100 protein-coding genes and 1 pseudogene (2 of these 101 cut by a window edge) are annotated in these 111,820 nt (G+C 73.6%); 42 read left to right on the top strand and 59 right to left on the bottom strand.

Going from position 1 to position 111,820, the window contains the following annotated elements:
• Positions 1–1,035, top strand: partial view of a LutB/LldF family L-lactate oxidation iron-sulfur protein gene (locus tag ACGFZN_RS00735; RefSeq protein ID WP_393856275.1) — the 3' portion only. It extends 444 nt beyond the left edge of the window; only the last 1,035 of its 1,479 coding nucleotides appear in the window; the start codon falls outside the window, past its left edge; its stop codon occupies positions 1,033–1,035.
• Positions 1,032–1,673 (top strand): lactate utilization protein C, encoded by a 642-nt coding sequence (locus tag ACGFZN_RS00730; protein ID WP_393856274.1) that lies wholly within the window; start codon positions 1,032–1,034, stop codon positions 1,671–1,673. Before ACGFZN_RS00735 ends, ACGFZN_RS00730 begins: the two co-directional genes overlap by 4 nt.
• Positions 1,674–1,787: 114 nt before the next feature.
• Here the strand turns inward: ACGFZN_RS00730 and ACGFZN_RS00725 are convergent, their stop codons facing one another.
• Positions 1,788–2,360, bottom strand: coding sequence for a TetR/AcrR family transcriptional regulator (locus ACGFZN_RS00725; RefSeq protein WP_393856273.1), 573 nt, complete (start codon positions 2,358–2,360; stop codon positions 1,788–1,790).
• A 170-nt stretch (positions 2,361–2,530) separates the two neighbouring features.
• On the opposite strand from ACGFZN_RS00725, the gene ACGFZN_RS00720 reads away from it, so the two are divergent.
• On the top strand, positions 2,531–3,388 hold the full coding sequence (locus tag ACGFZN_RS00720; protein ID WP_393856655.1) for an AAA family ATPase: 858 nt from the start codon (positions 2,531–2,533) through the stop codon (positions 3,386–3,388).
• A complete protein-coding gene (locus ACGFZN_RS00715) occupies positions 3,385–4,737 on the top strand; it encodes a VWA domain-containing protein (RefSeq protein ID WP_393856272.1) in 1,353 nt (450 codons plus the stop codon). The genes ACGFZN_RS00720 and ACGFZN_RS00715 overlap by 4 nt, the downstream gene beginning before the upstream one ends.
• Positions 4,738–4,755: 18 nt before the next feature.
• Here the strand turns inward: ACGFZN_RS00715 and ACGFZN_RS00710 are convergent, their stop codons facing one another.
• Positions 4,756–5,112 (bottom strand): cupin domain-containing protein, encoded by a 357-nt coding sequence (locus ACGFZN_RS00710; RefSeq protein ID WP_393856271.1) that lies wholly within the window; start codon positions 5,110–5,112, stop codon positions 4,756–4,758.
• Between the two features lie 206 nt (positions 5,113–5,318).
• Here ACGFZN_RS00710 and ACGFZN_RS00705 point away from each other — a divergent pair, with 206 nt between their 5' ends.
• The 4 genes from ACGFZN_RS00705 to ACGFZN_RS00690 all read left to right on the top strand — a co-directional run bounded on the left by ACGFZN_RS00705 (position 5,319) and on the right by ACGFZN_RS00690 (position 7,941).
• Positions 5,319–5,735 (top strand): hypothetical protein, encoded by a 417-nt coding sequence (locus ACGFZN_RS00705; RefSeq protein ID WP_393856270.1) that lies wholly within the window; start codon positions 5,319–5,321, stop codon positions 5,733–5,735.
• A gap of 73 nt (positions 5,736–5,808) precedes the next feature.
• Positions 5,809–6,498: an RNA polymerase sigma factor gene (locus ACGFZN_RS00700; RefSeq protein WP_393856269.1), complete on the top strand. Its 690-nt coding sequence runs from the start codon at positions 5,809–5,811 to the stop codon at positions 6,496–6,498.
• A complete protein-coding gene (locus ACGFZN_RS00695) occupies positions 6,495–6,839 on the top strand; it encodes a hypothetical protein (protein ID WP_393856268.1) in 345 nt (114 codons plus the stop codon). Before ACGFZN_RS00700 ends, ACGFZN_RS00695 begins: the two co-directional genes overlap by 4 nt.
• Positions 6,840–6,975: 136 nt before the next feature.
• Entirely contained in the window at positions 6,976–7,941 is a 966-nt protein-coding gene (locus ACGFZN_RS00690; protein ID WP_393856267.1) for a pirin family protein, read from the top strand.
• Positions 7,942–7,954: 13 nt separating this feature from the next.
• On the opposite strand, the gene ACGFZN_RS00685 is transcribed toward ACGFZN_RS00690, so the two are convergent.
• Positions 7,955–8,461, bottom strand: a complete 507-nt coding sequence (locus tag ACGFZN_RS00685) for an SRPBCC family protein (protein WP_393856266.1) — start codon at positions 8,459–8,461, stop codon at positions 7,955–7,957.
• Positions 8,462–8,504: 43 nt separating this feature from the next.
• Positions 8,505–9,113: a DJ-1/PfpI family protein gene (locus ACGFZN_RS00680; protein WP_393856265.1), complete on the bottom strand. Its 609-nt coding sequence runs from the start codon at positions 9,111–9,113 to the stop codon at positions 8,505–8,507.
• A 188-nt stretch (positions 9,114–9,301) separates the two neighbouring features.
• Here ACGFZN_RS00680 and ACGFZN_RS00675 point away from each other — a divergent pair, with 188 nt between their 5' ends.
• On the top strand, positions 9,302–11,359 hold the full coding sequence (locus ACGFZN_RS00675; protein ID WP_393856264.1) for a SpoIIE family protein phosphatase: 2,058 nt from the start codon (positions 9,302–9,304) through the stop codon (positions 11,357–11,359).
• 16 nt (positions 11,360–11,375) lie between these two features.
• Here the strand turns inward: ACGFZN_RS00675 and sbnA are convergent, their stop codons facing one another.
• The 5 genes from sbnA to ACGFZN_RS00650 are packed head-to-tail and all read right to left on the bottom strand — an operon-like array spanning position 11,376 to position 20,356.
• A complete protein-coding gene (gene sbnA, locus ACGFZN_RS00670) occupies positions 11,376–12,347 on the bottom strand; it encodes a 2,3-diaminopropionate biosynthesis protein SbnA (RefSeq protein WP_393856263.1) in 972 nt (323 codons plus the stop codon).
• 36 nt (positions 12,348–12,383) lie between these two features.
• Positions 12,384–13,451 (bottom strand): 2,3-diaminopropionate biosynthesis protein SbnB, encoded by a 1,068-nt coding sequence (sbnB, locus tag ACGFZN_RS00665; protein ID WP_393856262.1) that lies wholly within the window; start codon positions 13,449–13,451, stop codon positions 12,384–12,386.
• On the bottom strand, positions 13,448–14,452 hold the full coding sequence (locus tag ACGFZN_RS00660) for a TauD/TfdA family dioxygenase (protein ID WP_393856261.1): 1,005 nt from the start codon (positions 14,450–14,452) through the stop codon (positions 13,448–13,450). Before ACGFZN_RS00660 ends, sbnB begins: the two co-directional genes overlap by 4 nt.
• 41 nt (positions 14,453–14,493) lie before the next feature.
• Positions 14,494–17,745, bottom strand: coding sequence for an amino acid adenylation domain-containing protein (locus tag ACGFZN_RS00655; RefSeq protein ID WP_393856260.1), 3,252 nt, complete (start codon positions 17,743–17,745; stop codon positions 14,494–14,496).
• A gap of 13 nt (positions 17,746–17,758) precedes the next feature.
• Positions 17,759–20,356, bottom strand: coding sequence for a Pls/PosA family non-ribosomal peptide synthetase (locus tag ACGFZN_RS00650; protein ID WP_393856259.1), 2,598 nt, complete (start codon positions 20,354–20,356; stop codon positions 17,759–17,761).
• 313 nt (positions 20,357–20,669) lie between these two features.
• Between ACGFZN_RS00650 and ACGFZN_RS00645 the strand changes: the two genes are divergently transcribed.
• From ACGFZN_RS00645 to ACGFZN_RS00635, 3 genes are all read left to right on the top strand, one after another.
• Positions 20,670–21,494, top strand: a complete 825-nt coding sequence (locus ACGFZN_RS00645) for an alpha/beta fold hydrolase (protein ID WP_393856258.1) — start codon at positions 20,670–20,672, stop codon at positions 21,492–21,494.
• 91 nt (positions 21,495–21,585) lie between these two features.
• Positions 21,586–21,945, top strand: coding sequence for a tetratricopeptide repeat protein (locus ACGFZN_RS00640; protein ID WP_393856257.1), 360 nt, complete (start codon positions 21,586–21,588; stop codon positions 21,943–21,945).
• A 111-nt stretch (positions 21,946–22,056) separates the two neighbouring features.
• Positions 22,057–22,701, top strand: coding sequence for a peptide deformylase (locus ACGFZN_RS00635; protein ID WP_393856256.1), 645 nt, complete (start codon positions 22,057–22,059; stop codon positions 22,699–22,701).
• A gap of 83 nt (positions 22,702–22,784) precedes the next feature.
• Here ACGFZN_RS00635 and ACGFZN_RS00630 read toward each other — a convergent pair whose 3' ends face one another.
• A complete protein-coding gene (locus tag ACGFZN_RS00630; RefSeq protein WP_393856255.1) occupies positions 22,785–24,215 on the bottom strand; it encodes a dihydrolipoyl dehydrogenase family protein in 1,431 nt (476 codons plus the stop codon).
• Positions 24,216–24,355: 140 nt separating this feature from the next.
• Between ACGFZN_RS00630 and trxA the strand changes: the two genes are divergently transcribed.
• Positions 24,356–24,742 carry a thioredoxin gene (gene trxA / locus ACGFZN_RS00625; RefSeq protein ID WP_393856254.1) on the top strand — a complete coding sequence of 129 codons (387 nt, stop codon included), beginning with the start codon at positions 24,356–24,358 and terminating at the stop codon, positions 24,740–24,742.
• Positions 24,743–24,755: 13 nt separating this feature from the next.
• Here the strand turns inward: trxA and ACGFZN_RS00620 are convergent, their stop codons facing one another.
• The 3 genes from ACGFZN_RS00620 to ACGFZN_RS00610 form a co-directional block, all read right to left on the bottom strand.
• The gene (locus ACGFZN_RS00620) at positions 24,756–26,192 is read right to left on the bottom strand and encodes an aldehyde dehydrogenase family protein (protein WP_393856253.1); all 1,437 of its coding nucleotides are present in this window, start codon (positions 26,190–26,192) and stop codon (positions 24,756–24,758) included.
• 149 nt (positions 26,193–26,341) lie between these two features.
• Entirely contained in the window at positions 26,342–27,343 is a 1,002-nt protein-coding gene (locus tag ACGFZN_RS00615) for a LacI family DNA-binding transcriptional regulator (protein ID WP_393856252.1), read from the bottom strand.
• A 116-nt stretch (positions 27,344–27,459) separates the two neighbouring features.
• Positions 27,460–28,140: a TetR/AcrR family transcriptional regulator gene (locus ACGFZN_RS00610; RefSeq protein WP_393856251.1), complete on the bottom strand. Its 681-nt coding sequence runs from the start codon at positions 28,138–28,140 to the stop codon at positions 27,460–27,462.
• A 102-nt stretch (positions 28,141–28,242) separates the two neighbouring features.
• Between ACGFZN_RS00610 and ACGFZN_RS00605 the strand changes: the two genes are divergently transcribed.
• A complete protein-coding gene (locus tag ACGFZN_RS00605) occupies positions 28,243–28,806 on the top strand; it encodes an NAD(P)H-dependent oxidoreductase (RefSeq protein WP_393856250.1) in 564 nt (187 codons plus the stop codon).
• Between the two features lie 56 nt (positions 28,807–28,862).
• Here the strand turns inward: ACGFZN_RS00605 and ACGFZN_RS00600 are convergent, their stop codons facing one another.
• Entirely contained in the window at positions 28,863–29,858 is a 996-nt protein-coding gene (locus tag ACGFZN_RS00600; RefSeq protein ID WP_393856249.1) for a metalloregulator ArsR/SmtB family transcription factor, read from the bottom strand.
• A gap of 56 nt (positions 29,859–29,914) precedes the next feature.
• On the opposite strand from ACGFZN_RS00600, the pseudogene ACGFZN_RS00595 reads away from it, so the two are divergent.
• A pseudogene (locus ACGFZN_RS00595) lies at positions 29,915–31,024 on the top strand (MFS transporter); the annotation flags it as partial.
• Positions 31,025–31,132: 108 nt separating this feature from the next.
• Here ACGFZN_RS00595 and ACGFZN_RS00590 read toward each other — a convergent pair.
• Complete coding sequence (locus ACGFZN_RS00590) at positions 31,133–31,591, bottom strand: Lrp/AsnC family transcriptional regulator (RefSeq protein ID WP_393856654.1); 459 nt, start codon at positions 31,589–31,591, stop codon at positions 31,133–31,135.
• Positions 31,592–31,706: 115 nt separating this feature from the next.
• Here ACGFZN_RS00590 and ACGFZN_RS00585 point away from each other — a divergent pair, with 115 nt between their 5' ends.
• Both ACGFZN_RS00585 and ACGFZN_RS00580 read left to right on the top strand, forming a co-directional pair.
• Positions 31,707–32,792 carry a Glu/Leu/Phe/Val dehydrogenase dimerization domain-containing protein gene (locus ACGFZN_RS00585; RefSeq protein ID WP_393856248.1) on the top strand — a complete coding sequence of 362 codons (1,086 nt, stop codon included), beginning with the start codon at positions 31,707–31,709 and terminating at the stop codon, positions 32,790–32,792.
• 35 nt (positions 32,793–32,827) lie between these two features.
• A complete protein-coding gene (locus tag ACGFZN_RS00580; RefSeq protein WP_393856247.1) occupies positions 32,828–34,249 on the top strand; it encodes an amidase in 1,422 nt (473 codons plus the stop codon).
• Between the two features lie 51 nt (positions 34,250–34,300).
• Here the strand turns inward: ACGFZN_RS00580 and ACGFZN_RS00575 are convergent, their stop codons facing one another.
• Together ACGFZN_RS00575 and ACGFZN_RS00570 are read right to left on the bottom strand one after the other, a co-directional pair.
• Positions 34,301–34,729 (bottom strand): hypothetical protein, encoded by a 429-nt coding sequence (locus ACGFZN_RS00575; RefSeq protein ID WP_393856246.1) that lies wholly within the window; start codon positions 34,727–34,729, stop codon positions 34,301–34,303.
• A 92-nt stretch (positions 34,730–34,821) separates the two neighbouring features.
• Positions 34,822–35,490, bottom strand: a complete 669-nt coding sequence (locus ACGFZN_RS00570) for a helix-turn-helix transcriptional regulator (RefSeq protein WP_393856245.1) — start codon at positions 35,488–35,490, stop codon at positions 34,822–34,824.
• Between the two features lie 131 nt (positions 35,491–35,621).
• On the opposite strand from ACGFZN_RS00570, the gene ACGFZN_RS00565 reads away from it, so the two are divergent.
• Positions 35,622–36,032 carry a cupin domain-containing protein gene (locus tag ACGFZN_RS00565; protein ID WP_393856244.1) on the top strand — a complete coding sequence of 137 codons (411 nt, stop codon included), beginning with the start codon at positions 35,622–35,624 and terminating at the stop codon, positions 36,030–36,032.
• Positions 36,033–36,147: 115 nt separating this feature from the next.
• On the top strand, positions 36,148–36,594 hold the full coding sequence (locus tag ACGFZN_RS00560; RefSeq protein ID WP_393856243.1) for a type II toxin-antitoxin system PemK/MazF family toxin: 447 nt from the start codon (positions 36,148–36,150) through the stop codon (positions 36,592–36,594).
• Here ACGFZN_RS00560 and ACGFZN_RS00555 read toward each other — a convergent pair.
• Positions 36,579–37,460 (bottom strand): TIGR02452 family protein, encoded by an 882-nt coding sequence (locus tag ACGFZN_RS00555; RefSeq protein ID WP_393856242.1) that lies wholly within the window; start codon positions 37,458–37,460, stop codon positions 36,579–36,581. The two genes, ACGFZN_RS00560 and ACGFZN_RS00555, sit on opposite strands and share 16 nt — an antisense overlap.
• A 277-nt stretch (positions 37,461–37,737) precedes the next feature.
• Here ACGFZN_RS00555 and egtA point away from each other — a divergent pair, with 277 nt between their 5' ends.
• Genes egtA through egtD form a run of 4 tightly spaced genes read left to right on the top strand, consistent with a single transcriptional unit; the run spans position 37,738 to position 42,177 of the window.
• Positions 37,738–39,072 (top strand): ergothioneine biosynthesis glutamate--cysteine ligase EgtA, encoded by a 1,335-nt coding sequence (gene egtA / locus ACGFZN_RS00550; protein WP_393856241.1) that lies wholly within the window; start codon positions 37,738–37,740, stop codon positions 39,070–39,072.
• On the top strand, positions 39,069–40,406 hold the full coding sequence (gene egtB / locus ACGFZN_RS00545) for an ergothioneine biosynthesis protein EgtB (RefSeq protein WP_393856240.1): 1,338 nt from the start codon (positions 39,069–39,071) through the stop codon (positions 40,404–40,406). The genes egtA and egtB overlap by 4 nt, the downstream gene beginning before the upstream one ends.
• A complete protein-coding gene (egtC, locus tag ACGFZN_RS00540) occupies positions 40,406–41,221 on the top strand; it encodes an ergothioneine biosynthesis protein EgtC (RefSeq protein ID WP_393856239.1) in 816 nt (271 codons plus the stop codon). The genes egtB and egtC overlap by 1 nt, the downstream gene beginning before the upstream one ends.
• Complete coding sequence (gene egtD, locus ACGFZN_RS00535; protein WP_393856238.1) at positions 41,218–42,177, top strand: L-histidine N(alpha)-methyltransferase; 960 nt, start codon at positions 41,218–41,220, stop codon at positions 42,175–42,177. Before egtC ends, egtD begins: the two co-directional genes overlap by 4 nt.
• Positions 42,178–42,190: 13 nt before the next feature.
• On the opposite strand, the gene ACGFZN_RS00530 is transcribed toward egtD, so the two are convergent.
• Positions 42,191–43,444, bottom strand: coding sequence for an extracellular solute-binding protein (locus tag ACGFZN_RS00530; RefSeq protein ID WP_393856237.1), 1,254 nt, complete (start codon positions 43,442–43,444; stop codon positions 42,191–42,193).
• Positions 43,445–43,642: 198 nt separating this feature from the next.
• On the opposite strand from ACGFZN_RS00530, the gene ACGFZN_RS00525 reads away from it, so the two are divergent.
• The gene (locus ACGFZN_RS00525; protein WP_393856236.1) at positions 43,643–43,858 is read left to right on the top strand and encodes a dodecin; all 216 of its coding nucleotides are present in this window, start codon (positions 43,643–43,645) and stop codon (positions 43,856–43,858) included.
• 9 nt (positions 43,859–43,867) lie between these two features.
• Here the strand turns inward: ACGFZN_RS00525 and ACGFZN_RS00520 are convergent, their stop codons facing one another.
• Positions 43,868–44,359: a hypothetical protein gene (locus ACGFZN_RS00520; protein WP_393856235.1), complete on the bottom strand. Its 492-nt coding sequence runs from the start codon at positions 44,357–44,359 to the stop codon at positions 43,868–43,870.
• Positions 44,360–44,429: 70 nt separating this feature from the next.
• Between ACGFZN_RS00520 and ACGFZN_RS00515 the strand changes: the two genes are divergently transcribed.
• The 3 genes from ACGFZN_RS00515 to ACGFZN_RS00505 all read left to right on the top strand — a co-directional run bounded on the left by ACGFZN_RS00515 (position 44,430) and on the right by ACGFZN_RS00505 (position 48,065).
• On the top strand, positions 44,430–45,434 hold the full coding sequence (locus ACGFZN_RS00515) for an LLM class flavin-dependent oxidoreductase (protein WP_393856234.1): 1,005 nt from the start codon (positions 44,430–44,432) through the stop codon (positions 45,432–45,434).
• A gap of 76 nt (positions 45,435–45,510) precedes the next feature.
• Positions 45,511–45,705: an antitoxin gene (locus tag ACGFZN_RS00510; RefSeq protein WP_393856233.1), complete on the top strand. Its 195-nt coding sequence runs from the start codon at positions 45,511–45,513 to the stop codon at positions 45,703–45,705.
• Between the two features lie 29 nt (positions 45,706–45,734).
• Positions 45,735–48,065, top strand: coding sequence for an ATP-binding cassette domain-containing protein (locus ACGFZN_RS00505; RefSeq protein WP_393856232.1), 2,331 nt, complete (start codon positions 45,735–45,737; stop codon positions 48,063–48,065).
• Positions 48,066–48,102: 37 nt separating this feature from the next.
• Here the strand turns inward: ACGFZN_RS00505 and ACGFZN_RS00500 are convergent, their stop codons facing one another.
• The 7 genes from ACGFZN_RS00500 to ACGFZN_RS00470 all read right to left on the bottom strand — a co-directional run bounded on the left by ACGFZN_RS00500 (position 48,103) and on the right by ACGFZN_RS00470 (position 54,500).
• Entirely contained in the window at positions 48,103–48,627 is a 525-nt protein-coding gene (locus tag ACGFZN_RS00500) for a hypothetical protein (RefSeq protein ID WP_393856231.1), read from the bottom strand.
• Between the two features lie 27 nt (positions 48,628–48,654).
• On the bottom strand, positions 48,655–49,215 hold the full coding sequence (locus tag ACGFZN_RS00495) for a hypothetical protein (protein ID WP_393856230.1): 561 nt from the start codon (positions 49,213–49,215) through the stop codon (positions 48,655–48,657).
• A 102-nt stretch (positions 49,216–49,317) separates the two neighbouring features.
• Entirely contained in the window at positions 49,318–50,127 is an 810-nt protein-coding gene (locus ACGFZN_RS00490) for a lysophospholipid acyltransferase family protein (RefSeq protein ID WP_393856229.1), read from the bottom strand.
• Entirely contained in the window at positions 50,127–50,897 is a 771-nt protein-coding gene (locus tag ACGFZN_RS00485; RefSeq protein ID WP_393856228.1) for a GNAT family N-acetyltransferase, read from the bottom strand. Before ACGFZN_RS00485 ends, ACGFZN_RS00490 begins: the two co-directional genes overlap by 1 nt.
• 234 nt (positions 50,898–51,131) lie before the next feature.
• A complete protein-coding gene (locus ACGFZN_RS00480) occupies positions 51,132–51,881 on the bottom strand; it encodes a succinate dehydrogenase/fumarate reductase iron-sulfur subunit (protein ID WP_393856227.1) in 750 nt (249 codons plus the stop codon).
• Positions 51,878–53,827 carry a fumarate reductase/succinate dehydrogenase flavoprotein subunit gene (locus ACGFZN_RS00475; protein ID WP_393856226.1) on the bottom strand — a complete coding sequence of 650 codons (1,950 nt, stop codon included), beginning with the start codon at positions 53,825–53,827 and terminating at the stop codon, positions 51,878–51,880. The genes ACGFZN_RS00480 and ACGFZN_RS00475 overlap by 4 nt, the downstream gene beginning before the upstream one ends.
• A 1-nt stretch (position 53,828) precedes the next feature.
• The gene (locus ACGFZN_RS00470) at positions 53,829–54,500 is read right to left on the bottom strand and encodes a succinate dehydrogenase (protein ID WP_393856653.1); all 672 of its coding nucleotides are present in this window, start codon (positions 54,498–54,500) and stop codon (positions 53,829–53,831) included.
• Between the two features lie 120 nt (positions 54,501–54,620).
• Between ACGFZN_RS00470 and ACGFZN_RS00465 the strand changes: the two genes are divergently transcribed.
• On the top strand, positions 54,621–55,505 hold the full coding sequence (locus ACGFZN_RS00465; RefSeq protein WP_393856225.1) for a LysR family transcriptional regulator: 885 nt from the start codon (positions 54,621–54,623) through the stop codon (positions 55,503–55,505).
• A gap of 11 nt (positions 55,506–55,516) precedes the next feature.
• Here the strand turns inward: ACGFZN_RS00465 and ACGFZN_RS00460 are convergent, their stop codons facing one another.
• The 4 genes from ACGFZN_RS00460 to ACGFZN_RS00445 all read right to left on the bottom strand — a co-directional run bounded on the left by ACGFZN_RS00460 (position 55,517) and on the right by ACGFZN_RS00445 (position 60,752).
• Complete coding sequence (locus ACGFZN_RS00460) at positions 55,517–56,407, bottom strand: NAD(P)H-binding protein (RefSeq protein WP_393856224.1); 891 nt, start codon at positions 56,405–56,407, stop codon at positions 55,517–55,519.
• A gap of 166 nt (positions 56,408–56,573) precedes the next feature.
• The gene (locus tag ACGFZN_RS00455; protein WP_393856223.1) at positions 56,574–58,718 is read right to left on the bottom strand and encodes a putative bifunctional diguanylate cyclase/phosphodiesterase; all 2,145 of its coding nucleotides are present in this window, start codon (positions 58,716–58,718) and stop codon (positions 56,574–56,576) included.
• The gene (locus tag ACGFZN_RS00450; RefSeq protein ID WP_393856222.1) at positions 58,715–59,527 is read right to left on the bottom strand and encodes an SAM-dependent methyltransferase; all 813 of its coding nucleotides are present in this window, start codon (positions 59,525–59,527) and stop codon (positions 58,715–58,717) included. The genes ACGFZN_RS00455 and ACGFZN_RS00450 overlap by 4 nt, the downstream gene beginning before the upstream one ends.
• Before the next feature lie 283 nt (positions 59,528–59,810).
• The gene (locus tag ACGFZN_RS00445; RefSeq protein ID WP_393856221.1) at positions 59,811–60,752 is read right to left on the bottom strand and encodes an SCO0930 family lipoprotein; all 942 of its coding nucleotides are present in this window, start codon (positions 60,750–60,752) and stop codon (positions 59,811–59,813) included.
• Positions 60,753–61,517: 765 nt separating this feature from the next.
• Between ACGFZN_RS00445 and ACGFZN_RS00440 the strand changes: the two genes are divergently transcribed.
• Positions 61,518–61,646 (top strand): hypothetical protein, encoded by a 129-nt coding sequence (locus ACGFZN_RS00440; protein ID WP_393856220.1) that lies wholly within the window; start codon positions 61,518–61,520, stop codon positions 61,644–61,646.
• A gap of 31 nt (positions 61,647–61,677) precedes the next feature.
• On the top strand, positions 61,678–62,442 hold the full coding sequence (locus tag ACGFZN_RS00435) for a DUF4239 domain-containing protein (RefSeq protein WP_393856219.1): 765 nt from the start codon (positions 61,678–61,680) through the stop codon (positions 62,440–62,442).
• 82 nt (positions 62,443–62,524) lie between these two features.
• Here ACGFZN_RS00435 and ACGFZN_RS00430 read toward each other — a convergent pair whose 3' ends face one another.
• Positions 62,525–63,307: a hypothetical protein gene (locus ACGFZN_RS00430; RefSeq protein ID WP_393856218.1), complete on the bottom strand. Its 783-nt coding sequence runs from the start codon at positions 63,305–63,307 to the stop codon at positions 62,525–62,527.
• A gap of 334 nt (positions 63,308–63,641) precedes the next feature.
• On the opposite strand from ACGFZN_RS00430, the gene ACGFZN_RS00425 reads away from it, so the two are divergent.
• Complete coding sequence (locus ACGFZN_RS00425) at positions 63,642–64,319, top strand: class F sortase (protein ID WP_393856217.1); 678 nt, start codon at positions 63,642–63,644, stop codon at positions 64,317–64,319.
• 51 nt (positions 64,320–64,370) lie between these two features.
• Here ACGFZN_RS00425 and ACGFZN_RS00420 read toward each other — a convergent pair whose 3' ends face one another.
• Together ACGFZN_RS00420 and lysX are read right to left on the bottom strand one after the other, a co-directional pair.
• On the bottom strand, positions 64,371–65,207 hold the full coding sequence (locus tag ACGFZN_RS00420; RefSeq protein ID WP_393856216.1) for a polysaccharide deacetylase family protein: 837 nt from the start codon (positions 65,205–65,207) through the stop codon (positions 64,371–64,373).
• A 382-nt stretch (positions 65,208–65,589) separates the two neighbouring features.
• Positions 65,590–68,865 (bottom strand): bifunctional lysylphosphatidylglycerol synthetase/lysine--tRNA ligase LysX, encoded by a 3,276-nt coding sequence (gene lysX / locus ACGFZN_RS00415; RefSeq protein WP_393856215.1) that lies wholly within the window; start codon positions 68,863–68,865, stop codon positions 65,590–65,592.
• A 488-nt stretch (positions 68,866–69,353) separates the two neighbouring features.
• Between lysX and ACGFZN_RS00410 the strand changes: the two genes are divergently transcribed.
• On the top strand, positions 69,354–69,827 hold the full coding sequence (locus ACGFZN_RS00410) for a universal stress protein (RefSeq protein ID WP_393856214.1): 474 nt from the start codon (positions 69,354–69,356) through the stop codon (positions 69,825–69,827).
• On the opposite strand, the gene ACGFZN_RS00405 is transcribed toward ACGFZN_RS00410, so the two are convergent.
• Positions 69,763–71,022, bottom strand: a complete 1,260-nt coding sequence (locus tag ACGFZN_RS00405; protein WP_393856213.1) for an MFS transporter — start codon at positions 71,020–71,022, stop codon at positions 69,763–69,765. The genes ACGFZN_RS00410 and ACGFZN_RS00405 overlap by 65 nt on opposite strands.
• A gap of 102 nt (positions 71,023–71,124) precedes the next feature.
• On the opposite strand from ACGFZN_RS00405, the gene ACGFZN_RS00400 reads away from it, so the two are divergent.
• The 5 genes from ACGFZN_RS00400 to ACGFZN_RS00380 all read left to right on the top strand — a co-directional run bounded on the left by ACGFZN_RS00400 (position 71,125) and on the right by ACGFZN_RS00380 (position 75,743).
• The gene (locus ACGFZN_RS00400; protein ID WP_393856212.1) at positions 71,125–72,078 is read left to right on the top strand and encodes a LysR family transcriptional regulator; all 954 of its coding nucleotides are present in this window, start codon (positions 71,125–71,127) and stop codon (positions 72,076–72,078) included.
• Between the two features lie 50 nt (positions 72,079–72,128).
• The gene (locus ACGFZN_RS00395) at positions 72,129–73,553 is read left to right on the top strand and encodes an amino acid permease (protein ID WP_393856211.1); all 1,425 of its coding nucleotides are present in this window, start codon (positions 72,129–72,131) and stop codon (positions 73,551–73,553) included.
• A gap of 123 nt (positions 73,554–73,676) precedes the next feature.
• Positions 73,677–74,246 (top strand): sigma-70 family RNA polymerase sigma factor, encoded by a 570-nt coding sequence (locus tag ACGFZN_RS00390; protein ID WP_393856210.1) that lies wholly within the window; start codon positions 73,677–73,679, stop codon positions 74,244–74,246.
• A gap of 154 nt (positions 74,247–74,400) precedes the next feature.
• Positions 74,401–74,916: a hypothetical protein gene (locus ACGFZN_RS00385; protein ID WP_360159687.1), complete on the top strand. Its 516-nt coding sequence runs from the start codon at positions 74,401–74,403 to the stop codon at positions 74,914–74,916.
• A 173-nt stretch (positions 74,917–75,089) separates the two neighbouring features.
• Entirely contained in the window at positions 75,090–75,743 is a 654-nt protein-coding gene (locus tag ACGFZN_RS00380) for a zf-HC2 domain-containing protein (RefSeq protein ID WP_393856209.1), read from the top strand.
• On the opposite strand, the gene ACGFZN_RS00375 is transcribed toward ACGFZN_RS00380, so the two are convergent.
• The 3 genes from ACGFZN_RS00375 to ACGFZN_RS00365 form a co-directional block, all read right to left on the bottom strand.
• Positions 75,744–76,607: an Fpg/Nei family DNA glycosylase gene (locus tag ACGFZN_RS00375; protein WP_393856208.1), complete on the bottom strand. Its 864-nt coding sequence runs from the start codon at positions 76,605–76,607 to the stop codon at positions 75,744–75,746. It lies immediately after the preceding gene.
• 48 nt (positions 76,608–76,655) lie between these two features.
• A complete protein-coding gene (locus ACGFZN_RS00370) occupies positions 76,656–78,725 on the bottom strand; it encodes a SpoIIE family protein phosphatase (RefSeq protein WP_393856207.1) in 2,070 nt (689 codons plus the stop codon).
• Positions 78,726–78,821: 96 nt separating this feature from the next.
• Positions 78,822–79,823 (bottom strand): DUF6777 domain-containing protein, encoded by a 1,002-nt coding sequence (locus tag ACGFZN_RS00365; protein WP_393856206.1) that lies wholly within the window; start codon positions 79,821–79,823, stop codon positions 78,822–78,824.
• Positions 79,824–79,962: 139 nt separating this feature from the next.
• Here ACGFZN_RS00365 and ACGFZN_RS00360 point away from each other — a divergent pair, with 139 nt between their 5' ends.
• Positions 79,963–81,387 carry a lipase maturation factor family protein gene (locus ACGFZN_RS00360; protein WP_393856205.1) on the top strand — a complete coding sequence of 475 codons (1,425 nt, stop codon included), beginning with the start codon at positions 79,963–79,965 and terminating at the stop codon, positions 81,385–81,387.
• Positions 81,388–81,424: 37 nt separating this feature from the next.
• On the opposite strand, the gene ACGFZN_RS00355 is transcribed toward ACGFZN_RS00360, so the two are convergent.
• The 8 genes from ACGFZN_RS00355 to ACGFZN_RS00320 are packed head-to-tail and all read right to left on the bottom strand — an operon-like array spanning position 81,425 to position 89,277.
• Positions 81,425–82,264, bottom strand: a complete 840-nt coding sequence (locus tag ACGFZN_RS00355; RefSeq protein ID WP_393856204.1) for an amidohydrolase family protein — start codon at positions 82,262–82,264, stop codon at positions 81,425–81,427.
• Positions 82,261–82,611 carry an L-rhamnose mutarotase gene (locus ACGFZN_RS00350; RefSeq protein WP_393856203.1) on the bottom strand — a complete coding sequence of 117 codons (351 nt, stop codon included), beginning with the start codon at positions 82,609–82,611 and terminating at the stop codon, positions 82,261–82,263. The genes ACGFZN_RS00355 and ACGFZN_RS00350 overlap by 4 nt, the downstream gene beginning before the upstream one ends.
• Positions 82,608–83,579, bottom strand: a complete 972-nt coding sequence (locus tag ACGFZN_RS00345) for an aldo/keto reductase (protein WP_393856202.1) — start codon at positions 83,577–83,579, stop codon at positions 82,608–82,610. The genes ACGFZN_RS00350 and ACGFZN_RS00345 overlap by 4 nt, the downstream gene beginning before the upstream one ends.
• On the bottom strand, positions 83,576–84,331 hold the full coding sequence (locus tag ACGFZN_RS00340; protein WP_393856201.1) for an SDR family NAD(P)-dependent oxidoreductase: 756 nt from the start codon (positions 84,329–84,331) through the stop codon (positions 83,576–83,578). The genes ACGFZN_RS00345 and ACGFZN_RS00340 overlap by 4 nt, the downstream gene beginning before the upstream one ends.
• Positions 84,328–85,668 (bottom strand): L-fuconate dehydratase, encoded by a 1,341-nt coding sequence (locus tag ACGFZN_RS00335; protein WP_393856200.1) that lies wholly within the window; start codon positions 85,666–85,668, stop codon positions 84,328–84,330. The genes ACGFZN_RS00340 and ACGFZN_RS00335 overlap by 4 nt, the downstream gene beginning before the upstream one ends.
• 36 nt (positions 85,669–85,704) lie before the next feature.
• Positions 85,705–86,733 carry an ABC transporter permease gene (locus tag ACGFZN_RS00330; RefSeq protein WP_393856199.1) on the bottom strand — a complete coding sequence of 343 codons (1,029 nt, stop codon included), beginning with the start codon at positions 86,731–86,733 and terminating at the stop codon, positions 85,705–85,707.
• Positions 86,726–88,216, bottom strand: coding sequence for a sugar ABC transporter ATP-binding protein (locus ACGFZN_RS00325; protein ID WP_393856198.1), 1,491 nt, complete (start codon positions 88,214–88,216; stop codon positions 86,726–86,728). Before ACGFZN_RS00325 ends, ACGFZN_RS00330 begins: the two co-directional genes overlap by 8 nt.
• Positions 88,213–89,277, bottom strand: coding sequence for a sugar ABC transporter substrate-binding protein (locus tag ACGFZN_RS00320; protein WP_393856197.1), 1,065 nt, complete (start codon positions 89,275–89,277; stop codon positions 88,213–88,215). Before ACGFZN_RS00320 ends, ACGFZN_RS00325 begins: the two co-directional genes overlap by 4 nt.
• Before the next feature lie 163 nt (positions 89,278–89,440).
• Here ACGFZN_RS00320 and ACGFZN_RS00315 point away from each other — a divergent pair, with 163 nt between their 5' ends.
• On the top strand, positions 89,441–90,142 hold the full coding sequence (locus ACGFZN_RS00315) for a FadR/GntR family transcriptional regulator (protein ID WP_393856196.1): 702 nt from the start codon (positions 89,441–89,443) through the stop codon (positions 90,140–90,142).
• 28 nt (positions 90,143–90,170) lie between these two features.
• Here the strand turns inward: ACGFZN_RS00315 and ACGFZN_RS00310 are convergent, their stop codons facing one another.
• The 7 genes from ACGFZN_RS00310 to ACGFZN_RS00280 all read right to left on the bottom strand — a co-directional run bounded on the left by ACGFZN_RS00310 (position 90,171) and on the right by ACGFZN_RS00280 (position 100,242).
• The gene (locus tag ACGFZN_RS00310; protein WP_393856195.1) at positions 90,171–90,638 is read right to left on the bottom strand and encodes a DUF4231 domain-containing protein; all 468 of its coding nucleotides are present in this window, start codon (positions 90,636–90,638) and stop codon (positions 90,171–90,173) included.
• Positions 90,639–90,726: 88 nt separating this feature from the next.
• A complete protein-coding gene (locus ACGFZN_RS00305; RefSeq protein ID WP_393856194.1) occupies positions 90,727–93,747 on the bottom strand; it encodes an alpha-mannosidase in 3,021 nt (1,006 codons plus the stop codon).
• A 39-nt stretch (positions 93,748–93,786) separates the two neighbouring features.
• A complete protein-coding gene (locus ACGFZN_RS00300; RefSeq protein ID WP_393856193.1) occupies positions 93,787–95,880 on the bottom strand; it encodes an endo-beta-N-acetylglucosaminidase in 2,094 nt (697 codons plus the stop codon).
• Positions 95,877–97,133, bottom strand: a complete 1,257-nt coding sequence (locus ACGFZN_RS00295; protein ID WP_393856192.1) for a glycosyl hydrolase — start codon at positions 97,131–97,133, stop codon at positions 95,877–95,879. Before ACGFZN_RS00295 ends, ACGFZN_RS00300 begins: the two co-directional genes overlap by 4 nt.
• 26 nt (positions 97,134–97,159) lie before the next feature.
• Complete coding sequence (locus tag ACGFZN_RS00290; protein ID WP_393856191.1) at positions 97,160–98,065, bottom strand: carbohydrate ABC transporter permease; 906 nt, start codon at positions 98,063–98,065, stop codon at positions 97,160–97,162.
• Positions 98,062–98,949 (bottom strand): carbohydrate ABC transporter permease, encoded by an 888-nt coding sequence (locus tag ACGFZN_RS00285; RefSeq protein WP_393856190.1) that lies wholly within the window; start codon positions 98,947–98,949, stop codon positions 98,062–98,064. The genes ACGFZN_RS00290 and ACGFZN_RS00285 overlap by 4 nt, the downstream gene beginning before the upstream one ends.
• 6 nt (positions 98,950–98,955) lie before the next feature.
• Positions 98,956–100,242 (bottom strand): ABC transporter substrate-binding protein, encoded by a 1,287-nt coding sequence (locus ACGFZN_RS00280; protein ID WP_393856189.1) that lies wholly within the window; start codon positions 100,240–100,242, stop codon positions 98,956–98,958.
• A gap of 220 nt (positions 100,243–100,462) precedes the next feature.
• Here ACGFZN_RS00280 and ACGFZN_RS00275 point away from each other — a divergent pair, with 220 nt between their 5' ends.
• On the top strand, positions 100,463–101,515 hold the full coding sequence (locus ACGFZN_RS00275) for a LacI family DNA-binding transcriptional regulator (RefSeq protein ID WP_393856188.1): 1,053 nt from the start codon (positions 100,463–100,465) through the stop codon (positions 101,513–101,515).
• Between the two features lie 61 nt (positions 101,516–101,576).
• On the opposite strand, the gene ACGFZN_RS00270 is transcribed toward ACGFZN_RS00275, so the two are convergent.
• A complete protein-coding gene (locus tag ACGFZN_RS00270; RefSeq protein WP_393856187.1) occupies positions 101,577–103,913 on the bottom strand; it encodes an alpha-L-fucosidase in 2,337 nt (778 codons plus the stop codon).
• A 219-nt stretch (positions 103,914–104,132) separates the two neighbouring features.
• Here ACGFZN_RS00270 and ACGFZN_RS00265 point away from each other — a divergent pair, with 219 nt between their 5' ends.
• Positions 104,133–105,479, top strand: a complete 1,347-nt coding sequence (locus ACGFZN_RS00265; protein ID WP_393856186.1) for an amidase — start codon at positions 104,133–104,135, stop codon at positions 105,477–105,479.
• 3 nt (positions 105,480–105,482) lie between these two features.
• Here ACGFZN_RS00265 and ACGFZN_RS00260 read toward each other — a convergent pair whose 3' ends face one another.
• Both ACGFZN_RS00260 and ACGFZN_RS00255 read right to left on the bottom strand, forming a co-directional pair.
• Positions 105,483–105,977 (bottom strand): GNAT family N-acetyltransferase, encoded by a 495-nt coding sequence (locus ACGFZN_RS00260; protein WP_393856185.1) that lies wholly within the window; start codon positions 105,975–105,977, stop codon positions 105,483–105,485.
• 65 nt (positions 105,978–106,042) lie between these two features.
• Positions 106,043–106,216, bottom strand: coding sequence for a hypothetical protein (locus ACGFZN_RS00255; RefSeq protein WP_393856184.1), 174 nt, complete (start codon positions 106,214–106,216; stop codon positions 106,043–106,045).
• A gap of 406 nt (positions 106,217–106,622) precedes the next feature.
• On the opposite strand from ACGFZN_RS00255, the gene ACGFZN_RS00250 reads away from it, so the two are divergent.
• The gene (locus ACGFZN_RS00250; protein ID WP_393856183.1) at positions 106,623–106,976 is read left to right on the top strand and encodes a hypothetical protein; all 354 of its coding nucleotides are present in this window, start codon (positions 106,623–106,625) and stop codon (positions 106,974–106,976) included.
• Positions 106,977–107,000: 24 nt separating this feature from the next.
• Here ACGFZN_RS00250 and ACGFZN_RS00245 read toward each other — a convergent pair whose 3' ends face one another.
• The 3 genes from ACGFZN_RS00245 to ACGFZN_RS00235 form a co-directional block, all read right to left on the bottom strand.
• Entirely contained in the window at positions 107,001–108,494 is a 1,494-nt protein-coding gene (locus ACGFZN_RS00245; RefSeq protein ID WP_393856182.1) for an SDR family NAD(P)-dependent oxidoreductase, read from the bottom strand.
• 435 nt (positions 108,495–108,929) lie between these two features.
• Entirely contained in the window at positions 108,930–110,261 is a 1,332-nt protein-coding gene (locus ACGFZN_RS00240) for a wax ester/triacylglycerol synthase family O-acyltransferase (RefSeq protein ID WP_393856181.1), read from the bottom strand.
• Between the two features lie 157 nt (positions 110,262–110,418).
• On the bottom strand, positions 110,419–111,820 hold the 3' portion of the coding sequence (locus ACGFZN_RS00235) for a GH92 family glycosyl hydrolase (protein WP_393856180.1). It continues 920 nt past the right edge of the window; 1,402 of the gene's 2,322 nt are visible here — the last part of the coding sequence; the start codon falls outside the window, past its right edge — the gene reads right to left on this strand; the stop codon is at positions 110,419–110,421.

The following is a 111,820-nucleotide window of genomic DNA, read 5'->3' as shown; positions in this document are numbered from 1 at the left end:
GACCGGCCCTCGCACATCCTGGTGCCGGCCATCCACCGCAACCGGGGTGAGATCCGGGACATCTTCCGCTCGGAGATGGGCGAGTGGGGACGCCCGGCTCCCGAGGGCCTGACCGACACGCCGGCCGAACTCGCCGAGGCCGCCCGGCTGCACCTGCGGGAGAAGTTCCTGCGCGCGAAGGTGGGGATCTCCGGCGCCAACTTCATGGTCGCCGAGACCGGCACCCTGGTCGTCGTCGAGTCCGAGGGCAACGGCCGGATGTGCCTGACCCTGCCGGAGACGCTGATCTCGGTCGTGGGCATCGAGAAGGTGGTGCCCACGTGGCGGGACCTGGAGGTGTTCCTGCAGACCCTGCCCCGCTCCTCCACCGCCGAGCGCATGAACCCGTACACGAGCATGTGGACCGGCACCACGGACGAGGACGGCCCCCGCGCCTTCCACCTCGTGCTGCTCGACAACGGCCGCACCGACACCCTCGCCGACACCGTCGGCCGCCAGGCGCTGCGCTGCATCCGCTGCTCGGCCTGCCTGAACGTCTGCCCGGTGTACGAGCGGGCGGGCGGCCACGCCTACGGCTCGGTGTACCCCGGGCCGATCGGCGCCATCCTCAGCCCGCAACTGCGGGGCACGGCGAGCGAGATCGACGCCTCGCTGCCGTACGCGTCGAGTCTGTGCGGCGCCTGCTACGAGGTGTGCCCGGTCGCCATCGACATCCCCGAGGTGCTGGTGCATCTGCGGGAGCGGGTCGTGCAGGGCGGTCCGGCGGTGCGGCAGGGCAACAAGGTCGTGCTGAAGCCCGCCAAGGGGCACGCGGCGGAGCGGGCGGCCATGCGCGCGGCGCGCTGGGCCTTCGTCCACCCCGCAGCCCTGCGCACCGGCCAGCGGCTCGCCTCCCGCACCCGCCGGCTGCACCCCCGTACTCTGCCGGGCCCGGGTCGCGCCTGGACCGGGACCCGGGACCTGCCGGCCGTGCCGGCGGAGCCCTTCCGCGACTGGTGGCAGCGCACGCGCGGCGGAAAGGACGGCGCCAAGTGAGCAGCAGGGAAAGGATCCTGGGCCGGGTACGGCGGGCGCTCGCCGACGTGCCCGCGGACGAGCGGCCGTACGAGGAGGCCGTCGTCCGGGACTATCTGCGCGAGCACGGGACGCGGACCACCGAGGAGACGGTGGAGCTGCTGGCCGGGAACCTGGCGGACTACCGGGCGATCGTGCACCGCGCCGACGCCGGATCGGTCGCGGACCTCGTCCGGCGGCTGCTGGCCGAGCACGGCGCGCGGCAGGTGCTGGTGCCGCCCGGGCTGCCGGGACCGTGGCTGGCCGCCGCGGACGTGGCGCGGATCGAGGACCGTCCGGACAGCACACCGCAGGAGCTGGACCGGGTGGACAGCGTGGTGACCGGCTGCGCGGTGGCGATCGCCGAGACCGGCACGATCGTCCTGGACGGCTCCCCCGACCAGGGCCGGCGCCGCATCTCGCTCGTCCCGGACCACCACATCTGCGTCGTCCGCGTCCCGGACCAGGTGGTCTCCTCGGTCCCGCAGGCCCTCGAACGCCTCGATCCCGCCCGCCCGTCGACGTGGATCTCCGGCCCGTCGGCCACCAGCGACATCGAACTGGACCGGGTGGAGGGCGTGCACGGCCCGCGCACCCTGGAAGTGATCCTGCTCGGCTGACGCAACGCTCCGCACACCGCCGTGTCACCGAGCGGACCCGGGAAGGCCTCGCGGGGCGGCCCCGCGCCGGCCCACCCCGGGCGCGTCGGGCGCGGCCCGGATCTCTTGGCGGCGCTACCGCATCCCGGCCGCGTCCAGCAGCGCCGTCACCGTCGCCGTCGCCAGGCCGTCGTCCAGGCGTTCCACTCCGGCGCCGGCCCGGGCGCTGGCGCCGTCGAAGACCAGCAGGAGCTGCCGGGCGAGGAACCCGGGGTCGCGGGCGCCGCCGCGTTCGGCCTCGGCGCGGAAGGCCTCGGTCAGCCGTTCCTTGACGCCGCGGGCGACCCGGGTCGCCGGGTGTTCGGGGTTCTTGAGCTCCACGAGAACGGCGAGGTAGGGGCAGCCGTGGTAGTCGGCGTCCAGGGACGCCTGCTCCAGGCGCCGGAAGACGTGCAGGATGCGCTCGCGCGGGGTGGCGGACTCGGGGTCGGGGTGCGCGAGCCGGGCCTCGTAACCGGGGATGCGCCGCTCCAGGCTCGCGGCCAGCATCGCGTCCTTGCTGTCGAAGAGCTGGTACATCGACCGCTTGGAGACGCCCGCCTCCCGGCACAGCGCCTCGATGCCGACGGAGACCCCGTCGCGGTAGGAGAGCCGGGCCGCGGCGTCGAGCAGCCGCTCGCGCGGGGACATGGTGTCGCTGGAGACCATGGAGCGAGGTTAACGGGACCCGGGGACGAAAGAAAACCGATCGGTGTATGCGGCACGCCCCCTCCGGCCGCGGGGGCGGGCGGCCCGCCACCGGGAACCACGTGACAGACGAGCTGAACAAGCGCTTAGATAGGAGCCGGCACAGCAATCTCGACCCGCCGGAGGCCCCGTTGTTCACGTCCGTCGACGACGTCGCCGCCCGCCTCGCCGAGACGGGCTACCTCGCCTCGCCCGCCGTCGCCACGACCGTTTTCCTCGCCGGCCGGCTGGGCAAGCCGCTGCTCGTCGAGGGCCCGGCCGGGGTCGGCAAGACCGAGCTGGCGAAGGCCGTCGCCCAGGTCGCCGGGGCCCGCCTGGTCCGGCTGCAGTGCTACGAGGGCGTGGACGAGTCCCGGGCGCTGTACGAGTGGAACCACGCCAAGCAGCTGCTGCGCATCAGCGCGGGCCGCGACGAGAGCTGGGACGAGACCCGCACCGACATCTTCAGCGAGGAGTTCCTGCTGCCCCGCCCGCTGCTCACCGCCATCCGCGGCGACGAGCCGACGGTGCTGCTGATCGACGAGACGGACAAGGCCGACGTCGAGATGGAGGGCCTGCTGCTGGAGGTGCTCAGCGACTTCCAGATCACGGTCCCGGAGCTGGGCACGGTCACCGCGACCCGCCGCCCGTTCGTCGTCCTGACCTCCAACGCCGGCCGGGAGCTGTCCGAGGCGCTGCGCCGCCGCTGCCTGTTCCTGCACATCGGCTTCCCCGACGAGGAGCTGGAACGGCGGATCGTACGGCTGAAGGTGCCGGGCCTCGGCGCGGCGCTGGCCGAGTCGGTGGTGCGGGTCGTCGGGGCGCTGCGCGCCATGGACCTGCGCAAGGCGCCGTCCGTCGCCGAGACCGTCGACTGGGCGCGCACCCTGCTGGAGCTGGGCGCGGGCACTCTGGACGAGACGGTCGTACGGGACACCCTCGGCGTGATCCTCAAGCACCAGGACGACATCCAGAAGGCGGCGGCGAAGCTCGACCTGGACGCGCTGTGACCGAGCTCGCCGAGCGGATCACCGGGCTGGTCGCGGCGCTGCGCGCGCACGGCGTGCCGATCGGCACCGGCGAGACGGTGGACGCGGCCCGCGCGGTGGAGGCGCTGGGGCTCACGGACCGCGAGCGCCTGCGGGAGGGGCTGGCCGCCACCCTGCTGCACGGGCCGGGGCAGCGGGCGGTGTTCGACCCGGTCTTCGACCTGTACTTCCCGCGCGGCGTCGGGGGCCCGGACGGCGGCCCCGGGAACCGGGACGAGCTGCGCGACCGGCTCGCGAAGGCCCTGGCCGCCGACGACCGGGCGCTGATGGCCCGGTTGGCGGTGGAGGCGGTCGACGGCTTCGGCGGCTACGGCGGGTCGTCCGGCTCGGACGGCTTCTCGGCGTACCAGACGCTCGAACAGCTGCGCCCGCAGACCCTGCTGGCCCGGGTACGGGCCGATGTCCGGGGCGGGCGGGGCAGCGGTGCGGGGTTCGCCGACCGGCTGCTGGACGACGAGATCCGGCGCCGGATCGAGGAGTTCCGGCGGATGGTCGGGGCGGAGGCGCGGCGCCGGGTCGCCGAGCGGCGCGGGCGGGAGGAGATCGCCCGGCGCGGGGTCGTGCCGACCGCGGACCGGGTGAACTTCCTGTACGCCAACCGCACGCAACTGGCCGAGCTGCGCAGGACCGTCCAGCCGCTCGCGCGCAAGCTGGCCACCCGGCTCGCCGCGCGCCGGCGCCGGGCCGCCCGCGGCACCATCGACCTGCGCCGCACCCTGCGCTCCTCGCTGTCCACGGGCGGGGTGCCCATGCGGCCGGTGCTGCGCCGACGCCGCCCGGTGCGCCCCGAACTGGTGCTGCTGTGCGACGTGTCCGGCTCGGTGTCCGGCTTCTCGGACTTCACGATGCTCCTGGTCCAGGCGCTGCACGACCAGTTCGGCAAGGTCCGGGTGTTCGCCTTCGTCAACCGGCTGGACGAGGTGACCGCGCTGCTCGACCATGGCCGCGCCGACCCGGAGGGCCTCGGCGCCCGCATCCACGCCGAGGCCACGCTCACCGGCTGGCACGGCAGCAGCGACTACGGCATGGCGCTGGGCGAGTTCGCCGAGCGGTACGGCGACGCGGTGGGCCCGCGCACCACCGTGTTCGTCCTCGGTGACGCCCGGACGAACATGAGCGACCCGAACCTGGCCGCCGTGCGGGAGATCGCCGGACGGGCCCGGCGCGTGTACTGGCTGAACCCCGAGCCGCGCGCCCAGTGGGGCACCGGCGACTCGGCCGCGCCCGCGTACGCCGGCCTGGTCGAGATGCATGAGTGCCGTACGGCCCGTCAGCTCGGCGCACTCATAGCCCGGCTGCTGCCGGTGTGACCGGCCGGTCCCGCGCTGTCAGCCCTTCGCGTACTCGTTGGCCATGGTCCCGGCGAAGTCGAACACCACGACCTGCTCGTCGCCCACCACCCAGGCGTCGTGGCCGGGCGTGCAGACGAACACGTCACCGGGGCCGACCTCGGACTCGCCGCCGTCGTCCATGCGGATGCGCATGCGGCCCCGGACCACATAGCCGTTGTGGTGGACCATGCAGCTCTCGGTGCCCGCGAGCGGGGCCACGGACTCGGACCAGCGCCAGCCGGGTTCGAAGGTGGCCACGGCGAAATCCAGTCCGCTCAGGTGGAGGGCTTCGATGCGGCCGCGGGGGAAGTCGCGCCGTTCGTCCGGCTTCTCGACCGTCTTCACTTCCAGCATGACGGCGTCCTCCCTTCCGGCCGCTGACGGCAGCCGTACCCCTTGCTTCCATGGTCGGCCGGGGTTCCGGGGGGCGCCATCCGGGTGTGAGGCGCCCTCGGAAAAATTCTCGGGCGGCCCTGCAACCTCGGCCGGGGTCGGACGTCTGTCCGGGTGGAGGCCTCCACTTCGACCCGATGTCCGACTCCGAACGACCGAAGGAACTCATGTCCGCACACCGTCTGTCCCAGCCCAGCCGTGCCCGCAGGCTGCGTGCCGCCCTGGGGGTCTCCGCCGTGGGCGCGGCCCTGGCCGTCGCCGGCACCATCACGGCCCAGGCGGCCCAGGCAGGCAGCCACGCCACCCCCTCGCCGGCGCCCTCCCCGGCCCGCACCGCCACCCCGTCGCCCGTCCCGTCACCGGCCCGCACCGCCACCCCGTCGCCCGTCCCGTCACCGGCCCGTACGGCGACGCCGTCGCCCGCGCCGGCCAGCGCGACCCCGGTGCCGCGGCCGACGACCGCGACCCCGAGCCCCGTACCGTCCGTACCCGCACACGCCACCCCCAGCCCCGTACCGTCCGTGCCCGCACACGCCGGCCGGCCGGGCCTGCCGACGCCGGTTCCGCAGCACCGCCGAGGCTGAGCAGCACGACCTGTGAAGGCGCCGGGAGCGGGGCCGCCGTCCGGCGGCGGCCGCTTCCGGCCCCGGGAGACCCATGACGACAGCCACACCACCGGCGGCGGCCCTGCCCTGGGACCCCGCACCCGGCGTGCCGCGACGCCCCGCGCCCTGGCGGCGGCTCGGGCGGGCGCTGCGCACCCGTGTCCTCGCCCGCACCGGTACCGGCGCCCCGGCGGACCCGGCGTCCCCCGGCACCGGCTCCGACACGGCTCCGGTCGCCCGCTCCGGCCGCGAACAGCCGCCCGGGATCGAGGAGTTGTACCACCACCGCCGGCTCGCCCTGGTCCGGCTCGCGGTGCTGCTCGTGGACGATCTGCCGACGGCGGAGGACGTCGTCCAGGACGCCTTCACCGCGCTCTTCCGCCGCCACGGGCACCGGCTCGGCTCGCTCGACGACCCGGAGGCGTATCTGAGGACCAGTGTCGTCAACGCGGCCCGCTCGGTGCTGCGCCGGCGCCGGACCGTGCGGGCGCACACCCCCGCCGCCGAGCAGCACGCGCCCGCCCCGGAGGAGGACGTGCTGCTGCACGAGGACCACCGCGAGGTGCTGGCGGCGCTGCGCACGCTGACCCGGCGGCAGCGGGAGGTGCTGGTGCTGCGGTACTGGTCGCATCTGAGCGAGGCGGAGATCGCCGCGACGCTCGGGCTGTCGCGGGGTGCCGTGAAGTCCACGGCCAGCCGGGCCCTGGACGCCCTCGGCCGACGTCTGGAGGGACTGCGATGAGCCTGTCCGGTCACGACACCGCCCGGCCGGCGGTCGAGGAGCGGCTCCGGGCCGCCCTGGCCGCGCGAGCGCACTCCGTCGGCCCGGCCGACCTGCGGCCCCTGCGCCCGCCGACGGCCGCCGTGCGGCCCCGGCGGGTGGTGCGGCTGCGCCGGGCGGTGGTGGGCGCGCTGGCGCTGGCCGCGGTGGCCGCGCTGGTGTTCCTCGCGGTACGCGGCGGCCCGTCCCGCCCCACCGAGCCGGCCCGCCCCCCGCACCCGACGACGGGCACTCCGACCCCGGTCCCGAGCCCGGCCACCCCCACCACGGCCGTGCCGTCCGCCGGCGCCACCCACCCGTGACACGGCCACGCTCCCCGGTCACTCCCCGCCCCTGACCGACCTGATCGGGCCCGACCGAGCCAGACCGAGCCCGACCGTGGAAAATCCGTGGTCCCGCACGCACCGCCACGGCAGCCGCGCCGCTAAGTTGGACGCCATGAGCAATCTTGACCGCGCGCCCGTGCCCGGCCTCTGCGGCGGCCGCGGATTCGTGGTGGCCGAGCCCGTACGCGAGCTGCTGAGCCCCCGACAGGTGAAGCTGGGCGAGTCGACCGAGGTGCGGCGGCTGCTGCCGAACCTCGGCCGCCGCATGATCGGCGCGTGGGCCTTCGTCGACCACTACGGCCCGGACGACATCGCCGACGAACCCGGCATGCAGGTCCCGCCGCACCCGCACATCGGGTTGCAGACGGTCAGCTGGCTGCACGAGGGCGAGGTGCTGCACCGCGACTCGACGGGCAGCCTGCAGACGATCCGGCCCCGGCAGCTGGGCCTGATGACCTCGGGCCGCGGCATCAGCCACTCCGAGGAGAGCCCCCGTCCGCACGCCCGCTTCCTGCACGGGGCCCAGCTGTGGGTCGCCCTGCCCGACGGACACCGCCACACCGAACCGAAGTTCGAGTACCACCCGGACCTGCCCACCGTCACCGCGCCCGGCCTGACCGCCACGGTGATCCTCGGCGACCTCGACGGCTCCGCCTCGCCCGGTACGGCGTACACCCCGATCGTCGGCGCGGACCTCGCCCTCGCCCGCGGCGCCGACGTACGCCTGCCCCTGGAGCCCGACTTCGAGTACGGCGTCCTCGCCATGTCCGGCGAGGTCCACGTCGACGGCGTGCCCGTACTGCCGGGCTCGATGCTCTACCTCGGCTGCGGCCGCTCCGAGCTCCCGCTGCGCGCGGAGTCGGACGCCGGGATCATGCTCCTGGGCGGCGAACCGTTCGCGGAGGAGCTGATCATGTGGTGGAACTTCGTGGGACGCACGCAGGACGACATCGAACAGGCCCGGCGGGACTGGATGAACGGCTCGCGGTTCGGGGAGGTCAAGGGCTACGACGGCGATCCGCTGCCCGCGCCGGAACTGCCGCCGGTACCGCTGAAGGCACGGGGCCGGGTGCGCTGAGCCGCCCGACCGCCTACGGCGCAGGGGGAACGGTGTGCCGGCCGGCGGGCGGCGCTGCCGGCCCCCCGCCTCCTCCCAGGCGGCCCGCCAGGACACGGGCCCGGGCCCGCTGGACCGCTCCCGCCTGTGAGGCGGCGAAGCGCAGCAGGCCCGGCGGCGTCCGCAGGCGCAGGATGTCGGTGACGACGCTGCCGGCCTCGTCGCGGTCGATGGCGAAGCGGTAGCTCATGCGGACCCGGCCGGGGCTGCGGACCTCGCCGGAGACCTCGGCGCAGTGCGGAAGGCCGTCCGCGTCGGCGACCAGCGTGACGTCGATGACGTTGTCGTGCCACGCGACGCCCAGGAAGCGGAAGCGTTCCACCGCCGTGTAGCGCACGGTGTCACCGCTGCGGCGCACGTCGCGGACGGCGACGAGGAGCGGTGACAGGCCTATGTAGTGCGACGGCTCGGCCAGGTGTGCGAAGACGTCCGCCGGCGGCGCGGCGACCTGGTACGTGTGCCTCAGCTCGGTGGACGGCACCCCGGGCTCCTCCTCGGTAGGCGCGGCGGCGGCGGGCGGACCGTCAGTGCAGTGCGGCCTCCCCCGCGCGGACGGCGCCCAGGGCGCGCTCGGCGGTCTCCTCGTTCTCGCCGACCGGACTGACGTAGGCCAGCACCTCGCGCGCGGCGGTCTCGCCGAGCATGCGGGTGATCACCCATGTGGCGAGGTACTGGGAGGCCAGGCAACCGCCCGCCGTGGCGATGTTCCCCTCGGCGTGGAACGGCGCGTCCAGCACGGTGACGCCGCAGGCCTCGACGAAGGGCCGGGTCCTGGTGTCCGTGCAGGCCGGCATGGCGTCCAGCAGGCCCAGCCGGGCGAGCACCAGGGCTCCGGAGCACTGCGCGCCGATCAGCTGCCGCGCGGGGTCGAGCCGCAGCTCGGAGAGGAGCCGGTCGTCGGCGACCACGTCCCGTGTCCGCACGCCGCTGCCGATCAGCACCGCGTCGGCCTCGGTCACGAACTCCATCGGGCGCTGCCGGGTCACCTCGACGCCGTTCATCGACCTGATCACCGGCGTCGGGGTGGTGATGAAGGCCTCCAGACCGTCCTTGCGGCACCGGTTGACGAGCGCGGAGGCGATGAAGCTGTCGAGTTCGTTGAACCCGTCGAAGGTGACCACGGCTACCTGCATCGCAACTCCTCGGAACGGCATCGGGCCGCCAGTGTCTCGCGGGACACCGCCCCGCGGGGAGGGCCGGCCGGCGATCCGTGACACACACGGCCGGCACACACCGCCGCCGCGGCGTTGCGCCAGGTCGCGCGGGCGAGGGAGCGGCACGCGGGAGCCGGGGGCAGGCTGGAAGGTGGAGGTGGGTTGCCGTGGCGGAGAACGAACCCCTCTCACCCGTCGAGGACGCGGCGCTGGTGGACGCCCTGTTCCGTCCGTCCCCTGCCGGCCGGCTGGTCCTCGACAGGCGGCTGCGGGTCCTGCGGAGCAGTCTCACCGGCCCCGCCCGGTACGACGCCGGGCAGATCGCCGGCAAGCGCCTCACGGACGTGTACGCGATGTCCGCGCCCGCCGAGGTGGAGGCCATGCTGTACGGCGTGCTGGAGACCGGTTCGTCCGCACCGGGACGGCTGGTTCGGGTCCGCCCGGACGGCACGTCCGGCTCGGAGCGCCTGTTCTCCGTCTCCGCCACCCGCCTGACAGACCGTCAGGGGGCGGTCGGCGGGCTGCTGGTGGAGATGGCCGACGTCACCGACTGCGCGCAGCTCACCGCCCGCCTGCGCCTCCTGGGCTCGGTGTGCAAGCACGTGGGACAGACCCTCGACCTGGTGGTCACCTGCGAGGAACTGGTGCGGGAGGTGGTGCCCGGGCTGGCGGACGTCGCCGTGGTGGACGTGGTGGACGCCGTGGCCCGCGGCGAGGATCCGCCGCCCAGCCCCCTGGCGCGGGGGGTGCCCCTGCGCCGTATCGCCTTCGGGCGCAGCGGCGGGGAGGAGCAGCTGGGGGCGCATCCGGTGGGTGATGTGCGCGCTCTCGCGGCCACGACGCCGTACGCCCAGACGCTGGCCGATCTCAGGCCCCGCCTGGTCTGTCTCGACGCCGACACGCCCTGGCTGGCGGCAGACCCGCCGCGCGGGGCGGCGATCCGGGCCTCCGGCGCCCGCAGTCTCATCACCGCGCCGCTGACCCTGCGCGGGACCGTGCTGGGGCTGCTGAGCCTGTACCGCACCGGACGGGCGGACCGCCACGACGAGAGCGATGTCGCCCTGGCCATGGCGGTGGCCGCCCACACCGCGCTGTGCATCGACAACGCCCGCCGCTACACCCGCGAACACACCATCGCCCTGACCATTCAGCGCGATGTGCTGCTGCCCTGCCCCGCCAAGGGGTCGAGCCTCGAGACCGCGGCCCTGCGCATGCCGTCCCCGACGGGCGGGGGAGGCGGGTTCGACACCTTCGCGCTGCCCGGCGCCCGCACCGCGCTGGTGATCGGCGAGGTCGACGGGCGGGGCATCCGGGCGGCCACCACCCTGGGGCAGATTCGGACCGCCACCCACTCCCTGGCCGCGTTCGACCTGGAACCCGACGAACTGCTCGCCCGCCTCAACGACACCGCCCTCGGCCTGGCCCGGGAACGCGCGGCGCTGCCGTCCGGCGTGCGCTCGCCGCTCACGGGAAGCTCGGCCTACGCGGTCTACGACCCCCTCGCCCAGACCTGCGCCATCGCCCTGGCCGGGCATCCCCCGCCGGTCATCGCCCATCCCGACGGCACGACCGAGATCCCCGACCTGCCCGCCGGGCCCCCGCTGGGCAGTGCCGAGGGTCCCCCCTTCGCCGCCGCCACCTTCCCGGTCGCCGACGGCAGCGTCCTCGCCTTCTACACCTCCTCCCTCCTGCGCGCCGTCCCGTCCTCCGACACCCTGCGCCGGGTGCTGGCGGAGCCCGGCCGGCCGCTGCAGGACCTGTGCGACGAGGTGCTGTACCGGCTGCGCGACGACGGCGACCACGGGGACGTCTTCCTCCTCCTCGCCCGCACCCACGCCTTCCCCGCCGACCAGGTCGCCGCATGGCAGCTCGACCACGACCCGAGGGCCGCCGCCGTGGCGCGCGCCCACGCCCGGCGGCAGCTCGGCCGTTGGGGCGTGGACGCGGAGACCGCCTTCACCACCGAGACCATCGTCAGCGAGCTGGTGACCAACGCGGTCCGCTACGGCGCCCCGCCGCTGCGGTTGCGGCTCCTCAAGGACCGCTCCCTGACCTGCGAGGTGCACGACAGCCTCGCCGTCGCGCCGCGGCTGCGGCACGCGAAGACCGCCGACGAAGGCGGGCGCGGGCTGTTCATCATCGCCCAGCTCGCGCAGAACTGGGGTGTGCGCTACACCCTCGACGGCAAGACCGTCTGGGCCGAGCAGCCCCTTCCGGCCCGGTGAGCGCGCGGCGCGCCCGTCACCGCCCGGTCTCCACGGAGTCGAGCAGCTCACCGCCGTACAGGTCCTGCAGCCAGTTGGTCTGGTAGACGGTGTCGAGGTAGCGCTCGCCGAGGTCGGGGGCGATGGCCACGGCGGTGACGGGGCTGCCCTCGTGCCGCGCCAGCCAGTTGGTCGCCGCGCTGACCACCGTTCCGGTGGAGCCGCCGAACAGGAAGCCGCGCCGGGCCAGGCGGTGGCACATGCGGATGGTGTCCGTCTCCTCCACCCGGATCACCTCGTCCACGCAGGACTCGTCGAGCAGCGGCGGGCGCATGCTCATGCCGAGGCCCGGGATCATCCGGCGGCCCGGCTCGCCGCCGAAGGCCACCGACCCCACGCTGTCCACGGCGACGATCCGCACCGGCCGGTGCCACCGCCGGAAGTAGCGTGCGCAGCCCATCAGGGTCCCGGTCGTGCCCGCGCCGACGAAGAGGACGTCCAGCTCCGGGAACTGGCGCGCGATCTCCGGGCCCGTGGTGCGGTAGTGCGCCCTCCAGTTGCCCTCGTTGGTGTACTGGCTGAGCCAGACGTACCGGTCGTCGGAGGCGCACAGGGCGCGGACGTACTCGATGCGGGCGCCGAGGAACCCGCCGTTGGAGTCCTGGTCGGCGACGATGTGCACCTCGTTGCCGAGCGCCTCCATCAGCAGGCGGGTGGACAGGTTGCAGCGGGAGTCCGTCACGCACAGGAACCGGTAGCCCTTGCTCGCGGCGATCATGCCGAGCGCGACGCCGAGGTTCCCGGAGGACGACTCGACGAGGACGGAGTCCGGCGCCAGGACTCCGTCCCGTTCGGCGCTCTCCACCATCTCCTTGGCGGCCTTCAGCTTGATGGAGCCGGCGAAGTTGAAGGCCTCGCACTTCAGATAGAGCGGGTATCCGCAGACCGACTCCAGATCGACGAAGAGATCGCCCTGGTTGAAGTCGTACGGAGCCGAGACGACAGGCACGGCGGACCTCCTGGTGCCCGGCCGAGGACGGCGGCCTCAGCCGTAGCGGCGAAGTTCGTGGAAGAAGTCATCGATGACACGCAGGCCGCCCGCCCGGGACACCTCGTCGTAGACGTAGCGGCCGACGGCCAGGTCGAGGACGCCGAGCCCGAACGGCGAGAAGACCACCGGCCGGTCGGCCGGGGGGGCGACGCGTCCGGCCATGACGTCGCTGAGCGTCCCGGTCAGGAAGCCGCGGTTGCCGGTGAGCTGTTCGGCCAGGTGGGGTGAGGTGTCGGCCTTCAGGCAGTGCTCGACGTCGTCGACGAAGTTGGCCGCGCCGAGCAGGATCTCGGGGGCGAGGTCGCGCAGGGACACGTGCAGGACGAGCGGGTTGTGGCCGAACCATGCCGGGTCGGTGACGTGGGGCCGGGCGGCGACGGTGGCGAAGACGACGAGGTCACTGGAGCGGACCAGGTCCTCGGCGCGGTCGTGGACGGTGACCGGTGCGGTGGTGCCGGCCTGGCTCAGGTAGCCGCGGAAGCCGGCGGCGCTGTCGGCGGACACGTCGTGCACGCCGACCGCTTCGAAGGACCAGCCGGTGCCGGTGAGGAAGGTGTGGATGTAGCGGGCGATCAGGCCCGTGCCGAAGAATCCGACGCGGGTGGGGCGGGGCCGGCCGCGGCTGAGCCGGTCGGCGGCGAGCGCCGCGGAGGCGGCGGTCCTGGTGGCGCTGATGATCGAGCTTTCCAGGCAGGCGAACGGGTAGCCGGTGTCGTGGTCGTTGAGGATCAGCACCGCGGAGGCGCGCGGCAGACCGGCGCTCACGTTCTGCGGGAAACTGGAGATCCACTTCAGGCCGTCCACGCGGTCCGGCCCGCCGAGGGAGGCCGGCAGGGCGATGATCCGGGCCGTGGGGCGGTCGGGGAAGCGGAGGAAGTACGACGGCGGGTTGACGGTGTCCCCGGCGTCGTGCAGCCGGTAGGCGGCCTCGACCAGTTCCACGATCTGCCGCTCGCGTCCGCTCAGGGCGCGCTGCACCTGCTCGCCGCCGATCACGGCGAACGCCGGCACGGGTGCGGGTCCGGGCGTGGCCGGGGTGGCGGCCGGCAGTACGTCGGTCATCGCTCGCTCGCCTCCGGGTTCGCCGTGTGGCCGGCCGGGCGCACGGGCTCGGCCATGCCCACCAGGACCTGCCGGTCGCCGGTGAAGGCCTCCCGGCTGTGGGCGGTGCGGATGTTGTCCACGAGCAGCAGGTCGCCGGCCTGCCAGGGCGCCCGCCGGGTCTGCGCGTCGTAGGCGGCGTTGATCAGCTGGACGACGTCCTCGCCGATGGGACTGCCGTCGCCGTAGCGGGTGTTGAAGGGCAGTCCGTCCGCGCCGTAGACGTCCACCAGGTACTCGCGTACCTCCGGGGCGAGAGTCCACTCGTTGAGGAAGGCGATCTGGTTGAACCAGCAGCGCCGGCCGGTGTGCGGGTGCCGGACGACGGCGCTGCGGCGCTGCTCGGTGCGCAGGGTGCCGTCGGGCTGCCAGACGGCGTCGATGGCGTGGGCCCGGCAGTAGCGCTCGATCTCGGCGCGGTCGGCGGTGCCGAACGACTCCGTGAGGCTCGCCCCGATCTCGTCGTTGTAGGTGCGGGTCAGGATCCAGCCCTCCCGCTCGAACCGTTCGGTGAGCGCGGTGGGCAGCGCCCGCAGGACTTCCTCGGCGTCGGCCACCGCCGTCGCCCCGCCCTGCGCGGGCGCGGTGAGGCAGGCGAACAGCATCAGGCCGGGCACCTCGAGCAGGTAGCTCAGCTCGTGGTGCATGCACATCGGCTGGTTGGCGGGCCAGGTCGTGGACGTGTAGACGCCGGGAAGGCGGGCCTCGCGGGGGGCGAAGGCCTCCCGCTCCGTCATCAGACCGCCGGACAGCCGCGCGAAGACGGCTCCGACCTGGTCGGCGTCCCGCAGCCCGAGGCCGCGGACCAGCACCGCGCCGTGCTCGGCGACCTGTGCGCGCAGCGGTTCGCGGTACTCCGCCGCCCAGCTCGGGGCGTCGTCGAGGGGGTCGACGTGCAGCAGCGCCGGGCTGTCCGGCCGCAGCTCCACATCGAGCGCGGCTGCCGGCGAGGAGAAGGGCATCTGGGGTTCCTTTCGGTGGACCGCCCGGGGATGCGACGGGCTCAGGAGGAGGCGAGGGGTACGACGGTCTTCAGCACGGCCTGGGCCGCGTCGGCGGGACGGGTGCGCAGGAAGTAGTGGCCGCCGTCGGCGAGTTCGTGCAGATCGACGTGTTCGGCCAGCAGCAGCCAGTCCCGGTGCCGTTCGGCGTGGCCGGCGGTGTGCGGGTCGTCGGCGGCGACGACCACGGTGACCGGCGCGGACAGTTTCTCCGGCGGCGGCGCCTGGAGGGCCTGCCGGAAGTAGCGGTGTGCGGACAGGCAGTCGTGCCGGTAGGCCGCGGCGATGTGTGCGGCGTGCCGCTCGTTCAGTTCGGCCAGTTCGGCGTAGCCGGCGTCCCGGGACAGCCGCCGTGCGATCTCGGCGTCGTCGAGGTGCGTCAGTTCCTCGACGGCGGCGTGCCGGCCGTCGGCCGTGCCGAGCAGGTGCGCCGCGAGGAACAGGCGCGTCACGCGCACGCCTCGCCGCCCGAGTCTCCTGGCCGTCTCCATCGCCGGTGCGGCGCCCGAGGAATGGCCCCAGAGCATGACCCGGTCCAGGCCGCGGGCGGTGATCTCGGCGGCGACCTGCTCGGCCACCTCCTCGAGCGGCGCGAACGGCTCCGGGTGCTCGGCGAGGTGGTGGCCGGGGAGGTCGACGGCGAGGACGGCCACGCCGGCGGCCGCCAGCGCGCTCGCCATCGGCTGGTAGTTGACCGCGTTGCCGCCCGCGTAGGGGAAGCACACCAGCACGGACCGCGGCGCGCCGCTCGCGCCGGACAGGGGCACCAGCAGCTCCGGGCGTCGCCGGGCCGTGCCGTCGACGAGGGCGGCCAGGTCGGCGAGGACCGGATGGCGGGTGATGTCCTTCAGGGACACCGCGCGGTCGAGGGCGAGGGTGAGCCGGACCGCGGTCAGGGAGGTGCCGCCGCAGTCGAAGAAGTGGGTCGTGCGGCCGATCTGCTGCGCGGGCACTCCGAGCAGCTCGGCCCAGGCCGCGGCCAGCCGCCGCTCGGTCGGGGTGAGCGGGCCGGTGTCGTCCCCCGCCTCCGCGTCCGGTGCGGCTGCCTCGGCCCGTGCGGTCAGGCTCTTGCGGTCGGTTTTGCCGTTGGCGGTCAGCGGCAGGCTCTCCTGCCAGTGGAAGGCCGCCGGGACCATGTAGTCGGGCAGTGTCGCGGCGAGCGCCTCGCGCAGGGCCTCGGGCGGCTGCCGTCGCCCGGTGTACCAGGCGATCAGCTGCTTGCCGCCGCCGGGCCGCTCGGCGACGACCACCGCGCCCTCGCGCACGCCGTCCACGCGCAGCAGCGTGTTCTCGATCTCGCCGATCTCGATCCGGAATCCGCGGATCTTGACCTGGCTGTCCCGGCGGCCCAGGAACTCCAGCTTGCCGCCGGGGTGCCAGCGTCCCCAGTCGCCGCCCAGGTAGAGCCGTTCGCCCGGCCGGTACGGGTCCCTGCGGTAGGCCTCGCGGGTGCGCTCGGGGTCGTTGACGTATCCCCGGCCGACGCAGACGCCGGAGAAAGCGATCAGTCCGGGGGCGCCGAGCGGCACCAGGGACAGGTGCTCGTCCACGACGTAGACGCGGACGTTGTTGACGGGCCGTCCGAGCAGCACCCGCTCGGGCACCTCGGTGAGCAGTTCGTGGTTGGTGTCGTCCGACGTCTCGGTCAGCCCGTAGGCGTTGAGCAGCCCGGTTCCCGGGCGGACGGCGAACCAGCGCTGGACCAGCTCCCGTTTCAGCGCCTCGCCGGTCACCGACACGCACCGCAGGTCCGGCAGGGTGCGCGGGTGCCGCTCCAGATACGAGACGACGACCTCCAGGTAGGAGGGCACGAGCTGCGCCACGGTGACCCGGCCGCGCTCCAGCGTGTCGACGAAGCGCTCCACGTCCGTGATCGCGTCCTGCTCGACCAGCAGGGTCCTCCCGCCGGCCAGCAGCGGGGCCAGCAGCTGCCACAGGGAGATGTCGAAGCACTGCGGGGCCGTCTGCGCCACCACGCATCCCTCGCCGAGCGCCAGGTCGTCGATCTTGGCGTGGAGATGGTTGAGCATGCCCGCGTGCTCGCACATCGCTCCCTTGGGCTCGCCGGTGGAGCCGGACGTGAAGTAGATGTAGGCGAGGTCGCCGGGGTCCACCCGGACGCCGGGGTCGTGGTCGGCGTGCCCTTCGGCGCAGGCGGTGTCGGTGCGCAGTGCCGTGACGTCCGGGAGCGTGGCCAGCGCCTGGTCGAGGCTGCCGGTGCTGCCGCACTCGGTCAGCACCAGCCGGCAGCCCGCCCGGGACAGCGTCGCCGCGATGCGCCCGGCCGGGAAGTGCGGCTCGATGGGCAGGTAGGTGCCGCCCGCCTTGAACACGGCCAGCACCGCGGCGAGCCAGTCGAGGTCGCGTTCGGTGACGACGGCGACCACGTCCTCGCGGCCCAGGCCCCGCGCCAGCAGCGCCCGTGCCAGCCTGTTCGCGCGCCGGTTGAGCTCGTCGTACGTCCATTGCCGCTCGCCGTGCACGGCCGCGACGGCCTGCGGATGCGCCCGTACGCGCTGCTCGAACAGTTCGTGCACCCGGGCGTCCGGCAGCGGCCGGCGGGGCCCGGCCAGGCCTTCCAGCTGCTCCCGCACCTCCTCGACCGGCAGCAGGCTCTGCCGGGTGTGGTCGGCGGCCGGGTCGGCCGTCATCAGCCTGAGCGCCGTGAGGTGGTAGCCGCCGATGCGCGCGGCGGCAGGGGCGTCGAGCACGTCGGTGCGGTGGCGCAGGCGCAGCGTCAGCCGTCCGCCCCGGTCGGACCAGCGCACCTGGAGGTCGCCGTCGTCGGCGTGGCTCTCGTCGGCTCCGAGGGGACCGAACACGACCTCGTACGGCGGCCGGGTCAGGCCCAGTTCGCGCCGCAGCTTCTCCACCGGGAACTCCCGGTGCGCCAGCACCTCCGCCTCGGCGTGCGCGGCGGCGGCCAGCAGGGCGTGCCAGGATCCCGGCGGCACGGTCGCCCGGCACGGCAGCGGCTCACCGCGCACGCCGGTGGTGTAGCCGGTGACCACGTCGGGCTCGCCGGACAGCACGGCCAGCACCTTCAGGTGTGCGGCCAGCATCAGCGCGCTGACCGGCGTTCCCCGGTGCCGGACCAGTTCCCGCACCGCCTGCGCCACCTCGGCCGGCACGGGCATCTCGAGGTCGGCGGCTCCCGCGGCCGGCTCCCGTACCCAGCGGGGCACCGTGGTGACACCGCCGGCGGTGAGTACCCGGCTCCAGAACTCCCGGTCCGCTTCCACGCACGTCTCCATCGAATGGCCTTCCTCAGCTCACGGTCGCCGTGGCGGTGTCGGCGGCCGGGGTCGCCCGGCCGGTTCCGCGGGGCCGGCCGGCGCCCTCCGGCATGTCCACCGCGGGATTGCCGCCCCAGGTCGCGTTCGGGGGGACTTCCTCGCCCTTCATGAGGAAGGAGTCGGGGGCGAGCGCCGAGCCGTCGCCCATGGTCACGCCGTAGTGCACATGGGCGCCGACGCCGAGGGTGCAGCCGGTGCCGAGCGTGGTCCGGTCGGACTTGAAGGTGCCGTCCTCCTGCGAGTGGCACTGGATCTTGCTGCCCGCGTTGAGCGTGCACGCGTCGCCGATGGCGGTGAGGGTCCGCTCGGTCAGATAGCAGCCGTCGTCGAACACCGCGCGGCCGACGCGCACCCCCAGCAGCCGCCAGACCAGGCTCTTGAAGGGAGTTCCGTTGTAGACCTCGAGGAACTGGGTCGGCACCTTCCACAGCCGCTCGTGCCACCAGAAGTACGGGTCGTAGATGGAGCACAGCCGGGGGCGCAGCGGACGGAACGCGGTGATGCAGCGCTCCACAAGGACGAAGTACGCGGTGGAGAAGGCGAGCGTGATCGCCAGGTACCCGGCGATCACCACGTGTCCGGCCACGCCGTACAGGTCCACGGAGGCGAGGCCCAGCAGGGTGAGCGCGAAGGTGTGCAGCCATCGCACGAGCAGCATCAGCAGCATGGAGCGGAGGTTGTGGCGGTTCTTGGCGGCGAGCCGGCGGCGGAACGCGTCACCCGTGCGCAGGTGGTCGAACCGCGCGTCGCGGTCCACCGAGCGGGGGATCTCGAAGCACGGTGAGCCGAGGAGCCCGACGCCTTCGCGGACCTCGCCGTCGAGGGGGATCATCACCTTCGTCGCGAGCAGGCAGTTGTCGCCGGTCCGGCCGCCGGCCGGATAGGCGATGTTGTTGCCCAGGAAGTTGCGCGGACCGATGGAGACCCTGGAGAGCCGGAAGGACGTGCTGGAGTAGTCCGCGTTGACGAGGGAGAGGCCGTCGGCGACCATCGTGCCGCTGCCGACGGAGACCAGCAGCGGCGTCTCGTGCCGCACCTCGGTGCCGAAGTTCGATCCGGTCTGCTCCACCCGCGAGAGGTCGTATCCGATGCCGCGCAGGTACGGCACGATGTAGGAGCTGTCCCCGAAGAGCCAGGCGAAGAACTTCACGTTGGTCATGCGGGCCGTGGCGCGGTGCAGCGCGTAGTGGAGTCCGTAGAGCGGATAGACCCGGCCGGGCCGGACGACCAGGCCGAGCAGGCGCGGGAGGGTGCACAGGGCCAGCAGTCCCAGGGCGGCGCATCCGAAGAACAGCACGAGGGAGAGCACCAGGGCGTCCGTGAGCAGCTGGGACCGGGACAGCGCGGCCGTCTGCGGGTCGAGTCGCCTGCCGATCGCCGGCACCTCGGTGAACAGCAGGTACACCCCGCCGACGACCAACGGGACGTACAGCAGGAAGAGCTGCAGCAGGGTGCCGAGGCCGAACCAGGCCCGGCGCGCGGTGCCGCACCGGGCCGGCGGGACCCTGGCGTAGTCGGTCGGCGTGGGCTCCGCCGGTGATCCGTGCCAGCGCTCGCCGTCCGGGACCGCCTGGCCCCGGTGCAGGGCGGACGCGTGGCCGAGCTGGGCGCCGTCGCCGATCGACGTGTCGATGTCCAGGACGGTCTTCTCGCCGACGAAGACGTCGCGGCCGAGCGTGACCCGGCCGGTCTGGATGCGGCCCGCGTGGGCCCGGTAGCCGAGGAAGAACGAATCCTTGCGGATCACCGTGCCCGCGCCGATCGTCAGCAGGTCGGTGCAGACGGGGACGGTGCGGGACAGGATCGTGACGCCCTTGCCGACGCGCGCGCCGAGTGCCCGCAGATACAGCACGTACAGCGGGGTGCCGGTGAGGAAGAGCATCGGATTGGCGTGCAGCAGCGCCTTGACGAGCCAGAAGCGCAGATACGCCAGGCCCCACACGGGGAACTCCCCCGGTCGCCAGCGGCCGATGAGCAGCCACTTGGCGACGACCGGGAACGCGCACACGGCGACGAACCCGGCGCCTCCGAACACGACCGACCGCAGATAGACGTCGGCCACGCCGGAACCGGTGGCGATCCATTCGTACCCGCTGGCGGTGACGAATCCGGAGACGAGGGAGTAGCCCAGGAAGGCCAGCAACTGGAGGGTCCCGCACAGCAGGTGGGTCCACCGGTTCCCGGCCCGCATCGGCACCGGGACGGTCTCGGGTCCCGGCTCCTCGGGCTCCGACGAAGGCGGCCGGGCCGGCGCCGCGTGGGCGGGGTCCGGGGCGGCGGGGGCGGTGCGTGCGAGAGCCGCGGCCAGGCTCTGGATCGTGGGGTGCCGGTAGATGTCCCGCATGGACGGGGACGGCAGATCGGCCCTCTTCCGTAACCGGGCGCAGAACTGGGCCATGACCAGGGAGTTGGCGCCCAGGTCGGTGAAGAAGTGGCTGTCGACCGGGACGGTCTCGGCGCCCAGCAGAGCGGCCAGCGCCTGGGCGAGCTCCGTCTCGGTCTCCGCCCGGCTCATGGCGGCGGCGGGTTCGTCCGGCTCCGACAGGACCTCGGAGGACTGCTCCGCCATGCGCTCTCCTCTTCGGACGGGGATGTTCCTGATCACGAACCGGCGGATTCAGTTTGTCCGGATGCAGGTGAATATGCCACTTATCACGGTGTGCAACCGCGGGTGCGGACAGCCCGGTTGAGTCACGTTTCCCCTGCACGCGCGCGGGGATCGGGAACCGGGAATCACCTGAACGGCCGTCCCTCGGACGCCTGGACAGACGGCGGGTTCACCGCAGACGGCAGGGCCGGCGGCGGGCTGCGGAGTTGACCTTGCCCCTGGGGGCAAGGTCTACGCTGTCACGGCCTGCCGACCAGCCGATCATGGAGCCAGTGTGTCCAAGTCCAAGACCGTGACCCTGCGGGGCGCCACCCTCCACTACGACGATCTCGGACCGTCGGGCGGGCTGCCGGTCCTCCTGATCCACGGGCACCCCTTCGACCGCACCCTGTGGGCGCCCCAGGCCGTGGCGCTGGCCGGGGCCGGGTACCGGGCCATCACCCCCGACCTGCGCGGGTACGGCCGCAGCAGCGTCACCCCCGGCAAGGTGCTCCTCGCCGACTTCGCCGACGATCTCGCCGCGCTCCTCGACCATCTGGGCATCGAGCGGGCGGTGGTCGGCGGCGTCTCGATGGGCGGCCAGATCAGCATGGAGTTCCAGCGCCGGCACCCGCGGCGGGTGCGCGCCCTCGTCCTGTCGGACACCTCCGCCCCCGCCGAGACCGCGGAGGGCAAGGAGTTCCGCAACCGGCTCGCCGACCGGCTCCTCGCCGAGGGGATGGACGGCTACGCGGACGAGGTGATCGACAGGATGCTGGCCGCGTACAACGTCGCCGCGATGCCTGATGTCGCCGCGCGGGTGCTGGGCATGATGCGCGCCACCGACCCGCGCGGGGCGGCGGCGGCCCTGCGGGGGCGGGCCGAGCGCCCCGACTACCGGGACACGCTGGCCGCCGTCACCGCGCCGGTTCTGATCGTCGTCGGGGCGGACGACGTCTTCACGCCGGTCGCGGACGCCGAGGCGATCCACCGTCTCGTCCCCCACGCCGCCCTGACCGTGGTCGAGAAGGCGGGACACCTGCCGGGCGCCGAGCAGCCCGAGTCCTTCAACACGGTCCTGCTGGACTTCCTCGCCGCGCAGGTGACCGCCGGCGGCTGAGCACCGGCCGGGCGTGACGGCGGCGCCCCGACATCAGTTGGTGGAATATTCAACGAATGCGTTCCGTTGTGGCCGCCGAAGGAGGTCACGAGTGGAGACGCAACGGGAGACCGCGTACTACGACCACGGCACGCCGGCGGAGCGCTGGGAGCGGGCGCAGCAGTTCTTCGACGCCAAGGACTACGCGGGGGCGGCGCGGGTGCTGACCGGGCTGGTGGAGGAGGTGCCGGAGCAGACCGGACCCCGGCTGCTGCTGGCCCGCGCCTACTATCACTCGGCCCAACTGCGCCGGGCGGAGGCGGAGTTGCGGGTCATCGTCGAGCGTGACCCGGTGGAGCACTACGCGCGGCTGATGCTGGGCCGCACGCTCCAGAGGCAGGCCCGGCACGAGGAGGCGGAGCCGCATCTGCGCATCGCCTCGGCGCTCGCGGGCGACTTCCCGGAGCGGTGAGCGCAGGCGCGGGACGGGCCGCGGGTCCGGCCGCGCCTTTCCGGCCGGGCCCGCTCGCGCGGATGCGGTGGCCGTGCCGGGGACGGCGTTCCCGCATGGCATGCTGAGGCGATGGCAGCTCCCCGTGATCACGCACCGCTCGCCGAACGGGTCGAGGAACTCCTCGCCGCCGGCGGGCCCTTGCCCATCGTCGCCGCCGGGCAGCCGGTGCTGCGGCGCCGGGCCGAGCCGTACGACGGTCAGCTCGGCCCCGCCCTGCTCGCCCGCTTCGTCGAGGCGCTGCGCGTCACCATGCACGCGGCGCCCGGCGTGGGCCTCGCCGCGCCGCAGGTCGGCGTCGGGCTGAGGATCGCGGTGATCGAGGATCCGGCGCCGGTGCCCGAGGAGGTCGCGGCGGCCCGGGGCCGGGTCCCGCAGCCGTTCCGGGTCCTGGTCAACCCGGTGTACGAGCCGGCCGGCACCGCGCGTGCCGCGTTCTTCGAGGGGTGTCTGAGCGTGCCGGGCTGGCAGGCGGTGGTGGCCCGGCACGCCGAGGTCCGCCTGCGCGGCGAGGACGAGCACGGCCGCGCGCTGGACGAGGTGTTCAGCGGGTGGCCCGCGCGGATCGTCCAGCACGAGACGGACCACCTGGACGGCACGCTCTACCTGGACCGGGCCGAACTGCGTTCCCTGTCCACGAACGAGGCGGTCGCCGCCCTGTGGAACCGGCCGGCACCGGACGCGGCGGCCGAGGCGCTCGGCTTCTCACTGCCCTAGCCGCTCCGCCGCCCGCCCCGGCTCTCGTGAGTGAACCGCACCGGGAGGCCGGAGCCCCCGTCGGACGCGCCCCGGCCTCGCCGTCAGTTGTCGCGGTACGCCTCCAGCAGCCGCAGCCACACCTCGCTCAAGGTCGGATACGACGGGACCGCGTGCCACAGCCGGCTGACGGGGACGCGGCCGACGACCGCGACGGTGGCCGAGTGGATGAGTTCGCCGACGCCGGGGCCGACGAACGTGACGCCGCGCAGGATCTCGTCCTCCAGGTCGACCACCATGCGGGCGCGGCCCTTGTAGCCGTCGCCGTACAGTCCGGCGCCCGCGACGGCGGAGAACTCGACGTCGACGGCGCGGACCCGGTGGCCGGCCTGCTCGGCCTCGGCGAGGGACAGGCCGACTGCGGCTGCCTCGGGGTCGGTGAAGACCACCTGCGGTACGGCGTGATGGTCGGCGGTGGCCATGTGCGCGCCCCACGGCTCGTCCGGCACCGGGTCGCCGGCCGCTCGGGCGGCGATGGCGGTGCCGGCGACACGGGCCTGGTACTTGCCCTGATGGGTGAGCAGGGCCCGGTGGTTGACGTCGCCGACCGCGTACAGCCAGTCGGTGCCGGTGACCCGGAGGGTGTCGTCGACGTCCAGCCAGGAGCCGGGTTCCAGGCCGACGGTGTCGAGGCCGATGTCGTCGGTGTGCGGGACGCGGCCGGTGGCGAAGAGGATCTCGTCGGCCTCCAGCCGGTCGCCCGCGGAGGTGACGGCGACGACCGTGCCGTTCTCGCGGGTGACGGACTCCACGGAGGTGCCGGTGCGGATGTCGGCGCCCGCCTCGGTGAGGGCCGCGGCGACCAGTTCCCCGGCGAACGGCTCCATGCGGTTCAGCAGCCCCTTGCCGCGCACGAGCAGGGTCACCCGGGAGCCGAGGGCCTGCCAGGCGGTGGCCATCTCGGTGGCGACGACACCTCCGCCGACGACGATGAGCCGGTCCGGGGCGGCCTTGGCGCTGGTCGCCTCCCGGCTGGTCCACGGCTCGACCTCCGCGAGGCCGGGCAGGTCGGGCAACTGGGCGCGGGTGCCGGTGGCGACGGCGACGGCGTGCCGCGCGGTGAGGGTGGTCACGGTGCCGTCGGGCGCGGTCACGGTGACCGTACGGGGACCGGCGAGCCGGCCGTGGCCGCGGTACAGCTCGGCCCCGATGCCGTTCACCCAGGAGACCTGGCCGTCGTCCTTCCAGTGGGAGGTGTACTCGTCCCGGCGGGCGAGCACGGCCGGGGTGTCGAGCGGGCCCTGGACCGAGGGGGCGAGACCGGGCAGGCGGCGGGCGTCCGCCTGGGCGATCACCGGCCGCAGCAGCGCCTTGCTGGGCATGCACGCCCAGTAGGAGCACTCGCCGCCGACCAGTTCGCTCTCCACGATCGCGGTGGTGAGACCGGCCGCGCGGGTGCGGTCGGCGACGTTCTCCCCCACGGGTCCGGCCCCGAGCACCACGACGTCGTACGCGATGGATTCCGTTTCCGTCATGGGGTCAGTCTGGTGGGTGGTGTGCGCGACGGCCACATGGGTACGTGCGCCCGACGACAGACGTGCGCGTGTGGAATAGGCGGCCCGGCGGCCGTGTTTCCGCCGTCGGCACACCCCACACCAGGAAGAGGGACCCGGCCATGAGCACCAGCACCGTGGAGCTGACCAAGGACAACTTCGACCAGACGGTCACCGACAACGACTTCGTGCTGATCGACTTCTGGGCCGAGTGGTGCGGGCCGTGCCGCCAGTTCGCACCCGTGTACGAGAAGGCCGCCGAGGACAACCCGGACCTCGTCTTCGGCAAGGTGGACACCGAGGCCCAGCCCGAGCTGGCGCAGGCCTTCGGCATCCAGTCGATCCCGACGCTGATGATCGTCCGCGACAAGGTCGCCGTCTACGCCCAGCCGGGCGCGCTGCCCGAGGCCGCGCTGACGGACCTCATCGGACAGGCCCGGAACCTGGACATGGACGAGGTCCGCAAGAGCATCGCGAACCAGCAGGGGCAGGGGGGCGCGGCCCAGTAGCCCCCGCTCGGCCCTAGAACGGGTACGGCGCCACGTCGCCGCGCACCGTGGTCCAGCGCAGCTCGGTGAAGGCGTCCAGGTTGGCGTCGCCGCCGAAGCGGGCGCCGGTGCCGGACGCGGCGACGCCGCCGAACGGGGCGACCGCCTCGTCGTTCACGGTCTGGTCGTTGACGTGGACGATGCCGGTCGGGATCCGTTCGGCGAGGTCCAGGGCGCGCGCGGTGTCCCGGCTGACGATGCCCAGGGAGAGGCCGTAGGGGCTGTCCGCGGCGAGCGCCGCCGCCTCGTCGGCGGTGGTGAAGGAGCGGACCGGTGCGACCGGGCCGAAGACCTCCTCGGTGTAGGCGGGGGTGTGCTCGCCGGTGCCGGCGAGCACGGTCGGCCGGTAGAAGAGCCGTTCGTGGGTGCCGCCGGCGGCGAGTTTCGCGCCCCGGGCGGTGCTCTCCCGGACCAGGCCGTCGATCTTGGCGAGCTGTCCGGCGTCGATGACCGGGCCGAGGTGGACCTGCTCGCGGTGCGGGTCGCCGACGGCCAGCGAGTCCGCCTTGGCGGCGAGCCGTTCGACGTACTCGTCGTACAGCGAGGCATGGACGAGGTGGCGGCCGGTCGTCATGCAGATCTGGCCCTGGTGGAAGAAGGACCCCCAGGCCGCCGTGGAGATCACGGCGTCGAGGTCGGCGTCCTCCAGCACGATCAGGGCCGAGTTCCCGCCGAGTTCGAGGTGGGCGCGCTTGAGGTGGCGGCCGGCCGCCTCGCCGACGGCGCGGCCGGCCGCGGTGGACCCGGTGAAGGAGATGACGGGCACCAGCGGGTCCTCGACCAGCGCGGCGCCCGTATCGGCGCCGCCGGGCAGCACGTGCAGCAGGTCCTCGGGCAGTCCGGCCGCCGCGAACACGGCGGCCAGGGCGAGGCCGCCGCAGACGGCGGTGCGCGGATCGGGCTTGAGGACGACGGCGTTGCCGAGCGCGAGGGCCGGCGCGACGGACCGGATGGACAGGATCAGCGGCGCGTTGAACGGGGAGATCACGCCCACCACCCCGACCGGCACCCGGCGGGTGTACGACAGCCGGGGCGCCTCGCTGGGCAGCACCTGGCCGGCGGGGCGGGAGGCCAGGGCGGCGGCCTCGTAGCACTCCTGGGCGGCCACGTGCAGTTCGAAGTCCGCCTTGCCCGGGACGGAACCGGACTCGCGCACGAGCCACTCGCGCAGCTCATCGGCGTGCTCGCGGAACAGGTCCCCCGCCCGGCGCAGCACCTGCGCGCGCTGGAAGTGCGGGGTGCGGGCCCAGCCGGCCTGGGCGGCGCGGGCGGCTCGCGCGGCGCCGGCGACGTCGTCGGGAGCGGCGAGAGCGACGGTGCCGAGCGCCTCCCCGGTGGCGGGCTCGGTGACGGTGTGGGCGGGTCCGGTCAGGCTGCGGGCCTGCCAGGCCTTCGGGTCGAGCAGCGGCATACGGCTCTCCGATCGGTCGCCGGGCGGTACGGAACGGCTCCCCCGACCCTATTTGGTTGAGCGCGAAACCAACAGCGGTGCCGAGACCGCTTCCACCGGAGGTGTACCCCGCTCACGCCGGGCACCCTCCCCCGGCGTGCACCCGGCTGTCAGGTGGACTCGCGGGGCACCACCGAGGCGCCCAGGACCGGGTGCGCCTCCGGTTCGGCGCCGGGGTCACGGACCGCCCGGTCGACCAGTTCGGCGAGGTCGCGGCCCGAGGGCAGGTCGATGTGCACCGTGCTCAGGCGGGGCCGCAGCAGCCGGCCCAGCATCAGGTCGTCGGCGCCGATAACGGCCACGTCCTCGGGGATGCGCAGGCCCTCGTCCTGCAGGGCGCGCATCAGCAGCATCGCGTACTCGTCGTTGTAGGCGAACACCGCGTCCAGGCCCGACTCCCGCCACCGCCCGGCGAGTTGCGCCGCGGACTCCTCCGTGTAGGCGAGCGGCAGCTCCGTCACGGCGGCGTCCGTGCCGTGCAGCGCCCGGCGCGCACCGGCGAGCCGGGGGCGCGAGTAGGCCTCCAGGCCCGGCTCCTCGGGCACCACGACACCGATGCGGCGCCGGCCGCGCGCGTACAGGTGGGCGCCAGCGCACTGGCCGACGGCGTCGTGGTCCATGAGCAGGGCGTGCGCGCCGTCGACCCGGGCGGGACCGAGGGTGACCACCGCCCGGGCGCCGGAGCGCTTGAGGACGCCGACGCCCTGCGGCCCGAGGTCCGCGCCGGGCACCAGAACGGCGACGGGGCGCAACTCCGCCCAGGCGCGGGCGGCTTCGTCGCCCCGCAGGCCGACGCTGCCGTACTGCACGACGGTGTAGTCGAGCCGGCCGAGCGCCCACTGCAGTTCGTTGAGGAAGGCGCTGTAGAGCGGGCCTGCCGGGATCCCCGGGGCGGGCATGAGGACCATGCGGCTGTGCCCGGCGCGCAGGCTGCGGGCGGCGGCGTGCGGGACGTACCCCAGTTCCCGCGCGGCCTCGCGCACGCGCCGGCGCGTCGGTTCGCTGATCCGTACGGCGCTGGTGTTGTTCAGGACGTAGGACACGGTCGCACGCGAGACGCCCGCCAGGCGGGCCACATCGGCGCTCGTGGGCGGGTTCGGTATCTGCACCATGACAGACCGCATCTTGGCAGAGCCGCGGGGGGCGGGCCGCGGCGGGGCGAGGTGGTTCACCGTTCGACCACCCGGCGCCCGGCGCAGTCGCCGTCGGCGTCGCCGGCCGGCGGTGGTCAGCGGGGCGGGTCGGTGCGGGTCACGCGGGCGACCAGGTCGGTCCAGCCTGCCTCCAGCCGCCGCATGGGCATGCCGCACTGCCTGGTCTGGTGGTGGATCAGCGCCGGGTCGAGGGAGTTCAGCAGGGTCTGGGCGAGCAGTTCGCAGTCGGCGTCGGGCACGATCTGCCGCAGCAGCATCGTGACGTGCGTCCGCAGCGCGGTGACCGCGGGGTGGGAGAACCGGCGGGTCGGTTCCGTCTGCGCGGCCAGCTGCAGATCGAGCCGCTCGACCGAGCGGTACAGGACCGCGACGCCGAACGCCCTGAGCCGGTCCAGCGGTGGCGCCCCGGGCCCCAGCGGCGGCGGCCCGGACAGGAAGTCGGCCTGCAACTGGCGGTCGGAGTGGTCCAGCAGGGCCATCAGCAGTCCGGTGCGGTCGCCGAACCGGCGGAACACCGTGCCCTTGCCCACCTGGGCCGCCGCCGCCACCGCCTCCATGGTGACCCCGGCCACGCCGTGCTCGGCGATGAGCCGGGCGGCGGCCTCCAGCAGCCGGGCCCGGTTGCGCGCCGCGTCGGCCCGCAGGCACGGCTCCTCGGGCCCCTTGCCCACCTCGAGCAGCCGAGGGGCGTCGAGTGACTCCTGAGGTGGCGGAAAGGGGGGCAGGGCGCTGGACATGAAGCCAGCGTAAAGCATCCGGAACAAAACTGGACCGCGGTCCGGTTAGAGTGATACAAACTTAACCGGACCCCGGTCCGGATCGTATACGGCGATGTTTCCGCACCCTTGGAGCCCCCCATGTCTGTTCGCATCCTCGCGCTCGTCGGCAGCCTCCGCGCCGGCTCCCACAACCGTCAGCTCGCCGAGGCGGCCGTCAAGCTCGCTCCCGAGGGCGCCGACGTCGTGCTGTTCGAGGGCCTGGCCGACATCCCCTTCTACAACGAGGACATCGACGTCGAGGGCAGCGTCCCGGCCGCCGCCGCCAAGCTGCGCGAGGCCGCCCAGGCCGCCGACGCCTTCCTGCTGTTCTCCCCCGAGTACAACGGCACCATCCCGGCCGTCCTGAAGAACGCCATCGACTGGCTGTCCCGTCCGTACGGCGCCGGGGCCTTCGGCGGCAAGCCCGTCGCCGTGATCGGCACCGCGTTCGGCCAGTACGGCGGCGTGTGGGCGCAGGACGAGGCCCGCAAGGCCGTCGGCATCGCCGGCGGCAAGGTGATCGAGGACATCAAGCTGTCCATCCCGGGCTCGGTGACCCGCTTCGCCGAGACCCACCCGGCCGACGACGCCGAGGTCGCCGCCCAGCTGACCGAGGTCGTCGCGCGTCTGCACGGCAACGTGGGCGAGGCCGCGGCCGCCTGAGCCGCACCCGCCGGGGAAGGGGCCGGATCCGTCCGGCCCCTTTCGCGTGCCCGGCGTCAAGGGCCGGCGGCCGGTCCGCCCGACACCAGCGTCTCGGCCAGCGCGCTGCGCCGGTACAGCACCCTGCGGCCGTCCCGGGCGCGGGTCACCAGCCCCGTGCCGTACAGCACCCGCAGGTGCTGGGAGACGGCGCTCGGGGTCACGCCCAGCCGACGGGCCAGTTCCACCGTGGGCAGGGGCTCGGCGAGCAGCCGCAGCAGGGTGGTCCGGGGCGCGCCGAGCAGGGCGGTGAGCGCGGAGGCATCGGGGGCGGGTTCCGGTTCCCACAGGGTCGCGGTGCCCCGCCCCGGATAGGCGAGCATGGGCGGCGCGTCGGCGCTGACCGGGGGCGCCGGCTTGTGCGCGAACACCGAGGGGACCAGCCGCAGTCCCCGCCCGGCGCCGTCGACCGCGTGCCGGCCGATCATCTTGTCGATGGTCAGGACGCCGTCCTTCCAGCCGAGGTTGGGGTGCATCCCGGCGAACAGCGACCGCGCGCCGCCGGTGGCCAGCTGTCCGGCGCGGTGGGTGATGTCCGCCTCCAGCACGAGCCGGATCCGCGGCCAGTACGGCAGCAAGGCCGTGCGCCAGTAGCGGTGCAGCAACGAGCAGAGCACGTCGAGGAGTTCGAGCACGGGGCCGTCGCCGGGCCCGCCGGCCTGCCGCAGTGCCGTGGGGAGCGGGCGCGGGGCGTGCGCGGCGCGCAGGTCGAGCCGTACGGTCAGAGGGGGCGTGGCCCGTACGACGGCCAGCTCCTCCTGAAGCGTCGCCGTGAACGCGGTGGGCCGGGGCGTCAGGAAGTCGGGCAGGGCGAGCGTGGGGCCGACCAGCGCGGACAGCAGGGGCAGGTCGGCCGGGTCGAGGGCGGCGAGCACCGTACGGCGCCAGCCGCGATGCAGGGGGTGCAGGGCCGGGGCGCGCAGGACGCGCAGGCTCTCCATCAGCTGGCTCAGCGGGGAGATCGCGAACCGGGTGTCGGCGAGGTCGTCGGCCCCGAGCCGGAAGCTGATCATTCAGCCCCCGCCTACATCGTTCGCCAACCGCCCGCGCGGGGCGTGGACTTCGGCACATGACGGATCGGCACACGGATCACCACACCGGGCAGCGTACTCCGCGGCTCGTCGCCCTGCTGGCCCTGGCCTGTGGGGTCGGGGTCGGCAATGTGTACTTCCCGCAGGCCGTGGCCCCGCTCGTGGCCACGGGCCTCGGCGTCTCCGCCGGCGCGGCGGCCGCGGTGGTGACGGCGACCCAGTTCGGCTACGCGGCAGGGATCTTCCTGCTCGTCCCGCTCGGCGACCGGCTGCCGCCGCGCCGCCTGCTGGTCACCCTGCTCACCGTGGCCGGCGCCGCCCTCGGCGCCGCTGCCGCCGCGCCCGCGCTGCCGCCGCTGCTGGCGGCGAGCGTGCTGGCCGGAGCGTGCACGGTCGTCGCCCCGCTGGCCGGCCCGCTGGCGGCCGGGCTGGTCCCGGCCGGGCGGCGCGGCGCGGTCGGCGGCACGCTGCTCAGCGGGGCCCTCGCGGGCATGCTGCTGTCCCGCACGGCCGGCGGCGCCCTCGGTGACCGGCTGGGCTGGCGGGCGCCGTACGCGCTGGCGGCCCTGCTCACCGCCGGGGTGGCGCTGCTCCTGGCGCGGGCGCTGCCGGCGAGCGCTCCGCCGTCCCGGCAGCGCTACCCGCGCCTGGTGTCCGAGCCCGTCCGCCTGCTGTGCGCCGAACCGGCCCTGCGTCGCTCCTCGTGGTACCAGGCGACGGTGTTCGCCGGGTTCTCCGCCGTGTGGACCGGGGTGGCGCTGCTGCTGACGGGCCCGGTGTACGGGTTCGGCGCGGACGCGGTGGGGCTGCTGGCGCTGGTCAACGCGGTGACCATGCTCGTCACCCCGGTCGCGGGCCGGCTGGTGGACCGGTACGGCGCCGACGCGGTGAACCTGGTCTGCTTCCTGACGGTCCTCGCCGCCGCGGCCGTGCTCCTCCCCGGCGCGCTGGGCCGCACGCCCGGCCTGCTGGCGCTGATGGCGGGCACGCTGCTGCTGGACGTCGGCATGCAGTCCGGCATGGTCGCCAACCAGGTGCGCGTCTACGCCCTCGCCGCCGACGCCCGCAGCCGCCTGAACACCGCCTACATGACCTGCGCCTACCTGGGCGGCACCCTCGGCTCCTGGCTCGGCGCCCGCGCGTACGCGTGGTGCGGCTGGGCGGGGGTGTGCGCCGTGGTCGCGCTGCTGACCGGGCTGGGGCTGGTGCGCCACCCGCGCGCGCGGGCCGGCGGGCGGACGGCGGGGCGCCGCGGGTCAGGACGGCAGGGGCGCGGGGGCGGTGTTGCTGACCTGCTGGAAGATCATGGAGGTGCGGAAGCCGGTGATCTCGGGCCGCTTGCTGAGGCGGTCGACGAGGAAGGCGTGCAGCCGGTCGAGGTCCTGCACGGCGACATGGAGCAGGAAGTCGTCGCCACCGGAGAGCACGAAGACGTGCAGGACCTCGGGCAGCGAGCCGGCGAAGGCCTTGAAGGCGTCGATCACCGTGCGGTTGAGCGGGCGCACCTGGACCGACACCAGCGCCTGGACGCCCCGGTTCAGCGCGGCGGGGTCGATGTCGGCGTGGTAGCCGCGGATCACCCCGCGCCGGGTGAGGGCGCGGACCCGCTCCAGACACGTGGAGGGCGCCACCCCGAGCTTCCGGGCGAGTTCCCGGTTGGACTGCCGCGCATCTGACTGCAGGAGCCGCACGATCGCCGAATCAAGTTCGTCCACGGGCGCCGACGATACCCGCTTTCCGGCCGTTCGTTCGGCACGCCCCCCGAAGACGCTTCATCTGCGCGAGGGTTGGCGGCGCATCCCGTACGGACGAAGGAAAGGGGTCGAGCCCGTGCTCGATCACGAACAGGTGGTCATCCGCGTCGGTCGCCGGTCCGGTCTACCGGTGATCGTGGCCGTTCACTCCACCGCTCTCGGCCCGGCGGCCGGTGGACTGCGGCTGTGGCACTACCCGGACTGGCGCGACGCGCTCACCGACGCGCTGCGCCTGGCGGCGGGCATGACCCGGAAGATGGCCGTCGCCGGGCTGCCCAGCGGCGGCGGGAAGACGGTGGTCGCACTGCCCGAGGGGACGCGGCTCGGCTTGGACCGGCGGCACGCCGTGCTCCGGGACGTCGCCGACGTCATCGCCTCGCTGGACGGTGCGTACGCCACCGGCCCGGACGTGGGGACCGGCCCCGCCGACATGGCGGTCATCGGCGAGACGACCCCGCACGTGTTCTGCCGGCCGGCGGAGCTGGGCGGCAGCGGCGACTCGTCCCCGCACACCGCGCTCGGCGCGCTCGCCGCAGTGCGGGCGGTGGGCCGGCACCTGTACGGCACGCCCGCCCTGGGCGGCCGGCGGCTCGCCGTGATCGGGCTCGGCCGGGTCGGCGAGCACCTCGCCCGGCTGCTGGCGGCCGAGGGAGCCGAACTGACGGTCACCGACACGGACCCCGGCAGGCGCGCGACGGCCGACGCGCTCGGCGCGGCGTGGCGCGGGCCGGAGGAGATCCTCGCCGAGGAGGTCGACATCGTGGTGCCGGCGGCGCTCGGCTCGCTGCTCACCGAGGAGTCGGTGCCGCGCCTGCGCTGCCGGGCGGTGGCCGGACCGGCCAACGACCAGCTGGCCACCGCCGCCATCGCCGAGCTGATGCAGCGTCAGAACATCGTCTGGGTACCGGACTTCGTCGTCGGAGCGGGCGGGGTCGTCCACGCCGTCAGCGCCGAACTGCACCGTGCCGGGCCCGAGGAGGCCCGCGCCCGCGTCCTCGCCGTCGAACGGACCGTCGGGGACCTGCTCGCCGCGGCGGAACGCGACGGCGTGACCCCCGCGGCGGCGGCCGAGGAGACGGCCCGGCGCCGCCTGGACGCCGCCGGCCACGGCATCCGCCCGAAACCCGTACACGCGCCCCAACCCGAGGTTACCGTTCGGTAGGACAGTTGTTCCCGCAGCTCCCGGAGGCCGCGCCCATGACGTACGACCGTTCCGCCGGTCTCGTGGAGACCCGCCGTGCGCTCGCCGCCGGGGAGGTGACCTCCCGTGCGCTGGTGGAACGGGCGCTGGCCCGGATCCAGGCGACGCAACCGACGCTGAACGCCTTCCGGGTCGTACGGGCCGAGGCCGCGCTCGCCGAGGCGGACGCCGCCGACCGGGAGCTGGCCGCCGGCACGCGGCGCCCGCTGCTCGGGGTGCCGGTCGCGGTGAAGGACGACATGGACCTGGCCGGGGAACCGACCGCGTTCGGCTGCGCGGGCGTCTTCCCCGCGGCCGCCGAGGACGCGGAGGCGGTACGGCGGCTGCGCGCGGCCGGCGCCGTGATCGTCGGCAAGACGAACACCTGTGAGCTGGGGCAGTGGCCGTTCACCGAGGGACCGGCGTTCGGGGACACCCGCAATCCCTGGCACACCGGGCACACGCCCGGCGGTTCGTCCGGGGGCTCCGCGGCGGCCGTCGCGGCCGGACTCGTGCCCGCGGCGCTCGGCTCCGACGGCGCCGGATCGGTGCGCATCCCGGCCGCGTGGACCGGTCTGGTCGGCATCAAGCCGCAGCGCGGCCGGATCTCCACCTGGCCGCGCGGCGAGTCCTTCCAGGGCATCACGGTCAACGGCACCCTCGCCCGGACGGTCGCCGACGCGGCACTGCTGCTGGACGCGGCGAGCGGCAACCACGCACGCGATCCGCACCGGCCGCCCGCGCTGACGGTGGCGGACGCGGTCGGCCGCGATCCGGGCCGGCTGCGGATCGCCCTGTCCCTGAAGCCGCCGTTCACCGCCGTGCGGACCAGGCCGCACCCTCAGATCCGCGCCCGGGTCACCGAACTGGCCGAGCAGCTGGCGCGGTTGGGGCACGACGTCGAGGAGGCCGATCCGCCCTATGGGCAGATCGGGCTGACGTTCGTGCCGCGGGCCACCGCGGGGATCGCCGAGTGGGTCCGGGACGTTCCCGACCCGGCGCTGCTCGACCGGCGCACCCGGGACGCGGCCCGGCTCGGCCGGCTGCTCGGCGGGGCCCCGCTGCGGGCGGCCCGGCGCGCGGAGACGGTGCTGCAACGGCGGTTCGACGGCTTCTTCGCCTCGTACGACGTGATCCTCGCGCCCACGACGGCCGCTCCCCCGCCCCGGATCGGCGCCCTGTACCGGCTGCGCGGGCCGGCCACGGACCGGGCGATGATCGCCGCCTGCCCGTACGCCTGGCCGTGGAACGTGCTGGGCTGGCCGGGCGTGAACGTGCCGGCCGGGTTCGCCGGCGACGGTCTGCCCGTGGGCGCCCAGCTCCTCGGACCCGCCCACAGCGAACCGCTGCTGGTGTCCGTCGCCGCCCAGCTGGAGTCGGAGCTGCGCTGGCACGAGCGGTGGCCGCCGGAGCCTGCGCGCCCGACGCGGGCCGCCTGACCGGCCGGCGCCGGGTGCGCGGCGCCGCCGGAGCGGGTGCGGGCCGCGCCGTCAGACCGTGAGCAGGGCGATGCCCAGGGCGATCAGACCCGCGACCTTGAGCAGTTCCAGCCCCACGTACCAGAAGTGGCTGCGGGAGCGGGGCAGTTCCTCTCCGGCGAGGACCCGGTCGGAGCGGCGGTTGAGGTACGGCCGGACCACGGCCAGCTGACCGAGGAGCAGCACCGCGACGAGCGCGGTCAGCGCGGTGACGCCGGCCGGCGCGCCGCCCACGGCGACGGCGACGATCACCACGACGGCCAGCACCGCCTCCACGGCGTTCAGCGCACGGAAGACCAGCCGGCCTATGCCCAGGCCGATCGGCACGGTCACACCCGGGGCACGGAACTTCAGCGGGGCCTCCAGGAAGGAGATCGCCAGCACCATGCCGAGCCAGACGAAGGTGACCGCGCTCGCGGTGGCGGCGGACGTGACGTTCATCTGCGGGGGCCTTTCTCCGCCGGGGGCCGGCGGTGGAGCGGTTCGAGCCGAGGGGGGGTGGAGTCGGTGCGCGGGCGCGCGGAGTTCGTCGGTCAGGCGGCGTCCGCCTCGGCCAGGTGGGCCACGCAGGAGTCCGGTTCGGCGAAGGGTTCCAGGCCGGTCGCCGTCAGCGGGGCGTCCAGCCGGGCCAACGCTCCCTGCATCAGGCCCAGATGGAGCGGACACACCAGCTTCCCGTGCTCCTCGGCGAGTTCGAGGAAGGGACAGTGCCGCAGCCGGATCCGCCGGGGCGGCCCGCCGGGCCCGTCCGCTCCCTCGGCCTGCGGGGCGAAGCCCAGTTCGTCGAGCAGGGCGACGAGCGCGGCCATCGACCGGCCGGCCGTCCGCTCCCCGGAGGGCGGCGGCTGCACCAGCAGCCCGCCCCAGGTCCGGCCGGTCTGTCTCGCCTCCTCGCGGGCCGCCGCGGGGTCGGCGGACGCCCACCGGCTGAGCAGCATGCGGGCGAGGAGCCGGTAGTCCCGCAGGCCGCCGCGGTCCATCCCGGGACGCACGAAGTAGACGGCTCGGGGCCGGCCGGGTCCCGGCGACGGCTCGGCCCGGCGCTCGACCAGGCCCTCGGCGACCAGCGCGTCGAGATGGAACCGCACCGTGTTCGGGTGGACGCCCATTCGCTCGGCCGTCTCCGCGACGCCGAGCGGCGAGGGTGCGGCGCGCAGCACGTCCAGCACCGCTCGCCGGCGCGGGTTCTCCCGCCTGGTCACCTTCGAAGACCCCTCTCCGACCCGGCCGTATTTTTCACGAATGCTACATGTATTAATTGTAGGGTGGGCCGCGGGGGCCAGCAGTGGGTACGTGTCCGCGAGGAGACGGAAAGAGCCGAGGGGAACACCAGATGACGTCGCGGTCCGCGAGGAAGACCGAGCCGGCCGGCGGCACAGCCGACGCCCGCGTGCTGTGCGACGCCCGGGCGCTGGCCGAGTCTCCGCCGCTGCCCGGCGGAGTGCTGTGGAAGCTGACCGAGAGCGGACGGCAGCTCGACGCCAACGTGGTCCGGCTCGCCCCGGGCGACCGGATCACCGCGCACACCGAACCCCAGATGGACGTGCTCGTCCTGGTGGTCTCCGGGGACGGCGTCCTGGGCACGGGCCCCGCGGGTGAGTCCCAGCCGCTCGCCGAGGGGGCTCTGGCCTGGCTGCCGCACGGCGCGTCGCGCAGCATCAGCGCGGGCGCCGCGGGCCTGACCTATGTGACCGTCCACCGGCGCCGCCCGGGCCTGCAGATCGGCACCCGCCCCGGCGCCTGACGGACCGCGCCGGTACGCACGTGCCCCGGCGGCCGCACCGGCACGCCGGCCCAGGACCAACCCGCCCCCGGCAGGCGGCCCTTGCCCGTCACGCGTCGCCCGTTAGGGTGCCCCCGTGACCACGTTTACCGATGAGAACGTTTCCGGCCGGTACGGCCCCCACGCGACCACCGAGGCCGACCCGCGCCGGGCCGGCCGGGTGCGCACCGAGTACTCCCCGGCCCACGACGGCGACCCGGACCCCGGCGAGATCGTGTGGACCTGGGTGCCGTTCGAGGAGAACGACGGCCGGGGCAAGGACCGCCCCGTCCTGGTCGTCGCCCGGGAGGCGGCCGGCACGTTCCTCGCCGTGCAGCTGTCCAGCAAGCGGCACGACGGCGACCGGGAGTGGGTGGCCATCGGCAGCGGGCCCTGGGACCGGTCGGGCCGGGACTCCTGGGTGGACGTGGACCGCGTCCTGCGGCTGCACGAGGACGGCATGCGCCGGGAGGCGTGCGCGCTGGACCGGATGCGGTTCAACCTCGTCCGGCAGCGGCTGCACGAGCGCTACGGCTGGACCTGACCGGCCCGCGGCGCACCCGCCGTGAGGCCGCGAGGCTCCGGGAACGCCCGCGCGAACGCCGCCCGCACCACCGCTCCCGGTGTCCGGTCCAGCACCCCGAACACCACGTGCTCGAAGGTCCCGGCGAACCGGCCGCCGGGGCCGAGCAGCGCCCGGAACGCGCCCGCGACCTGCGCCGGGTCGTTCTGGAACACCCCGCAGCCCCAGGCGCCGAGCACCAGCCGGCCGTAGCCGTGGGCGGCGGCCGTCTCCAGCACCCGCTCGGCCCGCGCCGCGAGCGCGCCGGGCAGGTCGGCGACGCGCTCGGGCGCGGTGCGCCGTACGACGCCCGCGTTCGGGGCGGCGGCGGTGAGGAAGCCCGCGCGGTACGGCTCGGCCAGCAGCCGGCCGCGGTCGTCGCGGAAGACCGGGACGGCCGGTGAGTGGATCACCCGGTCTGTGTAGAACGGGTCGCGGTGGGTGCGGTGGTGGTCGTAGTAGGCGGGGGCCGTCAGCAGGCAGGTGTACAGCGCCGAGGCGCGGCACAGGGACTCCTCCTGAGCCTGGGCGCCGTTGAGGTAGCCGCCGCCGGCATTGCGGGCCGAGGCGAAGTTCAGCACGGCGACCGGCGCTCCGGACAGCCGGCGGGCGGCCTCCAGGCTGCTCTCCCCGGTGACCTCGAGGACGGTCCCGGCGTCGGACGCGGCGGTGCCGGATCCACCCGTTTGCCGTAGCGGCACCGGTTCCGGGCCGACCATGCGGGTGCCGGTCCGTGCGGCCTCGATCCAGGCGGCCAGGGACACCTCGCGGCCGTCCGGCCCGCGATAGCCGCCCGCCGCCACGATCCGTTCCGTCTCGGCCGCCACGGAGCGCAGGCGCGCGCTCATGGCGCCACCCCCGTGGGCGCCATGAGCGCGGCCCGCGCGATCTCCCCCGTCGTGCTCATGCACGCATCCTGAGTGATGCTGGTGATGCGGTGCAACGGAGTTTCCCGGCCCGGAACGGTCCGGAGAACGCGCACGGAAACGGAGATGACCGAACCGGAACGTCCGGAGGGGCACCCTTGTGCCGAGCGGCTCGAGGGTCTTGGGTGGAACGCGTGCCTGCCCGGCCCCATGTCCGATCCGGGCCGGTGACATGGTGGAATCTCAGGAGGATCCCGACATGTCCGATTCACAGAGTGACGGTGGCGACTGTACGCCCCACCGGACCGCCGTCACCGAGGCCGAGGTGGAGGCCCTGGTCAGAGGCATCTGCTTCAAGACAGGACCGCCGCGCACGCTCGGTGTCGAACTGGAGTGGCTGGTCCACGAGCTGCGGATGCCGCAGCTCCCCGTGACACCCGAACGACTCGCAGCGGTCTACGCGGCGCTGCGGGCGGTGCCCCTGCGCTCGCCGCTCACCGTGGAACCCGGTGGCCAGCTGGAGCTCAGCTCGCCGCCCGCCGCCTCCCTGATGGAGTGCGTCGCCACCGTCTCCGCCGACCTGGACGCCGTACGCGCCGTCCTCGCGGAGCACGGGCTCGGTCTGGTCGGCATCGGCCACGACCCCTGGCACACCCCGCGCAGGTTCCTGCGCGAGCCCCGCTACGACGCCATGGAGACCTGTCTGGACCGCACCGGTCCCGCGGGCCGGCACATGATGTGCGCCTCGGCGTCCGTGCAGGTGTGCGTGGACGCCGGCCACGAGGAGCCGGGCCCGCTCGGGCACCGGCGCCGCTGGTGGCTGGCCCATCAGCTGGGGGCGGTGCTGGTGGCCGCGTTCGCCAACTCCCCGCTGCTGGGCCACGAGCCCACGGGCTGGATGTCCACCCGCCAGCTGATGTGGATGGAGATCGGTGCCGGGCGCGCGGGCGCTCCCCCGCTGGACGGCGACCCGCGGGCCGCCTGGGCGCGTCACGTGCTGGACTCGCCGGTGATGTGCGTACGGCAGGACAGCGGGCCGTGGGAGGTGCCCGAGGGGCTCACCTTCCGGGAGTGGACCCGGTCCCGCTCGCCCCGGCCGCCCACCCGGGCGGACCTGGAGTACCACCTGACCACCCTGTTCCCACCGGTCCGGCCGCGCGGCCATCTGGAGCTGCGGATGATCGACGCGCAGCCCGGCGAGGACGGCTGGATCGTGCCGCTCGCGGTGACGGCGGCGCTGTTCGACGACCCGGCGGCCGCGGAGACGGCGTACCGGAGCGTGAAGCGCCTGGCGGAGCGGGCCCTGAACCTGCCCGCCCCGCACAACCCGCTGTGGAGCGACGCGGCCCGGCTCGGGCCGGCCGACCCGGAGCTGCGTGAGGCGGCCGCCGTGTGCTTCGCGGCGGCGCTGGACGCCCTGCCCCGGCTCGGCGCCACCGCCGAGGTGATCGGCGCGGTGGCCGGGTACCGGGACCGCTATGTCGCGCGGGGCCGCTGCCCGGCCGACGATCTGCTCGACGGGACGGCCGGCCGGAGGACACCCGCGCACCGGCCCGGCCGTACCGCCCACGGGAGGAAGGACATCCGCACATGACCGGCCCCGACACCGACACCGCGACGACCGAGACGGACGGCGAGACGCTGCGCGAACGGGTGCTGGCCTCCTTGACCGCCGCCCGCGACCGCACCACGCTGCTGACCACCTGCGTCGAGGAACCCGATCTGACCGCCCAGCACTCGCCGCTGATGTCCCCGCTGGTGTGGGACCTCGCGCACATCGGCAACCAGGAGGAGCTGTGGCTGCTGCGGACGGTCGGCGGCCGTGACCCCATGCGGCCCGAGATCGACAGCCTGTACGACGCGTTCGAGCACCCGCGCGCCGAGCGGCCCTCGCTGCCGCTGCTGCCGCCCGGCGAGGCCCGGCACTACGCCGCCGAGGTGCGCGGCCGGGTCATGGACCTGCTGGCGGGCGCGGACTTCCACGGCACCCGGCTGACCGAGGCCGGATTCGCGTTCGGGATGATCGCCCAGCACGAACAGCAGCACGACGAGACCATGCTGATCACCCATCAGCTCCGCAAGGGGCCGCAGGCCCTGACCGCGCCGGACCCGGATCCCGCCCCGCTGTTCACCGGTCCCGCCGAAATCCTCGTGCCCGGGGGCCCGTTCACCATGGGAACCGCCACCGAGCCGTGGGCGCTGGACAACGAACGCCCGGCGCACGCCCGGGAGGTGGCCCCGTTCTGGATCGACACCACTCCGGTGACGAACGCGGCGTACCAGGCGTTCATCGAGGACGGCGGCTACGACACCGAGCGCTGGTGGACGCCGGAGGGCTGGGCGCACGTCAAGCAGCACGGGATCAGCGCGCCGCTGTTCTGGCGGCGGGACGGCGACCGCTGGCTGCGGCGCCGCTTCGGGATCACCGAAGCGGTCCCGCCCGACGAGCCGGTGCTGCACGTGTGCTGGTACGAGGCCGACGCCTACGCCCGCTGGGCCGGGCGCCGGCTGCCCACCGAGGCGGAGTGGGAGAAGGCCGCCCGGCACGACCCGGCCACCGGCCGCTCCATGCGCTACCCGTGGGGCGACGCCGACCCGGCGCCGGAGCACGCCAACCTTGGCCAGCGGCACCTCAGGCCCGCGCCCGCCGGCAGCTACCCCGCGGGCCAGTCCCCGCTCGGCGTGCGGCAGTTGATCGGGGACGTGTGGGAGTGGACGGCGAGCGACTTCCTGCCGTACCCCGGTTTCCGGGCGTTCCCGTACAAGGAGTACTCCGAGGTGTTCTTCGGACCCGAGTACAAGGTGCTGCGCGGCGGTTCGTTCGCCGTGGACCCGGTGGCCTGCCGGGGCACGTTCCGCAACTGGGACTACCCGGTCCGGCGGCAGATCTTCTCCGGGTTCCGCACCGCCCGCTCGGAGGCCGTCTGATGTGCCGTCATCTGGCCTATCTGGGGCCTGCGGTGCCGCTCGGCCGGATCCTGGCCGAGCCCGAGCACAGTCTGCTGCGCCAGTCGTGGGCGCCCAGGCGGCAGCGGTACGGCACCGTCAACGCCGACGGGTTCGGGGTCGGCTGGTACGCCGCTGACGACCCGGTGCCGGCCCGCTATCGGCGGGCGGGGCCGATCTGGGCCGACCTGTCCTTCGCCGACCTGGCCCGGGTGGTGCGCTCCGGCGCCGTGCTGGCCGCCGTGCGGGACGCGACGCTCGCGGGCGCGGACGCCGAGGCCGCCGCGGCGCCCTTCGCCTCGGGCCGGTGGCTGTTCAGCCACAACGGCGCCCTGGCGGGCTGGCCCGACTCGGTCGCCCCGCTCGTGCCCCTGCTGCCACCGGTCGACCTGCTATCGCTGCAGGCGCGTACCGACTCGGCGTTCGTCTGGGCGCTGGTGCTGCACCGGCTGCGCTGCGGCGACGCACCCGGGGAAGCCCTCGGCGAAACGGTCCGCCAACTGGCCGGGGCCGCCCCGGCCTCGCGGCTCAACCTGCTGCTGACGGACGGCGCGACGATCGCCGCCACCGCCTGGGGCGACACCCTCTGGTATCGCACGGAGCCCGGCCTGAGCACGGTCGTCGCCTCCGAGCCCCACGACGACGACCCGCTCTGGCAGGAGGTCCCCGACCGCACCGTGCTCACCGCGAGCCGCGCCGGCGTGCTGCTCGCACCGCTTCAGGACCCGGCGTCCTCCCCCACTGCCGACTCCGCCCGAGCGGGCGCACCCCCAGCATCGAAGGAGCCCTGTACGTGAGCCCCTTGCACGTCACCCGCACACTCCCCGAGGACGCGACGGACGCCGCGCTGCGCGCCGACGTCCTGGCCGGCCTCACCGTCCAGCCCAAGTGGCTGCCGCCCAAGTGGTTCTACGACGCCCGCGGCAGCGAACTGTTCGAGCAGATCACCGAACTGCCCGAGTACTACCCCACCCGCGCCGAACGCGAGATCCTCGCCGGACGGTCCGGCGAGATCGCCGCGGCGAGCGGCGCCCGCACGCTGATCGAACTCGGCTCCGGCTCCTCGGAGAAGACCCGCTTCCTGCTCGACGCGCTCGCCCCCGAGGCCTATGTCCCGGTCGACGTCAGCGAGAGCGCGCTGGTCCAGGCCGGGCAGGCGCTCGTCGAGGACCGACCGGACCTCGACGTGCACGCGCTGATCGCCGACTTCACCGCCCCGCTCACCCTGCCCGCCACGCCGGGCCCCCGGCTGCTGGCCTTCCTCGGCGGCACGATCGGCAACCTGCTGCCCGGCGAACGCGCCCGCTTCCTCGCCTCCGTGCGCTCGCTGCTCGCGCCCGGCGACGGCCTGCTGCTGGGCACGGACCTGGTCAAGGACGAGCGGGTGCTGGTGAGGGCGTACGACGACGCGGCGGGGGTGACGGCCGCGTTCAACAAGAACGTGCTGGCCGTGGTCGACCGGGAGCTGGGCGCCGACTTCGATCCGGACGCCTTCGACCATGTGGCCCTCTGGGACGCCGAGCGCGAGTGGATCGAGATGCGGCTGCGCTCGCGCACCGCGCAGACCGTGAAGGTGCCCGCGCTGGACCTGGCCGTGGACTTCGCCGCCGGCGAGGAGCTGCGCACCGAGGTGTCGGCGAAGTTCCGCAGGGAGGGCGTCTCCGCGGAGCTGGCCGCCGCCGGACTGGAGCTGACCCACTGGTGGACGGACGCGCAGGGGCGCTTCGCGCTGTCGCTGAGCGTGGTGCGCTGATCCGGACGCCGGCTCAGACGTCCGGCGCGAGTTCCCGGGTGATCTGCGCCGAGGCCCGGCGGGCCTCGGTCGCGGGGTCCGCGCCGGTCAGCACCCGGGTCATGTACTCCTTGATCGGGTTGTCGGCCTCGACGTCCGCCCACTGAGGGGTGCTGGGGGTCGCCCGGCCGTGGGCCGCGCCCGCGGCCATGGCGGCGACCCCCTCCGCACCGGCGACCGCGCCCGCCAGCGTCGTCTTGTTGGGCACGCAGTTCATGGTGCGGGCGAGTTCGGTGTCCCACTTGGCGCCGACGAGGGCTCCGACGACGGCGGTCGCGGCGAACTGGTCCTTGGTGGCGGCCGGGACGACGAGGTCGGAGCCGCCGGTGAACACGGTGCCGGGCCGTGCGGCGGTCTTGCCCGGCACCGGGAAGAAGCCGAGCCTGCCCTTCAGGTCCGGGTTCTGCCGCACGATCGTCTGGGCGAGCCCGGGCACGGCGATGATCTGGGCCACCTTGCCGGCCGCGAACACCCCGGCCTGGGGCGGGTGTTCCTCGTCGGCGCCGACCGGACCCCGGCCCAGCGCCTGCAGCCGCCGGTAGAAGTCCATGCCGCGCAGCGCGGCCGGGCTGTCGAGGGCGCCCCGCCACCGGTAGTCCTCGCGCCGCGCGAGGTCGCCGCCCTCGTCCCAGATGAACCCCGAGAGCGTGTACCAGTCCTGGCCGGCGAGGTAGATGCCCTGGTCGCCGCCCGAGTTCAGCTTCTCGGTGTCGGCGAGCCACTCCGCGCGGGTCCGCGGCGGGCGGGTGATGCCGGCCCGCTCGAACAGGTCCTTCCGGTAGATGACGACGCGGTTGGCCGCGTACCAGGGGATGCCGTACTGCCCGTCGGTGTCCCTGCCGGGGTCGGCGAGGGCGGGCAGCCACTGGTCCTTGCCCCAGTCGCGCATCGACTCCAGGGTGAGGTCGGCGAGTCTGCCGCCGTCGGCGTACAGCGGCACCTGGGTGTTGCCGACCTCGATGACGTCGGGCACGCGGCCGGAGTGGCCCTTGAGCACCGCCTGGACCTTGTCGACGATGCCGGTCCACTGCTGGATGCGGATGTCCAGGCGCAGGTCCTTGTGGGTGCGTTCGAAGTCGGCCGTGAAGCGCCTGAGGAAGTCCGCGGAGGCGCTGTCCTTCATGAGCCACACGGTCACGGTCTTGCGCTCGTGCCCGCCGGGGAGCACTCCGCAGGCGCTCAGGAGGGAACAGGCGACACACACCAGGGCGATCAGACGAGGTCTCACGAGGGGTCCGTCCTTGTTCTGTCTGGCAGGCGAGTGCGGACAGGCGTGGGGGGCCCGGCGTGGGGGACGAGCGGCGTCGCTCGTACGGGTGTGCTGGATTTTGGTATGGACCAATGCGAGGGGTCAAGGGGGACACCGTGCGCGCGGAGCGGGGATGGGGCACGGTGGAGTACGGCGTGACATGAGAGGAGCACCCTCATGACGAACCACACCTACCGGGTCACCGAGATCGTCGGCACGTCGCACGAGGGCATCGACCAGGCCATCCGCAACGGCATCGCGCGCGCCGACCAGACCCTGCGCAACCTCGACTGGTTCGTGGTGACGGAGGTCCGCGGGCAGATCGAGAACGGGCGGATCGAGCACTACCAGGTGGGGCTGAAGGTGGGCTTCCGCATCGAGGACCAGACCTGACCCGTGCCGTCAGGTGCGGCCCTCCCGCTCCTGGGCGTCCTGAAGCGCCTCGGACCTGGCCGCCCAGCGGGCCCGTACGACGGTGAACCCGGCGCGCTCGGCGTCGTCGCAGACCAGTTCGTCGTCGTCCACCAGGACACGGATCTCGCGGGTCTGGGCGAGCCGGCGCAGGATCTCCAGCTTCGTGAACCGGGCGGGCCTGCGGTCGGCGTCGCCGCGCATGTGCACCCGGCCCTCGGGCAGCCCGTGGGCCGCGAGCCAGTCCAGCGTGTCGCGCCGGCACCGTTCGGGGCGGCCGGTGAGATACACCACCTCGCACTCCCGGGCACTGTCCAGGGCCAGCGCGACGCCCTCGGCGAGGGGCGGGTCGGCGGGCGCCGCCGCGAAGAAGGCGGCCCAGTTCTTCGGCCTCGTCTCCAGGAAGTGCTGGCGGTGGGCGGTGTCGGCCAGGGTGTTGTCGAGGTCGAACACGGCGAGCGGACGCCGGGTGCTGTCGGTCACGGGCCCACCCTAACCAGGCACGGGACGCGCACCCGGGGAATCCCCGGCAAGCGGGGGCGTTGAACCGTGTGTGAGCAGCACACCGATCACCCGGACCCGGTTCTCCGTCCTCGACCGCTCCCGCACCCGGCAGGGGCGTCCGCCCGGCGAGGCGCTGCGGGACACCGTCGCGCTGGCGCGGCAGGCGGAGGCGCTCGGCTACCACCGGTTCTGGGTCTCCGAGCACCACGGGGTGCCCGGCGTCGCCGGCTCCGCGCCGACCGTGCTGGCCGCTGCCGTCGCCTCGGCCACCCGCACGATCCGGGTCGGCACCGGCGGGGTCATGCTGCCCAACCACCAACCACTCGTCGTCGCCGAGCAGTTCGGCGTCCTGGAGTCGCTGTTCCCCGGCCGGATCGACATGGGGCTCGGGCGGTCCGTCGGCTTCACCGACGGAGTGCGCAAGGCCCTCGGCCGGGACAAGGAGGCCGCCGGGGACTTCGCGTCGCAGCTGGGCGAGCTGCTGGCCTGGTTCGAGGGCGGCTCGCCGGCCGGGGTGCACGCCCGCCCCTCCGAAGGCCTGCGGGTGCCGCCGTTCGTGCTGGCCATGGGCGAGGGCGCGGCGATCGCGGCGCGCGCCGGGCTGCCGATGGTGATCGGCGACCTGCGCGCCCGCGAGCGGATGCTGCGCGGCATCGAGCAGTACCGCTCGCTGTTCCGCCCCTCCCCGTGGGCGGCCGAGCCGTACGTCGTGATCTCGGGCACGGTCTCGGTCGCCGGCACCGAGGAGGAGGCGCGGCGGCTGCTGGTCCCGGAGGCCTGGTCGATGGCGTACTCCCGTACCCACGGCGCCTTCCCGCCGCTCGCGCCCGCCGAGTCGGTCGAGGCCCGGGCGATGACCGCGAAGGAACGCGACCTCTACGCCTCGCACCTCTCCGGGCACATCGCGGGCACCGGCGAGCAGGTGGCGCACGAGCTGGAGACGGTGCTGAAGGAGACCGGCGCCGACGAGGTCCTCGTCACCACCAGCTCCTACGACCGGACGGCCCTGCTGGACTCCTTCCGGAGGCTCGCCGCGCTGTTCGCGCCCCGCTGAAGCGGCCCCGAGATGCGCATACGGCCGCGCACGGGGAACCTGGGAGGGGAAGCCTCAAGCGACGAGGAGGGCTGCCATGTCCTTCATGGACAAGATCAAGGGCATGCTCAAGGGCCATGAGGGCATGGCCGACAAGGGCATCGACAAGGGCGGCGACTACGTCGACCAGCGCACCGGGAACAAGTACCAGTCGCAGGTCGACACCGCGCAGGACAGGATGAGGGACGAGTTCGGCACCCGTCCGAACCGGGACAACCCCCCGCAGCCCTAGTGCACGGGGGCGGGTAGAGTCACCCCCCTATGCACAGCCCGCACGATCCCTGCGTCCGTGTCCGCGGCGCCCGCGAGCACAACCTCAAGGGCGTCGACGTGGACATCCCACGGGACGCACTGGCCGTGTTCACCGGTGTGTCCGGCTCGGGGAAGTCGTCCCTGGCCTTCGGCACGATCTACGCCGAGGCGCAGCGGCGGTACTTCGAGTCGGTCGCGCCGTACGCGCGCAGGCTGATCCACCAGGTCGGGGCGCCCAAGGTCGGCGAGATCACCGGGCTGCCGCCCGCGGTCTCGCTGCAGCAGCGGCGCGCGGCCCCCACCTCGCGTTCCTCGGTGGGCACGGTCACCAATCTCTCCAACTCCCTGCGCATGCTGTTCTCCCGCGCCGGGGAGTATCCGCCGGGCGCCGAGCGGCTGGACTCGGACGCGTTCTCGCCGAACACCCCGGCCGGCGCCTGCCCGGAGTGCCACGGCCTGGGCCGGGTGCACGACACCACCGAGGAGTCGCTGGTCCCGGACCCCTCGCTGTCCATCCGCGAGGGCGCCGTCGCCGCCTGGCCCGGCGCCTGGCAGGGCAAGAACCTGCGCGACATCCTCGACGCGCTCGGCTACGACGTCGACCGGCCCTGGCGCGAGCTGCCCGCCGAGCAGCGGGAGTGGATCCTGTTCACGGACGAGCAGCCGGTCGTCACCGTGCACCCCGTCCGCGACGCCGGCCGGATCCAGCGCCCGTACCAGGGCACGTACACGAGCGCCCGCCGCTATGTGCTGAAGACCTTCTCGGACACCAAGTCGGCGTCGCTGCGGGCGAAGGCGGAGCGGTTCCTCACCAGCGCCCCCTGCCGCGTGTGCGGGGGCAGCCGGCTGCGGCCGGAGGCGCTGGCGGTGACCTTCGGCGGCCGGACCATCGCCGAACTGGCCGCACTGCCGCTGACCGATCTGGCCGGCCTGCTGCACGGCCGGGACGAGACCGCGCGGATCCTCACCGAGGACCTGAAGTCCCGCATCGCGCCGGTGGTCGAGCTGGGCCTCGGCTATCTCAGCCTCGACCGCTCCACCCCCACCCTGTCGGCGGGCGAGCTGCAACGGCTGCGGCTCGCCACGCAGTTGCGGTCCGGGCTGTTCGGCGTGGTGTACGTGCTGGACGAGCCGTCCGCCGGGCTGCACCCGGCGGACACCGAGGCGCTGCTGACCGTGCTGGACCGGCTGAAGGCCGCGGGCAACTCGGTGTTCGTGGTGGAGCACCACCTGGACGTGGTGCGCGGCGCCGACTGGCTGGTGGACGTGGGCCCCGGCGCGGGCGAGCACGGCGGGCGCGTGCTCTACAGCGGGCCGCCGGCCGAGCTGGCGTCGGTGCGGGAGTCGGCGACCGCCGCGTACCTCTTCGACGAGTCGCCCGGAGCGGCGCGTGACGCGCGGGCGCCGCGCGGCTGGCTCAAGGTGGGCCCGGTGACCCGGCACAACCTGCGGGCGGTGACGGCCGAGTTCCCGCTCGGCGTGTTCACCGCCGTGACCGGGGTCTCCGGTTCCGGGAAGTCCACGCTGATCGGAGAGCTGGCGCAGGAGCCGGCGGGCGTGGACCGGCTGGTCCAGGTCGACCAGCGGCCCATCGGCCGCACCCCGCGCTCCAACCTGGCCACCTACACCGGCCTGTTCGACGTGGTGCGCAAGGTGTTCGCCGGCACCGAGGAGGCGCGGGCCCGCGGCTTCGGCGCCGGGCGGTTCTCCTTCAACGTCGCCGGCGGGCGCTGCGAGACCTGCCAGGGCGAGGGGTTCGTCAGCGTGGAGCTGCTCTTCCTGCCCAGCACCTACGCGCCCTGCCCGGACTGCGGCGGCGCCCGCTACAACCCGGGGACGCTGGAGGTGACGTACCGGGGACGCAGCATCGCCGAGGTGCTGGATCTGACGGTGGAGGCCGCGGCGGAGTTCTTCGGTGACATCCCGGCCGCCGCCCGCAGCATCGGCACCCTGCTCGACGTGGGCCTCGGCTATCTGCGGCTCGGCCAGCCGGCGACCGAGCTGTCCGGCGGCGAGGCCCAGCGGATCAAGCTGGCGGGCGAGTTGCAGCGCGGCCGGCGCGGCCACACCCTCTATCTGCTGGACGAGCCGACCACCGGGCTGCACCCGGCCGACGTCGAGGTGCTGATGGACCGGCTGCACGGGCTGGTCGACGCCGGGCACACGGTCGTGGTGGTCGAGCACGACATGACGGTGGTGGCCGGCGCGGACTGGGTGATCGACCTGGGCCCCGGCGGGGGCGACCGGGGCGGCCGGATCATGGCGGCCGGTCCGCCGCAGCGGGTCGCCTCGGCCGCGGGCAGTGCGACGGCACCCTACCTGGCCCGGGTCATGCCCTGAGCGCGGCAGGGTGCCGTGGGCCGGGGCGGGCGATGCCTCAGGTGCTGAGCAGGCGGTTGAAGAAGGAACGGTAGCGCCGCAGCGCTCCGCGCAGTTCCTCCGTGTCCACCTTCTCGCCCTCGCCCCACTGGCCTTCCAGGTCCTTCTTGTGCTGGGCGAAGGTGGAGGCGAGGGTCTGCATGACGTCCGCGACGAGGGTGTCGGCCTCGTGCACGGCCTCACGCGGGTCGTCCACGAACTTGTTCTGGATCGTCTGCCAGCGATCGCGGAAGGTCCGCTCGTCGTCGTCCGTCAGCAGCTGCGGCATCTCGTCGTCCGCCGCCTTCGGGGCGCCCGGGGCGGCCGGCGCCTCCGCGGTGCCGGAGGGCCCCGCTTCGGCTTCGGCTCCGCCGGTGGCGGACACCCCGCCTGCGCTCTGCGTCTCGGTGCTCTCGCCCGGGTAGACGGGGGCTTCCGAGGAGGTTTCGTCCGGCTCGGCGCCCGCGCCGGTGTCGGCAGGCTGGGCGAGATCCTCGGTGGACAGACCGCTGGTGGGGCGGTCCGCGTCCTCGTTTCTCTGCATGGCGTTCCTCTGCGGGTCTGATCGCGGTCAGGTCCGGGCGGGTCGCGCCCGGCCGCCGCCGTCGGAGAGCAACTCGTCGAACAGGGCGCGGTAGTGCACCATGGCGCCGCGCAACTGCTCGGTCGTCGCCTTGCTGCGGGTGGAGAGGGTCTCCACCTCGTGCGCGGCCCGGTAGTGTTCCAGCGTCGCGCCGTGCTCCACCGAGAGGTCCTTCATCTGCTGCTCGAACCCCTCGGTCGGATACCCGCGCTCGTGCATCAGGGAGGTCACGAGCCGGTCCGCGTCGTGCACCGCGTCTTCCGGGCGGTCGACGAACTCCTCCTGGACACTGCTCCATTCCCGCGTGTAGCGGTCCCGTGAGACGGAGGGCAGCGGTTTGATCTCCAGGGCATCGTGCCGCCTCTCGCGCTCCCGGAGCTCACGCTCGGCGGCGAGCCGGCTGTCGGATCCCTCGACCGTCCGTTCGTACTCCGGGCCGAAGCGCTCACGGAGGTGACGGCGTCGCATCAGCAGTGAGACCGCCACAGCGGCCAGAGCGATCACCACCACGATCGGGATGATGATCGCCAGAAGCGTTCCCGTGGACATCGGTGCACGCTCCTCAGGGAGTAGTGATGTACGCCCTCCTACTTCCCCTGCACGCCATATCTACGCATATCGCGCATTTCCTGTCAGGTGACGTCTTTCGCATCAGGCGGTGACCAGCACCTCATGGGTCCAGGCCGGTTCCGGGGCCGCCGACTGGGCCGCGCGGGCGAGGGTCCGGCGGTCGGAGTGGGTGCCCGGCGGGATCGGCGGCCGCACCTCCACCTCCGCGATCAGGCCCCGGGTGCGGGCCACCCGCCACAGGGAGGCGAGCAGGGTGTCCTCGCCGACGAACGCCGCCGCCGTGCCCGGTCCGCCGTCCGCCTGCCGGTAGCGCAGGCCGACCGGCTGCACGGGCACGCCCGCGTCGAGCGCGGCCTGGAATACGGCCCGGCGGAAGCGGCCGTGGGCGCGCCCGCACCAGGTGCTGCCCTCGGGGAACGCGGCCACGGCCGCGCCCTCGCGCAGCGCGCCGGCGATCCGGGCGACCGTCTCGGGCAGGGCCCGGATCCGGTCCCGCTCGATGAACAGGACGCCGCCCCGGGCGGCCAGCGGGCCCGCCACCGGCCACTGCCGGATCTCGCTCTTGGCGAGCATCCGGGCGGGGCGTACGGCGGTCAGCAGCGGGATGTCCAGCCAGGAGACGTGGTTGGCGACCAGCAGCAGTCCGCCGGCCGGTGCGGCGGCGCCGGTGACGCGGACCCGGACCCCGGCGGCCCGCACGATCGCCCGGCACCACCGCCTGACCCACTCGGCGGGGATCCTCCCGCCGAGCGGGGACAGCGCGATCCCGGCCAGGACCAGGACCGCGACCGCCGTCAGCCGCAGCACGGCACGGGGTACGGCCGCAGCGGCCCGGACCGGCTCCACGCAGCGGCCCGGGGTGCAGGGCGCGCTGGGCAGCCAGACGCTCATCAGGCCGGCACGAGGGAGAGGAAGTGCCGCAGATAGCGCGGGTTGACCCGGCGCATCGACAGCAGCACGTACAGGTCGGCGACCCCGAAATCGGGATCGTGCGCGGGCTCCCCGCACACCCAGGCGCCGAGGCGCAGGTAGCCGCGCAGCAGGGCGGGCGGCTCGGTGTGGCCCGAGGGGGCCTCGGCGTCAGGGATCCACGGCAGCAGCGGCCGCACCCGGAACTCCTCGGGGGCCAGGTGCTTGTTCCGTACCCGCTCCCAGGTGGCCGTCGCGAGGGTGCCGCCGTCGGCGAGCGGCACCGAGCAGCAGCCCGCCAGCCACTCGTGCCCGCGGTCGGCCATGTAGCGGGCTATGCCGGCCCAGATCAGGCTGATGACGGCGCCGTCGCGGTGGTCGGGGTGCACGCAGGAGCGGCCGACCTCGACCAGCCCGGGCCGGATCGGATCGAGCGCCCCCAGCTCGAACTCGCCCTCCGAGTAGAGCCGGCCGGCGACGGCGGCCCGCTCCGGCGGCAGCAGCCGGTAGGTGCCGACGACCTGTCCGGTGCCGGTGTCGCGCACCAGCAGGTGGTCGCAGTAGGCGTCGAAGGCGTCGATGTCGTGTCCCGGCTGCGGCGTGGCCAGCAGGGCCCCCATCTCACCGGCGAAGACGTCGTGCCGCAGCCGCTGCGCGGCCCGCACCTCGTCCTCGTCGCGGGCGAGGGTGACGGTGTAGCGGACCGGTGCCGCGGGCTGCGGGGGGCGGTCGAGGGTGGAAACGCCGGTCATGGCTCTCTCCTGGTCACGGGCCGGTTCGGCGAGGGCGACGGGCGCCGTGTACGGCCCGCCGCTCCTGTTCTTCCGATGCCGGTTGGCGTGCGCGTGACGTGTGCCGGGAGAGCGGATGTGGGGATGTTGAACGCCGGGGGCCCGGCGATCACGGGAAACGAGACGGGGCCGGTGAGCACCATCCCCGGCCCCGCCCGTCCGTCGGTTGTGACGAACGTCTGCTGTGCGGCGGGGCTACCGCTTGCCCGCCTTGCGGGTGGCCCGCAGCCACTCCTTGTTCATGTGGGTGATGGACATCAGGGGGATGCCCTTGGGGCACGCGGTGGCGCACTCCCCGGTGAGGGTGCAGCCGCCGAAGCCCTCGGCGTCCATCTGCGCGACCATGTCCAGCACCCGGGTCTCCCGCTCGGGCGCGCCCTGCGGGAGCACGTTGAGGTGGTTGACCTTGGCGGAGGTGAACAGCATCGCCGCGCCGTTGGGGCAGGCGGCCACGCACGCCCCGCAGCCGATGCACTCGGCGTGCTCGAAGGCGTAGTCGGCGTCGGCCTTGGGCACCGGCGTGGCGTGCGCCTCCGGGGCGGATCCGGTGGGCGCGGTGATGTAGCCGCCGGCCTGGATGATCCGGTCGAACGCGGACCGGTCGACGACCAGGTCCTTGATCACCGGGAACGCGGCGGCCCGCCAGGGCTCGATGTCGATGGTGTCGCCGTCCTCGAAGGACCGCATGTGCAGCTGGCAGGTGGTGGTGCGCTCCGGGCCGTGCGCCTCGCCGTTGATCACGAGGGAGCAGGCGCCGCAGATGCCCTCACGGCAGTCGTGGTCGAAGGCGACGGGTTCCTCGCCGGAGAGGATCAGCTGCTCGTTGAGGACGTCCAGCATCTCCAGGAAGGACATGTCGGACGAGATGCCGTCCACCTCGTACGTGGACATGGCGCCTTCGGCGTCGGCGTTCTTCTGGCGCCAGACGCGCAGGGTGAGCTTCATGCGTAGCTCCGCTGGGTGGGGTGGACGTACTCGAAGACCAGGTCTTCCTTGTGCAGGACGGGGGCCTCGCCGGTGCCGGTGAACTCCCAGGCGGCGGCGTAGGAGAACTCGTCGTCCTTGCGGGCGGCCTCGCCGTCCGGGGTCTGGGACTCCTCGCGGAAGTGGCCGCCGCAGGACTCGCTGCGGTGCAGCGCGTCGAGGCACATCAGCTCGGCGAGTTCCAGGTAGTCGACGATCCGGTTGGCCTTCTCCAGCGACTGGTTCAGCTCCTCGCCGGTGCCGGGGACCTTGATACGGCGCCAGAACTCCTCGCGGATCTGCGGGATGCGCTCCAGGGCCTTGCGCAGCCCGGAGTCGGTGCGGGCCATGCCGCAGAACTCCCACATCAGCTCGCCGAGTTCACGGTGGAAGGAGTCGGGGGTGCGGTCGCCGTCGACGGACAGCAGCAGGTTCAGCCGGTCCTCGGTCTCGGCCAGCACCTCCTGGACCACCGGGTGGTCCGGGGTGATCTCCTCGGTGCGCGGGTTGCGGGCCAGGTAGTCGTTCAGGGTGGCCGGCAGCACGAAGTAGCCGTCGGCGAGGCCCTGCATCAGCGCGGAGGCGCCGAGCCGGTTGGCGCCGTGGTCGGAGAAGTTGGCCTCGCCGATCGCGAACAGGCCGGGGACGGTGGTCTGCAGGTCGTAGTCGACCCACAGGCCGCCCATCGTGTAGTGCACGGCCGGGTAGATCCGCATCGGCACCTCGTACGGATCCTCGTCGGTGATCCGCTGGTACATGTCGAAGAGGTTGCCGTACTTGGCCTCGACCGCCTTGCGGCCCATGCGCTGGATGGCGTCGGCGAAGTCCAGGTAGACGCCCTGGCCGCCGGGGCCGACACCGCGGCCCTCGTCGCAGACGTTCTTCGCGGCGCGGGAGGCGATGTCGCGCGGGACCAGGTTGCCGAAGGAGGGGTAGATGCGCTCCAGGTAGTAGTCGCGCTCGTCCTCGGGGATCTCGTTCGGCGGGCGGTTGTCGCCCTTGGCCTTGGGCACCCAGATCCGGCCGTCGTTGCGCAGCGACTCGCTCATCAGCGTCAGCTTCGACTGGTGGTCGCCGGTGCGCGGGATGCAGGTCGGGTGGATCTGCGTGAAGCAGGGGTTGGCGAAGTACGCGCCACGCCGGTGCGCCCGCCAGATCGCGGTCGCGTTGGAGTTCATCGCGTTGGTCGACAGGTAGAACACGTTGCCGTAACCGCCGGAGGCGAGGACGACGGCGTCCGCGAAGTACGTGTCGATCTTCCCGGTGACCAGGTCGCGGGCCACGATGCCGCGGGCCAGCCCGTCGACGACGATCAGGTCCAGCATCTCGGTGCGCGGGTGCATCTCCACGTTGCCCGCGGCGATCTGCCGGCTGAGCGCCTGGTAGGCGCCGAGCAGGAGCTGCTGGCCCGTCTGGCCGCGGGCGTAGAAGGTGCGGGACACCTGGACGCCGCCGAAGGAGCGGGTGTCGAGCAGACCGCCGTACTCGCGGGCGAAGGGCACGCCCTGGGCCACGCACTGGTCGATGATCTCCACCGAGATCTGCGCGAGCCGGTGGACGTTGGACTCGCGGGCGCGGAAGTCGCCGCCCTTGACGGTGTCGTAGAACAGCCGGTGGATCGAGTCGCCGTCGTTGCGGTAGTTCTTCGCCGCGTTGATGCCGCCCTGCGCGGCGATCGAGTGGGCGCGGCGCGGGGAGTCCTGGTAGCAGAACTGGACGACGTGGTAGCCCTGTTCGGCCAGGGTGGCGCCCGCCGAGCCGCCGGCCAGGCCGGTGCCGACGACGATGACCGTGTGCTTGCGCCGGTTGGCGGGATTGACCAGCTTGGCCTCGAAGCGGCGCTTGTCCCAGCGCTCGTTGATCGGTCCCGACGGGGCCTTGGAGTCGGTGACCGGCTCGCCGGTCGCGTAGTTCAGGTATTCGGTCATGTCAGCTCACCACTCCGGTCATGACGCCCACGGGTACGGCGATGAAGCCGGCCGTGAGCAGCAGCGCGAGGACGTTGGCGATGGTCTTCAGGGCGCGGTCGCGGGCGCGGCTGCCGACGCCGAGGGTCTGTGCGGCGCTCCAGAAGCCGTGCCGGATGTGCAGGCCGAGCGCGAGCATCGCGACGATGTAGACGACGTTGCTGTACCAGTGGGAGAAGTCGTCGACGACGTTCTGGTACGGGTGCCCCTCCTGGAAGTGGCCCGGGTGCACGGTGCCGGTGGTCAGGTCCAGGACGTGCCAGACGATGAACAGGCCGAGGATGATGCCGCCCCAGCGCATGGTGCGGGTGGCGTAGCTCGCCCGGGGCTTGCTGTGCACGTACTTGCTGGGCCGCGCCCTGATGTCGCGGCGGCTGAGCTGGTAGGCGGAGGTGGCGTGGGCGACCACGGCGACGACGAGGACGATCCTGATGAGCCAGAGCGTCCACTCGTAGTGCATGAAGGGTTCGCCGACGGTGCGCAGCCAGTGGGCGTAGTGGTTGAACTCGCCCGCCCCGAAGTAGATCTTCAGGTTGCCGATCATGTGCGCGACCAGGTACAGCAGCATGATCACGCCGCTGACGGCCATCACCGTCTTCTTGCCGACGGAGGAGTCCCACATCGTGCGCGCCATGGACGGCCGTCGGTCCGTCCGCGTTGCCAGAGCCATGGAACAGCACGCTAGGGCCGAAGGTCCCGATCGGTCCAAGACATGGTACGGCTTGTTTCCATAGAGACAGGCTATGCTCGCTGGATGCAGTTCCAGCAGCTCCAGTACTTCGTCGCCGTGGCCGAGACCCGGCACTTCACCCGGGCCGCCGAGCTGGTGCACGTCGCCCAGCCGTCGCTGTCCCAGCAGATCAAGGCGCTGGAGCGGGAGCTGGGCGCGGATCTGTTCCTGCGCGCCCGGGGCAACATCACGCTCACCGACGCGGGCGAGGCGCTGCTGCCGCTGGCCCGCCGCATCCTGGCCGACGCGGACACCGCACGGCAGGAGGTGCAGGAGCTGGTGCAGCTGCGCCGGGGCCGGGTGCGGCTGGGGGCGACGCCCAGCCTGTGCACGGGCCTGCTGCCCGATGTGCTGCGCGCCTTCCACGACCGCTACCCCGGCATCCGGCTGCTGGTGGAGGAGGGCGGCTCGCACGACCTGGTGCGGGAACTGGCCCGGGGCGCGCTGGACCTGGCGCTGATCGTGCTGCCGTTGCCGACCCCGGCGCCCGCGCTGTCGACGGTGGAGCTGCTGCGGGAGGAGCTGGTGGTGGTCTCCTCCCCCGAGGCGCCGGCGCCCGGCCGGGGCGAGCGGGCGGTGCGCATCGCCGACCTGGAGGGCGAGCGGCTGGTGATGTTCCGGCACGGGTACGACCTGAGGGAACTCACCGTCGCCGCGTGCCGCTCCGCCGGGTTCGAGCCGGAGTTCGCCGTGGAGGGCGGGGAGATGGACGCGGTGCTGGGCTTCGTGCGGGCGGGGCTGGGGCTGGCCGTCGTCCCCCGGATGGTGGCCACCCGGTCCGGGCAGGGGCTCAGGGTGACCCCGCTCGCGCGGCCGGGGCTGCAGCGGACCATCGCCCTGGCCCACCGCAGCGACGTGGCGCCGCCCCGGGCCGCACGGGAGCTCCAGCGGATGCTGCTGGAGCGCTGAGCGGGGGGCCGTCAGCCGAGGAGGGCCGGCCGCAGCACCTCCTCGCACCACTGGCGGAACCCGGTGGGCGCCGTGTCGGGGGTGCGCGGGGCGGAGGCGCCGTAGAAGCCCTGGGCGGCGAGGGCGCGCACCATGTCGGTCAGTCCCCGTGCCGCGGCCTCGCCGGCGCCGTGCGCGAGCAGCGCCGCCTTCTGCTCCTCGGGGGTGACCTCCTGGAAGCGGACGGGCCGGTCCAGCACCTCGGACACGACCCGTGCCATGTCCTCGGGGGTCAGCTCGTCCGGACCGACCGTCGGCACATCGGCCTGGCCGGTCCAGGAGCCGTCCAGCAGCAGCCGCGCCGCCGTGTCGCCGATGTCCCGGGTGGCGCAGGTGCGCAGCACCCGGTCGCCGCGCGCCGCCATGGCCAGGATGCCGCCGTCGCGGATCGCGGCGGCCTGCCGGAGCAGGTTCTCCATGAGGTACGGCGGGCACAGCGCCCGGTGGTGGACGCCGGTCGCCCGGATCGCCTCGTCCATCGCCAGGGCCAGGGAGATCTGCCCGGCGTTCTCGGCGATCCCGCGGCCCAGGGTGGAGACGCCGACGACCCGTTCGACGCCCTGGGTCGCGACGGCGTCCACGAGGGGCCGGGTGAAGTCCTCGAAGTGGGCGTCGAGACTGCCGGCGGTGAGCGACGGGGGCACCAGCCAGAACACCCGGTCCACGCCCGCGCACGCCTTGGTGACGACGTCGGGGTCCGCGTGCGAGCCGGGAACGGCCTCGACGCGGGCGCGCACCGCCGGGGACAGGCGTCCGGGGTCCCGGACGATCACACGGACCGGGCCGGCCGCGTCCGGCGCGTCGAGCAGGCGGTCGAGCACGCGGCTGCCGATCTGGCCGGTCGGAGTGGTGACGAGGATCATGGAGTCTCCGCGGGGAACAGGTGGTGTGGGCACGCAGTGATCTGCGTGCCCGAGCCTGCCCCGGGCCGTCCCGGAACTGAAGGACCGGCCCGCTCACGGTTGTTGCCCTCAGGGCAATACCGAGGGCGGCGGGAGCCGTGGCCTGCCGGTGCGCGGGCGGTGACGGTCAGCCCGTGGCGTCCGCCAGGGCCAGGTCGTGGAGCCTCTCCGGTGGGCCGGGCCGCGCGTAGTACCAGCCCTGGGCCGTGTCGCAGCCCAGTATCCGCAGCTGTTCGGCCTGGGCGCCGGTCTCCACGCCCTCGACGGTGACCGCGAGGTCGAGGCTGTGGGCGAGGGAGACGATGCCTTCGACGATCTTCAGGTCGACGGGGTCGGCGGGGAACCGCTGCATGCCCTGGGTGAAGGAGCGGTCCAGCTTGAGGACCCGCACCGGCAGACGGCGCAGGTTGGCCAGGTTGGAGTAGCCCGTGCCGAAGTCGTCCAGGGCGATGTCGACGCCCATCTCGGCGAGGCGGTGCAGCGGTTTGAGCAGGTCGTCGTCCGCGCCGATGAGCGCGGACTCGGTGACCTCCAGGCACAGGGCGTCGGGGGCGACGCCCGCGCGCTCCAGGATGTCCACCGTGTCCTGCACAAGGCCCGGATGGCTGAGCTGGCACGGCGACAGGTTGACGTTGATGCGCAGGGGACCCGCGGCCTGCTCCGCGCCGTGCCGTTCTCGCCAGGCGCGGGCCTGCCGGATGGACTCCTCCAGCACCCAGCGGCCGAGCGGGACGATCAGGCCGGTGTGCTCGGCGAGCGGGATGAAGCGGTCGGGGCCGAGCACGCCGTGCTGCGGGTGCAGCCAGCGGACCAGGGCCTCGGCGCCCCGGACGCTGCCGTCGCCGAGGTGGACCAGCGGCTGGTACTCGATGAAGAACTCGCCGCGCTCCAGGGCGGTCGGCAGCGCGGTGGTCAGGCCGTGCCGGGTGATCGCGCGGGCGTCGGCCTCGGGATCGGCGAGTTCGGAGCGGTTGCCGCCCGCCGATTTGGCCCGGTACATGGTGATGTCGGCGCTGCGCAGGACCTCCGCGGCCGTACGCTCGCCCGCCGGGCCCTCGACGATGCCGAGGCTGCCGCGCACCAGCAGGTCGCGGCCGTCGATGCTGACGGGCGTGACCAGGGCGTTCATGATGCGGTCGGCGAGTTCGTCGACCTTGCGCTCGGTGCCCGGCCCGGTGGTCAGCGCCACGAACTCGTCGCCGCCGAGCCGCGCGACCATCTCGCCGGGCGCCGTCGCGCAGGACTGCAGCCGGTCGGCGACCTCCACCAGCAGCCGGTCGCCGGCCGCGTGCCCGAGGCTGTCGTTGATGGTCTTGAAGCCGTCCAGGTCGAGGTAGCACAGGCCGAAGCGCTGGCCCTCGCCCGCGTTCAGCGCCTTCTCCAGGCGCTCGAAGAACAGGGTGCGGTTGGGCAGGCCGGTGAGGGCGTCGTGGGTGGCCTCGTAGCGCAGCCGCAGGTTGAGCAGCCGGCGCTCGGTGGTGTCCTCCATGAGCGCGAGCTGGTACTGCGGATCGCCGTCGGCGTCGCGCAGCAGGGACACCGTCAGATTGGTCCACAGGACCGTTCCGTCGGGGCGGTTGAAGGCCTTTTCGAGGTGGTAGTGCTCGCGGTCGCCGCGGACGAGCTCGTCGTACAGCTTCCAGGTCTGCGGCGCGTCCTCGGGGTGCACCCAGTCCTGCACGCGGCGGCCGCGCAGGGCCTCGTCGGAGAGCCCGAACATGCGCAGCAGCGCCTTGTTGACCTGCAGCACGTTGCCGTCGAGGTCGGCGATGCCGATCCCTATGGCGGCGCCCTCGAACACCGCGCGGAAGCGGGCCTCGCTGGCGTGCAGGGCCTGCGCGACCACCCCCTGGGCCCTGAGCGCGGCCTGGGCGATCGACTCCTGCTCGGCGAGCGTGCGCGCCCGCAGCGCCTCGGCGTACCCGGCGGCCATCGCGTGCTGCAACCGCGAGCTGCGCAGGCGGGGTTCGTCCTGGGGGCCGTCGCCCGCGCAGTACAGGACCAGATAGGCGTCGACGCAGTCCAGGGTCCGGCTGAGCGCCTCGGGGTCGGTGCAGTGCGCGGTGACCAGGGCGGCGCCGATCGCCTTGGCGCCGTCCCCGTCGAAGACGCGGGCCCGCAGCAGCTCGCTCAGCCGGCGTGCGAGCGGCAGCAGTTGGTCCTCGAACTCCGCACGGGTCAGCGACGTGGAGGTCGCCGGGTAGACCGCCCGGCTCCAGATCGTCGTGAACCGGCGCAGTCTGTCCTCCGGCCCGTCCGGCTCGGCGCTCACGCCGTACGCCCCACGCCGGCGAATCCGGAGAAGGCGAACGGGTCCTCGTCCTCCGGCGCCGACTCCGGCCGCCAGAGCGGCATCGGCACCAGTCCCGGTTCCACCATGTCGTACCCCTCGAAGAACCGCGCGATCTCGTCGCGCGAGCGCATGATGAGCGGATTGCGAATGTCCCTGTATACGTCCACCGCGCCCTCGGCCCGCTCGGCGGGCAGCGGGATTCCCTCGTACGAGGCATGGGTCAGGATCAGCAGGCTGCCGGGCGCGAGCGCGTCGCGCAGCTCGGCCACCGCACCGTAGGGGTCGTCCGCGTCTTCCACGAAGTGCAGTATGGCAACGAGGAGCAGGGCGACCGGACGGTTCAGGTCGATCAGCCGCTCCACCTGGGGGCTGGCCAGGATCTCCCGCGGCTTGCGCAGGTCCGCGGCGACCACGCCCGCGTCGTCGTTGCCCGCCAGCACCGCCTCGCTGTGCGCGACGGCCACCGGGTCGTGGTCGACGTAGACCACGCGGGCGCCCGGCACGGCCGCCTGGGCCACCTCGTGGACGTTGCCGAACGTGGGGATGCCGGAACCGATGTCGAGGAACTGGGTGATGCCCTCCGCGGCCGCGAACCGCACGGCGCGGCGCATGAACGCCCGGTTGGCCTGCATGGTCTTGGGCAGACCCGGCATGAACTCCATCGCCTTGCGGGCCGCTTCCCGGTCCACCTCGAAGTTGTGCGAACCGCCCAGGTAGAAGTCGTAGATCCGCGAGACGCTCGGCACCGAGATGTCGATGCTCCGAGGGGCCCAGGCGGGGCGCTCCATGTATCTCTCCCAGGGTAGGCGGCAGGGGCAGGCGATCCGGTGTTCGAGCTGAGGCTACTGATCGCCCGCCAAAGGAGCGACCCGAACCGGAAATTGCCCGTCCGTTCCACGCCACTGCCTGGGCAATCGCTGTCGCGTGTGCCGTGGTTTGCCCGTCTTGCGCGCGCCGTTCACCGGCGGCCGGAGCCCGCACAGCGGTCCGCCCCCTCCGTTGCGGTGCGGAGGGGGCGGACCTTCGGTGGCGCTCCGGGTCGGGCGGGGCGATCGACCCTGGGGAGGTGATCTAGTGGCCCGGCGCGCCGACCGGCTTTCCGTCGGGCGCGACGGCGTACCAGGTGCCGCCCACGCCCTGACCGTTGGTGTCGCCGGGGGCGTTGTCCCCGGAGAAGGTGTAGACCGGCCAGCAGTCGACCGTCATCTGCCGCACGCCGTCGGGACGGGTGAAGCCCATCAGGCCCTTCTTCTGGACGCCCTTGGTGTCGTCGGCCTTGACGATGCCGACGGCCGGCCACTTCTCCAGGCAGGCACCGGTGCAGTTGGAGACGGACTTCGGCCAGGCCTTGTCCTTGAGGAAGCGGTAGACCGTCATCCCGTTCCGGTCGACGACGATGTCGCCGAGCTTGGGGTCCTTGCGGACGGACAGACCGGGCAGGGAGGTCAGGGAGGCCTTCTTGCCGTTCGGGGCGAGCGCGAACCACTTGCCGCCCACGCCCTGGCCCTTGGCGTCACCGGTCTTGGTGTCCTTGGCGTAGCGATAGGCGGGCCAGCCGCCGATGGTGAGCTGCTTGGTGCCGTCGGCGCGGGTGACCTCGCCGAGCAGCGACTTGTCGATGCCGGCGCCGGCCGTGGCGTCGTCGGCCGGCACCGGCGGCCAGGTGGTGGCGCAGGCGCCGTCGCAGTTCGACTTGGGGGGATTCGCGGTGTCCTGGTCGAACCGGTACAGGGTGAGGCCGGTGCCGTCGGTCACGACCTTGCCCAGGTTGGGGTTGGTGTCCGCGGTGAGCTTGCCCGCGGGGGCGGCCGGGGCCGGGGATCCGGTGCCCTGGTTGCCGTCGGCGCCGTAGCCGTTGCCCGCGCCGGTGGTCGGGCTGCCCGCGGGCGCGGTGGCCCCGACGTTCTGCGCCGCCGAGGACGGGGTGCCGTTGTCCTGACCGCACGCCGTCGTCAGCGCCAGCACCGAGGCGGCTGTGACCACCATCGAGGCGGTCCGCCAGGAGGTCTTCATCTCCAACTCCCCATGTCTGCCTGGTTGTTGCAGCGCCTGCCGCGCCGCCGCACGGTCATGGGTACGCATCGGGGGTGGGGAAGCGTTCAACGGGGAGGGGAAGTTCTTCGGGGATTTTTCCTCCGGGCCCTGTGACCGGTCCCGCCGGTGCGCGGCTCGTACGGGCGCACATTTCAGGCCGATCGCACCGCTCACCCCGTCAAACCACCGATCGCGACATGTCACCCTTTCGGAGCAAACCCGGGGGACCGCGGCGTACGGCCCCTTCCCGCAACACATGATCTTGGCGTGCATGGACCCGAAGTGACCCGATGCGCGCCCGCCGCACGGCTGTTGGCACTGGTGACGCTGACCTGGACGCTGGTGGGCTGCCCCGTGGGCAGCGCGTCGGCCGACGCCTGCGCGTACGCCTCGACGGGCCCGGACGGCACGGCGGCGGTGGCCTACGCGGGCGGCGGCCACTGGCCGTCGCCGCCCTGCCCGGCGCCCACCCCTCCCCCGTGCCCGCCGACCCCCACGCCGGCACCGACGCCGACGCCACCGCCGCCGACACCGCCACCGCCACCATCGCCACCACCCAAGCCGGCGCCGAAACCGGTACCGAAGCCGCCCAGACCCGAACCGCCGCCGAAGCCCGCGCCGAGACCGCGCCCGCCGGCCCGGCCCGCCACGGCGCCGCCCGCGCCGAAGCCCCCGCCCCCGCCCGCCCCACCGCCGAAGCCGGCGCCGGCGCCGAGACCCGCTCCGCGGCCGTCGGTGACGCCGGTGACCTACCCGGCGTACCACCCGCACCCCGCCGCGCACGTCGCGCCCCGCCGCACCACGCCGGTCACCTACGTGCTGCTCATCACCGTCCCGGCGATCGTCGCCGTCGCGGCTCTGCGCCCGCGCTGACGCGCCGGCCCCTCACTTCTGGAGGTATCCGTTGCCGGATTGGCTTGTTCTCGTCCTCGCGATGCTCGCGGCCTGCGCCGTGGTGGTGGTCGTCACCGTCCTGCGGCACAAGCGGGCTCCCGAGGACGAGGATCCCAGCGAGACCCCGGACGTCATCGAGTACATGACGATGTGGATCGGCGTCGTGTACGCGATCGTCCTGGGTCTCGCCATCGCGGGCGTGTGGGAGGCCCGCAACTCCGCGCAGGACTACGTGCAGTCCGAGGCGCAGGCGCTGCACGAGATCTCGGAGCGGGTCCGGGTGTATCCGCCGGACGTGCGCGACCGGATCCGCAGTGATGTCAACACCTATGTCAGCTATGTCGTCCATCACGAGTGGACGACGATGTACCGCGACGGGCGCGTCACCGACCGCGGCGCGCGGCTGCTGCAGCAGGTCCGTCAGGACGTCACCGACTACCGGCCGAAGAACGACTTCGAGGCGCAGGCCTACCAGCCGCTGCTGGACCAGATGACCGCCGCCGACCAGGCGCGCAACGCCCGCGCCGACTCCACCGGGTCCACCATGCCGCCGGTGGTGTGGTGGGGTCTGCTCACCGGGGCGCTGATCACCGTCGGCATGGTGTTCGCCCTGCAGATCCGGCGTACGAGACGCGAACTGGTCCTCGCCGGCCTGTTCTCCGCGACCATCGCGTTCATGCTGTTCCTCATCTGGGACTTCGACGCGCCCTTCAGCCGGGGCATGGCGGTGACCGCGGAACCGTTCCTGAACATGTTCCCGGGCGCCACCGGCTAGCCCCCACACACGGGCGCGCGGCCGTTCCCGTCCGTCCCGTCCGTCCCGTCCGCCGCGGGACGGACGGCCGGGTGACGTGGCGTCAGCCCCGCTTCTCCCGGCGACGGCGCAGCCAGTACGTGCCGCCCCCGACCACCGACAGGCTCACCAGTGCGGCGCCGATGGCCATGTCGCTCGGCGTGGCCCCGGCGGATCGGCTGCCGCCGACACCGCCGTGGACGCCGCCGAGCACGGTGAAGGCGTCCGGGCGGACCAGGGCCGTGCCGTCGCAGCGGACCGTGAGGTCGTAGCGGCCGGGGCGGGCGTCGTGGCCGAGGCGGACGCCGGCCCGCGAGGCGCCGTCGCCGGACGCGTCGAGTCCGGTGGCCGGGAAGGCGCGTGAGGACATGGTGCCGCCGTCGGGGCAGCCCTCCACGCCCACGGTGAGCCGCCCGCCCGCCGGGAGCACCCTGGGCGAGACGACGATGCCACGCGGCCCGCCGTCGCCGTCCCGGCCGTGGTGCTCATCCCGGCCGGCGTGTTCGTCCTGGCCGTGGTGCTCATCCCGGCCAGCTTGCTCATCCCGGCCGGGATGCTCGTCCTGGCCGGCGTGTTCGTCCTGGCCGTGCTGCTCGCGCCGGTCGGCGTGCTCATCCCGATCGGCGTGTTCGTCCTGGCCGTGCCGCTCGCGCCGGTCGGCGTGCCCGCCCCGGTCGGCGTGCTCGTCCCGGCCCGGGTGGTCCGCCCGGACGGGGTGGTCCGCCCGGCCCGGGCTGGTGTACGGGACGTCGTCGTTGCCCGTGTCGGCCGCGACCGCCACCGGGGAGGCGAGCCCGAGTACGGCGGCCGCCGTCCAAGCGGCCGTGAGGGCACGTTGGTTGCGCATGTGAACCTCCGCGGGAGGCGCCCGGGGCCGTCCCCGGTCGATCGGCGAGAAAACACCTCCCGGGGACGACACTCGAGCGCGCGGAACACGCCCGCATGTCGAGAATGCTCTGTCCTGGTGACACAACATCCCGCGAGAAAAGCACACAATCGGATATTGTCGCAGGTCACGAACCGTCAGAAAGCTCTGGTGAACGGCAACTCGGATGGCGCACCGCAAGGCCCCTGCCGCCACCCGTTCGCCGCTCACCCCGTCGCCCGCCGCGTGCGTGGGGATTTAGCGTTTTCCCATGCGCGAGGGACGTGGTGACGGCCGCGTCGAGAGGGGATGGCGAATGTCTGCGTCCGAGCTGTTCGAACGTGCCGAAGAGGAGGAGCGGCGAAGGAGGCGCGCCCCGTGGGGCGTGCTGGCGCTGGTTCTGCTGACCGGCATCGCGCTCATCCGCAACGGTTCGGGCGAGTTCGACGTCGGCCCGCCGCGGCCCGCCTCGGTGGCCGCGCCGGACAGCCGGCCCGCCGCGGGTCCCCGCACCCACCCCGCGGCACCGGCGCCGCTCGCGTTCTCCGCCGCCTCCCGGGTGCGGATCCCGGTGATCCGGGTGGACGCGCCGGTGGTGCCGGTCACCCTGGACAAGGACGGCTGGATCGGCGCGCCACCGCCGGAGAACCCGCGCCTGGCGGGCTGGTTCACCGGCGCGGTCTCCCCTGGCGAGAAGGGCACGGCCGTCATCGTCGGGCACGTGGACAACCAGCAGGGCCCCGCCGTGTTCTACGGACTGGGAAACCTCAGGAAGGGAAACCGGATCGAGGTTCTGCGCAAGGACGGAAAGACCGCGGTGTTCGAGACGTACGGCGTCGAACTCTTCTCCAAGAGCGGTTTCCCGGGCGACCGCGTCTACGGCTCGAAAGGAACTCCGGAACTGCGGGTCATCACCTGCGGCGGCGGTTTCTCCAGGCAGCACGGATACGACGGGAACGTGGTCGTCTTCGCCCGCCTGGTCGCGGTGCGGTGAACCACCGCGAGCAGGCGGGCCGGGATATACGGGAACGGCCCCGGGAAACCGTCACACGCGCCGTTTCGGCACCGTCATGCGATATCCGGAGTCGAGAAGACGGGGCAGCCATTCACGCAGCGCGCGAACGGTCTGCGAACGGTCTCCCCCGGCGTCGTGGGAGAGCACCACGGCACCGGGGGCGGCGTCCGCCTCCACCCGGCGCACGATGGTCCTGACCCCCGGCATCATCCAGTCGGTGGTGTCGACGGTCCAGGCCAGCGGTTCCATCCCCATCTCGGCGCCCAGCCGGAACACGGTCCGGTTCCAGGCGCCGTAGGGTGCCCGGAACCACTGCGGGCGCTCGCCGTAGGCGTCCTCGATGACGTCGCTGGTCCTCTTCATCTCGTCGCGGATCCTCCTGCGGCTGAGGGTGGTCAGCAGCGGATGCGTCCAGGTGTGGTTGCCGACGACATGGCCGTCGTCGGCCATCCGGGCCACCAGTTCCCGGTTGCCGGCGACGCACTCGCCGCACAGGAAGAACATGGCGCGGACGTCGTACGCGGCCAGGGTGTCCAGGACGTGCGGGGTGTACTCGGGGTCGGGCCCGTCGTCGAAGGTCAGCGTCATCCGCCGGCCGTGCCCCGGCATCCGCATGATGGGTTCGGTGCGGATCCTCAGCCTGTGCGGCGCGGCCCGCGGTGGTCCGTACCCGGTGAGCGGCTGCAGCCGGAAGGCGGACGGTCCGGGCGCCTGGCGGGCCTGCGGGCCGGATGCGGGCGGGGCGGCGGCCTCGGGGCTGTCCTCGGCGCCGCCCGCCAGGACGGCGCCGGCGGTGCCCGCGGCCCCCAGCGCGGCGGCGCCGGCCAGGAGCAACCGGCGCCGCGTGAACAACTGATCCTTCTGCATGACCAATCACTCGCGCACACACCGCTCCACCGCACCGCAACGGCACCGCTGCGGCGGCGGGAATGCACCCGGACGGCCCAGCAGGGCTGGCGCGGGCACAGGGAGAGCGGCCGGGGGCGTGCGGTGAGCGGTGGCGCACGGACGGCGAGCGGGGGTGTGTGGGTCAGCGGCGGCCGGCGGCAGGCAGCTCAGCGGCGATGCGCGGACGGTGACCGGCGAGGCGAGCGATGAGCGGCGGCGCATGGGCGGTTCCCGGGGCACGCGGGTCAGCGGCGGCGCACGGACGGCGGCCGGGGGCAGGCAGCTCAGCGGCGATGCGCGGACGGCGAGCGGGGCGTGCGGGGCAGCGGCGGCGCATAGACGGTGACCGGGGGCGCGTGGGTCAGCGGTGGCGGACCAGGGGGAACGGCAGGGTTTCCCGGATCGTCAGGCCGGTGAGGAACATCACCAGCCGGTCCACGCCGATGCCGAGCCCGCCGGTCGGGGGCATGGCGTACTCCAGGGCCTGCAGGAAGTCCTCGTCCAGCTCCATGGCCTCCGCATCGCCCCCGGCCGCCCGCAGCGACTGCTCGGTCAGCCGCCGGCGCTGCTCCACCGGGTCGGTCAACTCGGAGTAGGCGGTGCCGAGTTCCGTGCCGAAGGCGACGAGGTCCCAGCGCTCGGCGAGCCGCGGGTCGGCGCGGTGCTGCCGGGTCAGCGGGGAGACGTCGGTGGGGAAGTCCTTGTAGAACGTGGGGGCGCCGGTGCGTTCCTCGACCAGCCGCTCGTACATCTCCAGCACGATGTCGCCGGGCCCGTCGTCGGCGGTGTACGGCACCCCGGTCCGGTCGCACAGCCGGTGCAGCCGCAGCAGTTCGGTGCCGGGGCCGATCTCCTCCCCCAGCACCTCGGAGATCGCGCCGTGCACGGTCTTGACCGGCCACTGCCCGGACAGGTCGTACTCCTGCCCGTTCCTGCGGGCCACCGGGGCGCCGAAGACGGCGGTCGCCGCGCCCTGGACCAGTTCGCGGGTGAGGTCGAGCATGACGTCGTAGTCGGCGTACGCCTGGTAGGCCTCCAGCATCGTGAACTCGGGGTTGTGCTTGTAGGAGACGCCCTCGTTGCGGAAGGTGCGGCCCAGTTCGAAGACCTTCTCCAGGCCGCCCACGCACAGCCGCTTCAGATACAGCTCGGGGGCGATGCGCAGGTACAGGTCGAGGTCGTAGGCGTTGATGTGGGTGGTGAAGGGGCGGGCGTTGGCACCGCCGTGGATCCGCTGGAGCATCGGGGTCTCGACCTCGACGTAGCCGCGGTCCAGCAGTCCCTGCCGCAGGGCCTGCACGGCGGCGGAGCGGGCCCGGAGCACGGCGCGGGCGGCGGGGCTGGTGGCCAGGTCGAGGTAGCGGCGGCGGACCTTCGCCTCGGGGTCGGCGAGGCCCCGGCGTTTGTCGGGCAGCGGGCGCAGGCACTTGCCGGTGAGCTGCCAGGAGGCGGCGAAGACGGTGGGCTCGCCCTGGTCGCTGCGGCCGGCCCGGCCGGTCACGGTGAGGTGGTCGCCGATGTCGCACACGGCGGTGAAGCGGTCCAGGGCGGTGCCGCAGCGGTCGCGGGTGAGGGCGACCTGGTGGTCGCCCGACCAGTCGCGCAGCACGGCGAAGACGATGCCGCCGAAGTCGCGGACCAGCATGAGCCGGCCGGCGACGGTGACGTCCGCGCCGGGCGGCACGTCGGCGAGGGCGTGGGTGGGGGCGGGGACGCCGACCGGGTACGGGTCCGTGCCGGCCGCGCGCAGCCGGTCGAGCTTGCGGTGCCGGACGCGGACCTGGTCGGGCAGGTCCGCCTGCGGTGCGGCGGCCCCGGCCGGCCCCGCTTCGAGGCCGAGCGCCGCCAGGGAAGGCAGCCCCTGGGTGGTGGCGGGCCGCTGCCCGTTCCGCGGGCGCCCCTTTCCCCAGAGCTTGCGCAGCGACGGCACGGAGACGAAGCCCTCGGCGATGCCGGAGGCCAGGCCGATGCGGGCGAGGGCGGCGGCGTCGCCGTAGCAGAGGAACCGCGGATACCACTCGGGGTGGTACTTGGCGTTGGAGCGGTACAGGGCCTCCAGCTGCCACCAGCGGGAGAAGAACAGCAGCAGCCGGCGCCAGAGCCTGAGCACGGGTCCGGCGCCGATGCGGGCGCCCTCCTCGAAGACGGACCGGAAGACCGCGAAGTTCAGCGAGATCCTGCGGATGCCCAGCTTGGGTGCGGCGGTGCACAGTTCGGCGACCATGAACTCCATGACCCCGTTGGGGGCGGCGCGGTCGCGGCGCATCAGGTCCAGGGAGATGCCGTCGCGGCCCCAGGGCACGAAGGAGAGCAGGGCGAGGAGCCGGCCGTCCTCGCCGAGGGCCTCCACGAGCAGGCAGTCGCCGTCCGCGGGGTCGCCGAGCCGGTCCAGGGCCATGGAGAAGCCGCGCTCGGTCTCGGTGTCGCGCCAGGCGTCGGCCTTGTCGACGATCTCCTCCATCTCCCGCTCGGTGAGGGTGGCGTGCCGGCGGATCCGGCAGGTGGCGCCGGTACGGCGGACGCGGTGCACGGCCTGCCGGGTGACCCGCATGTCCCGGCCGTCCAGATCGAAGGAGGCCACGTGCACGATCGCCTCGTCGCCGAGCTGCAGGGCGCCGAGCCCGGCGCGGGCGTAGGCGCGGGCGCCGTCCTCTGAGGCGCCCATCACCGCGGGCACCCAGGCGTGGCGGCGGGCGACGCCGAGCCAGGCGGCGATGGCCGGCGGCCAGGCCTCCGGGTCGCCGACCGGATCACCGCTGGCGAGGCAGACGCCGGCCTCGACGCGGTAGGTGACGGCGGCCTTGCCGCTGGGCGAGAAGACGACGGCCTTGTCGCGGCGGGTGGCGAAGTAGCCGAGGGAGTCCCGGTCGCCCCAGGCCGCGAGGAGGGCGCGGATGCGGGCCTCCTCGTCGTCGTGCAGGGCGGCTTCCAGGCGCTGGGAGCGGAACAGGGTGGCGGCGGCGTTCAGCAGGGCGAGGGCGCCGAGCAGGCCGAGCACGAAGGTGACCCGGCGGGGCGGGCGGCCCGCGAAGGAGCCGCTCGAGACCAGTCCGCCGCAGACCCGGTCGGCCGCCCAGGCCAGGTGCTGGCCCGCCGGCAGCGTGCCCGGGAACATCATGACGAGGGCCCAGCCCAGCAGGATGGCCACGAGGAGGCCGCCCAGCAGCACGGCGAGCGCCCGCCAGACCGCTCCGCGGCGGGAGGCGGCGTAGAACTCCCCGCGGGCCACGACGAGCAGGGCCAGCAGCAGGCCGCACAGCACCAGCGACGGCAGTGACGCGGCGTACAGGCCGAGGCCCACGCCGAGGGCGTCGGTGAGGACGACCAGGCCCAGATAGACGACGACCAGCCACCAGGCGACCTTCTTGCGGGCGGCGGTGGCGGCGCCGAGCAGGAACAGGAAGACGGCGTAGGCCAGGTTGGCGCTGATGGGCACCAGCACCAGGTCGAGGGCGCGGGCGACCGGGTGGAGCAGCCGGCGCAGCGGTTCGACGAGCGCGAGCAGGGCGCACAGCAGGCCGAGCGCCGCGAAGAGCGTCGCGAAGGCCTCGGGCACCCAGCCGAGGCGCCGGCCGGCGGGCGGGCCGGTCGAGGCCGTGACGTCCCTCCGTGCGGCGGGCTCCGCGCTGGCGGTCATGATTCCGACTGTAGGAAGGCACCGCCCGCCTCGCCCGTCGAGACGGCACGGCAGCATGGCACGGACACGGTACGGGTGACACCGCCCCGGCGCAGACGGCCCCGGCGCAGGCGGCGCCACTCGCACGCCGCGCGCGGCCGGAGCGGGGGCCGCATCGACCACCTCGCACGCGACGCCGGGCCGCACACCGCACCGGCCACCCGCCGCGCACGGCCGGACCGTAGGCCCACCGACCACCACCCGCCGCTCATGGCCGACCCGCGCGCGGCACCGACGGCCACCCGCCCGCGGCCGAACCGTGCGCCGCACCAGCCAAGCCACCCGCCGAACACGGCCGGACCGGCAACCGCACCGACCGCCACCCGCCCGCGGCCAAGCCGTACGCCGCCCCCGCCGCAGGCCGCCCGCAGGGTGCGACGTGGGCCGTTCGGTTCGGTCGGGTGCCGCGCCGCTCAGTGGGAACCGCGGGTTCCGATACCCTCACGGCCGTGACGGAACAGCACTCGCACTCGCATTCGCACCAGTTCGAGCGGGGCACGGACGGGCCGAAGGTCATCGTCGTCGGCGTGGACGGCTCCGACTCCAGCCTGCGGGCCGCGGCGTACGCGGGCGGGCTCGCCCGGCGGCAGCACGCGCTGCTGGCCGTGGTGTACGTGCAGCCGGTGCTGGCGGCCGGGGCGGCGCTCGGGGCGCCGGTGGCGGAGACGACCGACGAGATCGCCGAGGACCTGGTCAGCTACATCCGGGAGGCGGCCGAGCGGGTCAAGGGGATATTCGAGGTGCGCTGGGAGTTCCACACCTTCCGCGGCGACCCCTACAGCGGGCTGGTGAAGGCGGCCGACGAGCTGAAGGCGGACGCGGTGGTCGTGGGCGCCTCCGAGCAGGCCGGCCACCGGTTCATCGGCTCGGTGGCGATCCGGCTGGTGAAGGCGGGGCGCTGGCCGGTGACGGTCGTGCCGTGACCTCCCGGGTCCCCCGCAGCAGCAGTAGCGGCGTCGCCAGGAGCAGGACGCCGGCCAGGGCGATGGCGGCGCGTGGACCGGTGAGGGCCGCCAGCACTCCCCACAGGGCGGTCAGGGCGGCCGTGGTGGCCTTGCCGGTGACCGACCAGGCGGACAGGGTGCGGGCGACCCGGTCGTCGGGGGTGCACTCCAGGCGGCGGGTGGCGTACACGGGGCTGTAGACGCCCGAGCAGGTGATCACCCCGAACTCCAGGACCATCACGAGCAGCAGGCCGGGCGGTCCGGGCGGGACGAAGGCCAGCCCGAGCGGCCAGACGGCACGCAGGGTGCCCGCCACGCGCAGCACCCGCAGCTGCCCGTGCCGGGCGACGAGCGGACGGGCCAGCCGGGAGCCGAGGAGGCCGCCGAGGCAGGGCACGGCGAAGGCGAGGCCGTACTGCCAGGGGGCGAAGCCGAGCGGGCCGAGCATGAGGACGGCCAGCGGCGGCGCGGCGACCATGATCAGGGCGTTGGCCGCGAGGTTGTTGAAGAACAGCGGCCGCAGTGCGGGGCTGGTGAGGATGTGCCGCCAGCCGTCGAGCAGGTCGGCGGCGCGCAGGCGCCGCCCGCCGGTGCCCGCGGGGCGCGGCTCGCCGCCGCCGACGGCCCCGATGCCCAGGGCCGACAGCAGGAAGCTGACCGCGTTCGCCGCGACGGTCGCCACCGGGCCGAACAGGCCGATCGCGGCACCGCCGAGGGGCGGCCCGAGGACCAGGGCGGTCCAGTTCGTGGACTCGAACCGGGAGTTCGCGGTGAGCAGCCGGCCGGCCGGCACGAGCGATTTGAGGAAGGCGCCGGAGGCGGCGTTGAAGGTGATGTCGGCCGCCGCGACGACGACCGACACCAGCAGCAGTTGGCCGAGGCCCGGCCCGCCGAGCGCCCAGGCGGCCGGGACGGTGAGCAGCGCGGCGCATCTGACCAGGTCCATCGAGATCATCACGGGGCGTTTGCGCCGGAACTCCACCCAGGGCCCGAGCGGGATCGCGGCCACGGCGCCCACCGCGGGCCCGGTCGCCGCGAGCAGCGCCACCTCGGCCGGGCCGGCGTGCAGCACGATGACCGCGATCACCGAGAACGCGTCGAAGGCGAGGTAGGTGCCGAGCGCGCTCACCCCGTACGCGGCCCACAGCCACCCGAACCGCCGGCCCAGCGCCATGCACAACCTCCCGTTGATCCGGGACATGAAAACCCGCAGGTGGGCGCCGGATCAAACAACCGCCCGGACGATCGGCACAACCGTTGGTTGTACGGTGACGCCGTGGACCTCAAGGCAGTGCGCACCTTCGTCGCCGTGGCCGACTCGGGGCAGTTCCAGGAGGCCTCGGCCGTCCTGGCGATCACCCAGCAGGCGGTCTCCAAGCGGATCGCCGCGCTGGAGAAGGAGCTGGGCGTGCGTCTGTTCACCCGCGCCGCGCGGGGCGCGGAGCTGACGGCCGACGGCCACGCCTTCCTGCCGCACGCCCGCGAGCTGCTGCTGGCCGAGGAGCGCGCGGCCGCCTCCGTACGGCTCGGTCGGCGCGCCCTGCGGGTCGATGTGATCGGCGCGCGGCTCGCCCCGGCGGGGCTGCTGCGCGGCTTCCATGAGGCGCACCCGGACATCGCCCTCGACGTCGTCACCCTCTTCGACGTGGACTCGGCGCTCACCGCGCTGCGCTCGGGCGCGATCGACGCGTCCTTCCGCGCCGTGGCCATGCCGGGCAGGCCGCTGCCCAGGGGCGTCGCCGCCGCGCCGGTGTACGACGAGCCGCTCCAGCTGCTCACCGGCCCGGGGCACGCCCTGGCCGGGCGGCGCCGGGTGTCGCCCGGGGAGCTGGCCGGGCACCGGATCTGGATGCCGGGCATCGTGGAGGGCACCGAGTGGGCCGCCTACTACGCGTCGCTCGCCGCCGAGTTCGGCCTCGCCATCGACTCCTCGGGCCCGAACTTCACCGGGGCGGTGCAGGACGCCGTCGCCGGTTCCGACTCGCTGGCGACCCTCGTCAGTGAACGGACGCGGCTGACGTGGCCGGCCGGCCACGACCTGCGCCGTATCCCGCTGCGCGACCCGACACCGGTCTACCCGCACTGTCTGCTGTGGGTCACCGCCAACCTGCATCCGGCGCTGCCCGCCCTGCGCGCCCATTTCTCGGACGGGCAGCCGGCCCGGCCCGAAGGCCGCGTCTGGACGCCCGCCTGGGCCGTGCGTGGCGTCTTCCCTGCGCGGCGGCCCTGAGTCATCATGATCCGGCGTCAGCCGTTGCCGTCGGCGAAGAGGTGAGGGGCATGGCCAGGCTCCGTGCGGGTGAGGGGATTCTCCGGCGCAAACCGATCGAGCACATCGAGGACACCGAGGCCGGCGAGGGCACCCGGCTGGACCGCTCGCTCGGCCTGTGGCAGCTCACCGCGATCGGTGTGGGCGGCATCATCGGCGCGGGCATCTTCACGCTGGCGGGCACGGTGGCCAACGGCACGGCGGGCCCCGCGGTGCTGGTGTCGTTTCTGATCGCCGGTGTGGCCAGCGCATGCGCGGCACTGTCGTACGCCGAGTTCGCGGGGCTGATCCCGAAGGCGGGGTCGGCGTACACCTACGGCTACGCGGTGCTCGGCGAGTTCGCGGGCTGGTTCATCGGCTGGGACCTGCTGCTGGAGTACACCGCGATCGTGGCGGTGGTGGCCATCGGCATCTCCGGCTACTTCGGCTTCCTGGTCGAGGAGATGGGCGCGAAGCTGCCCGCCTGGATGCTGGGCGCGCCGGGCACCGGGGCGGGGCACCGGGTCGATCTCTTCGCGGCGGTCCTGTGCCTGCTGATCGCCTGGCTGCTGAACCTGGGCATCCGCAGCGCGGCCCGCTTCGAGACCCTCGTGGTGGCGCTGAAGGTGCTGGTGGTGCTGCTGGTGATCGGCGTCGGCGTGTTCCACATCGACTCGTCGAACTACCACCCGTTCTTCCCGTTCGGTGTCAGCGGCGCGTTCACCGGCGCGGCCACCGTGTTCTTCGCGGTGTTCGGCTACGACGCCATGTCGACGGCGGCGGAGGAGTCCAAGGACGCCCAGCGGCACATGCCGAAGGCGATCATCTACTCCCTGGTGATCTCGATGGTGCTGTACGTGGCGGCCTGCCTGGTGCTGACGGGCATGCAGCCGTACCGGCACATCGACCCGGAGAGCGGCTTCTCCTCGGCGTTCAAGGCGGTGGGTCTGCACGGGCTCGCGGACGTGATCGCGGTGGGCGCGATCATCGGCATCCTCACGGTGATGTTCACGTTCATGCTGGGCGTGACCCGGGTGTGGTTCTCCATGTCCCGTGACGGCCTGCTGCCGCGGTGGTTCGCCAAGACGCACCCGACGCGGCACGTGCCGACCCGGGTGACCTGGATCGTCGGGGCCGCCTCGGCCGCCATCGCCGGGTTCGTGCCGATCGGCTCGGCGGCGGAGCTGACGAACATCGGCATCCTGCTGGCCTTCGTGGTGGTGTGCGCGGCGGTGATCGTGCTGCGCTACCGGCACCCGGAGCTGCCGCGCACCTTCCGCACGCCCGGGATGCCCGTCGTGCCGGCGCTGGGCTGCGTCTTCTCGGTCTGGCTGATCACGTTCCTGCACTGGCAGACGTGGGTGCGGTTCGCGGTGTGGTTCGTGATCGGGTGCCTGATCTACTTCGGCTACTCCTACAAGCGCTCGGTGCTGGCTCGGGAGCGGCCCGCCGAGTGACCGGCCGGGGGGCGGCGCCGTCGCGGACCGTTCGTCCGACCGTTCGCCGACCCGATCGACCGTCCGTCGCTCCGGCGGCCCCGCGCCCTGTCCCCCGGCCGCTTCCCGCGCTGCCATACGGCCATGACGGCCGCAACCCCACTCACCCGCCGGGCGGCGGCAGCGCCCCACGGGACGACGACCGCCGAGCACGAACTGGCCGCGCTCCAGCGCGAGCACGGCGGACCGCTGTTCGCCCTGCTGCTCCGGCTCTGCGACGGCGACCGGCAGCGGGCCGAGGACCTCGTCCAGGAGACGCTGGTGCGCGCCTGGCAGCATCCCGAGGCGCTGCACGCCGAGGACTTCGCCTCCGTCCGGCCCTGGCTGCTGACGGTCGCCCGGCGGCTGGCCATCGACGCCCGGCGGGCCCGGCAGGCCCGGCCGCCGGAGACCGGCGCCGAGCTTCCCGAGACCGCGCGGGTGACCGCCGATCACGCCGAGCGGGCCGCCGCGATGCTCGATGTGCGCCGGGCTGTGAAGACCCTCACGCCGGAACACCGTGACGTGCTCGTACTCGTGTACTTCCTCGGTGCCAGTGTGGCGGAAGCGGCGCAGACCCTGGGCGTGCCACCCGGTACCGTGAAGTCCCGCGCGTACTACGCGCTGCGCGCGCTGCGCCGGGTCCTTCCGGATTATGCGGCCGACCTGCACTGAAACCGGAACCGAAGCAAAGCCTTCGCAAAGCGCCTTGCTGTGCCCCCCGTCGGGGCAATGGGCTGTCCTCATCCGCGTTCCCGGGCGGGCCGGGGCTGCGATCCCGGCGGGGCCCGGACGACGAGGGCACGTACCGGAGGAAGGGCAGGAAGGGATGCAGCACAGAGGGCACGAGAGCACGGACGGCACCGACGGCGGTGAACTGACCGTCCCGATGGCCTGGTTGTACGCCGAGTACATCGCCGACGAGCTGCTGCGCACCGGCGATCTGATGCCGCCGACCTCCTTCGAGTTCCGGGCCGGCCGGGACGCGCTGGCGCTGACCGTCTTCCTGTCCGACACCGACGGCGAGCTGTCCGGCATCCGGGTGATCTCCCAGCTGGAGAACTGGCTGTCGCTGACCGCCTACGACCAGCCGTGGCGGGACTGGGTGCGTGCGCGCATGACCGAGCTGACCGAGCAGGCCGACCGGTCCGGCACCCGCTCCCCCGACCTGGCCCTCGCCGCGGACGCCTGGCGGTGGCTGGAGGAGACCGAGCTGCTCGCCCCGGACCTGGACGCGGTGCCGGGCGGCGGCGCGGCGGCCGGCGAGGACGAGGGGCCCAAGGTGTGGACGCCGGCCTGGCGGCTCGGGCTGCCCCTCGGGCACCTCGCCATCCACTTGTTCTGACCGCCCGCCGCGGGCCCTGCGAAGTTTTCCGGAATCCGACCAATCCGCGTGCCGCGCGGCTCCGAATCCCTCGTCCGGGATTCTGCCGGCGGCTTGAGTGATTCGGCTGTCGGCTGCGTACGGGTGGGAGCACGCAGTAACCCCACCCGCACCCATCGGCACGAGGATTCGGCATGAGGTCCCTGGAAAGGCATCGCGACGTCGGCGCGTACGCGCTCGGCGTGCTGGACGAGGCGGAGGCCTTCCGCTTCGAGGACCACCTCATGGAGTGCCCTCAGTGCGCGGCACAGGTGACCGAATTCGGGCCGGCCACGCGGCAGTTGATGCTATACCGGCGCGCCACGCCGCGCTTCGTGCACCCCATGGCACAGCCCGGTCCCCGGCTTCTGGACCGGCTGCTCGGCGAGGTCGCGCGCCGGCACCGGGCGCGCCGCAGGCGCCTGCTGTACGGCCTGGCCGCCTCCGTGGTGCTGGCGGTGGCCGGTCCGGGGATCGTCGCCTTCACCGGCCACGCGGAGCAGGCCGCCGGCGTCACCGCGGCGACGGACGCGCGGACCGGGGTGTGGGCCGAGGTCACCGCCGACGACGGTGACTCGGGCAGTCGGCTGCTGCTGAGGGTCAAGGACGGCACCGGTCCGCACGCCTGCCGGCTCGTGGTCGTCGGCCGCGACGGCTCCGAGGAGACCGCCGGCACCTGGATGGAGCCCGACGGCGCCGGCACCTTCACCACGCTCGGGTCCTCCACGATGCACCCCGGCCAGATCGCCCGCTACGACGTGCTCACCACGGACGGACAGCGGCTCGTGTCGCTCGCCGCGGGCCGGTGACTACTTCAGCAGCCGGGACAGTCTGCGGTCCGCCAGGGGCTTGCCGCCCGTCTGGCAGGTGGGGCAGTACTGCAGCGAGGAGTCGCTGAAGGAGACCTCGCGGACGGTGTCCCCGCACACCGGGCAGGGCTCGCCGGTGCGGCCGTGGACCCTCAGGCCGCTCTTCTTCTCCGCCTTCAGCCGCCCGGCGGCCACTCCCCGGGAGCGCTCGACCGCCTCGGTGAGCGTCGAGCGCAGCGCCTCGTGGAGCCGGTGCGTCTCCTCGGGGGTCAGGGAGGCGGCGAGCTTGAACGGGGACATCCGTGCGGCGTGCAGGATCTCGTCGCTGTAGGCGTTGCCGACGCCCGCGATCAGGGACTGGTCGCGCAGGGCGCCCTTCAGCTGCCGTCGCTCGTCCTTGAGCAGGGCGGCGAGCCGGTCCTCGTCGAAGTCCGCGGCGAGCGGGTCCGGGCCGAGGCGGGCGATGCCCTCGACCTCGCGCGGATCGCGGACGACGTACACCGCGAGGCGTTTCTGGGTGCCGGCCTCGGTCAGGTCGAAGCCCTCGCCGGTCTCGAGCGCCACGCGCAGCGCGAGCGGTCCCTTGCCGGGCCGGGGCGGGCCGGAGGGCAGCCGGTCCTTCCACTGCAGCCAGCCGGCCCGGGCCAGATGGGTGACCAGGTGCAGCCCGCTGTCCGCGGCGAGGTCCAGGAACTTGCCGTGCCGCCGCACGGCCGTCACCTCGGCGCCCTCGAAGGCGGTGACCGGAGGGTCGTACGTCTTCAGGACGCTCACGGCGACCGGCAGCACCCGCGCCACCCGGCGGCCGACCAGGTGCTCGGCGAGGAAGTCCTTGAGCGCTTCTACCTCGGGCAGTTCCGGCATACGTCCAGAGTGCCACCCGGCACGGACACCGCCCCGTGGCGACGCGCGTCAGCCGTCCCGGCGGAACTCGCACCACACCGCCTTGCCGCCGCCCCGGGCCTCCACGCCCCACCCGTCGGCGAGCATGTCCACCAGCAGCAGGCCCCGGCCGGAGACGCCGTCCTCGTCCGGCTCACGGCGGCGCGGCAGGGCGCTGGAGGAGTCCTCGACCTCGATGCGCAGCTTGCGCTGACCGCTGTCCAGGGCGCGCAGGGTCACGACGGCGGAGCCCTCGGTGTGCATCAGCGCGTTGGTGATCAGTTCGTCGGCGACCAGTTCGATCTCGTCGGCCTGGTCGCGGTAGCCCCAGGAGCGGACAGCGGCGCGGATCAGGTGCCGGGCCTGGGTGAGGGCCTCGGGGTCGCCGGGCGCCACATGCTGCTGGAGCCGGCCGCCGGCCGGCGGGGCCTCTGGGGTGCGCCGGCGCAGCAGGAGCAGCGCCACGTCGTCGTCGCCGCCGCGCTCCTCGGCCCGCTGGATCAGCAGGTCGGCGAGGGCGGACACGTTCTCGGGGCCGGCCGCGACGAGTGCCGCCAGGCGGCGCATGCCGTCGTCGAGGTCGGCGCCGGGCTGTTCGACCATCCCGTCGGTGCACAGCACCAGGGTGTGGCCGGGGTCGAGTTCGAGGGTGGAGACGGGGTAGTCCAGCCGGCCGAACTCGGCGGACAGGCCGAGCGGCAGCCCGCCCTCGACCGGGATCCGCGAGCAGTCGCCGTCGCCGTGCCGGATCAGCGGGTCGATGTGCCCGGCGCGGACCGCCTGGACGACTCCGGTGGCCAGGTCGGCCTCGGCGTACAGGCAGGTGGCGAAGCGGTCGGTGTCGAGTTCGTGCAGGAAGACGGAGGCCCGGGCCATCACGGCGGCCGGGGTGTGGCCCTCGGCGGCGTAGGCGCGCAGCACGATCCGCAGCTGGCCCATGACGGCCGCCGCGTGGGTGTCGTGGCCCTGCACGTCGCCGATGACCGCGCCGACCCGGCCGCCGGGCAGGGGGATCAGGTCGTACCAGTCGCCGCCGATGTTCCGGCCCACGGCGGCCGACCGGTAGCGGACGGCGACGTCGGCGCCGCGGACGCCGGGAATGGTGCGGGGCAGCATGGCCTGCTGCAGGCCCTGCGCGAGGTCCTTCTCCTGTTCGTAGAGCATGGCCCCCTGCAGGCTCTGCGCGACGCTGCTGCTGAACGCGACCAGGACGGCGCGCTCCTCGGGGGAGAAGCCGCGCCGGTCGCTGTAGAGCAGTCCCATCGCGCCGATCGGGCGGGCCTGGGCGATCAGCGGCAGATACGCGGCCGAGGTGACCCGCAGGTCGGTGAGGTGCGGCCAGAGGATGGGGTAGCAGTCGGAGAACTCCTCCGGGGACTCGATGAACCGCGGCACGAGTGTGCGCACGACCTCGCTCATCGGGTAGGGCTCGTCGATCCGGGTGAGCTGGGTGCCGGGCACGGACGCGTCGACGGGGCCCTCGGCGACCAGCCGGATGCGGCCGGCCTCGACCAGTCCCATCACCAGACTGGCCGCGCCGAGATGGCGGATGCCGCGGGTGTCCTTGAGCGCGTCGATGACGTCCTGGACGCTGCGGGCGTGGGCGAGGGCGGCGGAGACGGCCTGGACGACGCTGGTCTGCTGGCGGAAGGCCTCGTTCTGGGCGGCGCGTGCGCTGCGCGCCTCGCTCTCGGTGAGTTCCTGGGTGGCGTCCCGGACGATGCCGATGACCCGGCGCGGGCGGCCGGTGCCGTCCCGGCGGATGTAGCCCTGGGTGTGGGTCCAGCGCAGGGTGCCGTCGCGGCAGCGGATGCGGAAGTAGCCGCCGTAGTTCTCCCGGCCGTCCTTGATGGCCTGGGACACCATGGCGTCCACCCGGGCGGCCTCGGGGGGCGGCACCCGGGCGGCGAGGGACTCGGGGCGTGAGTCGTACTCCCCGGGCACCAGGTCGAACACCTCGTGCGCCTGGGCGTCCATGTGGAACAGGCCCGTGTCCAGGTCCCAGTCGAAGCTGCCCATGCGGTTGAGCGCCAGGATCGGATCCGGGTGGGCGGGCCAGCCTTCCGGGAGTGACACGGCACTCGCTCCCCGAACTGCCATGCGCCCACCTTGCCAGCATTCATCCGATTCTTCGACCTGTTCGGCCCGGTGGGCTCGGCGGGGATCCCGGGTCCGGGCGGACCGGCTCGCCGCGGCTCAGCCGTCGGGGAGGCGGGCCGTGGCACCGCCGTCCGCCGCGCCCGGGACCGCTCCCGGGGGCGGGTGCGGTGTGCCGCCCGGAACGGGCACCGGGCCACCGCCCGGCGGGGCCGAGGTGTACGGCGGTGCGGCACCCGGCGCGTCGGGACCGTCGTCGGGCGGGGCGGTGGCCCAGGCGGGCGCCGGCACGATCCGGTCGCGGCGCACGTCGCGGCCGATCCGCCGTTCGATCCAGGTCCGGGCGTCGGCGCCGGCGAGCGTGAGGCGGGTGACGGGCCGGGGCGCCGCGGTCACCGCCAGCACCTGGCTCGGCCGGTACGCGGACCAGGCGCTGCCCCGGGCGCCGAAGCCTGTGCCGGCCCGTGCCGGTGGCGTCAGCGGGTTGCCGCAGGCGCAGCGCACCCGGGGCAGGCCCCGGTCGTCGACGAGGACGGCGGTGCCGGCCTGGAGCACGGCCTGGTAGCCGGTCTCCTTTCCGGCGCGGTAGCCGTGGTCGGTGACCCGGGTGTCGGCGCGCAGCACGACCGGGGTGAGGCCGCGCAGATAGCCGCGCAGCCCGCTCTCGGCGACGCCGGCCACCCGGGCGAAGGCGGCGCCCTTGGCGCGGTCCGCCGTCAGATAGGCGATCTGCCGCTCGACGTCGCAGCCGGAGACGCCTGCCGTGCCGCCGTAGAGACCGGGCGTCGCACCGGACACGACCCGCACCGCGCGCAGGGGCACGGCGACCAGTGCGGCGGGCAGGGCGGGCGCGGAGGAGGCGCCGGGCGGCCCGGTGGCGGCGGGATCGGCGCTGCGCGCCGCGGGTGTGGCGGGCCGGGGTGCCGTCAGCGTCGTGACCGTGGAACCGGTGAAGGGGTCGGGCCCCTGGGCCGCGGCGGGCAGGAGGTAGACCTCCTCGCCCATCCGGGCCTCCTTGACACCGTGGCCGGCGCAGCCGGCGACGAGGAACGCCACCGAGAACGCGCAGGCCGTGACGATGGAACCGGCGGATATGCGCACCGTACACTCCGCATCACTGTGGGTGATTTCTCTCCATTGTCTGCATCGCTCCCGTCCGGCTGGCAACTCGGCAGCGGGTCGGCGGATCATGAGGGGCCGGCACCGGTGGGCCGGCCGTGACGAAGGGCACGCAGCAGCCGTGAACTGGTTCACCGCTCCCGACTACTGGCTGAGCCGGCTGGTCTTCCAGCGGGCTCTGGCCGCCGTGTACCTGGTGGCGTTCCTGAGCGCGGCCCGGCAGTTCCGGGCGCTGCTGGGCGAGCGCGGCATGCTGCCGATCCCGCGGTTCGTGACCCGGGTGCCGTTCAGGAGCGCCCCGAGCCTGTTCCATCTGCACTACTCCGACCGCTTCTTCGCCGTCTGTGCCTGGACCGGCTGCGCGGTGTCGGCGGCGCTGCTCGCCGGCGCGGACTCGGCTCTGCCGCTGTGGGCGGGGATCCTGCTGTGGCTGGTGCCGTGGGCGCTGTATCTGTCGATCGTGAACGTGGGCCAGACGTGGTACGCGTTCGGCTGGGAGTCGCTGCTGCTGGAGACGGGCTTCCTGGCCGCGTTCCTCGGCAACGGCGAGGTGGCGCCGCCGGTCGTGGTGCTGTTCCTGCTGCGCTGGATCCTGTTCCGGGTCGAGTTCGGCGCGGGGCTGATCAAGGTGCGCGGCGACGCGTGCTGGCGGAAGCTGACCTGCCTGTACTACCACCACGAGACGCAGCCCATGCCGGGCCCGCTGAGCTGGTTCTTCCACCATCTGCCCAAACCGCTGCACCGGGTGGAGGTGGCCGCCAACCACGTCACCCAACTCGCCGTGCCCGTGCTGCTGTTCACCCCGCAGCCGGTCGCGTCGGCGGCCGCCGCGCTGATGATCGTCACCCAGTTGTGGCTGGTGCTCTCCGGCAACTTCTCCTGGCTGAACTGGATCACCGTCGTGCTGGCGCTGTCGGCGCTGCTGATCCCGGCGTCCGCGCCGTCCGTGCCGGCGGCGCCGTTGTGGTACGAGGTCCTGGTGCTCGCGGTCGGCGCGCTGCTGCTGGTCCTGAGCTACCACCCGGTGGTCAACATGGTCTCCCGGCGCCAGGTCATGAACCGCTCCTTCGACCCGCTGCACCTGGTGAACACCTACGGCGCGTTCGGCAGCGTCAGCCGGGTCCGCTACGAGGTGGTGGTCGAGGGCACCCTCGACGACGTGCCGCGCGAGGACTCCGACTGGCGGGAGTACGAGTTCCGGGGCAAGCCCGGGGACACCCGGCGCTGGCCGCGGCAGTTCGCGCCATACCATCTGCGGCTTGACTGGCTGATGTGGTTCGCGGCGCTGTCCCCGGCCTACGCCGGTGAATGGTTCGGCGGCCTGGTGGAACGCCTGCTGGAGAACGACCGCGACACCCTGCGGCTGCTGCGCCGCTGCCCCTTCCCGCCGGACACCCCGCCCCGCTTCGTCCGGGCCCGCCTGTTCCGCTACCGCTTCACCGGCTGGCGGGAGCTGCGGGAGACGGGCGCCTGCTGGGAGCGGACGTATGTGCGCGACTATCTGCGCCCGACCCGGCTGGCGACGCAGGCGCAGCCGAGGCCGTAGCGGACCCGGCGCACGGCCCGGCGGCGGAGGGCGGCGTTCACAGGCGATAGACCCGGGTCGCGGTCCCGGCGAAGACGCTCGCCCGCTCCTGGTCGCTCAGCTCCGCGGTGAGCGCGCGGGCGGCCTCCACCACCCGGCCGTAGGGCGCGGCGACGGTGCACACCGGCCAGTCGGAGCCGAACATCAGGCGGCCGGGCCCGAAGGCCTCCAGGGCCGTGTCGGTGTACGGCCGCAGGTCTGCCGTCGTCCAGGTGGCGGGGTCGGCCTCGGTGACCAGGCCGGAGAGTTTGGCGACGGTGTTCGGGTGCGCGGCGAGCGCGCGCAACGCGGTCGCCCAGGGCTCGTGTTCCCCGGCGGCGATCGGCGGTTTGCCCAGGTGGTCGAGGACGAAGGTGAGCTGGGGCAGCCGTGCGGCCGCCTCGGCGCAGGCCGGGAGCTGAGGGGGCAGGACGACCAGGTCGTACGCCAGCCCCGCCGCCGCCACCGCCGCGAGTCCCCGCCGTACGTCCTGCCGCAGCAGCCACTGGGGGTCCGGCTCGCTCTGGACCTGGTGCCGGATGCCCTTCAGGAAGGTCCCGCCGGGCAGTGCCCGCAGCCGGGCCAGTTCGTCGGCGATGTCGGGGCGGGTGAGGTCGGTCCAGCCCACGACGCCGGCGACCAGGTCGTGCCCGGCCGCGAGCGCGAGGAACTCGGGCGTCTCCTCGGCGACGGTGACCGTCTGCACGAGGACCGTACGGTCCACGCCCGCCGCGCGGGCCTGCGGTTCCAGGTCGGCGAGGCCGAAGTTCCGCCGCAGCGGCCGGAGTTGCGGGCCCCGGATCCAGTCCTGGTCGCGTACGGACAGGTCCCAGACGTGGTGGTGGGCGTCGACGGTCACGGCAGCTCCCAGACGACCGGCAGTCCGGCGTCCGCGCCGGCGCGCGAGTAGTCGTGCACGACGGCGAGCAGCTCGGCCATGCGCGCCTGCCAGGCCACGTTGACCGGCGGCCGCTCCAGTTCGGCCAGCAGGCGGCCGTAGTCCTCGCACTCCAGCAGATGGAACAGATCGGTTCCTCCCCCACGCTCGGCTGCGCTCGCGCGGGGGGACCCCCACCGCCAGATGGTCCAGGAGGCGGCCCCGGCGGCGCGGATGGCCTCGGTCAGCTCCCCGGGCACCTCGCGGTGGGCCGCCTCGTAGTCGGCGATCCTGTCGGCGCGGACCCTGGTGTGCAGGGCGACCCTCATGACGGTCCTTCCTCTCGGGGCAGCAGGCCGGACTCCCGCAGCTCCTGCCAGAACCCGGCCGGCACCGCGGACGCGAACCGGTCGGCGCAGTCGTGGACTTCGGCCGCCGAACGCAGCCCGGCCAGGACGCCGGCGACGGCGGGCGGGGCGGAGGCGAAGGCCAGCGCGGCGGCCCGCAGGGTGGTGCCGTGCCGCTCGGCGACCGCCTTCATGCGCAGGGCGCGGTCCAGCAGCTCCTTCGGCGCGGGGCCGTAGTCGTACGTCGACGCGGGAGTGGGGTCGGCCAGCAGGCCGGAGTTGAAGACGCCGCCGAGCACGACGGACACCCCGCGCTCGGCGGCCGCCGGCAGCAGGTCGGCTGCGGCGCTCTGGTCGAGCAGGGTGTAGCGGCCGGCGCACAGGACCACGTCCACGTCGGTGTCGCGGACGAACCGGGTGAGCATCGCGGTCTGGTTCATGCCCGCGCCGATCGCGCCGACGACGCCTTCGGCGCGCAGCCTCTCCAGGGCGGGGTAGGCCTCGCGGAAGGCCTGCCCGGCGTGGTCGTCGGGGTCGTGCAGATAGACGACGTCGATGCGGTCCAGGCCCAGGCGGGCAAGGCTCGCCTCCAGGGTGCGGCGCACGCCGTCGGCGCTGAAGTCCCACACCCGCCGGTGCGTCGCCGGCACGGCGAACCCGTGCGCCAGGTCGTCGCCCGTGCCGTCGGCCGCTTCGAGGCGGCGGCCGACCTTGGTGGACACGGTGTAGCGGGCGCGGTCGTAGCCGCGCAGGGCGGCGCCGAGCCGGCGTTCGGACAGGCCGAGCCCGTAGTGCGGGGCGGTGTCGAAGTACCGGATGCCGCGCTGCCAGGCGGCCCGTACCGCCCCGGCCGCCTGCTCGTCGTCCACCGGGGTGTAGAGGTTGCCGAGCGCCGCGGCGCCGAAGCCGAGCGGGGTGATCTCGACGCGGCTGCGGCCGAGCCTGGTCATCGGCCCGCCGGGCGCAGCCTGAGGCCCTGCATGCCGCCGTCGACGGCGAGGGCGGTGCCGGTGGTGGCCCCGGACAGGGGGCCGGCCAGGTAGGCGATGGCTCCCGCCACCTCGGCGGCGGACACCAGGCGCCCGGTGGGCTGGCGGGCCTCGAGGGCGGCGCGTTCGGCGGCCGGGTCGTCGGCCGCGTCCAGCAGCCGGCCGATCCACGGGGTGTCCGCCGTGCCGGGGTTGACGCAGGTGACGCGGATGCCCTCGCGGACGTGGTCGGCGGCCATGGCGAGGGTCAGGGAGTACACGGCGCCCTTGGTGGCGCTGTAGAGGGCGCGTTGCGGGAGGCCGGCGGTGGCGGCGATCGAGCAGGTGTTGACGATCGCGGCGTGCGCCGAGCGGCGCAGGTGCGGGAGGGCGGCGCGGGCGGTGCGGACCATGCCGAGGACGTTGACGTCGAAGACGTGCCGCCACTCGGCGTCGTCGTTGTCCTCGACCGTGCCCTGCGCGCCGATCCCGGCGTTGTTGACGAGGATGTCCAGGCCGCCGAGGTCGTCCGCGGCCCGTTCGACGGCGGTGCGGACCGAGGCGTCGTCGGTGACGTCCGCCCGGTAGGCCAGGAGCGGCTTGTCGACGCCCGTGGTGTCCCGGTCGAGGACGGCGACCCGGGCGCCGCGGGCGGCGAGGAGGTCGGCGGTGGCCCGGCCGATGCCGGAGGCGCCCCCGGTGACCAGGGCCTTGAGGCCTTCGAAGTCGCTCATGCGGCATGTCCCTTCCGGGTGTCGGGAGCGGCGGCCCAGCAGGCGCCGCCGGGGAAGGCGTACCGCGCGACCGACTCCGGGCGCAGAGCGGCGGAGAAGCCGGGCGCGGTGGGTGCCAGGTAGTGGCCGTCGCGGACGACGACGGGGGTGACGAAGTGCTCGTGCAGGTGGTCGACGTACTCGATGACCCGGTCCTCGGTGGTGCCGGAGAGGGCCAGGTAGTCGAACATGGACAGGTGCTGGACGAGTTCGCACAGGCCGACGCCGCCCGCGTGCGGGCAGACGGGGACGCCGAACCTGGCGGCGAGCAGCAGGATGGCGAGGTTCTCGTTGACGCCGGCGACGCGGGCCGCGTCGATCTGGACGATGTCGACGGCGCCGGCCTGGAGCAGCTGCTTGAACATGACGCGGTTGTGCACGTGTTCGCCGGTGGCGACCTTCACCGGGGCCACCGCGCGGCGGATCGCGGCGTGGCCGAGGACGTCGTCGGGGCTGGTGGGCTCCTCGATCCAGTACGGGTCGAACGCGGCGAGGGCCTTGGTCCAGCGGATCGCCTCGTCCACGTTCCAGCGCTGGTTGGCGTCGACGGCGAGCCGGACGTCCGGTCCGACGACCGCGCGGGCGACCCGGCAGCGCCGGATGTCGTCGTCGAGGTCGGCGCCGACCTTCAGCTTGATCTGCGTGAAGCCGTCGGCGACGGCCTGCGCGGCGAGCCGGCCGAGCTTGTCGTCGTCGTAGCCGAGCCAGCCCGGGGAGGTGGTGTAGGCGGGGTAGCCGCGCTCCAGCAGCCGCGCCCGGCGCTCGGCCGCGCCTTGTCCGCCCCGCCGCAGCAGGCCGAGGGCCTCCTCGGGGGTGAGCGCGTCCGCGATGTACCGGAAGTCGATCTGCCCGACCAGCCACTCGGGTTCGGCGTCGGCGAGCAGCTGCCACAGCGGCTTGCCGGCCCGGCGGGCGGCGAGGTCCCAGACGGCGTTGACGACGGCCCCGACGGCCATGTGCATCACGCCCTTCTCGGGGCCGAGCCAGCGCAGCTGGCTGTCGCCGATCAGGTCGCGGAAGAGCGAGCCGGGGTCGGCGCACAGCTCGGCCACGTCGCGGCCGAGCACATGGTCCCGGAGCGCGTCGATCGCGGCGACCTGGACGTCGTTGCCCCGCCCGATGGTGAAGACGAACCCGTGTCCCTCGTGCCCGTCGCCGGCGTCGGTGCGCAGCACGACGTAGGCCGCCGAGTAGTCGGGGTCCGGGTTCATCGCGTCGGAGCCGTCCAGCTCGCGCGAGGTGGGGAAACGGATGTCGTGGGTGTCGACCGCGATGACGCGGGCGGGGGCCTGGGACACTGAAGTCCTTTCGGTCATGAACGGGATGACGGGGCATCAGTCCTGGGCGCGGCCCGTGGTCACGCGCGCGATGACGAGGGCGACCAGGATGATCCCGCCGTAGATGGCCTGGATCCAGAACGAGGGCACCTGGGCGAGGGTGAGCAGGTTCTGTACGACGCCCAGCAGCAGGACCCCGGTCAGGGCGCCGGACATGGTGCCCTTGCCGCCGTCCAGGCTGATGCCGCCGATCACCGCCGCCGCGAACACGGTGAAGATCATGTTCTGGCCCTGGTTGGCGCTGATCGCGCCGACGTACCCGGTCTGCAGCAGGCCGCCGAGCGAGGCCAGCACGCCCGCGATCACGTACACGCCGAGCATGACCCGGTCCACCCGGACGCCGGCCGCGCGGGCGGCGTCCGCGTTGCCGCCGATGGCGTACAGGGCGCGGCCGGTGCGGTGGTACTTCAGCACGAACCCGGCGACGGCGAAGGCGAGAGCGGCGAGCCACACGGACAGCGGCACGTCGAGGACGGTGGTGGTGGCCAGGGAGTAGAAGCTGTCGGGCATGCCGAACAGAGTCTTGCCCTTGGTGGCGCCGACCAGCAGGCCGCGCAGCACGATGAGCATCGCGAGGGTGACGATGAAGGCGTTGAGCCGGAACCTCACCACGAGGACGCCGTTGAAGGCGCCGACGACCGCGCCGGCCACGGGGATCGCGAGCAGCGCGAGCCAGGCGGGGAAGCCGGTGCCCCAGCCGGACTGGCTCGCGGGCAGCACCAGCAGGGCGCCGACGGCGGGAGCGATGCCGACCACCGACTCCAGGGACAGGTCGAACTTGCCGGTGATCAGGACGAGGGACTCGGCGAGCACGACCATGGCGAGCGCGGCGGAGGCGCCGAGGATCGAGATCAGGTTCCGCTCGGTCAGGAAGGAGTCGTTGACCACCGCGCCGAGCACCATGAGCAGCACCAGGGCGGGGACCAGGGCGAGTTCGCGGGCGCGGCGCAGCAGGACGGTCCTGGCGGAGCGGGTGTCCGGGGTCTTCGGCGGTGCCGGCAGGGGGGCGGCCCGGGTGTCAGCCATGGTCAACTCCTTCGATGGAGGCGATCAGCTCGTGGTCGCGCCAGCCGGCCGGGTGCTCGGCGACGACCCGGCCGTGGAAGAGGACGAGGACGCGGTCGCAGCGACGCAGGTCGTCGAGTTCGTCGGAGACGACGAGGACGGCGGTGCCGTCCTGGCGTGCGCTGTCCATGCGGGCGAGCAGCGACGCCTTGGACTTCACGTCGACCCCTGCGGTGGGGTTGATCAGCACCAGCAGCCGGGGGTCGGAGGCGAGGGCGCGGGCCATGACGACCTTCTGCGCGTTGCCGCCGGACAGGTCGGACACCGGCTGGTCGGGGCCCTCGGCGTGGATGTCGAGGCGCTCGATCAGGCCGGCGGCGAAGCGCCGCCGGGCGGCGGGGGCGACGAGACCGAACCGGCCGAGCCGGTCCTGCACGGTGAGGGTGGCGTTGTCGCCGATGCTCATGCCGGGCACCAGCCCCTGCTCGTGCCGGTCGCGCGGCACACAGCCGACCCCGGCCCTGAGGGCGGCCCGCACGTCCCCGAACGGCAGCGGTGCGCCGTCCAGTTGGGCGGTGCCGCCGGTCGGGGCGTGCAGCCCGGCGAAGGACTCGGCCAGCTCGGTCTTGCCGCTGCCGCTGGAGCCGGCGAGTCCGACGACCTCGCCGCGGCGGACGGTGAGGTCGACGTTCTCGTACGCCGGCGAGGTGAGCCCGTGCGCGGCCAGCAGGACGGGGGCGCGCTCGTCGGCCTGCCCGGCCGGTGCGGCCTGTTCGGCGACGGACTCCCCCGCCATGGCCTCCACCAGGGCCGCCTTCGGCAGGCCGGCGACGGGTGCGGTGGTGATCCAGCGGGCGTCGCGCAGCACGGTGACCGTCTGGCAGACCTCGTAGACCTCCTGGAGGTGGTGGGAGATGAACAGGAAGGTGACGCCCGCCTCCTGCAGGGACCGCATGCGGATGAAGAGGCGTTCGATCTCCCGGTTGTCGAGCTGGGCGGTGGGTTCGTCCAGCACGATGAACCGGGCGCCGAGGCTCAGCGCCCGCGCGATCTCCACCATCTGGCGGTCCTCGACCCTGAGGTCGGCGGTGCGTGCCTCGGGGTCGACGCGCACGTCCCAGGTGCCGAGCAGGTCGGCGGCCTCCCGGCGCAGCCGGCGCCAGCTGATCAGGCCGCGGCCGGTCGGCTGCCGGTTGAGGAACAGGTTCTCGGCGACGGTCAGTTCGGGGACGACCGTGGGCTTCTGGTAGACGCAGGCGACCTTGCGGCGCCAGGCGTCCCGGTCGCCGAGCGGGGGCGCGGGCTCGCCGTCGAAGCGGACGGTGCCCGCGTCCGGGGCCTGCAGTCCGGTCAGGACGTTGACCAGGGTGGACTTGCCGGCGCCGTTGCGGCCGACCAGAGCGTGGGACTCGCCGGGCAGCACGGTGAGCCGGCCGTCGGCGAGGGCGACGGTGGGGCCGTACCGCTTGACGATGCCCTCGGCTTCAACAAGTGGCGTGCTCATCCGACCGTGTTGCCCCACAGCTCGGGGTCGTCGACGTTGGCCTTGGTGACGAGCGGCGCGGGCAGCTGGTCCTCCAGGATCCCGCCGGGCAGCCTGACGATCACCGAGCCGTGGTCGGTCTTGCCGGGTTTGAACGTCTTCCCGGCCATCGCCGCCTTGATGTAGTACAGGCCGTACTTGGCGTAGGCGTCGGCGGGCTGGGAGACGGTGGCGTCGATCTCCCCCTTGCGGATGGCGTCGAACTCCTGCGGGATGCCGTCGTTGGAGACGATGGCGATGTGGCCCTTCTGCCCGGCCGGCTTCAGCATGTGCTTGGACTTCAGGGTCTGCAGGGTGGGCGCCAGGTAGACACCGCCGGCCTGGAGGTAGATGCCCTTGATGTCGGGGTTGGCGTTCAGGAGCGTGTCCAGCTTGGCGGCGGCGGTGTCGGACTCCCACTTGGCGGGGATCTCCAGGACCTTCAGCTTCGGGTACTTCTTCTTCACGCAGGAGCGGAAGGCCTCGGAGCGGTCGCGGCCGTTGACCGAGGCGAGGTCTCCCATGATCTGGACGACCTTGCCGCTGCCGATGTGCTGTCCGAGGTAGTCGCAGGCCTTCTCGCCGTACGCCACGTTGTCGGCGCGCACCACCATGGCGACCTTGCCCTTGTCGGGCGCGACGTCCACGGCGACCACGGGGACGCCCTTGCGCTCGGCCTGGTCGAGTCCGGCCTGGATGGCGGCGCTGTCCAGCGGGGCGACGACCAGTCCCTTGACGCCCTGGGTGAGTTCGTTGTCGATGTCGGTGATCTGCTGTGAGGGGTCGCTGTTGGAGTTGACCGTCTTCAGCACCTGCACGCCCTCGGACTTGGCCATCTTCGGCACGTAGTCGTTGTACGACTGCCAGAACGGCGAGGTCAGCAGCGGCAGGATCACACCGACCCGGCCGGTGCCGCCGCCGCTCGCGCTCGCGGTGTCCTTGGTGCTGCCGCAGGCGGCGAGCATGAGCGAGGCGCAGGCGGCCAGAGCCGTCGCGCCGATGATCCGGGACCTGCTGCGCTTCCTGACCGTGCTGGCGGGCATCTGGCGGCTCCTCGTCGAGGGTGTTCGAGCAGACGCCGCATACTTATCAGACCAATACGCGAAGACAACACCCTCGTGCACGGGAAATCCGCGCATCGAGGCCATAGTGGTCCGACCACTGGGATGGCTAGACTGCGGCGAACCCGGGGGAAGGAGGAGCGGCGTGGACGAGGAAGCCCCGCAGCGGGGGACGGTGACGCAGCGCGCCATCGAGGCGATCAAGGCGATGATCGCCGAGGGCCGGCTGGAGCCGGGCGAGCGGCTGCCCACCGAGCGGGACCTGGCGGCCGGGCTGGGCATCTCCCGCAGCTCGATGCGGGAGGCGATCCGCGCGCTGACCGTGATGGGCGTCCTGGAGGCCCGGCACGGCTCCGGGATCTACGTCACCGCCCTGGAGGCCGGCGACCTGCTGGAGACGTTCGGGGTGGTCGCCGACCTGTCCCGGGGCCCGCGCCTGGTGGAGCTCCTGGAGGTCCGCCGGATCCTGGAGTCGACGGCGACCGCGCTGGCCGCCGCCCGCATCACCGAAGGGCAACTGGCCGCCGTGGAGAAGCACTTGGCGGCGATGAACGCCACCGACGACCCCGAGGAGATCCTCGCCCACGACCTCGCCTTCCATCGCGAGATCGCCGCCGCCGCGGGCAACGAGACCATGGCCGCCATCCTGGAGGGCCTGTCCTCCCGCACCTTCCGCGCCCGCGTCTGGCGCGGCTACCAGGAGGAGGGCGCCTTCGCCCGCACCCGCCGCGAACACGCCGCCATCCACCGGGCGCTGGCCGCCCGCGACCCGGAGGCGGCGCGAGCGGCGGCAGCGGCTCACGTGGGCGAGGTCGAGCAGTGGCTCAGGACGCAGCTGGCCCCCTGACCGCCCCTCTGCCGCGGTCCCGGCGAGGTCAGGCTCCCACCGAGGGCACAGGTGGTTCCGGGCGCCCGCTCTGCGCCTCGGACCAGGCGCGCAGCTCGTTCGCGCCGACCTCCTCGATCGCCGTCTGCAGCGCTTGCCGGGCCGCCGCGTCACGTTCGGTCTCGGGCAGGAGCAGGTAGCGGTCCAGTGCCCGGCGCAACGACTCCCGCGCCTGCGCGGCCAGCACCCAGCGCGAGCCGGCGCCGTACAGCTGACGCAGGCCGGTGAAGAAGACGGCACCGCCGGCGATCAGCGCGGTCAGCCAGGCGGGAGCATGCAGACCGGCGGCCACCACCGTCACCGACGTGGTGAGCAGTGCACCGAGCTCGGTCCCGTGGTGCAGCCGTCTGGCCCGGTCGGAAGCCCTCGCGTAGAACGCCAGATCCCTTCGGACGAGGGCCAGCAGAGGATCCGGCTCGGCGGCCCAGGAACTGTCGGGGACCCTTCTTCGCCTCATCGGCACATCATCGGGGCTGAACCCGCGCCGGGCAAAGCCCCGGCGGGCGCACGTGCGGCCGCGCCGGGCGTCTTCGCCCACCGTGGGTTCAGGCCCTGCGCAGCCTCAGGGTCCTCAGCTCGAACGGCCGCAGCCGTACGGTGACCCGGTCGCCGTCCCGTTCCGGGGCCGGGGCCTCGCTCAAGGGCCTCTCCAGCAGGTCGGTGACGGTTACGTCCGCGACCTCGAAACCGGCCGTGAGGGTGGCGCGGGCCCGGCCGCCATGGGCCTCGTGGAAGCGGACCACCACGTCCCCGCTGCCGTCGTCGGCGAGCTTCACCGCCGTGACCACGACGGCGTCGTTGTCGACGGTGACGAGCGGCGCGACCCCGTGGGCGCCGGTGAGGCGCCGTTCCGGCAGGTTGATCCGCCAGCCCTCGCGGACGGCGTCGGCGATCGAGGCGCCCGGGACGAGGGCGTGCCGGAAGCGGTGGACGCCCTGGTCGGTCTCGGGGTCGGGGAAGCGCGGGGCGCGAAGAAGGGAGACACGGACCGTGGTCGTCGTACCGCGGTCGCCGTCGGTGCGCACGGTGCGGGTCACGTCATGGCCGTACGTCGAGTCGTTGACCACCGCCACGCCCCAGCCGGGCTCCTGAAGGTGCACGAAGCGGTGGTTGCAGGCCTCGAACTTGGCCGCCTCCCAGGAGGTGTTGGTGTGGGTGGGGCGGAAGACGTGCCCGAACTGCGTCTCGGAGGCGTACCGTTCGGCGTGCAGGTCGAGCGGGAAGGCCAGCTTCAGGAACTTCTCCGTCTCGTGCCAGTCGACCTCGGTGTCGACGAGCAGCCGCCGCTCGCCGGGCGGCAGCGACAGCACCTGCGTGACCCGGGAGTCGCCGAAGCCGCGACGGATCCGCACCGAGATCCCGTCCTCGCCGGCGCTCACCTCGTCGGCGTCCGTGAGGTCGGTGACGGTGTTGCGGTAGAAGGCGTCCACGTCCCAGGCGTCCCACATGTTCGGGAAGTCGGGGTGCAGTTGCAGGAGGTTGGCCACCGTGCCCGGCGCGACGGTCTCGCGGTCGGCGGTGATGTCGTAGGCGGAGACCACCAGGCCGCGGGGGTCGATCACGATCCGCAGCAGCCCGTTGTCCAGAACGAAACCGCCGCCCTCGCGCGGTGCGAGCCGGGTGTGGCCCGTCCTCGCCGGGACGGCGGCCGCTCCGGCGGCGACACCGGCCCGCTCGTGCGGAGCCGCGTTGAAGACCAGCTCGGCTTCGCCCTCTCCGGCCAGCGCCCGCTGCGCGGCGCCGATGATCTCGTCCAGCTCCCCGGCGATCCGCTCGTACGTCGCCCGTGCCTCCCGGTGCACCCAGGCGATCGAGGAGCCGGGCAGGATGTCGTGGAACTGGTGCAGCAGGACCGTCTTCCAGATCCGGTCCAGCTCCTCGTAGGGGTAGGGGAACCCGGTGCGCACGGCGGCGGTGGCCGCCCACAGCTCGGCCTCACGCAGCAGGTGCTCGCTGCGCCGGTTGCCCTGCTTGGTCTTCGCCTGGCTGGTCAGGGTGGCGCGGTGCAGTTCGAGGTACAGCTCGCCGACCCAGACCGGGGCCTGGGGGTACTCGGCCTCGGCCTTCTCGAAGAAGGCGCGCGGTGTCTCCCAGGCGACGGTGGCCGAGCCCTCCAGGTCGCGCAGCCGGGCCGCCTTGGCGACCATCTCCCGCGTGGTGCCGCCGCCTCCGTCGCCCCAGCCGGTGGGCGCCAGCGAGTGCCGGGCGGCGCCCTTGTCCCTGAAGTTGCGGGCGGCGTGGGCGATCTCGCTGCCCTTCATGGAGCAGTTGTAGGTGTCGACGGGCGGGAAGTGGGTGAAGATCCGGGTGCCGTCGATGCCCTCCCACCAGAAGGTGTGGTGGGGGAACCTGTTCGTCTGCGACCAGGAGATCTTCTGCGTCAGCAGCCACTTGGAACCGGCCGCCCGGATGATCTGCGGCAGCCCGGCGGCGAAGCCGAAGGTGTCGGGCAGCCAGGCCTCCTCGTTGTCGACGCCGAACTCGTCGAGGAAGAACCGCTTGCCGTGCACGAACTGACGGGCCATCGCCTCCGAACCCGGCATGTTGGTGTCCGACTCCACCCACATCCCGCCGGCCGGCACGAACCGCCCCTCGGCGGCCGCCTTCTTCACCCGCGCCCACACCTCGGGCCGGTGCTCCTTCACCCACGCCCACTGCTGGGCCTGGGACATGGCGAACACGAACTCCGGCTCGTCCTCGATCAGCGCCGTCATGTTGGCGGTCGTGCGGGCCACCTTGCGGACCGTCTCGCACAGCGGCCACAGCCAGGCCGAGTCGATGTGCGCGTGCCCTACGGCGCTGATCCGGTGCGCGGAGGGCACGGCGGGCACGGAGAGCACCCCGGCGAGCCGCTCGCGGGCCCGGCCGGCCGTGCCGTTCACGTCCTGCAGGTCGACGGCGTCGAGCGCGCCGTCCACCGCGCGCAGGATCTCCCAGCGGCGCTGCGAGTCGACGGGCAGCTCGGCCATCAGCTCGCCGAGCACCTCCAGGTCGATCACCAGCTGCCACACGGTCTCGTCGAACACGGCGAGGTCCATGCGGGTGAGGGTGTACTGCGGCTCGCTGCCGGCGGTGTCCTTGTCGCCGAGCCGCGTGGGCACGAAGGGGTGGTAGTCGAGGATGACCGGGTTGGACGCCGCCTCGATGTGCAGGCGCACCTCCTCGCCGCCCGCGACGGGCGCGCCGATGCGGACCCACTGGTTGCGCGGGTTGAGGCCCTTCACCGGGGTGCCGTCGGGCCGGTAGACCAGGCCCTCGCACTGGAAGCCGGGCATGTTCTCGTCGAAGCCGAGGTCGAGCAGGGCCTCGACGGTCCTGCCGGCCCACACCTCGGGGACGGTCCCGGTCACCCGGAACCAGCTCGTGCCCCAGGGAGCGCCCCAGCGGGCGCCGACCTGGACGGGCTCCGGCTCGGCGGCGAGCCCCTCCTCGACCGGAACGGGCTCGCCGGGCGCGTGCCACACCGCGACCTGGAGCGGCACGGACTCGGGGTACACGGCGGGGCGGATGCGTTCGTCGAGGATACGCCTGAGGCGGGCTTCCACGAGAGTGCGGTCGTCATGCATGCGGGCTGCTCCCTGCGGGTTCCGGGGTGGTGACGGTCGTTACCAGGGGTGGGTGACGGTCACGGGGACCGAGGTGTTGTAGAGCTCCCCCACGGCGCGCAGTTCGAACCGCGCGGCCGTCTCTCCCTGTTCGGGCCGCAGCCCGGTGAGGAAGCAGGCTCGCTGGCAGGTGCCCGCCAGGAAGCGGCGGGTGCCGTCGGGCAGGAGGCGGTGCAGTTCGTAGTGGCGGACGGGACCTCGGGCGGCGTTCCAGGCCAGGCGCAGATCGCCGCCGTTCGCCGCGGTGACCCGGGCGGCCGTGGGGGCGGCCGGGGCGCGGACGTCGTCCCGGACGGCGAGCCCGCCGAGACGCCAGCGCACCGGGCCCTCCGTGGCGGTGAGGCGGACGCCGAGGGCGTGGAGGGTGCGGGTACGGGCACCGGTTGCGATGCCGGCGTCGGCGTCTGTGCCGGTTCCGGTGAAGGCGGGCGGGGTGAGCGGGAGCGTCACCGTCCGCCAGCCGTTGACCGACCTCGCACGCAGGTGCCTGTTGCCCGGGTTCACAGGCAGAAAGGTGTACGGCGGGGGCGTCCCGGCGCCGCCCGGCTCGGCCGTCGCCACCGCCAGCTCGATGTTCACGGCGCCCGCGTCGGTGCGGTACGTCAGCTCGGCAACCGTGTTCACACCCACCGGCAGCCGGGTCGCGTACAGATCCACCACGACCGGTTGATCGAGTTCACCGTCGACCAGCACGCTGCTGCCGCCCCGCCAGGCGTCGGCGAAGTCGAAGGACACGTCAGGCCGCTCCCCCGCCGTGCGCACCACCCACCTCCGCGACGGCAGCCGGTCCTGCAGTCCGAGGTGGTTCCAGGGCGCGTCAGAGGTGACGGCCCCGTCCTCGTGCCAGCGCAGCCCGTGTCCCGTGTTGAACACGGTCGCGAACGGCAGCGCAGTCACCGTCGACCGGTCGGCCACCGACACCGCCGGCGCCCGCCACGGATCGTCCGGGTCGGGCCGGGTGGGGTCCGGCGACCGCCCGGTCCAGAACCGGTCGTCGGCGGCGTGGAAGTCCTCCGGTGCGCGCCGGTCGGCGGGCAGGTGGTTGCGCGTCCACTCCGGCCGGTAGAAGCCGATCGAGGCGGTGTGCGGCTTGCCGGCCGGCACGATCGCGTCCCAGTCCACCGGCGTGCCCGAGCCGTTCGACTCGACGTCGACGCCGGCCCACAGCTCGTAACGGCTGCGCCCCAGCCCGTCCGCCCTCGTCCCCGAGGCGGCGAGCGTGGCCGCGCTCCAGCGGAAGTCCACGAACATGTCGTCGGCCTCCTGGAAGAACGCCTCGTTGCGGCCGTTCAGCGCGCCCTGCCAGTCGACCGTGCCGTCGACGGTCATCGCGTCGTACCAGGTCACCCGCTGCCCCTCGGCCGCCGCGAGCGTCCTGAGTTCCTCGGTGAACGCGAGCATGGCCCGGCCCAGCGAGGTGTTCCCGCCGCCCGTCTCGGCGTTCACGAACCAGCCGTCGAAGCCGTGGGCCGACGCCACCGCGACGAGCTGCGCGGCGAGCGGGTGGTGCCCGGTGGCGTCCTGCTGCACGAGGTCGCGCGTCCACTGCAGCTGCCCGCCGTACGCCGCCGGCGGCAGGAAGATGTTCCCGAGCACCGGGACGCCGTGCCGGTGGGCCGCGTCCACGATCGGCGCGTTGGGCGCGAGGATCAGCCCCTCGCCCGCCGAGCCGCCCCAGAAGACCAGCTCGTCCAGGTAGGCCCAGTGGGTCAGGGCGTAGTAGTCGGCGGTGGCCGAGCCCTGGGAGGGGTTGCCCGAGGTCGGTCCGAAGGAGACCAGGGCCTGGACGCGGGCCTGTCCGGAGCGGGCGGTGGTGTTCGCCGGGACGGGGGTGAAGCGCGTGGCGAGCGGCACGGACGCGGCGTTGAAGGGCAGGTCGGGGTCGTCGGCCGCGCGCCAGTCCTTCAGGCTGCGCCAGGTGATGCCGGGACCCGGGCTGCCGGCGGGCAGGGAGTCCGGGTACCAGTAGGAGGCGTACGGCGGGGTCGCGGCCCCGGCCGGCGGGCGGGCGGCGGCGCGGGCCGGCCACGGCAGGAGACCGGCGGCTCCGGCCGCGGCTGCGGCGGCGAGGACGGTGCGTCTGCTGGGGTTCACGAGCGGGTGCCTCCGGGTGGGGTGGGGAGTACCTGATCGGGAGTGACGACCTCGGTGATGCCGCGCGCGGCGAGGTGGTCCTTGTCGTCGGCGCGGGTGTCGAGGACGGTGGTGGGGCGGGCGCCGTCGGCGACGAGGCGGAAGAAGGCGTCGAAGACGGGTCCGCCGGGCGCGCAGCGGGAGCGGCGGCCAGGGTCGCCGGGTACGACGAGGGCCGTGGTGCGCGGCGCGGGGACGGTGTGCGGGGTGCGGGCCGCCCCGGCGAGCACGCGGGCGATGTCCTTGGGTGTGCGGTCGTTGGTCAGCAGCCCCAGCCCGTACTCGAGTTCGGGGAAGTCGGCGAGGTCGCGGGAGACGTCGTAGGAGCACCACCAGGTGACGCCCCACAGGTCCGGGCAGTCCAGGGCGTGTGCGACGGTGGCCTCGGCGAAGGCGGCGGCGTGCTCGGGCGGCACGAGGGGCGCGGGCGCGCCGACCTCCTGGAGCCACACCGGCCGGTGCGGCTCCTCGGCCCAGGCCTTGCTCAGCTCCACCAGGTAGGCGGCGTGGTGCTCGGCCGGCACGGAGGCACGGCCGTGGCGCTGGGCGGTGCCGTTGAACACCCAGGAGTGGACGGCGGTGAGGTCGCCGAGGCGGGCGGAGTGGCCGGGGGTGAAGGGCTGGTCGTCCTGGTACCAGGCGGCGTCGTAGGAGGCGTGCAGATGGAGCCGGTCCGGGGCGCCCTCGGCGCAGGCGGCCAGCATCCGAGCGAGCCACCGCCCGGCCTGCTCGGGCGTGATCCGGTCGGGGTCGGGGTGGGGTCCTGCCGCGAACTGGTTGACCTCGTTGCCGACGGTCATGCCGATGAAGTTCGGCCGGCCGGCGAGGGCGGCGGCGAGGGTGCGCAGGTAGGCGGCCTGGCCGTCGACGACGTCCGGGTCGGTGAAGAGGTTGCGGCGGTGCCAGGTGCGGGTCCACGCGGGCAGGTAGTCGAAGCTGCTCAGGTGCCCCTGCAGCCCGTCGACGTTGACGTCGAGTCCGCGTTCGGCGGCGGCGTCGGCGAGGGCCACGAGGTGGTCGACGGCGCGGGGCCGGATCAGGGTGCGGTTGGGCTGGAAGTACGGCCAGAGCGGGAAGACGCGGATGTGGTCGAGGCCGAGCGCGGCGATCGCGTCGAGGTCGGCGCGCACGGTGTCGAGGTCGAAGTCGAGCCAGTGGTGGAACCAGCCGACGCTGGGGGTGTAGTTGACGCCGAAGCGCACGGCAGGGGGCATGGAGTGTCCTTGTGGCGTTCGGGTGTTCAGCCCTTGACGGCGCCCTCGCCGACGCCGCGGAAGAAGTACCGCTGGAGGCAGGCGAAGAGGGCGATGAGCGGGGCTACGGCGATCACGGTGCCGGCGGCGACGAGGCGTTCGTCGTTGGCGAAGGTGCCGTGCAGATAGTTCAGGCCGATGGTGAGGGTGAACTTGGAGGGGTCGCTGAGCACGATCAGCGGCCACAGGAAGTCGTCCCAGGAGCCCATGAAGGCGAAGATGGCGACGACCGCCACCGTCCCCTTCACCGAGGGCAGCGCGACGCGCAGGAACCGCTGCCAGACGTTGGCGCCGTCGACGTAGGCCGCCTCCTCGATCTCGTACGGCAGGCTTCGGAAGGCGTTGCGCATCAGCAGCACGTTCAACGCGCCGACCGCGCCGGGCAGCACGACGCCGATCAGCGTGTTGTTCAGGCCGAGTTCCCGCATGGTGGTGAACTGGGCGATGACGATGCCCTCGACGGGCACGAGCATCGCCAGCACGAACACCAGCGTGGTCGCCCTCCGGCCGCGGAAGCGCAGCCGGGCCAGGGCGTATCCGGCGAGCGCGGAGCCGGTGCAGTTGGTGACCACGCTGGCCGTGGCGACCTTCAGGGAGTTCAGGGCGTAGTCCCACACGGGGATGGTGTGGGCGACCCGGGTGTAGTTGTGCAGGGTGGGATGGGCGGGCAGGAAGCTCGGCGGTGAGCCGTAGATGTCCTCGGTGGGACCCTTGAGGGAGGTGGACAGCTGCCACAGGAACGGGCCGACGGTCAGTGCGAGGACGGCGAGGAGCAGCAGATAGCGCCAGGCCAGTTCGCCCAGCCGGACGCCTCGGCCGTGCTCGTCGGTGACGCGCGGCTCGCGCCGCCGCGCGGCGGGCGCCTCGGGCGGTGCCTTCTCCAGGACGGTCACGACTCCTCCCTGCGGTCGGCGCGCAGCACCAGCAGCATCAGCGCGACGGTGACGGCGAACACGACGACGGACAGGGCCGAGGCGTAGCCGACGCGGCCGGTCAGGCCGGTGCCGGTGCGCTGCACGAGCATGACGAGGGTGGTGTCCTCGCCGGCCGGGCCGCCGTCGGGGCCGGCCATCAGGTACACCTCGGAGAACACCTTGAAGGCGGCGACCGAGGAGAGCGCGGCGACCAGCACCATGGTGGAGCGCACGGCGGGCACGGTGACCGTCAGGAAGCGGCGCACCGGGCCCGCGCCGTCCACCGCGGCGGCCTCGTGCAGTTCGCGCGGCACGTTCGCGAGCGCCGCCAGATAGATGATCATGTAGTAGCCGAGGCCCTTCCACACCGTGACGGCCATCGCGCTCAGCAGAAGCAGCCACTGGTCGCTGAGGAAGCCGATCCGGCCGATCCCGACTGTCTCCAGCAGCGAGTTGACCAGTCCGCGTTCGTCGAGCAGCCACACCCAGATCAGCCCGACGACCACGATCGAGGCGACGACCGGGGTGTAGAAGGCGGAGCGGAAGAAGGCGATGCCGGGGATGTTCTTCTGCACCAGCAGCGCGAGCAGCAGCGGCAGGACGACCAGGGCGGGTACGACCCCGGCGACGTACAGCGTGCTGTTGCGCAGACCGGTCCAGAACATGTCGTCGTGGAGCAGCTCGCGGAAGTTGGCGAGGCCGACGAAGTGGCCGGGCAGCAGGGCGCGGCGGTCGGTGAGGGAGTTCACCAGGGTGGAGACGAACGGGTAGAGCACGAAGGCGCCGGTGACAAGCAGCCCGGGGGCGGCGAACAGCCAGGGGCTGACCGGGAGCTGGCGCCGGATGCGGACGGGGGCGGCCATGTCCGCTCAGCCCTGCCGGAGCAGCCGGTCGGCGGCGCTGACAGCGTTGTCGAGAGCCTGCTTGGGGCTCTCCTTGCCCTGGAGGGCCTTGGCGACCTCGTTGCGCAGCGCGGTCTTCATCTGGTCGCTGAACAGCACGGGGGTGTAGTTGACGGCCGTCTTCAGGGACTTGGCGGCGGCGACGCGCACCCGCGTCTCGTCGGTGCCGTCCTCCTTGGTGAAGTAGGGGTCGTTCAGGGAGCCCGCGGTGCTGGGGAAGATCGCGACCTTCTTGGCGAAGGACATCTGGTTCTGCGCGTCGGTGACGAAGTGCGCGAAGGCGACGGCGGCCGGGGTGTGCTTGGTGCGCGAGTTGACCATCACGCCCATCACGTACATGTTGACGTGCCCGGTGCTGGTGATCTGGTCGGTGATGCCGATGTTCCGGTACAGGCCTGGCGCGTTCTTCTTGAAGTTGTCCAGGTCGAGGGCGCTGCCGGGGTTCATGGCGACGGCGCCGGTGAGGAACTTCTTGCCGGAGGACTCGGGGGTGGCGGTCAGCGCCTGCGGGTCGAGGGCCTTGGCGTCGTAGAGCTCCTTGTACTTGGTGAGGAGCTCGACTCCCTTGGCGTCGTTGAAGGCGAAGGCGGTGCCCTGCTGGTTCATCAGGGGGACGCCGTAGCGGCCGAAGTCCTCGATGGTGGGCACGTTGGCGAGGGTGGCGACCTTGCCGCCGCTCTTCTTGGCCATCTGCAGGGCGTCGGCGAAGAGTTCACCGTACGTCTTCGGCGGCTGGTCGGGGTCGAGACCGGCCTTGCGGAACAGGGCCTTGTTGTAGAACAGCGGGCCGGTGTTCAGGTACCAGGGGAAGGCGTACGTGCCGCTCATGCCGGGCACCTGGTGGCCGGCCCAGGCGCCGGGCAGGTACTCGGAGCGGTACTTTCCGGCGGCCTTGTCGAGGTCCAGGGCGAGGCCGGCCTTGGCGAGCGGGGCGACCAGGTCCGGGGAGACGTTGACGACGTCGGGCAGGGTGCCGCCGGCCGCGTCGGCGCTGAGCTTGTCGGCGTAGCCCTCGGCGGGCTGGTCGATCCACTTCACATGGGTGCCGGGGTACTTCTTCTCGAAGTCGGCTATGAGGCCCTCGAAGTACGGCTTGAAGTTCGCGCGCAGGTTCCAGGTCTGGAAGGTGATGTCGCCCTCGACCTTGCCGGAGGCGTCGGTGGAACCGCCGTCGTCACCGCCCGAGCCGCAGGCGCTCAGCGGCAGGACGAGGGCGGCGACAGCGGCGGCGAGGGCTCTGCGGGGCATGGGCACGGGGACACGGCTCCCTTGCTGTGTCGGGCGGTCGGGGGCGCCAGAGACCTTGCACGCGCCGTTCGGAGAAAGTCAATGCATTCTGCTCAACTAAAGAAATAGGCCGTTCATTAGTGCAGGTGAGAGGGGTCCGTCCGAGAACTTGCCGTCAACCGCTAATGCGCTTTAGGGTCTTGACGCTCAAGCGCATTAGCCGCACAGTCCGGAAGGGAGGGGAAACGTGCCGACCCGACGGTCCCCCGCACGCCGGCCCACGATGAAGGACATCGCCCGGCGGGCCGGGGTCTCCGAGAGCGCCGTCTCCTTCGCGCTCAACGACCGCCCCGGCGTCTCGGAGGCGACCAGGGCGCGGGTCCGCCGGGTCGCCGAGCAGCTCGGCTGGCGGCCCAGCACGGCCGCCCGCGCCCTGTCCGGCGAGGGCGCGGCCACGGTCGGCTTCGTCCTGGCCCGGCCCGCGCACACGCTGGGCGTCGACTCGTTCTTCCTGCAGCTCGTCTCGGGCATCCAGGAGGTGCTGGCCGAGCGGCACCTGGGGCTGCTGTTCCAGGTGGCTCAGGATGTGGCCGACGAGTGCGCGGTGTACCGCCGCTGGTGGGCGGAGCACCGGGTGGACGGCGTCCTGGTGGCCGACCCGCGCGCCGAGGACCCGCGCCCCGGCCTGCTGGACGAACTCGGGCTGCCCGCCGTGGTGATCGGCGGCGCGCCCGACGCGGGGCACCCCGGCCTGTCCACGGTGTGGGCGGACGACGCGGGCGCGATGGCCTCCGTGGTCGACGAGCTGACGGCGCTCGGCCATCGCCGGATCGTGCACATCGCCGGGCTGCCCGAACTCGCCCACACCCAGCGCCGGATCGCCACCCTGCGCGCCGAGGCGGAGCGGCGAGGCCTCACCGAGGTCCGCTCGGTCACCACCGACTACTCCGACGCCGAGGGCGCGGCCGTCACCCGTCGCGTCCTCGGCGACCGGCCCGTCCCGACGGCGCTCATCTACGACAACGACGTGATGGCCGTGGCCGGGGTGGCCGCCGCCGCCGAACTCGGTTTCCGCGTGCCCCGGGACGTCTCGGTGGTCTCCTGGGAGGACTCGGCCCTGTGCCGCATGGTCACCCCCCGGCTGTCCGCGCTGTCCCGCGACAGCGCCGCGTTCGGCCGCACGGCCGCCCGCGAACTGCTGGCGCTGCTCGACGGCAGTGCGGCCCGCTCGGTGGGGGTGCCGGTGCCGCGCCTGACGGGCCGGGGAAGCACGGCGGCCGTCCCGGACCACCGCCCCTGACGCCCGGGCGGGAGCGGATCCCGCAGCCGCTCCCGCCCGGTCCTTGTGTCTGCGCAGGCGTTCAGGCCCGCCAGTCGACCTTGAACACCCACACGTACCGGCCGGCCTTCCGCGCGGCCTCCGGTACGTCGATCACCAGCGAGCCGCCCGAGACGGTCCAGGTCAGGGGGCGGTCGTGGCCGAGCATGCTGACCTTGTCCCCGGGCCGCACCGGCACCGGCGCCTCGACGGTCAGCTTGGCGCCCGGCTCGGCCAGCGAGTGGATGTAGAACGCCTCGTCCGGGCGGACCGTGAACCGCAGGTCCTCGCCGAGCTGGGCCATCCGCGACCAGTACGTCGTGTCGTAGACGGCCTCGCCGTTGACCTTGAGCCAGGCGCCCGTCTGCCGCAGCCGCGTCTGCAGGACGTCCGCGATGGTGCCGTCGGCGCGCGGCCCGATGTCCAGCAGGAAGTTGCCGTTCTTCGAGACGATGTCGACCAGGCTGCGCACGATCTCTTCCACCGTCATGTAGGCGGCGTCCGGGGTGGCCTGGTTGTAGCCGTAGCTGAACGGATCGAGCCCCCGGCTGGACTCCCACTTGGCGACGACCGTGTCGGCGTACGTCGTGTACTCGGGCGTGGTGAAGTCGTGGAAGGCGATGCCCGCACGGTTGTTGACGGTCACCTCGATCGGACGGGCGCGGTTCTTGGCGTGGTTGAAGTACTCGGCGAGGACGTGGAGGCTGTCGTTCACGCCGCCGATGTCGCACCAGATGATCTCCGGGTCGTAGCCGTGGATCAGTTCGAGCATCTGCGGGGCCTGGTAGTCGTGGACGTAGTCCTTGCCCGCGGTGTATCCCGTGTACGGGACCGGCTCCAGGGTGTACGGGTTGCGCGGGGCGTGGCCCATCCACGGGTTGTCGGGGTTGAACCACTCCGGCATGGAGAAGTAGAGCCCGCGGTGGAGTTCGGGGGTGTACCGCCGGGAGGCCTCGAACAGCTCCCCCACCAGGTCGCGTTTCGGGCCCATCCGCACGGCGTTGCGGTCGGAGACCTTGGTGTCCCACAGCGCGAAGCCCTCGTGATGCTTGGAGGTCAGGACGTGGTACTGGGCGCCGGCGTCCCGGAACAGCTCCACCCAGGCGCGCGGGTCGAAACGCTCGGCGGTGAAGCGCGGGATGAAGTCGTCGTAGGCGAAGTCCTCGCCGTAGGTGGCGCGGTGGTAGGCGTAGGTGGGGTTGCCGGGGTCCTGCATCTGGTCCCAGTACCACTCGGCGTACTGCTTGCCGACCGGCGCCCAGGCGGGCACCGAGTAGACGCCCCAGTGGATGAAGATGCCGAACTTGGCGCCCTGGAACCAGTGCGGCGCCTGGTGTCCGGCCAGGGAGGCCTCGGTGGGCCGGTAGTCGGCCACGCCGAGGGTCAACCGGCTTGACGCCGAGGCGGCTTGGGCGCCCCGGCCGCGTACGGTCACCGTGCCGTCCTGCCGGGCGCCGGGGGCGGTGCCCGCGCGGTTGCGGATGCCGATGCGGACGCGGGCCTGTTCGCCGGGGTCGAGGCGGCGGATGCGGGCGGGTTCGACGGTGCGGGCGCCGGGGACGTCGACGCGCACGGACACGTCGTCGCCGGAGAGGACCGGGACCGTGCCCGCGTTGACGACCGTGGCCTCGACACTCTGGGCGCCGGTGGCGTCCAGCAGGGAGGCGGTGGAGTGGGCGTCCCGCAGGGCCAGGGCCCGTCCCTGCGCCACGGGTTGCAGGGAGAGGGCGAAGACGTGCAGGGACGTCTTGTTCACGGCGGCGGGGTTCGTCACCGGCAGGGTGACGGCGACGGCCTCGCGCCGGGGGTCGAGCCACACCTCCGATGTTCCGATGCCGACGCTGTGCTCGTCCTTGGTGCCGTCCGGCGTGTAGCGGTACGGCGCCGAGAGCGGGCCGCCCGCCGCGTACCAGTCGGTGCCGCCGAGGGTCGCGGTGCTGGTGGAGCCGTCGGCGTAGTGGACGGTGGCCCGGCCGGACGCGTCGCCGTAGCTCCCGGCGGTGAGGAAGACGGCCGACAGGTAGTGGCCGCGGGGCAGGTCGATGCGCTGGCCGAGCGCGACGACGTTGTTCCCGGCGCCCGCCGTGGACGCGGGGAAGTCGAAGGGGACACCGCCGACCTCGATGCGGCCGGCGGGGAGTTCCTCGCCCGGGAACGTGTAGCCGGAGCCGTCGAAGTCGCCGCCGCGGGCGGAGGCGGTGTCGATGCCGTCGTTGTCGTAGAGGGCGCCGAGCGGGACGGGCACCGGGTCGGGGACGGCGGCCCACGGCGCCTGCTCTCCGGCGGCGCGTGCGGGTGTCGAGGCGGTGAGCGGCAGTGCGGCCGCGGCGGTCGCCCCGGCCGCCGCGCCGAGGACCAGCCGTCTGGGATACATGCTCATGAGCGGCTCCCATTAACTCCGATTCATCGGATGTCTGATGATGGTGGCGCCGCGAAGACGCTGTCAACGGGGCTGTGGGCAACGCGAGTTCAGACATTGATCGGATGACGAGGGGCGTCAGGGAAACGGTGTCTCGACGTACCGCGGCCGAGCGGGCACAGTTCTCCCTGCGCCGTGCTGCGTACCAGCGAGTAGCCGAGGACCGAGCGAGGAGTGCCCGTGGGTGACTGGGCCGGGCGGAGTGCCGCCGAGATTGCCGCCGCCGTACGCGAGAAGCGGGTGACACCGCGGGAGGTGGTGGCCGAGCACCTCGCGCGGATCGAGCGGCTGGACGGGCGGATCGGGGCCTTCCGGAAGGTGCGGGCCGAGGCCGCGCTCGCCGAGGCCGACGAGGTGGGCTCGCGGACGGGTCTGGCCGAGCTGCCGCTCGCGGGCGTCCCCGTGGCGGTGAAGGACAATCTCGCGGTGCGCGGCGAGTCCCGCCGCGACGGCTCCGCCGCCACCCCCGACACCCCGGCGGCCGAGGACCATGTGACGGTGGCCCGGCTGCGGGCGGCCGGCGCGGTGGTCGTGGGCCTGACGAACGTGCCGGAGCTGTGCGTCTTCGGCACCACGGAGGGCCCGTACGGCACCGCCCGCAATCCGTGGGACACCACGCGCACCGCGGGCGGCTCCTCCGGCGGCAGCGCGGCCGCGGTGGCCGCGGGGCTGGTGCCGGTCTCGCTCGGCAACGACGGCATGGGCTCGCTGCGCATCCCGGCCGCGAACTGCGGCCTGGTCACGCTGAAGCCGGGGCACGGCGTGGTGCCGGCGGGGATCGGCGAGGGCGACTGGTTCGGCATGGCGGAGAACGGCGCCCTGGCCACCACGGTCGAGGACCTGCGGCTGGTCCTGGGCGTCCTCGCGGGCACCGGCCTGCCGCGCGCGGCGGAGCCCCCGCGCCGGCGGATCGCCGCGGCCGTGCGCAGCCCGCTCGCCGGGGTGAGCGTGAGCAGACCGTATACGACCGCGGTCCGGGAGGCGGCCGGGGTGCTGACGCGGGCCGGGCACCGGGTGCGGCGGGCCGAGCCGCCGTACCCGCTCTCTCTGGGGGTGACCGCGCTGACGCACTGGACGGCCGGCACCGCGGTGGACGCCGAGGGCCTGGACCGGGCGCTGCTGGCCCGGCGGACCCGGGTGCACGCGGCGGTGGGCCGGCGATTCGTGGACTCGGTGCGCACCGGGGACGGCCGTGAGCGGCTGCGCGCCCGGCTGGCGCCCTTCTTCGCCGAGCACGACGTGCTGCTCACCGCGGCCCTGGCCCGGCGCTCCCCCCCCCCGGCCGGCCCGTGGCACGAGCGCGGCTGGCTGCGCAACGTCCTCGCGAACACCGCGTACTCGCCGTTCACCCCGCCGTGGAACCTCACGGGCTGGCCGGCGATGTCGGTGCCGTTCGGCACGCTTCCCTCGGGCGCGCCCTGCGCCGTGCAGCTGGTCGGCCGGCCGGGGTCGGAGGGCGCGCTGCTGGAGCTGGCCGAGGAGCTGGAGCGGCTGCGCCCGTGGCCGCGGACGGCGCCGGTGGGCTGATCGTCAGCCGGGCTGTTCGAGCGACCGGTACATGATGTGCAGGCCCACCCTGCCGTGCCGGGGGTGGTCGAAGGCCTCCGGGACGGTGCCGAGGACGGTGAAGCCGAGGGAGGTCCACAGGGCGACGGCGGGGTTGGTCTCGACCACGGCGTTGAAGACCATGGCCCGGTAGCCCTGGGCCCTCGCCTCGGCCAGGACGTGTACGGCGAGGGCGCGGCCGATGCCCTCGCCCGTGCGCTCCGGGTCGACCATGAAGCCGGCGTTGGCGACGCGGGCGGCGGGCCCGCCGTAGTTGGGGGTGAGGTACGCCGAGCCCGTCACGGCACCGGCCCGGTCCTCGGCGACGTACACGCGCTTTGCGGGGTGCATCCACAGCGCGCGGGCGTCCTGCTCGGAGGTGTCCGGGTCCCAGGTGTAGGTCTCGGCGGCGGCGACGATCCGGTGCCAGAAAGGCCAGATCCGCGGCCAGTCGTCGGCCACGGCTTGTCTGATCAGCATGGGCGTGAGTCTGTCAGGTCACGCCCACGCACGCGGCTGCCGCGAAGGGTCGGTGGGATCCGGGGTCAGTCCACGCTGGGCAGGATGTGGGGTTCGGCGAGGTCGTCCTCGTAACCCGCGAGGCGGATCGGCGCCGACCGGGCCCACACGTCGAGGCTGCCGAGCTCTCCGGGCCGGCGGCCCGCACGCTCCGTGCGTTCCTTGGGGCGCTCTTCGCGATTCGTCTTCTCCGGTGTCACCGCGCACTCCTTATGTGTCGGTCGCCCTCGGGGGCGTCCGGTCAGTCTGCGCTCCGGCAGTCGGCGCCCGCTCGGGTCTGGATGGAAAGCCAGTCCGGGCGCGGTGGCGCCGGTGCGGACGGCGGGTCTGGGTGGGACCCGTTCGTGCTGTCCGCCCCTCCAGGGTACCCAAATGAGCGGCCCCGCGCTCGATCGGGAGTGCAAACAAGGTGTAACCATCAGAAGTCGTTTGGCCCCTCCATACCAGTCAATATGCGGCTATGTGCCGTCAGGCGCATCACCCGGGCGTGGAGCGAATCACCCGCACGGGCTACACGTGGCGCAGTTCAGGTGCCGTTGGCCGGGGCGCAAGCTCCTCATGATCTGCTGATGAGCGGCAACGGCTGTCTCGCGGAAGGACTGACGCATGGAGCTGCGCAGTGTCGAGGAGCTGATGGATCTGCTGTACGCCGGCCGGCACCAGCACGCGCTGCGGACCGCCGCGCTGCTGCGCCGCGGGCGCCCCGCCGACAAGGAACTGCAGGTGGCGGGGCTGGTGTACCGCATCGGCGCGGCCGAGGCGGTACGGCCGCTGCTCGGGGAGCGGGTGTTCCGGCTGGTGCGCGGGGACGCGGGCCCGATGGACGACGACGCGCTGCGGCTGCGCCAGGCGGACGAGGAGAGCCGTACGGCGCGCTTCGACGCGGGCGTCCTGGAGGACTGGCGCACGGTGCTGGAGCTGGTGGCGGCCCGCAACTCCCGGCTCGGCGCCGTCGACTGACGCCACGGGAGGTGCGGGGCCGGGTCACCACTTGCCGGGCGCGTAGTCCTTCAGGAAGACGCCGTACAGGTCCTCGCCCGCCTCGCCGCGGACGATCGGGTCGTACACGCGGGCCGCGCCGTCGACCAGGTCGAGGGGCGCGTGGAAGCCGGCCTCGGCGAGGCGCAGCTTGTCGTAGTGCGGGCGCTCGTCGGTGATCCAGCCGGTGTCGACGGAGGTCATGAGGATGCGGTCCGTCTCGAACATCTCCGCCGCGCTGGTCCGCGTGACCATGTTCATGGCGGCCTTGGCGGCGTTGGTGTTCGGGTGCCCGGCGCCCTTGTAACCGCGGCTGAAGACGCCCTCCATCGCCGAGACGTTGACGACGTAGGCGCGGCCGCTCTGCGCCTTCCTGGCGGCGTCGGCCATGCTCTGCCGCAGCTTGCTGATGAGGATGAACGGCGCCGTGTAGTTGCACAGCTGGGTCTCCAGCAGCTCCACCGGGGAGATCTGCTCGATGGTCTGCACCCAGGTGTTGGAGTCGACGACGTCCGGGACGAGGCCGCCGGCGTCGATGGCGGTGCCGTCGAGGTGCCGGGCGACGCTGGCGTTGCCGGCGACGAGGGCGAGGTCGGCGAGCTTCTGGGCGTCCAGGCCGCTGGTGCCGGCGGGCAGCGCGGCGATGCCGTCGACGGCGCCGGAGTTGAAGGCGCCGATGACGTGGTGGGCGGGGAGTTCACCGGCGGGCAGCGGGGCGCTCTCGCCCTCGACGAGTGCGGCGTAGGCGGAGGGCAGGCGGCGCACGGTCTGCGTCGCGTTGTTGATCAGGATGTCGAGCGGGCCCGCCTCGGCGACCTGCTCGGCGAGGGCCACGGCCTGCGCCGGGTCGCGCAGGTCGATCCCGACGACCTCCAGGCGGTGGATCCACTCCGCCGAGTCCTCCATCGCCTTGAACCGGCGGATGGCGTCCTTGGGGAAGCGCGTGGTGATCGTCGTGTGCGCGCCGTCGCGCAGCAGGCGCAGCGCGATGTACATGCCGATCTTGGCCCGGCCGCCGGTGAGCAGGGCGCGCTTGCCGGCGAGGTCGGCGCGGGCGTCCCGCTTGGCGCGGTTCTCGGCGGCGCACTTCTGGCAGAGCTGGTGGTAGAAGTAGTCGACCTCGACGTAGCGGCTCTTGCAGATGTAGCAGGAGCGGGGGCGCTGGAGTATGCCCGCGATCCGGCCCTCCTCGACCTTGGAGGACGGCAGGATGCCCTCGGTCTCGTCGTCGATGCGCTCGGCGGAGCCGGTGGCGGTGGCCTCGGTGACGGCCCGGTCGTGCGCGGTCTTGGCGGCGCGGCGCTCCTGGCGGCGGCGCTGCTTGACCGTGCGGTAGATGTGCGAGGTGGCCCGCCGGACCTTGATCGCGTCCGGGTGGTCGACGTCGAGGGTGTCCAGCTCCTCGAGCACGCTCAGGCAGACGGCGAGCCGCTCCGGGTCGATGCCGGGGCCGTGGACCACGTCCTCCGTGGCCATGGGGCCGTCTTCTGTCACCGTCATCGCGCTGCCGCTTCCCTCTCACCCGCGCAGCGCTCCGACTCGCGCCCGCTTTCGAACAGGGAATTTTACGGAGGACCGACCCCCGAACCAAACGCGCTCCGTAGACCGGGACGGGAAGCCGAACGCAGGCCGGGCTCAGGCTGCCGGATACGGGCCACCGCGGGAGCCGGCGGCGCCTCCGGAAGAGAGCACGGGGGGGGGCCGACGGCCGGGCAGGGAGCCGCAGGCGTACGGAGGACCGTTCGGACCGGTCCTGCCCCGCAGGCGTACGGAAGGCGGTCCTGCTCGTGCAGGTGCGGAGAGCGTGCACCCGGCGGCCGCCGGCGGTGGGTGTGGCCCGCGGGGGCCACCCGCGCCGGCGACGAGAGTCGCCGGCGCGGGTGGTGCGGGTGGGAATCCGCTCCCGGCCGGAGGCCGGAGGCCGGAGGACGGCGGTCAGACCTTGCACGCCGCCAGCAGCGTGGACAGTTCGGCCGACACCGCGTGGGCGAACCGGTCCAGGTCCGGCACCGCCTGCGCGTCCGCGACCAGCCCGTAGTGCACGTGTCCGCGGTACGTCGAGATGGCCACCGCCAGCGACTGGCCCGGCGCGAGCGGGGCCAGCGGGTAGACCTCCTTCAGCTCGTGGCCGCCCAGCCGCAGCCCCAGTCCGGGCAGCGGCACGCTGGTGACGAGGATGTCGAACCAGAGCCGGGCGGCCTGTCCGACGATCGGCCCGCCGAGCCGGTGCCCGAGGGCCGGGATGTGGTCGGCGAGCAGCGCCACCGCGCCGGCGCCCCGGTTCGGCCCCGCGTCCTTGTTCCGGACCATCGCGGAGCGGACGGTGCCGAGGCGGCCGAGCGGGTCGGGTTCGTCCACCGGGAGCCGTATCAGATAGCCGGAGAGCCGGTTGCCCTGTGGGTGCGCGGTCCGCGGACGGCGCCGGGACACCGGGATGAGGGCGCGGGGCGCCACCCCCTGGGTGCGGTCGCCGCGCTCCTCCAGCCAGCGGCGCAGCGCCCCGGCGACGACAGCGATCAGCACGTCGTTGACCGTGCCGCCGGCGGTCTTGCGCACCCGGTGCACGTCGTCGATGTCCACCACGACACCGGCGGTGCGGCGGGTGCCGGTCGGCGCGGAGGTGAGCGCCGAGACGGGCCGCATTCCGAGCGTGGAGCGGGCGAGGGAGGCGCCGATGTCCAGGGCCCGGCCGACGTCGGACAGCGCGCCCTTGACCAGGCCGGGGACGAGCCCCGGCAGCCGGCGCACGTCGGTCAGCAGCCCGCGCGGCGGCTCGATGGCGCGCGGCGCCCGCTCGGGCAGGTCCACGGGGTCGAGGATGCCGGCGGCGAGCTTCAGCGCGCGCAGCCCGTCGGCGAGGGCGTGGTGGAACTTGAAGAGCACGGCGAAGGACATCCCGTCCTCGCCGGGCAGCACATGGGCCTCCCACGGCGGCCGGCCGCGCTCCAGCGGGCGTTCCATGAGCCGGCCGGCGGCGGCGTGGAAGTCGCCGGTCGGGGCGTGCAGCCGTACGTGGTTCAGCGGGTCGAAGTCCGGGTCGGGTTCCCGGGCCGCGCCGCCGAAGGCGAGCGGCTGCCAGATGTCGCGGATGCGCAGGCGCAGCCCGGGCACCGCGGCGGCGCGCGCCGCGAGCAGATCGGCGGCGTGCGCGCCGGCGGTGGGCGAGTGGGCCCCGAAGACGCCGAGGGCGCCGAGGTGCATCGGGTGCCGGTCGGACTCGATGTTCCAGAACGCCAGATCGAGGGGAGCGAGCAGGTCGGAAGTCAAGGGCTTGCCTCACGCGTCGACGACGGGTGGATCTGAAGTCACACGCAGTCAATCTCTGTCAGCCGATTACGGTCAAGTACGATCAGGCTACGCTCAGTTAACGGGAGATTAAGTCCCGCCTCCTCCGAAAGAGGCGGGACACGAGGGAACTGTGAGGTCACTTCAGGACCGGCTGCACCGCGTCGGGTGACGTACCCCACTCTGACGGGCGCGGGCCGACCGTGAACGCGAGCGAGCGCAGGGAGCGCAGCGCACCCGTCGTGACGTAGGTCCGCCCGTGCGGTGTGCCGTCGGTGCGGACGGACTGGATGTAGCGGTCGGTGGCGGAGGTGCCGGGCGCGGTGATCGTCAGACGGCCGCCGGGCCAGTAGCTGCGGTCCAGGGTGAGGTCGACGCGGTCGAAGACGGGCGTGGACAGGCCCCAGGTGTCGTAGCCGGGCTGGATCGGGAACAGCCCGATGGACGACAGCACGTTCCAGGCGGACATCGTGCCCAGGTCGTCGTTGCCGGTCATTCCGGTGGGGCCGTCGGTGAACAGGGTCAGGGCGGCGTGCACCACGTCGGTGGTCTTCCACGGCTGGCCGGTGGCGAGGTAGGTGTACGGCGCGATGAGGTCGGGCTCGTTCATCGGGTTGTACTTGTCGGCGTTGTAGTAGTCGTACGCGTCGCCGTGCACCCACACCTCTCGGGCGGTCTTCGCGGGGTCGGCGAGCAGCCGGTCGTAGGCGAAGAAGGAGTCCAGCCGGTCGTTGGCCGCGCGCCGCCCGCCGATGAGCCGCACCATGCCGGGCACGTCCTGCGGCACGAGCCACTGGTACTGCCAGGCGGTGCCCTCGTGGAAGCCGTCGCCGCGCGCCGGGTCGGGCGAGCCGGTGAAGGCCCCGGAGGCGTCGCGGGCGCGGAAGAAGCCGGTGGCGGGGTCGAAGATGTTCCGGTAGTTGTCCGCGCGGGCGGCGTAGCGGGCGGCGTCCGCGTGGTGGCCGAGACCGCGGGCCATCTGGGCCAGCATGGCGTCGGCGAGGGCGTACTCCAGGGTGACGGAGGCGCCGTGGTGGTAGTCGGTGTCGCCCATCTTGGCGTACGGCCGGTCCCTGTCGTAGGGGGCGAAGCCGTGCGCGAGGTACTCGGCGTTGGCCTCCCTGCCGATCCCCGGGTACTCGGCGGGCGGAACCCCGTCGGCGTTCTTCCGCAGCGCCCGGTAGGCCCGCTCCTCGAAGCCCTTGAGCAGCCCCATCTGGTAGGCGGTGGTCAGGAACGGGGTGACCGGGTCGCCGCTCATGATGTTCGTCTCGACCGGGCCGTAGCCCCATTTGGGCAGCCAGCCGCCGTCCTCGTCGACGGCGACGACCGAGCGGGCCATGTCCCGCGCCTCGCGCGGCGCGAGGAGCGCGAGGAGCTGGGCCTGGGTGCGGTAGGTGTCCCACAGCGACCAGTTCTGGTAGTACGTGTAGCCCCTGGCGCGGTGGACGCGGCGGTCCCAGCCGAAGTAGCGGCCGTCGGCGTCGCTGCCGATGTTCGGTGCGAGGAACGACCGGTACAGCGACGAGTAGAACGTCCGG

The sequence above is a fragment of the Streptomyces sp. NPDC048192 genome (genome assembly GCF_043202415.1).
Lineage (GTDB): Bacteria > Actinomycetota > Actinomycetes > Streptomycetales > Streptomycetaceae > Streptomyces.
The sequence above is the reverse complement of the archived record's forward strand: the minus strand, read 5'-3'. Positions and strand labels throughout refer to the sequence as shown.

Coding starts and splice junctions, on each gene's coding strand:
- ACGFZN_RS00725 (WP_393856273.1), bottom strand. CDS start 2,360: ATGGTCTCCAGCGACACCATGTCCCCGCGCGAGCGGCTGCTCGACGCC.
- ACGFZN_RS00710 (WP_393856271.1), bottom strand. CDS start 5,112: ATGCTGGAAGTGAAGACGGTCGAGAAGCCGGACGAACGGCGCGACTTC.
- ACGFZN_RS00705 (WP_393856270.1), top strand. CDS start 5,319: ATGTCCGCACACCGTCTGTCCCAGCCCAGCCGTGCCCGCAGGCTGCGT.
- ACGFZN_RS00700 (WP_393856269.1), top strand. CDS start 5,809: ATGACGACAGCCACACCACCGGCGGCGGCCCTGCCCTGGGACCCCGCA.
- ACGFZN_RS00695 (WP_393856268.1), top strand. CDS start 6,495: ATGAGCCTGTCCGGTCACGACACCGCCCGGCCGGCGGTCGAGGAGCGG.
- ACGFZN_RS00690 (WP_393856267.1), top strand. CDS start 6,976: ATGAGCAATCTTGACCGCGCGCCCGTGCCCGGCCTCTGCGGCGGCCGC.
- ACGFZN_RS00680 (WP_393856265.1), bottom strand. CDS start 9,113: ATGCAGGTAGCCGTGGTCACCTTCGACGGGTTCAACGAACTCGACAGC.
- sbnB (WP_393856262.1), bottom strand. CDS start 13,451: ATGACCGACGTACTGCCGGCCGCCACCCCGGCCACGCCCGGACCCGCA.
- ACGFZN_RS00660 (WP_393856261.1), bottom strand. CDS start 14,452: ATGCCCTTCTCCTCGCCGGCAGCCGCGCTCGATGTGGAGCTGCGGCCG.
- ACGFZN_RS00655 (WP_393856260.1), bottom strand. CDS start 17,745: ATGGAGACGTGCGTGGAAGCGGACCGGGAGTTCTGGAGCCGGGTACTC.
- ACGFZN_RS00650 (WP_393856259.1), bottom strand. CDS start 20,356: ATGGCGGAGCAGTCCTCCGAGGTCCTGTCGGAGCCGGACGAACCCGCC.
- ACGFZN_RS00635 (WP_393856256.1), top strand. CDS start 22,057: ATGGCAGCTCCCCGTGATCACGCACCGCTCGCCGAACGGGTCGAGGAA.
- ACGFZN_RS00630 (WP_393856255.1), bottom strand. CDS start 24,215: ATGACGGAAACGGAATCCATCGCGTACGACGTCGTGGTGCTCGGGGCC.
- trxA (WP_393856254.1), top strand. CDS start 24,356: ATGAGCACCAGCACCGTGGAGCTGACCAAGGACAACTTCGACCAGACG.
- ACGFZN_RS00620 (WP_393856253.1), bottom strand. CDS start 26,192: ATGCCGCTGCTCGACCCGAAGGCCTGGCAGGCCCGCAGCCTGACCGGA.
- ACGFZN_RS00615 (WP_393856252.1), bottom strand. CDS start 27,343: ATGGTGCAGATACCGAACCCGCCCACGAGCGCCGATGTGGCCCGCCTG.
- ACGFZN_RS00610 (WP_393856251.1), bottom strand. CDS start 28,140: ATGCTTTACGCTGGCTTCATGTCCAGCGCCCTGCCCCCCTTTCCGCCA.
- ACGFZN_RS00605 (WP_393856250.1), top strand. CDS start 28,243: ATGTCTGTTCGCATCCTCGCGCTCGTCGGCAGCCTCCGCGCCGGCTCC.
- ACGFZN_RS00600 (WP_393856249.1), bottom strand. CDS start 29,858: ATGATCAGCTTCCGGCTCGGGGCCGACGACCTCGCCGACACCCGGTTC.
- ACGFZN_RS00580 (WP_393856247.1), top strand. CDS start 32,828: ATGACGTACGACCGTTCCGCCGGTCTCGTGGAGACCCGCCGTGCGCTC.
- ACGFZN_RS00575 (WP_393856246.1), bottom strand. CDS start 34,729: ATGAACGTCACGTCCGCCGCCACCGCGAGCGCGGTCACCTTCGTCTGG.
- ACGFZN_RS00565 (WP_393856244.1), top strand. CDS start 35,622: ATGACGTCGCGGTCCGCGAGGAAGACCGAGCCGGCCGGCGGCACAGCC.
- ACGFZN_RS00555 (WP_393856242.1), bottom strand. CDS start 37,460: ATGAGCGCGCGCCTGCGCTCCGTGGCGGCCGAGACGGAACGGATCGTG.
- egtA (WP_393856241.1), top strand. CDS start 37,738: ATGTCCGATTCACAGAGTGACGGTGGCGACTGTACGCCCCACCGGACC.
- egtB (WP_393856240.1), top strand. CDS start 39,069: ATGACCGGCCCCGACACCGACACCGCGACGACCGAGACGGACGGCGAG.
- egtC (WP_393856239.1), top strand. CDS start 40,406: ATGTGCCGTCATCTGGCCTATCTGGGGCCTGCGGTGCCGCTCGGCCGG.
- ACGFZN_RS00525 (WP_393856236.1), top strand. CDS start 43,643: ATGACGAACCACACCTACCGGGTCACCGAGATCGTCGGCACGTCGCAC.
- ACGFZN_RS00510 (WP_393856233.1), top strand. CDS start 45,511: ATGTCCTTCATGGACAAGATCAAGGGCATGCTCAAGGGCCATGAGGGC.
- ACGFZN_RS00505 (WP_393856232.1), top strand. CDS start 45,735: ATGCACAGCCCGCACGATCCCTGCGTCCGTGTCCGCGGCGCCCGCGAG.
- ACGFZN_RS00500 (WP_393856231.1), bottom strand. CDS start 48,627: ATGCAGAGAAACGAGGACGCGGACCGCCCCACCAGCGGTCTGTCCACC.
- ACGFZN_RS00495 (WP_393856230.1), bottom strand. CDS start 49,215: ATGTCCACGGGAACGCTTCTGGCGATCATCATCCCGATCGTGGTGGTG.
- ACGFZN_RS00490 (WP_393856229.1), bottom strand. CDS start 50,127: ATGAGCGTCTGGCTGCCCAGCGCGCCCTGCACCCCGGGCCGCTGCGTG.
- ACGFZN_RS00485 (WP_393856228.1), bottom strand. CDS start 50,897: ATGACCGGCGTTTCCACCCTCGACCGCCCCCCGCAGCCCGCGGCACCG.
- ACGFZN_RS00480 (WP_393856227.1), bottom strand. CDS start 51,881: ATGAAGCTCACCCTGCGCGTCTGGCGCCAGAAGAACGCCGACGCCGAA.
- ACGFZN_RS00475 (WP_393856226.1), bottom strand. CDS start 53,827: ATGACCGAATACCTGAACTACGCGACCGGCGAGCCGGTCACCGACTCC.
- ACGFZN_RS00470 (WP_393856653.1), bottom strand. CDS start 54,500: ATGGCGCGCACGATGTGGGACTCCTCCGTCGGCAAGAAGACGGTGATG.
- ACGFZN_RS00465 (WP_393856225.1), top strand. CDS start 54,621: ATGCAGTTCCAGCAGCTCCAGTACTTCGTCGCCGTGGCCGAGACCCGG.
- ACGFZN_RS00460 (WP_393856224.1), bottom strand. CDS start 56,407: ATGATCCTCGTCACCACTCCGACCGGCCAGATCGGCAGCCGCGTGCTC.
- ACGFZN_RS00450 (WP_393856222.1), bottom strand. CDS start 59,527: ATGGAGCGCCCCGCCTGGGCCCCTCGGAGCATCGACATCTCGGTGCCG.
- ACGFZN_RS00445 (WP_393856221.1), bottom strand. CDS start 60,752: ATGAAGACCTCCTGGCGGACCGCCTCGATGGTGGTCACAGCCGCCTCG.
- ACGFZN_RS00430 (WP_393856218.1), bottom strand. CDS start 63,307: ATGCGCAACCAACGTGCCCTCACGGCCGCTTGGACGGCGGCCGCCGTA.
- ACGFZN_RS00425 (WP_393856217.1), top strand. CDS start 63,642: ATGTCTGCGTCCGAGCTGTTCGAACGTGCCGAAGAGGAGGAGCGGCGA.
- ACGFZN_RS00420 (WP_393856216.1), bottom strand. CDS start 65,207: ATGCAGAAGGATCAGTTGTTCACGCGGCGCCGGTTGCTCCTGGCCGGC.
- lysX (WP_393856215.1), bottom strand. CDS start 68,865: ATGACCGCCAGCGCGGAGCCCGCCGCACGGAGGGACGTCACGGCCTCG.
- ACGFZN_RS00405 (WP_393856213.1), bottom strand. CDS start 71,022: ATGGCGCTGGGCCGGCGGTTCGGGTGGCTGTGGGCCGCGTACGGGGTG.
- ACGFZN_RS00395 (WP_393856211.1), top strand. CDS start 72,129: ATGGCCAGGCTCCGTGCGGGTGAGGGGATTCTCCGGCGCAAACCGATC.
- ACGFZN_RS00390 (WP_393856210.1), top strand. CDS start 73,677: ATGACGGCCGCAACCCCACTCACCCGCCGGGCGGCGGCAGCGCCCCAC.
- ACGFZN_RS00385 (WP_360159687.1), top strand. CDS start 74,401: ATGCAGCACAGAGGGCACGAGAGCACGGACGGCACCGACGGCGGTGAA.
- ACGFZN_RS00380 (WP_393856209.1), top strand. CDS start 75,090: ATGAGGTCCCTGGAAAGGCATCGCGACGTCGGCGCGTACGCGCTCGGC.
- ACGFZN_RS00375 (WP_393856208.1), bottom strand. CDS start 76,607: ATGCCGGAACTGCCCGAGGTAGAAGCGCTCAAGGACTTCCTCGCCGAG.
- ACGFZN_RS00370 (WP_393856207.1), bottom strand. CDS start 78,725: ATGGCAGTTCGGGGAGCGAGTGCCGTGTCACTCCCGGAAGGCTGGCCC.
- ACGFZN_RS00350 (WP_393856203.1), bottom strand. CDS start 82,611: ATGAGGGTCGCCCTGCACACCAGGGTCCGCGCCGACAGGATCGCCGAC.
- ACGFZN_RS00345 (WP_393856202.1), bottom strand. CDS start 83,579: ATGACCAGGCTCGGCCGCAGCCGCGTCGAGATCACCCCGCTCGGCTTC.
- ACGFZN_RS00340 (WP_393856201.1), bottom strand. CDS start 84,331: ATGAGCGACTTCGAAGGCCTCAAGGCCCTGGTCACCGGGGGCGCCTCC.
- ACGFZN_RS00330 (WP_393856199.1), bottom strand. CDS start 86,733: ATGGCTGACACCCGGGCCGCCCCCCTGCCGGCACCGCCGAAGACCCCG.
- ACGFZN_RS00325 (WP_393856198.1), bottom strand. CDS start 88,216: ATGAGCACGCCACTTGTTGAAGCCGAGGGCATCGTCAAGCGGTACGGC.
- ACGFZN_RS00320 (WP_393856197.1), bottom strand. CDS start 89,277: ATGCCCGCCAGCACGGTCAGGAAGCGCAGCAGGTCCCGGATCATCGGC.
- ACGFZN_RS00310 (WP_393856195.1), bottom strand. CDS start 90,638: ATGAGGCGAAGAAGGGTCCCCGACAGTTCCTGGGCCGCCGAGCCGGAT.
- ACGFZN_RS00305 (WP_393856194.1), bottom strand. CDS start 93,747: ATGCATGACGACCGCACTCTCGTGGAAGCCCGCCTCAGGCGTATCCTC.
- ACGFZN_RS00295 (WP_393856192.1), bottom strand. CDS start 97,133: ATGCCCCCTGCCGTGCGCTTCGGCGTCAACTACACCCCCAGCGTCGGC.
- ACGFZN_RS00285 (WP_393856190.1), bottom strand. CDS start 98,949: ATGGCCGCCCCCGTCCGCATCCGGCGCCAGCTCCCGGTCAGCCCCTGG.
- ACGFZN_RS00270 (WP_393856187.1), bottom strand. CDS start 103,913: ATGAGCATGTATCCCAGACGGCTGGTCCTCGGCGCGGCGGCCGGGGCG.
- ACGFZN_RS00260 (WP_393856185.1), bottom strand. CDS start 105,977: ATGCTGATCAGACAAGCCGTGGCCGACGACTGGCCGCGGATCTGGCCT.
- ACGFZN_RS00250 (WP_393856183.1), top strand. CDS start 106,623: ATGGAGCTGCGCAGTGTCGAGGAGCTGATGGATCTGCTGTACGCCGGC.
- ACGFZN_RS00245 (WP_393856182.1), bottom strand. CDS start 108,494: ATGACGGTGACAGAAGACGGCCCCATGGCCACGGAGGACGTGGTCCAC.